The organism is Pseudomonas oryzihabitans NBRC 102199, from assembly GCF_000730625.1.
GTDB lineage: Bacteria > Pseudomonadota > Gammaproteobacteria > Pseudomonadales > Pseudomonadaceae > Chryseomonas > Chryseomonas oryzihabitans.
In genome coordinates this window covers 167,110-278,938 of the sequence record NZ_BBIT01000014.1, presented here as the reverse complement: position 1 = coordinate 278,938, position 111,829 = coordinate 167,110, and the positions used below count along the sequence as shown (strand labels likewise).

102 protein-coding genes, 1 other RNA gene, 2 pseudogenes and 1 riboswitch (2 of these 106 running past the window's edge) are annotated in these 111,829 nt (G+C 66.9%); of the genes and pseudogenes, 41 read left to right on the top strand and 64 right to left on the bottom strand.

The genetic code is table 11. The annotated features are described in order from the left end of the window. The 6 genes from POR01S_RS17010 to rsmI form a co-directional block, all read right to left on the bottom strand. Positions 1-375: the 5' portion of a peptidoglycan D,D-transpeptidase FtsI family protein gene (locus POR01S_RS17010; protein ID WP_371099671.1), read on the bottom strand. It extends 1,320 nt beyond the left edge of the window; only the first 375 of its 1,695 coding nucleotides appear in the window; the start codon lies at positions 373-375; its stop codon lies beyond the left edge, outside the window. Between the two features lie 59 nt (positions 376-434). Next, positions 435-728, bottom strand: coding sequence for a cell division protein FtsL (gene ftsL / locus POR01S_RS17005; RefSeq protein WP_007162061.1), 294 nt, complete (start codon positions 726-728; stop codon positions 435-437). Then, positions 725-1,666: a 16S rRNA (cytosine(1402)-N(4))-methyltransferase RsmH gene (rsmH, locus tag POR01S_RS17000; RefSeq protein ID WP_027600267.1), complete on the bottom strand. Its 942-nt coding sequence runs from the start codon at positions 1,664-1,666 to the stop codon at positions 725-727. The genes ftsL and rsmH overlap by 4 nt, the downstream gene beginning before the upstream one ends. Positions 1,667-1,668: 2 nt before the next feature. Continuing rightward, entirely contained in the window at positions 1,669-2,124 is a 456-nt protein-coding gene (gene mraZ, locus POR01S_RS16995) for a division/cell wall cluster transcriptional repressor MraZ (RefSeq protein ID WP_007162063.1), read from the bottom strand. Between the two features lie 288 nt (positions 2,125-2,412). Next, positions 2,413-2,768, bottom strand: an RNA gene (gene rnpB / locus POR01S_RS23125) — RNase P RNA component class A. A gap of 61 nt (positions 2,769-2,829) precedes the next feature. Next, positions 2,830-3,675 carry a 16S rRNA (cytidine(1402)-2'-O)-methyltransferase gene (rsmI, locus tag POR01S_RS16990; RefSeq protein ID WP_042137201.1) on the bottom strand — a complete coding sequence of 282 codons (846 nt, stop codon included), beginning with the start codon at positions 3,673-3,675 and terminating at the stop codon, positions 2,830-2,832. A 123-nt stretch (positions 3,676-3,798) separates the two neighbouring features. Here rsmI and POR01S_RS16985 point away from each other — a divergent pair, with 123 nt between their 5' ends. The 4 genes from POR01S_RS16985 to POR01S_RS16970 are packed head-to-tail and all read left to right on the top strand — an operon-like array spanning position 3,799 to position 7,152. Continuing rightward, positions 3,799-5,586, top strand: a complete 1,788-nt coding sequence (locus POR01S_RS16985) for a penicillin-binding protein activator (protein ID WP_042137199.1) — start codon at positions 3,799-3,801, stop codon at positions 5,584-5,586. Beyond that, positions 5,583-5,957 carry a YraN family protein gene (locus tag POR01S_RS16980; RefSeq protein ID WP_042137197.1) on the top strand — a complete coding sequence of 125 codons (375 nt, stop codon included), beginning with the start codon at positions 5,583-5,585 and terminating at the stop codon, positions 5,955-5,957. The genes POR01S_RS16985 and POR01S_RS16980 overlap by 4 nt, the downstream gene beginning before the upstream one ends. A 32-nt stretch (positions 5,958-5,989) precedes the next feature. Beyond that, positions 5,990-6,583 (top strand): phosphoheptose isomerase, encoded by a 594-nt coding sequence (locus POR01S_RS16975; RefSeq protein ID WP_007162067.1) that lies wholly within the window; start codon positions 5,990-5,992, stop codon positions 6,581-6,583. Continuing rightward, positions 6,580-7,152, top strand: coding sequence for a BON domain-containing protein (locus POR01S_RS16970; protein ID WP_007162068.1), 573 nt, complete (start codon positions 6,580-6,582; stop codon positions 7,150-7,152). The genes POR01S_RS16975 and POR01S_RS16970 overlap by 4 nt, the downstream gene beginning before the upstream one ends. Positions 7,153-7,217: 65 nt before the next feature. Here the strand turns inward: POR01S_RS16970 and POR01S_RS16965 are convergent, their stop codons facing one another. Then, complete coding sequence (locus tag POR01S_RS16965) at positions 7,218-7,454, bottom strand: DUF2171 domain-containing protein (RefSeq protein WP_027600263.1); 237 nt, start codon at positions 7,452-7,454, stop codon at positions 7,218-7,220. Positions 7,455-7,602: 148 nt separating this feature from the next. Between POR01S_RS16965 and POR01S_RS16960 the strand changes: the two genes are divergently transcribed. Beyond that, on the top strand, positions 7,603-8,256 hold the full coding sequence (locus POR01S_RS16960) for a sulfite oxidase-like oxidoreductase (protein WP_042137194.1): 654 nt from the start codon (positions 7,603-7,605) through the stop codon (positions 8,254-8,256). A gap of 7 nt (positions 8,257-8,263) precedes the next feature. On the opposite strand, the gene POR01S_RS16955 is transcribed toward POR01S_RS16960, so the two are convergent. Beyond that, positions 8,264-8,668, bottom strand: coding sequence for a hypothetical protein (locus tag POR01S_RS16955; RefSeq protein WP_007162071.1), 405 nt, complete (start codon positions 8,666-8,668; stop codon positions 8,264-8,266). Beyond that, positions 8,665-9,885, bottom strand: a complete 1,221-nt coding sequence (locus POR01S_RS16950; protein ID WP_007162072.1) for an N-acetylmuramoyl-L-alanine amidase — start codon at positions 9,883-9,885, stop codon at positions 8,665-8,667. The genes POR01S_RS16955 and POR01S_RS16950 overlap by 4 nt, the downstream gene beginning before the upstream one ends. 280 nt (positions 9,886-10,165) lie before the next feature. On the opposite strand from POR01S_RS16950, the gene osmE reads away from it, so the two are divergent. The 11 genes and pseudogenes from osmE (at position 10,166) to POR01S_RS16900 (ending at position 21,847) form a co-directional block, all read left to right on the top strand. Continuing rightward, entirely contained in the window at positions 10,166-10,504 is a 339-nt protein-coding gene (gene osmE, locus POR01S_RS16945; RefSeq protein ID WP_007162073.1) for an osmotically-inducible lipoprotein OsmE, read from the top strand. 192 nt (positions 10,505-10,696) lie between these two features. Next, the gene (locus POR01S_RS16940) at positions 10,697-11,218 is read left to right on the top strand and encodes a hypothetical protein (protein WP_007162074.1); all 522 of its coding nucleotides are present in this window, start codon (positions 10,697-10,699) and stop codon (positions 11,216-11,218) included. Positions 11,219-11,449: 231 nt separating this feature from the next. Continuing rightward, positions 11,450-13,285, top strand: coding sequence for a dihydroxy-acid dehydratase (gene ilvD, locus POR01S_RS16935; RefSeq protein WP_042137192.1), 1,836 nt, complete (start codon positions 11,450-11,452; stop codon positions 13,283-13,285). 439 nt (positions 13,286-13,724) lie between these two features. Then, positions 13,725-14,951 carry a maltoporin gene (locus POR01S_RS16930; RefSeq protein WP_042137190.1) on the top strand — a complete coding sequence of 409 codons (1,227 nt, stop codon included), beginning with the start codon at positions 13,725-13,727 and terminating at the stop codon, positions 14,949-14,951. A gap of 63 nt (positions 14,952-15,014) precedes the next feature. Then, positions 15,015-16,043, top strand: a complete 1,029-nt coding sequence (locus POR01S_RS16925; protein WP_007162077.1) for a sugar ABC transporter substrate-binding protein — start codon at positions 15,015-15,017, stop codon at positions 16,041-16,043. Between the two features lie 106 nt (positions 16,044-16,149). Then, positions 16,150-17,232, top strand: coding sequence for an ABC transporter permease (locus tag POR01S_RS16920; protein WP_007162078.1), 1,083 nt, complete (start codon positions 16,150-16,152; stop codon positions 17,230-17,232). Continuing rightward, complete coding sequence (locus tag POR01S_RS16915) at positions 17,232-17,999, top strand: ATP-binding cassette domain-containing protein (RefSeq protein ID WP_042137188.1); 768 nt, start codon at positions 17,232-17,234, stop codon at positions 17,997-17,999. The genes POR01S_RS16920 and POR01S_RS16915 overlap by 1 nt, the downstream gene beginning before the upstream one ends. Before the next feature lie 910 nt (positions 18,000-18,909). Further along, a pseudogene (locus POR01S_RS24470) lies at positions 18,910-19,191 on the top strand (HAMP domain-containing protein); the annotation flags it as partial. Between the two features lie 153 nt (positions 19,192-19,344). Next, positions 19,345-20,049 (top strand): methyl-accepting chemotaxis protein, encoded by a 705-nt coding sequence (locus POR01S_RS24350; protein WP_420893623.1) that lies wholly within the window; start codon positions 19,345-19,347, stop codon positions 20,047-20,049. A gap of 116 nt (positions 20,050-20,165) precedes the next feature. Continuing rightward, positions 20,166-21,524 (top strand): nucleobase:cation symporter-2 family protein, encoded by a 1,359-nt coding sequence (locus POR01S_RS16905; RefSeq protein WP_042137185.1) that lies wholly within the window; start codon positions 20,166-20,168, stop codon positions 21,522-21,524. A gap of 122 nt (positions 21,525-21,646) precedes the next feature. After that, positions 21,647-21,847, top strand: coding sequence for a hypothetical protein (locus POR01S_RS16900; protein WP_007162082.1), 201 nt, complete (start codon positions 21,647-21,649; stop codon positions 21,845-21,847). Here POR01S_RS16900 and POR01S_RS16895 read toward each other — a convergent pair. Together POR01S_RS16895 and POR01S_RS16890 are read right to left on the bottom strand one after the other, a co-directional pair. Then, positions 21,844-22,338, bottom strand: coding sequence for a 2-thiouracil desulfurase family protein (locus POR01S_RS16895; RefSeq protein WP_042137183.1), 495 nt, complete (start codon positions 22,336-22,338; stop codon positions 21,844-21,846). The genes POR01S_RS16900 and POR01S_RS16895 overlap by 4 nt on opposite strands. Positions 22,339-22,369: 31 nt before the next feature. After that, the gene (locus POR01S_RS16890) at positions 22,370-23,002 is read right to left on the bottom strand and encodes a 2OG-Fe(II) oxygenase (protein WP_027600255.1); all 633 of its coding nucleotides are present in this window, start codon (positions 23,000-23,002) and stop codon (positions 22,370-22,372) included. A gap of 179 nt (positions 23,003-23,181) precedes the next feature. On the opposite strand from POR01S_RS16890, the gene POR01S_RS16885 reads away from it, so the two are divergent. Continuing rightward, positions 23,182-23,919 (top strand): DUF2059 domain-containing protein, encoded by a 738-nt coding sequence (locus tag POR01S_RS16885; protein ID WP_007162085.1) that lies wholly within the window; start codon positions 23,182-23,184, stop codon positions 23,917-23,919. Positions 23,920-23,925: 6 nt separating this feature from the next. Here the strand turns inward: POR01S_RS16885 and bipL are convergent, their stop codons facing one another. Next, positions 23,926-24,864: a phospholipase BipL gene (gene bipL, locus POR01S_RS16880; RefSeq protein ID WP_042137181.1), complete on the bottom strand. Its 939-nt coding sequence runs from the start codon at positions 24,862-24,864 to the stop codon at positions 23,926-23,928. A gap of 182 nt (positions 24,865-25,046) precedes the next feature. Between bipL and POR01S_RS16875 the strand changes: the two genes are divergently transcribed. From POR01S_RS16875 to POR01S_RS16860, 4 genes are read left to right on the top strand one after another with little or no spacing between them, the layout of a single operon-like run. Continuing rightward, positions 25,047-25,517, top strand: a complete 471-nt coding sequence (locus POR01S_RS16875) for a MarR family transcriptional regulator (protein ID WP_042137179.1) — start codon at positions 25,047-25,049, stop codon at positions 25,515-25,517. 3 nt (positions 25,518-25,520) lie between these two features. Next, the gene (locus POR01S_RS16870) at positions 25,521-26,975 is read left to right on the top strand and encodes an efflux transporter outer membrane subunit (protein WP_007162088.1); all 1,455 of its coding nucleotides are present in this window, start codon (positions 25,521-25,523) and stop codon (positions 26,973-26,975) included. 16 nt (positions 26,976-26,991) lie between these two features. Beyond that, positions 26,992-28,203: an HlyD family secretion protein gene (locus POR01S_RS16865; protein WP_007162089.1), complete on the top strand. Its 1,212-nt coding sequence runs from the start codon at positions 26,992-26,994 to the stop codon at positions 28,201-28,203. Positions 28,204-28,257: 54 nt separating this feature from the next. Next, entirely contained in the window at positions 28,258-29,784 is a 1,527-nt protein-coding gene (locus tag POR01S_RS16860) for a DHA2 family efflux MFS transporter permease subunit (RefSeq protein ID WP_042137177.1), read from the top strand. A 169-nt stretch (positions 29,785-29,953) separates the two neighbouring features. Here the strand turns inward: POR01S_RS16860 and POR01S_RS16855 are convergent, their stop codons facing one another. The 3 genes from POR01S_RS16855 to POR01S_RS16845 all read right to left on the bottom strand — a co-directional run bounded on the left by POR01S_RS16855 (position 29,954) and on the right by POR01S_RS16845 (position 32,212). Then, entirely contained in the window at positions 29,954-30,328 is a 375-nt protein-coding gene (locus POR01S_RS16855; RefSeq protein ID WP_042137175.1) for a c-type cytochrome, read from the bottom strand. Further along, positions 30,325-31,137 carry a bifunctional DNA-formamidopyrimidine glycosylase/DNA-(apurinic or apyrimidinic site) lyase gene (mutM, locus tag POR01S_RS16850; RefSeq protein WP_042137173.1) on the bottom strand — a complete coding sequence of 271 codons (813 nt, stop codon included), beginning with the start codon at positions 31,135-31,137 and terminating at the stop codon, positions 30,325-30,327. The genes POR01S_RS16855 and mutM overlap by 4 nt, the downstream gene beginning before the upstream one ends. A 250-nt stretch (positions 31,138-31,387) precedes the next feature. Further along, the gene (locus POR01S_RS16845; protein WP_161796604.1) at positions 31,388-32,212 is read right to left on the bottom strand and encodes an HDOD domain-containing protein; all 825 of its coding nucleotides are present in this window, start codon (positions 32,210-32,212) and stop codon (positions 31,388-31,390) included. Positions 32,213-32,432: 220 nt separating this feature from the next. On the opposite strand from POR01S_RS16845, the gene POR01S_RS16840 reads away from it, so the two are divergent. After that, positions 32,433-32,972, top strand: a complete 540-nt coding sequence (locus POR01S_RS16840; protein ID WP_027600250.1) for a type 1 glutamine amidotransferase domain-containing protein — start codon at positions 32,433-32,435, stop codon at positions 32,970-32,972. A gap of 331 nt (positions 32,973-33,303) precedes the next feature. Here the strand turns inward: POR01S_RS16840 and POR01S_RS16835 are convergent, their stop codons facing one another. The 8 genes from POR01S_RS16835 to POR01S_RS16800 all read right to left on the bottom strand — a co-directional run bounded on the left by POR01S_RS16835 (position 33,304) and on the right by POR01S_RS16800 (position 41,773). After that, positions 33,304-33,894: an LON peptidase substrate-binding domain-containing protein gene (locus tag POR01S_RS16835; protein ID WP_007162095.1), complete on the bottom strand. Its 591-nt coding sequence runs from the start codon at positions 33,892-33,894 to the stop codon at positions 33,304-33,306. Positions 33,895-33,982: 88 nt separating this feature from the next. Next, complete coding sequence (locus POR01S_RS16830; RefSeq protein ID WP_042137171.1) at positions 33,983-34,690, bottom strand: PqiC family protein; 708 nt, start codon at positions 34,688-34,690, stop codon at positions 33,983-33,985. 85 nt (positions 34,691-34,775) lie between these two features. After that, entirely contained in the window at positions 34,776-37,028 is a 2,253-nt protein-coding gene (parC, locus tag POR01S_RS16825) for a DNA topoisomerase IV subunit A (protein ID WP_027600248.1), read from the bottom strand. A gap of 124 nt (positions 37,029-37,152) precedes the next feature. Then, positions 37,153-39,051: a DNA topoisomerase IV subunit B gene (gene parE, locus POR01S_RS16820; RefSeq protein ID WP_042137169.1), complete on the bottom strand. Its 1,899-nt coding sequence runs from the start codon at positions 39,049-39,051 to the stop codon at positions 37,153-37,155. Between the two features lie 7 nt (positions 39,052-39,058). Beyond that, positions 39,059-39,667: a YqiA/YcfP family alpha/beta fold hydrolase gene (locus POR01S_RS16815; protein WP_042137167.1), complete on the bottom strand. Its 609-nt coding sequence runs from the start codon at positions 39,665-39,667 to the stop codon at positions 39,059-39,061. A gap of 93 nt (positions 39,668-39,760) precedes the next feature. Continuing rightward, positions 39,761-40,567, bottom strand: coding sequence for a 3',5'-cyclic-AMP phosphodiesterase (gene cpdA / locus POR01S_RS16810; protein WP_042137165.1), 807 nt, complete (start codon positions 40,565-40,567; stop codon positions 39,761-39,763). Between the two features lie 139 nt (positions 40,568-40,706). Continuing rightward, positions 40,707-41,162 carry a DUF1249 domain-containing protein gene (locus POR01S_RS16805; protein ID WP_042137163.1) on the bottom strand — a complete coding sequence of 152 codons (456 nt, stop codon included), beginning with the start codon at positions 41,160-41,162 and terminating at the stop codon, positions 40,707-40,709. Beyond that, positions 41,153-41,773: an NUDIX domain-containing protein gene (locus tag POR01S_RS16800; RefSeq protein ID WP_007162102.1), complete on the bottom strand. Its 621-nt coding sequence runs from the start codon at positions 41,771-41,773 to the stop codon at positions 41,153-41,155. Before POR01S_RS16800 ends, POR01S_RS16805 begins: the two co-directional genes overlap by 10 nt. Positions 41,774-41,959: 186 nt before the next feature. Between POR01S_RS16800 and POR01S_RS16795 the strand changes: the two genes are divergently transcribed. Beyond that, complete coding sequence (locus POR01S_RS16795; protein WP_007162103.1) at positions 41,960-42,709, top strand: RsiV family protein; 750 nt, start codon at positions 41,960-41,962, stop codon at positions 42,707-42,709. Positions 42,710-43,175: 466 nt separating this feature from the next. Here POR01S_RS16795 and cytX read toward each other — a convergent pair whose 3' ends face one another. Next, positions 43,176-44,438, bottom strand: coding sequence for a putative hydroxymethylpyrimidine transporter CytX (gene cytX, locus POR01S_RS16790; protein ID WP_042137161.1), 1,263 nt, complete (start codon positions 44,436-44,438; stop codon positions 43,176-43,178). A 96-nt stretch (positions 44,439-44,534) separates the two neighbouring features. Further along, positions 44,535-46,412 (bottom strand): phosphomethylpyrimidine synthase ThiC, encoded by a 1,878-nt coding sequence (gene thiC / locus POR01S_RS16785; protein WP_042137159.1) that lies wholly within the window; start codon positions 46,410-46,412, stop codon positions 44,535-44,537. A gap of 102 nt (positions 46,413-46,514) precedes the next feature. Further along, positions 46,515-46,641: riboswitch (TPP riboswitch) on the bottom strand. 109 nt (positions 46,642-46,750) lie between these two features. Here thiC and POR01S_RS16780 point away from each other — a divergent pair. Next, entirely contained in the window at positions 46,751-48,247 is a 1,497-nt protein-coding gene (locus POR01S_RS16780; protein ID WP_007162106.1) for a TolC family outer membrane protein, read from the top strand. Here the strand turns inward: POR01S_RS16780 and waaA are convergent. Genes waaA through POR01S_RS16765 form a run of 3 tightly spaced genes read right to left on the bottom strand, consistent with a single transcriptional unit; the run spans position 48,193 to position 52,506 of the window. Next, complete coding sequence (gene waaA, locus POR01S_RS16775; RefSeq protein WP_042137157.1) at positions 48,193-49,458, bottom strand: lipid IV(A) 3-deoxy-D-manno-octulosonic acid transferase; 1,266 nt, start codon at positions 49,456-49,458, stop codon at positions 48,193-48,195. The genes POR01S_RS16780 and waaA overlap by 55 nt on opposite strands. Positions 49,459-49,506: 48 nt before the next feature. Beyond that, positions 49,507-51,291, bottom strand: a complete 1,785-nt coding sequence (locus POR01S_RS16770; RefSeq protein WP_027600810.1) for an IlvD/Edd family dehydratase — start codon at positions 51,289-51,291, stop codon at positions 49,507-49,509. 33 nt (positions 51,292-51,324) lie between these two features. Next, positions 51,325-52,506: a fumarylacetoacetate hydrolase family protein gene (locus tag POR01S_RS16765; RefSeq protein WP_042137155.1), complete on the bottom strand. Its 1,182-nt coding sequence runs from the start codon at positions 52,504-52,506 to the stop codon at positions 51,325-51,327. A gap of 108 nt (positions 52,507-52,614) precedes the next feature. On the opposite strand from POR01S_RS16765, the gene POR01S_RS16760 reads away from it, so the two are divergent. Then, the gene (locus tag POR01S_RS16760; protein ID WP_027600237.1) at positions 52,615-53,562 is read left to right on the top strand and encodes a LysR family transcriptional regulator; all 948 of its coding nucleotides are present in this window, start codon (positions 52,615-52,617) and stop codon (positions 53,560-53,562) included. A gap of 166 nt (positions 53,563-53,728) precedes the next feature. Next, positions 53,729-55,093, top strand: coding sequence for an MFS transporter (locus tag POR01S_RS16755; protein WP_027600812.1), 1,365 nt, complete (start codon positions 53,729-53,731; stop codon positions 55,091-55,093). Here POR01S_RS16755 and POR01S_RS16750 read toward each other — a convergent pair. Further along, the gene (locus POR01S_RS16750; RefSeq protein WP_042137153.1) at positions 55,090-56,376 is read right to left on the bottom strand and encodes an MFS transporter; all 1,287 of its coding nucleotides are present in this window, start codon (positions 56,374-56,376) and stop codon (positions 55,090-55,092) included. The two genes, POR01S_RS16755 and POR01S_RS16750, sit on opposite strands and share 4 nt — an antisense overlap. A 145-nt stretch (positions 56,377-56,521) precedes the next feature. Further along, on the bottom strand, positions 56,522-57,406 hold the full coding sequence (locus POR01S_RS16745; RefSeq protein WP_027600234.1) for a LysR family transcriptional regulator: 885 nt from the start codon (positions 57,404-57,406) through the stop codon (positions 56,522-56,524). 83 nt (positions 57,407-57,489) lie between these two features. Between POR01S_RS16745 and POR01S_RS16740 the strand changes: the two genes are divergently transcribed. From POR01S_RS16740 to POR01S_RS16725, 4 genes are all read left to right on the top strand, one after another. Further along, positions 57,490-57,822: a DMT family transporter gene (locus tag POR01S_RS16740; protein WP_027600233.1), complete on the top strand. Its 333-nt coding sequence runs from the start codon at positions 57,490-57,492 to the stop codon at positions 57,820-57,822. Positions 57,823-57,884: 62 nt separating this feature from the next. Further along, the gene (locus POR01S_RS16735) at positions 57,885-59,060 is read left to right on the top strand and encodes an NAD(P)/FAD-dependent oxidoreductase (RefSeq protein WP_042137152.1); all 1,176 of its coding nucleotides are present in this window, start codon (positions 57,885-57,887) and stop codon (positions 59,058-59,060) included. Continuing rightward, on the top strand, positions 59,057-59,872 hold the full coding sequence (locus tag POR01S_RS16730; RefSeq protein ID WP_027600231.1) for an aldo/keto reductase: 816 nt from the start codon (positions 59,057-59,059) through the stop codon (positions 59,870-59,872). Before POR01S_RS16735 ends, POR01S_RS16730 begins: the two co-directional genes overlap by 4 nt. Before the next feature lie 100 nt (positions 59,873-59,972). Beyond that, entirely contained in the window at positions 59,973-60,869 is an 897-nt protein-coding gene (locus POR01S_RS16725; RefSeq protein WP_007162117.1) for a hypothetical protein, read from the top strand. A 13-nt stretch (positions 60,870-60,882) separates the two neighbouring features. On the opposite strand, the gene POR01S_RS16720 is transcribed toward POR01S_RS16725, so the two are convergent. From POR01S_RS16720 to POR01S_RS16685, 8 genes are all read right to left on the bottom strand, one after another. Continuing rightward, the gene (locus tag POR01S_RS16720) at positions 60,883-61,626 is read right to left on the bottom strand and encodes a TIGR00266 family protein (RefSeq protein WP_042137150.1); all 744 of its coding nucleotides are present in this window, start codon (positions 61,624-61,626) and stop codon (positions 60,883-60,885) included. A 319-nt stretch (positions 61,627-61,945) separates the two neighbouring features. Then, positions 61,946-62,266 carry a chaperone modulator CbpM gene (locus POR01S_RS16715; RefSeq protein WP_042137148.1) on the bottom strand — a complete coding sequence of 107 codons (321 nt, stop codon included), beginning with the start codon at positions 62,264-62,266 and terminating at the stop codon, positions 61,946-61,948. Then, complete coding sequence (gene cbpA / locus POR01S_RS16710) at positions 62,266-63,210, bottom strand: curved DNA-binding protein (RefSeq protein ID WP_042137146.1); 945 nt, start codon at positions 63,208-63,210, stop codon at positions 62,266-62,268. The genes POR01S_RS16715 and cbpA overlap by 1 nt, the downstream gene beginning before the upstream one ends. Positions 63,211-63,274: 64 nt before the next feature. After that, entirely contained in the window at positions 63,275-64,282 is a 1,008-nt protein-coding gene (locus POR01S_RS16705; protein ID WP_007160974.1) for a transporter, read from the bottom strand. Positions 64,283-64,398: 116 nt separating this feature from the next. Next, positions 64,399-65,901 carry a lysine--tRNA ligase gene (gene lysS, locus POR01S_RS16700; protein WP_007160973.1) on the bottom strand — a complete coding sequence of 501 codons (1,503 nt, stop codon included), beginning with the start codon at positions 65,899-65,901 and terminating at the stop codon, positions 64,399-64,401. A gap of 119 nt (positions 65,902-66,020) precedes the next feature. Continuing rightward, a protein-coding gene (prfB, locus tag POR01S_RS23725; RefSeq protein ID WP_100168977.1) for a peptide chain release factor 2 occupies positions 66,021-67,116 on the bottom strand; the annotation gives its coding sequence in 2 pieces (ribosomal slippage) (positions 66,021-67,043 and positions 67,045-67,116; 1,095 coding nt in all). 100 nt (positions 67,117-67,216) lie between these two features. After that, positions 67,217-68,839 carry an MFS transporter gene (locus POR01S_RS16690; protein ID WP_042137144.1) on the bottom strand — a complete coding sequence of 541 codons (1,623 nt, stop codon included), beginning with the start codon at positions 68,837-68,839 and terminating at the stop codon, positions 67,217-67,219. Positions 68,840-68,948: 109 nt separating this feature from the next. After that, positions 68,949-70,622: a GMC family oxidoreductase gene (locus POR01S_RS16685; protein WP_042137142.1), complete on the bottom strand. Its 1,674-nt coding sequence runs from the start codon at positions 70,620-70,622 to the stop codon at positions 68,949-68,951. 147 nt (positions 70,623-70,769) lie between these two features. Between POR01S_RS16685 and POR01S_RS16680 the strand changes: the two genes are divergently transcribed. Continuing rightward, positions 70,770-71,672: a LysR family transcriptional regulator gene (locus tag POR01S_RS16680; protein WP_007160968.1), complete on the top strand. Its 903-nt coding sequence runs from the start codon at positions 70,770-70,772 to the stop codon at positions 71,670-71,672. A 3-nt stretch (positions 71,673-71,675) separates the two neighbouring features. Here POR01S_RS16680 and POR01S_RS16675 read toward each other — a convergent pair whose 3' ends face one another. Further along, on the bottom strand, positions 71,676-72,371 hold the full coding sequence (locus POR01S_RS16675; RefSeq protein WP_042137140.1) for a tellurite resistance TerB family protein: 696 nt from the start codon (positions 72,369-72,371) through the stop codon (positions 71,676-71,678). A 191-nt stretch (positions 72,372-72,562) separates the two neighbouring features. Between POR01S_RS16675 and POR01S_RS16670 the strand changes: the two genes are divergently transcribed. After that, positions 72,563-73,033 (top strand): nuclear transport factor 2 family protein, encoded by a 471-nt coding sequence (locus tag POR01S_RS16670; RefSeq protein WP_007160966.1) that lies wholly within the window; start codon positions 72,563-72,565, stop codon positions 73,031-73,033. Positions 73,034-73,070: 37 nt separating this feature from the next. Here POR01S_RS16670 and POR01S_RS16665 read toward each other — a convergent pair whose 3' ends face one another. From POR01S_RS16665 to POR01S_RS23765, 14 genes are all read right to left on the bottom strand, one after another. Further along, complete coding sequence (locus tag POR01S_RS16665; RefSeq protein WP_027600223.1) at positions 73,071-74,174, bottom strand: NADH:flavin oxidoreductase/NADH oxidase; 1,104 nt, start codon at positions 74,172-74,174, stop codon at positions 73,071-73,073. Positions 74,175-74,242: 68 nt separating this feature from the next. After that, positions 74,243-75,964: a single-stranded-DNA-specific exonuclease RecJ gene (gene recJ / locus POR01S_RS16660; RefSeq protein WP_042137138.1), complete on the bottom strand. Its 1,722-nt coding sequence runs from the start codon at positions 75,962-75,964 to the stop codon at positions 74,243-74,245. Further along, positions 75,964-76,503: a YaeQ family protein gene (locus tag POR01S_RS16655; RefSeq protein WP_007160963.1), complete on the bottom strand. Its 540-nt coding sequence runs from the start codon at positions 76,501-76,503 to the stop codon at positions 75,964-75,966. Before POR01S_RS16655 ends, recJ begins: the two co-directional genes overlap by 1 nt. Before the next feature lie 205 nt (positions 76,504-76,708). Beyond that, entirely contained in the window at positions 76,709-78,118 is a 1,410-nt protein-coding gene (thrC, locus tag POR01S_RS16650) for a threonine synthase (RefSeq protein WP_027600221.1), read from the bottom strand. A 46-nt stretch (positions 78,119-78,164) separates the two neighbouring features. After that, positions 78,165-79,469 carry a homoserine dehydrogenase gene (locus POR01S_RS16645; protein WP_007160961.1) on the bottom strand — a complete coding sequence of 435 codons (1,305 nt, stop codon included), beginning with the start codon at positions 79,467-79,469 and terminating at the stop codon, positions 78,165-78,167. Positions 79,470-79,532: 63 nt separating this feature from the next. Further along, the gene (locus tag POR01S_RS16640; RefSeq protein WP_007160960.1) at positions 79,533-80,258 is read right to left on the bottom strand and encodes a thioredoxin fold domain-containing protein; all 726 of its coding nucleotides are present in this window, start codon (positions 80,256-80,258) and stop codon (positions 79,533-79,535) included. 226 nt (positions 80,259-80,484) lie between these two features. Next, positions 80,485-81,375, bottom strand: coding sequence for a site-specific tyrosine recombinase XerD (gene xerD / locus POR01S_RS16635; protein ID WP_042137135.1), 891 nt, complete (start codon positions 81,373-81,375; stop codon positions 80,485-80,487). Further along, complete coding sequence (locus POR01S_RS16630; RefSeq protein WP_007160958.1) at positions 81,372-81,785, bottom strand: acyl-CoA thioesterase; 414 nt, start codon at positions 81,783-81,785, stop codon at positions 81,372-81,374. Before POR01S_RS16630 ends, xerD begins: the two co-directional genes overlap by 4 nt. A 65-nt stretch (positions 81,786-81,850) precedes the next feature. Further along, positions 81,851-82,201 carry a 50S ribosomal protein L19 gene (gene rplS / locus POR01S_RS16625; RefSeq protein WP_007160957.1) on the bottom strand — a complete coding sequence of 117 codons (351 nt, stop codon included), beginning with the start codon at positions 82,199-82,201 and terminating at the stop codon, positions 81,851-81,853. A gap of 42 nt (positions 82,202-82,243) precedes the next feature. Then, entirely contained in the window at positions 82,244-82,981 is a 738-nt protein-coding gene (trmD, locus tag POR01S_RS16620) for a tRNA (guanosine(37)-N1)-methyltransferase TrmD (RefSeq protein ID WP_007160956.1), read from the bottom strand. 3 nt (positions 82,982-82,984) lie between these two features. Continuing rightward, a complete protein-coding gene (gene rimM / locus POR01S_RS16615; RefSeq protein ID WP_007160955.1) occupies positions 82,985-83,521 on the bottom strand; it encodes a ribosome maturation factor RimM in 537 nt (178 codons plus the stop codon). Positions 83,522-83,526: 5 nt separating this feature from the next. Then, positions 83,527-83,775: a 30S ribosomal protein S16 gene (rpsP, locus tag POR01S_RS16610; RefSeq protein ID WP_007160954.1), complete on the bottom strand. Its 249-nt coding sequence runs from the start codon at positions 83,773-83,775 to the stop codon at positions 83,527-83,529. Between the two features lie 250 nt (positions 83,776-84,025). Beyond that, positions 84,026-85,405: a signal recognition particle protein gene (gene ffh / locus POR01S_RS16605; RefSeq protein ID WP_007160953.1), complete on the bottom strand. Its 1,380-nt coding sequence runs from the start codon at positions 85,403-85,405 to the stop codon at positions 84,026-84,028. A 176-nt stretch (positions 85,406-85,581) separates the two neighbouring features. Continuing rightward, positions 85,582-85,827 carry a small membrane protein YohP gene (locus POR01S_RS23765; RefSeq protein WP_162180675.1) on the bottom strand — a complete coding sequence of 82 codons (246 nt, stop codon included), beginning with the start codon at positions 85,825-85,827 and terminating at the stop codon, positions 85,582-85,584. Here POR01S_RS23765 and POR01S_RS16600 point away from each other — a divergent pair. Continuing rightward, on the top strand, positions 85,826-86,626 hold the full coding sequence (locus tag POR01S_RS16600; protein WP_007160952.1) for a cytochrome C assembly family protein: 801 nt from the start codon (positions 85,826-85,828) through the stop codon (positions 86,624-86,626). The genes POR01S_RS23765 and POR01S_RS16600 overlap by 2 nt on opposite strands. Positions 86,627-86,814: 188 nt before the next feature. Then, positions 86,815-88,119, top strand: coding sequence for an MFS transporter (locus POR01S_RS16595; RefSeq protein ID WP_042137131.1), 1,305 nt, complete (start codon positions 86,815-86,817; stop codon positions 88,117-88,119). 59 nt (positions 88,120-88,178) lie between these two features. On the opposite strand, the gene purT is transcribed toward POR01S_RS16595, so the two are convergent. The 3 genes from purT to POR01S_RS16580 form a co-directional block, all read right to left on the bottom strand. Further along, complete coding sequence (gene purT, locus POR01S_RS16590) at positions 88,179-89,360, bottom strand: formate-dependent phosphoribosylglycinamide formyltransferase (protein ID WP_027600216.1); 1,182 nt, start codon at positions 89,358-89,360, stop codon at positions 88,179-88,181. Positions 89,361-89,381: 21 nt separating this feature from the next. Then, positions 89,382-89,579, bottom strand: coding sequence for a DUF1289 domain-containing protein (locus tag POR01S_RS16585; protein WP_007160948.1), 198 nt, complete (start codon positions 89,577-89,579; stop codon positions 89,382-89,384). A gap of 77 nt (positions 89,580-89,656) precedes the next feature. Further along, a complete protein-coding gene (locus POR01S_RS16580) occupies positions 89,657-90,244 on the bottom strand; it encodes a CoA pyrophosphatase (RefSeq protein WP_007160947.1) in 588 nt (195 codons plus the stop codon). A 127-nt stretch (positions 90,245-90,371) separates the two neighbouring features. Between POR01S_RS16580 and POR01S_RS16575 the strand changes: the two genes are divergently transcribed. Further along, complete coding sequence (locus tag POR01S_RS16575; RefSeq protein ID WP_027600215.1) at positions 90,372-90,926, top strand: NUDIX hydrolase; 555 nt, start codon at positions 90,372-90,374, stop codon at positions 90,924-90,926. A gap of 137 nt (positions 90,927-91,063) precedes the next feature. Continuing rightward, positions 91,064-91,486 (top strand): annotated as a pseudogene (locus POR01S_RS16570) (L,D-transpeptidase family protein); the annotation flags it as partial. A 50-nt stretch (positions 91,487-91,536) separates the two neighbouring features. Here POR01S_RS16570 and POR01S_RS16565 read toward each other — a convergent pair. From POR01S_RS16565 to POR01S_RS16550, 4 genes are read right to left on the bottom strand one after another with little or no spacing between them, the layout of a single operon-like run. After that, entirely contained in the window at positions 91,537-92,691 is a 1,155-nt protein-coding gene (locus POR01S_RS16565; RefSeq protein WP_027600828.1) for an ABC transporter ATP-binding protein, read from the bottom strand. 10 nt (positions 92,692-92,701) lie between these two features. Beyond that, complete coding sequence (locus tag POR01S_RS16560; RefSeq protein ID WP_007160943.1) at positions 92,702-93,361, bottom strand: ABC transporter permease; 660 nt, start codon at positions 93,359-93,361, stop codon at positions 92,702-92,704. A gap of 3 nt (positions 93,362-93,364) precedes the next feature. Next, a complete protein-coding gene (locus POR01S_RS16555) occupies positions 93,365-94,267 on the bottom strand; it encodes a glycine betaine ABC transporter substrate-binding protein (RefSeq protein WP_042137128.1) in 903 nt (300 codons plus the stop codon). 9 nt (positions 94,268-94,276) lie between these two features. Further along, positions 94,277-94,987, bottom strand: coding sequence for an ABC transporter permease (locus tag POR01S_RS16550; protein ID WP_042137126.1), 711 nt, complete (start codon positions 94,985-94,987; stop codon positions 94,277-94,279). A 720-nt stretch (positions 94,988-95,707) separates the two neighbouring features. Between POR01S_RS16550 and POR01S_RS23715 the strand changes: the two genes are divergently transcribed. The 4 genes from POR01S_RS23715 (at position 95,708) to POR01S_RS16535 (ending at position 100,420) form a co-directional block, all read left to right on the top strand. Next, a complete protein-coding gene (locus tag POR01S_RS23715) occupies positions 95,708-95,899 on the top strand; it encodes a hypothetical protein (protein ID WP_132832793.1) in 192 nt (63 codons plus the stop codon). A 318-nt stretch (positions 95,900-96,217) separates the two neighbouring features. Further along, on the top strand, positions 96,218-97,267 hold the full coding sequence (locus POR01S_RS16545; RefSeq protein WP_042137124.1) for a glycoside hydrolase family 5 protein: 1,050 nt from the start codon (positions 96,218-96,220) through the stop codon (positions 97,265-97,267). Between the two features lie 298 nt (positions 97,268-97,565). Continuing rightward, positions 97,566-98,741, top strand: a complete 1,176-nt coding sequence (locus POR01S_RS16540; RefSeq protein ID WP_042137122.1) for an acyltransferase family protein — start codon at positions 97,566-97,568, stop codon at positions 98,739-98,741. 95 nt (positions 98,742-98,836) lie between these two features. Next, positions 98,837-100,420 carry a peptide chain release factor 3 gene (locus POR01S_RS16535; RefSeq protein WP_007160937.1) on the top strand — a complete coding sequence of 528 codons (1,584 nt, stop codon included), beginning with the start codon at positions 98,837-98,839 and terminating at the stop codon, positions 100,418-100,420. 105 nt (positions 100,421-100,525) lie between these two features. Here the strand turns inward: POR01S_RS16535 and POR01S_RS16530 are convergent, their stop codons facing one another. From POR01S_RS16530 to recC, 4 genes are all read right to left on the bottom strand, one after another. Next, entirely contained in the window at positions 100,526-102,109 is a 1,584-nt protein-coding gene (locus POR01S_RS16530) for a DNA recombination protein RmuC (protein ID WP_042137120.1), read from the bottom strand. A 73-nt stretch (positions 102,110-102,182) separates the two neighbouring features. Next, positions 102,183-104,264: an exodeoxyribonuclease V subunit alpha gene (recD, locus tag POR01S_RS16525; protein WP_042137118.1), complete on the bottom strand. Its 2,082-nt coding sequence runs from the start codon at positions 104,262-104,264 to the stop codon at positions 102,183-102,185. After that, positions 104,257-107,919 carry an exodeoxyribonuclease V subunit beta gene (gene recB / locus POR01S_RS16520; RefSeq protein ID WP_042137116.1) on the bottom strand — a complete coding sequence of 1,221 codons (3,663 nt, stop codon included), beginning with the start codon at positions 107,917-107,919 and terminating at the stop codon, positions 104,257-104,259. Before recB ends, recD begins: the two co-directional genes overlap by 8 nt. Then, entirely contained in the window at positions 107,916-111,347 is a 3,432-nt protein-coding gene (gene recC, locus POR01S_RS16515; protein ID WP_042137115.1) for an exodeoxyribonuclease V subunit gamma, read from the bottom strand. The genes recB and recC overlap by 4 nt, the downstream gene beginning before the upstream one ends. A 181-nt stretch (positions 111,348-111,528) precedes the next feature. On the opposite strand from recC, the gene POR01S_RS16510 reads away from it, so the two are divergent. Beyond that, positions 111,529-111,829, top strand: partial view of a hypothetical protein gene (locus tag POR01S_RS16510; protein WP_042137113.1) — the 5' portion only. It continues 197 nt past the right edge of the window; 301 of the gene's 498 nt are visible here — the first part of the coding sequence; the start codon lies at positions 111,529-111,531; its stop codon lies off the right edge, out of view.

Below are 111,829 nucleotides of genomic sequence, written 5' to 3'. Positions count from 1 at the left end.
GACACCGGGAATCTTGTGCGCCTTGACCTGGGTCATCACCGCATCGCCCTGCTCGGGCGTCAGGCCGCGGGCCAGGTAAAGAAATTCCTTGCTGGCATTCTGCTCGATGCGCTTGGCCAGTTCCGCCCGTGGCTGGCCGACGGCATCGGCCAGGGTCGCCCAGCGATCCTCGGCACCCAGCAGTTCCTTGGGATTGATCCACAGGGTGGTGACCGGCGTACTCACGGCCAGGGGTTCGCCGTTGCGGTCGGTGATCAGGCCGCGGTGCGCGGGAATGGGGATGGTGCGCACGCTGCGCGCATCGCCCTGCCCCTTCAGAAAGGCCCGGTCGATCACGTGCAGATCGACGATGCGCCAGATGATGGTGCCGACCATGACCAGCAACAGCCCGATGATGAGGCTGAAGCGCCATGGCAGGCGCGCGATCAGGCCTTTCACGGATTGACCATCCGAATTTCGGCCGGATCGGGGATGCGCATCTGCAGCTGGCCGCTGGCCAGGGCCTCGACGCGGCTGTGGGCGGTCCAGGTGCTCTGCTCCAGCAGCAGCCGGCCGTATTCGGCCTGGGCCTTGTCGCGGATGGCCATTTCGCCATAGAGCGTGTTGAGCAGCTGGCGATTCCAGTGGGCGCTATAGGCCACGGCCACCGCCGACAGCAGCACACCGGCGAACAGCACCAGCATGACGCTGCTGCCCAGGGGCAGTTTCTTGACGAAGAGCCGGCTCATTTCAGCTTCTCGGCAACGCGCATCACGGCGCTGCGCGCGCGGGGATTGGCGGCCAGTTCGGCTTCGCCGGCATAGACCGGCTTGCCCAGCAGGCGCAGCGAGGGCTCGAAGACCGTGGCGCGGATCGGCAGGTCGCGCGGCAACTGATCGGCCTCGCCCTTGGCCAGCCGGCGCATGAACTGTTTGACGATGCGATCTTCCAGCGAGTGGAAGCTGATCACCACCAGCCGGCCACCCACGGCCAGCTGCTCGTAAGCGGCCTGCAGGCCCTGCTCCAGATCGCTCAGCTCGCGGTTGATGTAGATGCGCAGACCCTGGAAGGCGCGCGTCGCGGGATGCTTGCCCTTTTCCCAGGCCGGATTGGCCTCGGTGAGCACCTTGGCCAGGTCGCCGGTGCGCTCGAAGGGCTGGACCTCGCGGCGCTGCACCACGGCACGCGCCATGCGCTTGGCGAAACGCTCTTCGCCGAATTCCTTGAATACCTGGGCGATGTCGGCCTCGGGCGCGGTGGCGATCCAGGCGGCGGCGCTCTGCCCCCGACTCGGATCCATGCGCATGTCCAGGGGGCCGTCCTGCATGAAGCTGAAACCGCGCTCGGGATCGTCGAGCTGGGGCGAGGACACGCCCAGATCCAGCAGCACGCCATCGACCTGACCGGACCAGCCCCGGCCGACGAGTTCATCGCCCAGCTCGGCGAAGCTGCGCTGGACGATCTCGAATCGCGGGTCTTCCGTGGCCAGGGCCTGGCCGGCGGCGATCGCCTGGGGATCCTTGTCGAAACCCAGCAGCCGCCCTTCTCCACCCAGCAGGCGCAGCACGGCCCGGCTGTGTCCGCCGCGGCCGAAGGTGCCGTCCAGATAACGGCCGGCAGGCTGGATCGCCAATGCCTGTACGGCCTCGTCCAGGAGAACGGAGACGTGGTGGAAGACTGGGTTCATGGTCACAGGATCAAATCGCGCATTTCATCCGGCATACCGCCGGGTTCCTTAATCGCCAGGAGATCCGCGTCGCACACGGCACTCCAGGCATCCTCATCCCATAACTGGAACTTGTTGAGCTGCCCGACCAGCATCACGCGCCGGTCCAGCTTGGCGTATTCACGCAGGCGCGGCGGAACCAGGAAGCGGCCACTGCCGTCGAGCTCCAGATCCACCGCATTGCCGATCAGCAAGCGCTGCAAGCGGCGAGTCTCCTCGCGTAGCGAGGGCAACTGCCGCAGCTTGCTTTCGATGATTTCCCATTCCGGGAGTGGATAGACGCAAAGGCAGGGGTCGACGGCATCGATCGTCACGATGAGCTGGCCGGCACAACGCTCCAGCAGCTCGTCACGATACCGGCTCGGCATCGCGGCGCGCCCCTTGGCGTCGAGACTGATGGCGTTCGCTCCCCGGAACAATTTCGCGTCCTCTAATAGGCTGTCCTTGCCATTAAATCCCACTTCGCCCCACTTCGTACCACCGGCCGCCACTATATTGAGGAGGGCCGCTTTCAGTCAAGGTAAGCGAGGGGGTTCCCAGGCCGCGTGGGACGGGGATTTCGAGCAAATTGCACGAGTTCACGACCAGGACGAACGACATCGATTTCCGACAAACGGAAATGAAGTCAATTGATTGGCTCAATTGATTAAAGTGATGTCTCAAGAAGAGGTCACAAGCCCGGGCGCAGGGGCCCAGGAGGGAGGGGGTGCGAGAGCCGACCTGTAAGCCGGGTTCTGTCGAGGACAGTCATTCCTCTGGGACAACCATCGCTGATTGCCTCTAGCGACCTACCCGAATCCAGCGCGGGCCACGCCTATGGATTCCTATTTGGTCTTGCTCCAGGTGGGGTTTACCTAGCCACGAACTGTTGCCAGCCGTGCGGTGCGCTCTTACCGCACCTTTTCACCCTTACCGGCGCTTGCGCGCTTAGGCGGTTATTTTCTGTGGCACTTTCCGTAGGCTCACGCCTCCCAGGCGTTACCTGGCACCTCGCCCTATGGAGCCCGGACTTTCCTCCCTCGCAACCCTTGCGGATCACGACAGCGACTGCCCGGTCGGCTCTCGCGGCGCAAGGGTATAGAGACTGGGGGCGGATAACAAGGAAAGATGCCCACTAATTCGCCCTACTCGCCCTTGCGCTCCAGCGCCAGCTGATAGAGCAGATTCTTGCGCGCGCCGGTGATCTGGGCGGCCAGGGCGGCGGCGCGCTTGATCGGCAGCTCGGCCAGCAGCAGATCGAGGATGCGCAGGGTCTCGGCATCGACCTCGGCGTCCTCGGGCTCCGCCCAACCGGCCACCAGCAGCACGCACTCGCCGCGCTGCTGATCCAGATCCGCGCGGATCCAGGCCAGCAGCTCGCCGGCGGGCAGGCCGCGCAGGGTCTCGAAGGTCTTGGTCAATTCGCGACCCAGCACGATGTGCCGTTCAGGCCCGAAGGTGCTCACCATGTCGGCCACGCAATCCTCAAGCCGATGAGGCGCCTCGTAGAAGATCAGGGTGCGCGGGTCTTCGCGCAGGGCCGCCAGTCGCCCCTGCCGGCCCACCGCCTTGGCGGGCAGGAAGCCTTCGAAGCTGAAGCGATCCGAGGGCAGCCCGGCTGCCGACAGCGCCGCGATCAGCGCGCAGGCGCCCGGTATCGGCGAGACCTTGATGGCCTGGGCGCGCGCTGCCCGCACCAGATGGAAACCCGGATCGGAAATCAGCGGCGTGCCCGCATCGGAGATCAGGGCGACATCGTCCCCCGCCAGCAGCCGGGTGATGAAGCGGCCACCGGCATCGCGCTCGTTGTGGTCGTGGCAGGCCGCGAGGGGCGTCTCGATGCCGAAATGGCGCAGCAGGCGCGCCGAATGACGGGTGTCTTCGGCGGCGATCAGGGCCACGTCGCGCAGCACCTTGAGCGCGCGGGCGGTGATGTCGTCCAGGTTGCCGATGGGCGTGGCAACCACATAAAGAGTACCCGGCGAAATCATGATGAAACCTGACGGACTGGAAATAGCCCAACAGTGTACGCCGCTCTCGCCCTCGGCGTTCGCAGCGCTTGGGTGCTGTGAGACAATCGCCCCCTTTCCAGACATTTGCTCAGGAACCACAGCATGAAGTTCCGCCTGCGTCCGCTGCTCTGCGCCACCGCCTTCGCCCTGCTCGCCGCCTGCAGCAGCTCGCCCGTCAACAACTCCCTCGGCGACCTGCCCCAGCCCAGCCAGGCCAGCATCGAGCAACTGCTGAACCAGGCCGGCTCCAGTCAGTCCGAGCAGGCCAATCTGCTGCGCCTGACCGCCGCCGACAAGGCCTATGCCCAGCAGAACTCCCGCGAAGCGCGGCAGATCCTGGGCTCCATCAATCTCGAAGGCCTCAAGCCGGCCCAGCAGATGTTCGCCCAGACCCTGCTGGCCCAGCTCGACCTGCTCGACAAGCAGCCGGCGCAGGCCGTCAAGCGCTTCGACCATCCGAGTTTCGCCCAGCTGGGCGAATTGCCGGCCCAGCAGCAGATCCGCAGCGGCCTGACCAAGGCCGATGCCCAGGCCGCCAACGGCCAGCAGCTCGCCGCCGCCCAGGAGCGGATCTTTCTCGGTCCGCTGCTGGACGGCGATGCCGCCCACGACAATCGCGAGCAGATCTGGCAACTGATCACCAGCCTGCCGGATGCGCAACTGCGCCAGAGCGTGAAGGACGCCGATCTCAATGGCTGGCTGGCGCTGGCCGCCATCACCCGCGGCAACCTGGCGCTGGATCAGCAGCTGGCCGCCATCGAGGACTGGCAGAAGCAGCACCCCGGCCATCCCGCCGCGCGCAACCTGCCCGATGATCTGGAGCGCCTGAAGACCCTGGCGCGGGAACCGCTCAATCGCGTCGCCCTGCTGCTGCCCCTGCAGGGTCAGCTCGCCGGCGTCTCCCGCGCGCTGCAGGACGGCTTCATGGCCGCCCGCTACGAAGCCCTGGCCGCCGGCCAGAGTGCGCCGGCCGTGACCGTCTACGACAGCACCCAGATGGGCTCGCTGGACGCCTTCTACCGCCAGGCCCAGGCCGCCGGTATCCAGCTGGTGGTGGGTCCGCTGGAGAAGAACTTCGTCAAGCAGCTCGGCGATCGCCCGCAACTGCCGATTAACACCCTGGCGCTGAACTATGGCGACAGCCAGGGCGCTCAGCCGCCGCAACTCTTCCAGTTCGGCCTGGCCGCCGAGGACGAGGCCCGCGAAGCCGCGCGCCGCGCCTGGGCCGATGGCAAGCGCAGTGCTGGCGCCATGGTGCCCCAGGGTGACTGGGGTGCCCGCGTGCTGGCTGCCTTCCAGAACGAGTGGCAGCACCTGGGCGGTCGCCTGGTCGCCGCCGAGCGCATCGGCCAGCCGGTCGAGATCGCCAATCGCATCAGCAGCCTGCTGCAGATGCGCCAGGGCATGGACTTCATCTTCCTCGCCTCGACGCCGGCCCAGGCCCGTCAGATCAAGCCGATCCTGGTCTACCAGAACGCCCGCGATCTGCCGGTGTACGCCACCTCCAACCTCAACAGCGGGGTCAATGAACCCGGCGTGAACCAGGATCTCAACGGCATCCTGTTCTGCGAAACGCCCTGGCTGCTCGACCCGAGCAATCCGCTGCGCGCCAAGATCACCGCCCAGTGGCCCCAGGCCGGCACCAGCATCGGTCGCCTCTACGCCATGGGCGCCGACGCCTACCTGCTGGCGCTGCACCTGCAGCAGCTCAAGGCCCTGCCCAACTCCGAGCTGCCCGGCCTGTCCGGCAACCTGAGCGTGGCGCCCGATCAGCGCGTGGTGCGTCACCTGCCCTGGGCGGAATTCCGCAACGGCGTGGCCCAGCCGCTGCCGGCCAGCAATGCGCCGCTGCCCACCACCAGCGTGCCGGCCTCGCTCAGCACCCCGTGAAGCAGGCGCCGCACCTCCAGCGCGGCCGGCAGGCCGAGGATCGCGCGCTGCAGTTCCTGCAGACGCACGGTCTGCGCCTGCTGGAGCGCAACTGGCGCTGGCAGGGTGGCGAGCTCGATCTGGTCATGCTCGACGGCGATACAGTAGTATTCGTCGAGGTACGCGCCCGCAGGCACACCGCCTGGGGCGGCGCCGCGGAAAGCATAGATGCCCGCAAGCGGCAGCGACTGGTCAACAGCGCCGCCCTCTTTCTGCAATCCGAAGCGCGCTGGGCCAAGCGGCCCTGTCGTTTCGACGTGATCGCGATCGGCCCCGGGGCCGACGCATCCCCTCAGGCACTCGAATGGATCAAACAGGCCTTCGACGCCTGAGGCCCTCTACAGCACAGGTCAAAGATATCGCGATGGACACCCACGCCCGCATCCAGAAACTCTTCCGGGACAGCATCGAAACCAAGCGTCAGGCCATGGAAGTCCTGATTCCGCATATCGATCTGGCCAGCCAGGTCATGGTTGCGGCCCTGCTCAACGAAGGCAAGATTCTCACCTGTGGCAACGGCGGTTCCGCCGGCGATGCCCAGCACTTCTCCTCGGAGCTGCTGAATCGCTTCGAGCGCGAGCGTCCCAGCCTGCCGGCCCTGGCCCTGACCACCGACACCTCGACGCTGACCTCCATCGCCAACGACTACAGCTACAACGAGGTGTTCTCCAAGCAGATTCGGGCCCTGGGTCAACCGGGCGACATCCTCCTGGCCATCTCCACCAGCGGCAACTCGGCCAACGTGATCCAGGCGATCCAGGCCGCCCACGACCGCGAGATGACCGTGGTCGCCCTCACCGGCCGCGACGGCGGTGGCATGGCCTCCCTGCTGCTGCCCGAAGACGTCGAGATCCGCGTGCCGGCCAAGGTCACCGCCCGCATCCAGGAAGTGCACCTGCTGGTGATCCACTGCCTGTGCGACCAGATCGATCAGCAACTGTTTGGAAGCGAAGAATGAAGAAGGCTCCTCTGCTCGCCATCCTGGCGCTGTCCTTTGCGGTCGCCGGCTGCAGCAACGTGGTCACCGCCAGCCGCGACAAGCCCATCGACGACAACCGCGGTACCCGTACCCTGGGCAGCACCGTGGACGATGCCCTGATCGAGACCAAGGCGTCGGTCAACATCTCCAAGGCCAATGCCGATCTCGCCAGCTCGCACATCGTGGTGGTGAGCTACAACGGCGTGGTGCTGATCGCTGGCCAGACGCCGCGGGCCGATCTCAAGGCGCAGGCCGAACAGGCCGTGCGCAGCGTGCAGCGGGTCAAGACCGTGCACAACGAACTGCAGGTGACCGGCAACTCCTCGCTGCTGGCGCGTAGCAACGATTCCTGGCTGACCACCCGCATCAAGACCCAGATGTTCGCCGACGAGGACATCCCCGGTTCGCGCATCAAGGTGGTCACCGAAAACGGCATCGTCTACCTCCTGGGCCTGGTGACCCAGCAGGAAGCCGCCCACGCCGTGCAGCTGATCCAGAGCGTCTCGGGCGTGCAGCGCATCGTCAAGCTGTTCGAATACATCAACTGATCCCTATTCGCCGGCCAACAAAAAGCCCCGCCAGTGCGGGGCTTTTTGTTGCTGTGCCAGGCGCCTCAGGCGGCCTGCCACTCGCGCTCGGCTTCGTCGCGGGTCTTGACCAGGCGCACCTGGCTGCCTTCCACGGACTGGACCCAGCTCAGCGGGATGTAGTGGTGCTTGCCCTGGGCATCCTGATCGCGCTTGGTCAGCTTGATGCGATCGGCGCCTTCCATATGGTCGACGGTGCCTACGTGCTGGCCGTCCGAACCGACGACTTCCGCATGCTCTTTGATCTGGGTTGCATCTACCATGGTCGTTCTCCGGCAGGTTAAGAAAAAGGAGGCGCCTCTCTGAGTGCCTGCAGGATAGGAGGCGCAAGACGCCGTCTGGGTTCGGCCTGTGCCGACGAAAGGCCATCATGGCGGTCAGAAACCCACGACCCGTGAAGAGGATCCCTCGATGAGCGATGAGCCAAGCAAGCTGACCCGTTCCAAGGAACGCTGGGCCCAGGAGGGCCGTTTCCTCACCGGCCAGAGTGCCCGTCCGGAAAGCGAGCGACTGCCGCCCGGCCAGCATCGCGTCAGCAACTGGCCGGTCCTGGATCTGGGGGTGCGGCCGGAGGTCAGCCGGGAGCGCTGGCAACTGGCGGTAACCGGCGCAGTGCGCAGGACGCTGCGCTGGAACTGGGAGACCTTCGCGGCGCGGGCGACCAGCCAGGCCGTCAGCGACATGCACTGCGTCACCACCTGGTCACGCTATGACAATCGCTGGATCGGCCTGCCGGTAAGCGAATTGCTCGACGAGGTGCAGCCGCGGGACGAGGCGACCCATGTGCTCCTGCACAGCTACGACGGCTACATCACCAACCTGCCGCTGGCGGATTTCGCCGCACCGGGCGCCATGCTGGTCCACAGCTGGGAGGGCCAGCCGCTGACCGCCGAGCACGGCGGGCCGGTGCGGGCAATGATCCCGCACCTCTATCTGTGGAAGAGCGCCAAGTGGCTCAGGCGCATCGACTTCCGGGTCGGCGACACGCCGGGCTTCTGGGAGATGCGCGGCTATCACGACCGCGGCGACCCCTGGCAGGAACAGCGCTACGCCGACGACGCCTGAGGGCGTCTCAACGCGCCGCCGGAGCCAGCTGCAGCTCCACCGGATCGCCGGGGTTGAGGCTGCGGATACGGAATTCGTCGCGCGAGAGACTGAGGATTTCCGTGGGATAGGTGATGCCTTCCTCGATCAGGTTCAGGCCCTTCTCGGTGCGCGTCCAGCGGCCCAGGGAGGGCTGGCTGCTCGGCGAGGCCATCACCAGGGTGCCATCGCTGAGAAAGACGTAGAGCATTCCCGGCTCGATGCTGTTGCTGGTCTTGATCTGCCAGACCTTGTTGACGAAGCCTTCCTGGGCACTGCCCTGCTTGTCGCCACCGCCCTGACCGTAGCCGATCAACCCGGCGACGACACAGAGCGCACCTATCACCAGCACCACCACGCGCCAGTAACGACGCGCCTTGTCTTGCAAACTCATGTCACTCCTTGGGTGTTCTTGAGGCTGGCCAGGTAGGTACCCAGCGGGGGGCGCTCCTGGAAATAGCCATGCAGTCCGGCAAAGATGGAATCGGCCAGCTGCTTCTGGTGGCGACTGTCGAGCAGGCGTCGGCAATCGCGATCATTGGAAATGAAGCCCGTCTCGACCAGGATCGAGGGGATGTCGGGCGATTTGAGCACAGCGAAGCCCGCCTGCTCCACTCGTTTCTGGTGCAGGTTGGTGATGCTCGACAATTGCCCCAGCACCTTGTGGCCCAGGTCCAGGCTCGACGAGATGGTGGCGTTCATCGACATGTCCAGCAGCACGCCGGCGAGCATGGGGTCGCGGCCCTTGAGAATCTCGTTGGCGCCGATCAGGTCGACGTTGTTCTCGCTGTCGGCCAGGAAGCGCGCCGTGGTGGAGGTCGCGCCGCGCTCCGACAGGGCATAGACCGAGGCACCGTAGGCGGTGCGGCGTGGCGCGGCATCGGCATGCACCGAGACGAACATGTCGGCGTTGTAGCTGCGGGCAACCTCGACGCGCTTGCGCAGCGGCACGAAGAAGTCGTCGTTGCGCACCAGCTTGGCCTTGAAGCCCTTCTGCAGATTGATCCGCCGCGCCAGATTCTGCGCCACGATCAGGGCGATGTCCTTTTCCCGATCACCGCGCGCGCTCAGCGCACCCGGGTCCTTGCCGCCGTGACCGGCATCGACCACCACCATGATGTCGCGACCCGTGGCCAGGCCCTTGCCGCGCTTGACCTCCAGCGGCGGCTCGGCGTCGACCGGCTTGCGCGCAGCCACCGCCGGCGCCCCGGCCCGCTTGAGATCCAGCACCAGGCGATTGGCCGCGCCTTCGCCCGGACCGAGGATGAAGCTCTCCACCTCCACCGGATGGGCCAGCTCCAGCACCACCCGGGTGTCCTGGGCGCCGTAGTGGGCGCTGCGCACGGCGCGCACCGGCGACCCCTGCAGGGCGAGATGATTGAGTACCGCCGGCGCCTGGGTATCGGCGAGATCGAGAATGATGCGGTCCGGCGCGACCAGGGTGAAGGTCTTGTAGCGGACCGGCCCGGTGAGATCGAACACCAGGCGGAGCTTGTCGGCATCCTGCCAGGCCCGGGCACCCTTGAGTTGCTGCCGGGCGGCGAACGCCGGCAACCCGACGGGCAAGGTCATGCCAGCCAGGATCAGATTGAGCAGACGACGGCGATTCATGAGGTCCTCGCGAGAAACGAGAAACGGCTGGGGGAGTTACAACATAACGCTAAAGATCGCCTGCCGCCTGGCCCCTGTCAACTGCCGTTCGGACAAAATAATCCTTAAAAAACGGGGGCATAGCGTTCGTTTGCAGAATCAGCTTTAGATACAGTCACTTGCCGTCGCCAGTGGGAGATCCGTCAAAGCGGCAAACGGCGAGAAGTGCGACGGAGAGCGAATTTATCGGCGCCGCCATCGTCGAAGTGTCAGGCACTTCCGCCTTTGAAGGGATCACACCATGAACAAGAAGATTGCAGTCGCGACCGCCCTGCTGGCTGGCACCGTGCTGGCGGGCTGCGCCTCGGTAAAGAACACCGCCGACTACACCGTGGGCCGCGTCGAATTTCGCGAGCAACCCCTGGTGAAGCAGGTGGACAAGGGCATGAGCAAGGCTGACGTGCTGCGCATCGGCGGTACCCCGTCGAGCACCTATACCCGCAAGTACCGCCCCGGCACCTGCAACAACTATGTGCTCAACAAGGACGGCAAGGAGCAGGTCTATTCGATCGGCTTCGATAGCATGAACCGCGTCGACAGCAAGGACTTCGAAACCTGCGAAAGCGCCGACCGCGCCTGAGCCGGGCACTGACCGGCCAGCCAGGCCGGGTGTCCTGAAGGACGCTGGCGGCGTCTGATGGACAGGATGGGCGAGCGGCAGCACCATGGGCCCTCGCCATCCCCGACCGCTGCGCCAACCTCCTGCACTGTGGATCGACGCAGGCGCGGCCAGCGCCGCCAGGCTCTACCCATCGTTCCAAGGAATTCAGGCATGTCCAGACGTCACCTCATACTCACAGCTGCGGTGCTTTCCCTGACTGGCTGCGGTGGCTATGACTACAGTTGCGATGCGGCCAAGACCGCCGAGCTGGTCCGTCAGCAATACGCCCAGACCATCAACGAGATCTATGCGGACGACATCGCCGCCGGCCAGCCCGCGCTGGAAGCCGGCCAGGTCTCGCTGGTCGACATCAAGACCCAGGAAGAACCCTCGGACAGCGGCGAAGCGGGCTTCTATACCTGCAACGCGACCGTCGAGGCCACCTGGCCCAAGGCCGCCCTCGAACGCCTGGCGCCAGCCGCCGCCCAGCTGGCCAGCGTCGGCGCCATCCTCGAGAACGGTCACCTGCGCCATGCGCTGAGCTACGAATCCTCGCTGGAAGGCAGCGACCAGCAGCGCGTCGACATCACCCTGCCCGAAGCCGTGGACCTGAGTCTCAAGACCCTGGCCGGCCAGGAGCCCATGGACGAATACCTGGAAGACGCCCCCGACGGCGAACAGGAAGCGCCCTGATCCGTCCGGCGCCGGCCTGCTGTGCAGTGCTGGCGCCCGGGTGTATGATCCAGACTCCCCTCCGCCAGCATCCTCCGGCGGGTTCGTGAGCCCTGGCACCCCCTGTGGAGATCCCGCATGGCGTTGCCGCCCTCCGGCCCGGCAACCGTCACTCCGCGTTTGCACCGTGCCTCGTCTGCGCTCACGATGACCAGAACCGTGATCTAGAAAGCCGCCTCGGAGAGACGCTTCATGCCTGACTATCGCTCGAAAACCTCCACCCAGGGCCGCAACATGGCTGGCGCCAGGGCGCTCTGGCGCGCCACCGGGATGAAGGACGAAGACTTCAAGAAGCCCATCATCGCCATCGCCAACTCCTTTACCCAGTTCGTGCCGGGGCACGTCCACCTCAAGGATCTCGGCCAGTTGGTCGCCCGCGAGATCGAGAAGGCCGGCGGCGTGGCCAAGGAATTCAACACCATCGCCGTGGACGACGGCATCGCCATGGGCCACGACGGCATGCTCTATTCGCTGCCCAGTCGCGAGATCATCGCCGACGCCGTGGAATACATGGTCAATGCCCACTGCGCCGATGCCCTGGTGTGCATCTCCAACTGCGACAAGATCACCCCCGGCATGCTGATGGCCGCCCTGCGCCTGAACATCCCGGTGGTCTTCGTTTCCGGCGGTCCCATGGAAGCCGGCAAGACCAAGCTGGCCAGTCACGGCCTGGACCTGGTGGACGCCATGGTCATCGCCGCCGACAGTTCGGCCAGCGACGAGAAGGTCGCCGAATACGAACGCAGCGCCTGCCCCACCTGTGGCAGCTGCTCGGGCATGTTCACCGCCAACTCCATGAACTGCCTGGTCGAGGCCCTCGGCCTGGCCCTGCCCGGCAACGGCTCGACCCTGGCCACCCACGCCGACCGCAAGGAGCTGTTCCTGCGGGCCGGCCGCACCATCGTCGAGCTGTGCCGCCGCTACTACCAGGAAAACGACGAGTCGGCGCTGCCGCGCAACATCGCCTCCTATGCGGCGTTCGAGAACGCCATGACCCTGGACATCGCCATGGGCGGCTCGACCAACACCATCCTGCACCTGCTGGCCGCCGCCCAGGAAGCCGAGGTGGACTTCGACCTGCGCAACATCGATGCCCTGTCGCGCAAGGTGCCGCAGCTGTGCAAGGTGGCGCCGAACATCCAGAAATACCACATGGAAGACGTGCACCGCGCCGGGGGCATCTTCAGCATCCTGGGCGAACTGGCCCGTGGCGGACTGCTGCATACCGACCTGCCCACCGTGCACAGCCGGACCCTGGGCGAAGCCATCGAGCACTGGGACATCACCCTGACCCAGGACGAGGCGGTGAAGACCTTCTTCCGCGCCGGTCCGGCCGGCATCCCGACCCAGGAAGCCTTCAGCCAGGCGACCCGCTATGACAGCCTGGACGACGATCGCGCCGAGGGCTGCATCCGCTCGGTCGCCCATGCCTATTCCCAGGAAGGCGGCCTGGCGGTGCTCTACGGCAACATCGCCCTGGACGGCTGCGTGGTGAAGACCGCCGGCGTGGATGAATCCATCCATGTGTTCGAAGGCAATGCCAAGGTGTTCGAGAGCCAGGACGCCGCCGTGCGTGGCATCCTCGCCGACGAGGTCAAGGCCGGCGACATCGTCATCATCCGCTACGAAGGGCCCAAGGGCGGCCCGGGCATGCAGGAGATGCTCTACCCCACCAGCTACCTGAAGTCCAAGGGCCTGGGCAAGCAGTGCGCCCTGCTCACCGACGGCCGCTTCTCCGGCGGCACCTCGGGCCTGTCGATCGGCCATGCCTCGCCGGAAGCGGCAGCGGGTGGCGCTATCGGCCTGGTGCGCGACGGCGACAAGGTGCTCATCGACATCCCCCAGCGCAGCATCAACCTGCTGGTGAGCGACGAAGAGCTGTCCCACCGCCGCATCGAGCAGGACAAGCTGGGCTGGAAGCCGGCACAACCCCGTGCCCGCCGCGTGACCACTGCACTCAAGGCCTATGCCCTGCTGGCCACCAGCGCCGACAAGGGCGGCGTGCGCGACAAGGCCCTGCTGGGCTGATTCGCGCCCTCCGGGCGACGGCATCCGTCGTCGCCCGGACGCTCCGCCCCACCTTCCCTCCTGCTCTCCCGCTCTATTCCGCCCTTCCGCTTGCGCTCCTTTCTCTGCGCTTCGCCTATGGCTTCTTCAGCAGGAGCAGTCCTCGCCATGACCCCATTCCAGAGGGGTTTCACAGTTGCTTGGCTTGCTATTTTTGTAGAAGCACAGCTTGTGATTCAGCTCACACATCGCTGTAATCGAGCCGCTAGGCCGTTGAGTGATCAAAGGCTACCCTCCGTCTGCCGCTGAATTGATTCAGCGATAAGTTTGTAGTCAGGTTGGGTTCCAATGGTCACACCTATGTCGATCTTCCGCTGGAGCACGGCGGGTCAGGTGCAGGCCAGGCACTGAGTTACACAACAACAATAAATAGGGAACATAAATGAATAAGAAAAAGGCTATGCCCTTGGCCAGGGTTTCGGTCGCGTCCTTGATGAGCACTCTTCTGCTGATTCCTGCGGCTAACGCCCTGGAAACCACCGGTTACTTCCGTACCGGCCTCGGTGATTCCTCCGGTTCCGACTCAATGCGCTGCTTCAAGCTGCAGGGTGCCCAGTCCAAGTACCGTCTGGGCAACGAGTGCGAGCAGTACGGCGAGCTGGCGCTGAAGCAGAATGTCTTCAATCTGGACGACGGCTCGGCAATCGGCGTCTATGGCATGGGCAGCTTCTTCAACAGGTACGATCGCACCCCGACCTTCAATGGCGACAACGGCGAGATCCGCGCGGTCCAGGCCTATGCCTACTGGAACAACATCGCCGCGCTGAACGGCGGCAACCTCTGGGCCGGTCGCCGTTACTACAAGCGTAACGATATCCACATCTCCGACTTCTTTTACTGGAACCAGAGCGCCACCGGCGGTGGTATCGAGGACGTCAACATCGGCGGCCTCAAGTACAGCCTGGCCTTCTCGCGCAAGGACAACCAGAACCAGAAGGACTTCCAGAACCGCATCGACTTCAACGTCGCCGGCTTCAACACCAACCCCAATGGCTCGCTGGAAATCGGCGTCAGCTACCTGGACAAGCCCAGCAACCAGCCCAATGCCAACAGTGGTGTCGCGGTGACGCTGCAGCACAAGCAGGCCAACTTCATGGGCTGGGGTGGCGTGAACACCTTTGCCGTGCAGCGCGGCCAGGGTCCGGGCACCGCCCTGGGCAGCACCGGCGATCCCACCCTGAGCAGCGCCGACGTCTCCTATCGCGTCGTCGACTACTTCGACTGGCAGATCAGCCGTTACTGGGGTGGCCAGATCGCCGCGGTCTACCAGAAGGACGAGCGTCCCAATGGCAACGACCTGCGCTGGACCTCGCTGGGTGGCCGTCTGGTCTACGGCATCAGCGACCAGTTCAAGTTCTCCACCGAACTGGGTCATGACCAGGTGCAGGCCCCGGGTGGTACCCGCAAGCTGACCAAGCTGACGCTGGCACCCACCTGGTCGCCCAAGGGTCCGGAATTCAAGTCGCGTCCCGAATTCCGCCTGTTCTACACCTATGCCGCCTGGAACCGGGCAGCCCAGCAGGCGGCCGATGAATTCGACGCCGGCTCCGCGCTGTCGAGCACCGGTACCTTCGGCAACGATCTGCACGGCTCCAACGTCGGCTTCCAGATCGAGCAGTGGTGGTAACAGCTCCACGGCGACCGACGCGCTGTCGGTCGCCTTCCCGTCTCTGAACCCGAGCGCACAACAATGAAAAGAACCGTCTCCCTCGCGTCCTTCGCCGGTTGCCTGTTGGCCGCCGCCCTGGCCAGTGGCACCGCCCAGGCAGCCCCTGTGTCCGCCTGCCTCATCACCAAGACCGATACCAATCCCTTCTTCGTGAAGATGAAGGAAGGTGCCACCGCCAAGGCCAAGGAGCTGGGGGTGACGCTCAAGGCCTACGCCGGCAAGATCGACGGCGACAGCGAAAGCCAGGTGGCCGCCATCGAGACCTGCATCGCCGATGGCGCCAAGGGCATCCTCATCACCGCCTCCGACACCAAGGGCATCGTGCCCAATCTGCAGAAGGCCCGCGAAGCCGGTCTGCTGGTGATCGCCCTGGACACCCCGCTGGATCCGGTGAGCGCCGCCGACATGACCTTCGCCACCGACAATCTGCTGGCCGGCAAGCTGATCGGCCAGTGGGCGCGGGAAACCCTGGGTGACAAGGCCAAGGACGCGCGGGTGGCCTTTCTCGACCTGAACGCCTCCCAGCCCTCGGTGGACGTCCTGCGCGACCAGGGCTTCATGCTCGGCTTCGGCATCGACCCCAAGGATCAGAGCCGCATCGGCGACGAGACCGATCCGCGCATCGTCGGCCACGACGTGACCAACGGCAACGAAGAAGGCGGCCGCGCCGCGATGGAGAATCTGCTGCAGAAGGATCCGACCATCAACGTGGTGCACACCATCAATGAGCCAGCCGCCGCCGGCGCCTACGAGGCGCTCAAGGCCGTGGGTCGCGAGAAGGACGTGCTGATCGTGTCCATCGACGGCGGTTGCCCGGGCGTGCACAACGTCGCCGACGGCGTCATCGGCGCCACCTCCCAGCAGTACCCGCTGCAGATGGCGGCCCTGGGCATCGAGGCGATCAAGACCTTTGCCGACACCGGCAAGAAGCCGACCCCGACCGAGGGCAAGAGCTTCGTCGACACCGGCGTGAAGCTGGTGACGGACAAGCCGGTCCCCGGCATCCAGTCCATCGACAGCAAGACCGCCCTGCAGAAATGCTGGGGCTGATGGCCCCTCGTCTACGCTAGAGGAGACCGATCGCCCCGCCTGAGCCCTTCGGGCCCGGGTGCGGGCGATCGACTCTCGGCCGCTTTCCCGCTTTCAGGAGATTGCCATGAGCGATCCGACCTCACCCTCTCCGTCCGGCCAGCCCTTCGAACAGGTGCTCAAGCACAGCGCCACGGAGGTCGCCTCCTTTGCCCGTGACGAGCGCAGCCCGCTGGTCAAATTCCGTCACTTCCTGCATTCGCGTCCCTCGGCGGTCTCGCTGCTGGTGCTGCTGCTGTCGCTGGGCATCTTTGGCGCCCTGCTGGGCGGCAAGTTCTTTTCCGCCTTCGCCCTCACCCTGATCCTGCAGCAGGTCGCCATCACCGGCATCGTCGGCGCGGCCCAGACCCTGGTGGTGGTCACCGCCGGCATCGATCTCTCGGTGGGCGCCATCATGGTGCTGTCCTCGGTGGTCATGGGCCAGTTCACCTTCCGCTACGGCCTGCCGGTGGAGCTGTCGATCCTCTGCGGCCTGGCGGTGGGCACCCTGTGCGGCATGGCCAACGGCTGGCTGATCGCCCGCATCAAGCTGCCGCCCTTCATCGTTACCCTGGGCATGTGGCAGATCGTGCTCGCGGCCAACTTCCTCTATTCGCGCAACGAGACCATCCGCGCCCAGGAAATCGGCGCGACCGCGCCGCTACTGCAGGTGTTCGGCGACAATTTCCGCCTGGGTGGCGCGGTCTTCACCTATGGCGTGATCGCCCTGGTGGTGTTGGTCGCCCTGCTCTGGTACGTGCTCAACCACACCGCCTGGGGGCGCCACCTCTATGCGGTGGGCGACGATCCCGAGGCCGCGGCGCTGGCCGGGGTCAACGTCCGCCGCATGCTGATCACCGTGTACGGGCTGTCCGGACTCATCTGCGCCTTTGCCGGCTGGGTGCTGATCGGCCGCATCGGCTCGGTCTCGCCCACCGCCGGGCAGTTCGCCAACATCGAGTCCATCACCGCCGTGGTGATCGGCGGCATCTCGCTGTTCGGCGGCCGCGGCTCCATCCTCGGCATGCTGTTCGGCGCCCTGATCGTCGGCGTCTTCGCCCTCGGCCTGCGGCTGCTGGGCACCGACGTGCAGTGGACCTATCTGCTGATCGGCACGCTCATCATCGCGGCCGTGGCTATCGACCAATGGATCAGAAAGGCGGCCAGCTGATGACTACCGAACCCCTGCTCATGGCCCGTGGCCTGGTGAAGCGCTATGGCCGCGTCACCGCCCTCGACCACGCCGACTTCGACCTGCTGCCCGGCGAGATCCTCGCCGTGATCGGCGACAACGGCGCCGGAAAGTCCTCGCTGATCAAGGCCATCTCCGGTGCCCTGCGGCCCGATGAAGGCGAGATCCGCTTCGAAGGCCAGCCGGTGCAGTTCGCCTCGCCCATCGCGGCGCGGCGGGCCGGCATCGAGACGGTCTACCAGAACCTGGCGCTGTCGCCGGCGCTGTCCATCGCCGACAACCTCTTCCTGGGTCGCGAATTGCGCAAGCCGGGGCTGCTGGGCACCCTCTGCCGCACCCTGGACCGCAAGGAAATGGAGCGCATCGCCCGGGAAAAGCTCTCCGAACTGGGATTGATGACCATCCAGAACATCAACCAGGCGGTGGAGACCCTGTCGGGTGGTCAGCGCCAGGGCGTGGCCGTGGCGCGGGCGGCGGCCTTCGGCTCCAAGGTGATCATCCTCGACGAACCCACGGCGGCGCTGGGGGTGAAGGAGTCGCGCAAGGTGCTGGAGCTGATCCTCGACGTGCGTGCCCGCGGCATCGCCATCGTGCTGATCTCCCACAACATGCCCCATGTGTTCGAGATCGCCGATCGCATCCACATCCATCGCCTGGGTCGCCGCCTGACGGTGATCGATCCGCGCCAGCACTCCATGGCCGACGCCGTGGCGCTGATGACCGGCGCTCAGACGGTCGCCGCCTAGGCAGGCCTGACCCCGGGTCTCCCCGGCCACGGCCGACTGGGAGACCCGCGGCCGGCCCGAGCTCCGCTGATCCGGCTCCACAGGAAAAACCTGACTGGCCGCTCAAGTTATCTCCGGCAGGCACCGATAAAGTCGGACAATTAATTGTCGGAGTCATCCCGCGGTGCCTGCCTTGTCGTTGAAACAGAAACTCTCGTTGTCTGCCACCGCGGCCGTCCTGGTCGTGGGGGTGGGTCTCACCGCCATCAACTTCTTCAATACCCGCACGGCGCTGGAAGCCTCTACGGTCGAGCAGCTGAAGACCGTCAGCTTCGTCTTCAACGGCGGGGTTCGCCAGTGGCTGGACGGCAAGGCCGCGGCGCTGGGCGCCCTGGCTGCCGACACCCCGGACGCCCAGCTCCCGGCCAGCCTCAATCAGGTCAAGAACTCCGGCGCCTTCGACAACGTCTTCTATGCCCGCGGCGATGGCAGCCAGGTCAATGCCAATGGTGTCCAGTTGCCGCCGGACAACAACGATCCGCGCCAGTGGCTCTGGTACCAGCAGGCGCAGCAGAATCCCGGCAAGGTGTTCTTTTCCATTCCCACCGTGGCGGCGGCGACCAAGCAGAACGTGCTGTCGCTGGGCTGGGCCCTGCAGTCGGCGGGCAAGACCACCGCGATCCTCGGCGCGGACGTCAGCATCAGCGACATCCTCGACCAGCTCAAGCGCGTGCAACTGCCGGGCGCCGGCAGTGCCGTGCTGGTCAACGGCCAGAACATCGTCCTGGGCCACGAAGACGCCGCCCTGCTGGCCAAGCCGATCACCGAGCTCTTTCCCCAGCTCGACGCGGACACCCTCCAGCGCCTGGCTCAGGCACCGGGCGAGCGCTATGTGGAAACCGCGGCCGGCCAGCGGCTCTATGCCGCGCCCATGAATCACCATGGCGAAACCCTGGTGATGATCGTCGACAGTGGCGTGCTCATGGCGCCGCTGCAACGCCAGCTGTGGATCAGCCTCGCCATCCTGGCCGTGGTGCTGGGCGGCTCGCTGCTGCTCATCAACCTGCTGTGCAGCTATCTGCTCCGGCCGCTGGGCGTGGTCTCGACCGGGCTGCAGGTGATCGCCGACGGCCAGGGCGATCTGACCCGCCGCATCGCCGTGCAGAGTACCGATGAGGTCGGCGGGCTGGCCGGCCATTTCAACCAGTTCGTGGCCAGCCTGCACGGCCTGATCGGCGGCGTGCGCCAGCATGCCCAGAGCGTGGACGCCGAATCGCAGAAGGTCCTGCAGCGCAGCGCCGCGGCCACCCGGGAACTGGGGCGCCTGCAGCAGGAGATCACCCTGGTGGCCACGGCCGTGACGGAAATGTCTTCCGCCACCCAGGAGATCGCCCGCAATGCCGAGCAGACCGCCGAGGCCATCCGCCAGTCTTCCGACAGCACCGCCCAGGGGCTGACCCTGGTGCAGACCAGCAAGGAATCCATCAACAGCCTGGCGCGGGAAGTGGATGACGCCACCCGGGTGATCGGCGAGCTGGACCACCACTCCCAGGCCATCGCCAAGGTGCTGGACAGCATCCAGAGCATCGCCGAGCAGACCAACCTGCTGGCGCTCAACGCGGCCATCGAGGCGGCCCGCGCCGGCGAGCATGGCCGGGGCTTCGCGGTGGTCGCCGACGAGGTGCGGACACTGTCGCAACGGACCCAGGCCTCGACCCGGGAGATCAACGAGACCATCGGCACCCTGCAGCAGATGACCCGCCAGGCGGTGCAGCGCATGGACAGCAGCATGGCCATCGCCGAGCGCAGCGTCGCCGACGTGGAACGCGCCTCCAGCGCCCTGGAAGAGATCGCCCAGAGTGCCGGCGTCATCTCCGAGATGTCCCTGCAGATCGACACCGCGGCCGAGGAGCAGACCTCGGTCACCGAGGAGATCACCCGCAATGTCATCACCATCAAGGGCCTCGGCGACACCCTGGCCAGCGGCGCCGAGGACTCGGAGCGCCAGTCGCGCTCGCTGCAGCATCACGCCGCCGACCTCAATCGCGACGTGGCCCGCTTCATCCTCTAAACCATAAGGGACACAGCCGCCGGCCGCCAGGCCGCCGGCTGTGTCCCGGTCGAAGACCCTGCGCCGCGGGGCGGGCATCCGGTAAGATCGGCGCTTTTTCCGCGACGACTCCGCCCATGTCCCAGCCTTCCCGCTCCGAACTGCTCTATGGTCCCCAGGACCGACCGCGCCCGCTGATCGCCCTGCTGGCCGCCATCCAGCACCTGTTGGCCATCATCGTGCCCATCGTCACCCCCGGTCTGCTGATCTGTCAGGCCCTGGGCGTCTCGCCGCGCGACACCAACCTGATCGTCTCCATGTCGCTGGTGATCTCCGGCATCGCCACCTTCGTCCAGTGTCGTCGCTTCGGGCCCTTCGGCGCCGGGCTGCTGATCGTCCAGGGCACCAGTTTCAACTTCGTCGGCCCGCTGATCGCCGGTGGCGCCCTGATGGTCAAGAACGGCACCCCAGTGGAAGCCGTGATGGCGGCCATCTTCGGCGTGGTGATGGCCGGCTCCTTCGTCGAGATGGGGGTGTCGCGGGTGCTGCCCTTCGTCAAGCGCCTCATCACCCCGCTGGTGACCGGCATCGTGGTGCTGATGATCGGCCTGACGCTGATCAAGGTCGGCCTGATCAGCATGGGCGGCGGCTTCGCGGCCCTGGGCAACGGCACCTTTGCCAATGGCGAGAACCTACTGCTGTCGGGCACAGTGCTGGCCACCATCGTGGTGCTCAATCGCATTCCGCTGCGCGCCCTGCGCAGCAGCGCCATCGTCGTCGCCCTGCTGCTGGGCTATGCCCTGGCGGCCTGGCTCGGCCGGCTGAACTTCACCGGCATGCACGAAGCCGCCTGGGTGCAGATCCCCCTGCCGCTGCACTTCGGCCTGGGCTTTTCCTGGTCGCTGTTCGTGCCCCTGCTGGTGATCTACCTGGTGACCTCGCTGGAGGCCATCGGCGACATCACCGCCACCAGCAAGGTCTCCCGCGAACCCGTGGAAGGCCCGCTGTGGATGCAGCGGATCAAGGGCGGGGTGCTGGTCAACGGCGCCAACTCGCTGCTGGCCGGGCTGTTCAACACCTTTCCCAGCTCGGTGTTCGCCCAGAACAACGGGGTGATCCAGCTGACCGGCATCGCCAGTCGCCATGTCGGCCTGTGGATCGCCGCCATCCTGGTCCTGCTGGGGCTGTTCCCGGCGGTGGCCGGGGTGATCCAGGCGGTGCCCGAGCCGGTACTCGGCGGCGCGGCCATGGTGATGTTCGGCGCGGTCGCCGCCTCGGGGATCAACATCCTCGCCGGCGTCGAGCTGGATCGACGCGCGCTGCTGATCATCGCCGTATCCCTGGCCCTGGGCCTGGGCATCTCCCAGGTGCCGGAATTTCTCGCCCATATGCCGGCCGGCCTGAGGGCGGTGCTGGAATCCGGCGTCGCCACCGGCGGCCTGTGCGCCCTGCTGATGAACTGGTTCCTGCCGGAGACGCCAAAAGCCGCTGGCTAGACCAGGCTTTTTCATCCGCGGGCTGAAGTTCCGCGCTGGGGTGCCGATAAGCCTGGCAAGTCACCTGTGGGCTTGCCGCGATCGTCGTTTCGAGCGTGGGCGACCCACCCAGCAGAGCGCCCATGATCAGCCCGGATGTTCCTGTCGTTAAGGTCCCGCTGCGCGAATATGCCGTCCTGGCGCGTGCCATGGGCGCCACCGTCTTTGCCCAGAATCTCGAAAAGCAGCCGGGCGAGCTGGTCGGCTGGCGCTTTCCCAAGGGCTGCTTCGTGCAGAAGGCGCATTTCCAGAGCCTGCTGGGCCGCCAGCCGGAGACCCTCTAGGCGTTGCCTTCCAGCGCCGCGAGCAGGCGCTGCGCCGCGACCAGTTCGGTCTCGTTGAAGACGGCGACGCCAGCGCGTTTCAGCGCCGCCGCCGTGACCCCCTCGCCCGCCACGCGGGTGCCGCTGAAGCTGCCATCGTAGTTTTCCAGATTGCCGCAGGACGGACTGCGCGCCTTGAGCACCGCCAGGCGGATGCCATGCCGCGCGATCAGTTCGAGAGCGGCCTCGGCACCGGCGACGAAGGCGGCGGTCACGTCTTCGCCGCCCACGGTTACCACCGCTACCCGGCCGTCCAGCACGGCGCCGCCCTGGCCACCGGGAATCTCCGCGGGCGGACGTGGCGTGGGCAGGCCCCCGGCCACCTCCGGACAGAGGGGCACGATGCGCCCTTCCGACTGCCAGACGCCCAGCAGATCGAAGGGGCCATGGGCGCCGCCGTCATAGCGCACCCGATGCCCCAGCAGGCAGCGACTCACCAGTATCTTTTCCATACGCCCTCCGCGTCCGTCGCCAGTCTACCGCCTAGCCCTGCAGCGGATTGTCGCCACGGCGGCGGAACCAGCCGGTCAGCGACAGCCGCTCGCGGGTGGCCGGCAGCACCTCGTGGGGCAATTGGCCGGACAGGAAGCACACCAGGCTGCCGCCCAGCGGCAGGACATCCTGGTGGCGCTGCTCGTCCAGATAGAGCCGCAGCTCGCCGCCCTGCTCCGGCAACCAGGCGTCGTTGAGATAGAGCACCAGGGAGACCATGCGGCGGTCGTCGTCGCGGAAGCGATCCAGGTGGCGGGCATAGAAGGCACCCGGCGGATAGAGGGCGAAGTGGCTTTCGTAGTCTTCCAGCCCCAGGAACAGGGTGCGGTTGAAGGCCTCGCGCAGGGTGTCCATGAGCTGCAGGTAGCGCTGCACGCCGGGATGCTCATCATCCGGCTCCAGCCAGGCGATATGATCGCCGCGGACGCCTTCGCGGATCAGCGGGCTTTCGCCACGGCCGATACCGGCGCGCTCCAGCTCGCCGCGGGCATGGCGCAAGCGGCATTCGGCGGCCAGTTCGGCGGTGAGGTCCAGGGGCAGGAAGATGCTCTGCCGTGACCAGCCGTGCTCGGCGAGATCGTCGACGATACGTTGCAGCAGGGGATGCTCGGGATGCAGAGCCATCGGGAAAACCGTAGCGGACCGGGCCAGGCCGGCGGGATGCCGAGTGTAAGAGAAGTCGGCCACGGCTGCGCGCCTGCCTTGACCAGGCGACGAATGCCCGGGATGAGCGCCTCGACAGCCAGCCTGGGGTTGCCGACAATGGCGGACTTTCCGGCTCCGTGCCGCTGCCCGAGGTGTCCATGCGCGTTCTGTTCGCTTCCCTGCTTTTCGCCATCAGCCTGCCCGTCCTGGCCGACGATACGGTCAGCCTCTATCAGGCCGCAGGTTGGCCCGAGCAGCGCGGACACTTCCGCGACGCCCTGCAGGCCGCCCAGCAGCGCTACCAGAACAGCCTGCCGCCGGCGCTCTATCAGAGCCTGGTCGACAACAGCAACAAGCGCTACACCGCCGCGGCCATCGACCAGCGCGCCCTGGCCGCGCTGCGCCAGAGCTTGCCGGCAGACGGCCCGGCCCTGCAGTTCTTCCAGTCGCCGGTGGGCCGCAAGGTGGTCGCCGCGGAAATCGCCGCCACCCGCAGCGACCAACTGGCCAAGAACGCCAATGGCGTGCCCCAGATGCAGGCCAGCCCGGCCCGCCGCGCCCAGGCCAAGCGCCTGGCCACCGCCCTGCCCGTACGCGAAGCCGGGGCCGAGGTCAGCGTGGCCCTGGCAGGCCTCGCCGCCGACAGCCTGAGTTCGATGCTGCCGGGGCTGATGGGACAGCAGCAGTCCGGCGGCATGATCGAGCAGCAGCGCCAGAGATTCATCCAGCAGATGAATGCCGGCGACCTGGAAAACACCCTGCTCTATGTCTATCGCACCCTGAACGACAGCGAACTCGGCCAGTTCGCCGATTTCGCCAGTTCGGCCAATGGCAGCGCCTACTACCGCGCCGCCGTGGCGGCCCTGCGCGCCGGTCTGGGCGGCGGCGGCCAGTAGGACGGCTCAGGCGAGACGGTCGTCCAGCCAGCGGAAATAGCGCTGGCGCAGGGCTGCGGTCTCGTTGACCAGATGGTGCCGCGCTTCCGGCAGGCGCAGCACCTCGGGCCGCGCGAACTTGGCCTCCAGCACCCCCAGGTTGTGCCGCCAGTCGACGGTGAAATCCTGCTCGCCCTGGATCACCAGCGGGCGGCGGGAGCTGGCCGGTGCCCCCTCCAGTTGCGGAATCCAGCGCGCCAGGGCGCCGACCCATTGCGCGGGTAGCTCGCGTGGCTGCAGGCCGTCCTGCTGCAGGAATTCGAGAAAGGCCGGATCCCCGGAATTCACCGAGAAGCGCCGCGGCAGGGCGCGCACGAAGGGCTTCACCAGCCGATAGGTCCACAACCCCTGGCGCCAGGCATGGGGCCTGACCAGGGGCGCCAGCAGGATCGTCTCGCCCAGTTCGGGAGCGGGCTCACCGCGCAGCAGATAGTCCAGCAGGATGGCGCCGCCGGTGCTCTGGCCGAGCAGGTGCCAGGGCCGCGGCAGGTCCAGGCGCCGCGCCTCGGCGATCAGGGCCGTCAGGGTGGCCTGGTATTCGGCGAAGTCGTTGATGCTGGCGCGGGCCCCGCTCGACAGGCCATGCCCGGGCAGGTCGCAGGCCAGCACCGCCAGCTGCCGCGACAGCGCCCAGTCCACCACGTGGCCATAGAGGCCCATGTGATCGTAGTAGCCGTGCAGCAGCAGCAGGCTGCCCCGCGGCTCGCGCGGCCACCAACCCTGCACGGCGAGCCGGTAGGCACCGGCGGCCAGCGCGCCCAAGGCCACGGTCAGCTCCGGCCGCGCGTGGCTGTCCGCGAGGCGGTAATGGGCGCGATAGCCCTGGTGGTCGAGATCCGGCGGCAGGTCGTGGCGCAGGGGCACCAAGGCCTGGCGCAGTCGGTCTAGATCGAAGAGAGGGTTCATGGTTCGGTTCAGTCTGAAGTAGCCACCATGATCGGCGTCCGGACAGCCGTGGCACAAGCGTCTGCCAGCAGACTTTTCCAATTGTTTCAAAATGCGCAACTCTCCCCTGCGCAAAGGTGTCTGAATATTTCACTGCCTAGGCAGTATTCTGGATACGCTTGATTGCCTGGGCAGATACTGCAATGTCACATTTCGACCGTAGCAATTTTCCGCTGCGCAATTCCGTAGGCCATTTGATCCACCTCGCGAACCAGTACAAGGATCGCGTGCTGGACAGTCACCTCGCGCCCTACGACATCACCGCTGCCCAGTTCAAGGTGCTGTTGCTGCTCGCCCGCGACCAGACCGACACCCCGGCCGAACTCAGCCGCTGCCTGTCCCTCGACAGCGGCGCCATGACCCGCATGCTCGATCGCCTGGAAGCCAAGGGCTTGCTGCGCCGCGTACGCAGCCTCAGCGACCGCCGCCAGGTACGCCTGGAACTGACCGAACAGGGTCAGGCCCTGAGCAGTGAACTCATGCAGATCGGCGTGGACGCGCTCAACGACCTGACCCACTGCCTGGATCGCCAGGAACTGGATGACCTCGAACGCCTGCTGCGCCGCCTGCTCAGCCCCTCCGGCCTGCTGCCGGAGTCCTCTGGAGACCTCTGACCCATGACCTTTCGCCTGCCATTGACCGCCCTCTGCGCCGCCCTGCTGCTGGCCGGCTGCGTGTCGTCCGAAGGGCTGCACACCCAGGGGCGCGCCGTGGATCCGGCGACGCTCAAGGGCGAAGCCACCTTTGCCAGCGATCGCCTCTCCCCCGCCCAGTGGCCGAGCGCCGACTGGTGGACCCGGCTGGGCGATCCGCAACTCGACAACCTGATCCGCGAGGCCCTGCGCGACAGTCCCTCGCTGCAGGAAGCCGATGCGCGCAGTCGCCAGGCCGATGCCGCGGTGCTCGCCGCCGACGCCGATCGCTATCCGCAGATCGACGCCAATGGCGGTGTGACCCGTTCGCGCCTGGCGCGACCGGACGATCCTCTCGGTCAGGGCGACCGCTACAGCACCCTGCGCCAGTTCGATGTGAGCGGCAGCTACAGCTTCGACCTCTGGGGTGGCCAGCGCGCCGCCTGGGAAGCCGCCCTCGGTCGCGCCCGCGCCGGCGAGGTGGATCGCCAGGCCGCACGCCTGACCCTGGCGGCCAACGTCAGCCGTGCCTATAACCAGCTCGGTCTGGCCTACACCAGCCTGGACGTGGCCCAGCAGGACCTGGAGCGTACCCGCGGCATGCTCGACCTGGCCCAGCGCCGGGTCGACGCCGGTCTCGACAGCGACTACCAGCTGCAGCAGACCCAGAGTCTGGAAGCGAGCGCGGCAGCCTCCCATACCGCCGCCGAGCAGCAGGTGCGCAGCGCCCAGATCCGTCTCGCCGTGCTGCTGGGCAAGGGGCCCGACCGGGGCGCCGAGATCCCGCGACCCAAGCTGATCGCCCCCGCCGCGGTGAATCTGCCGGCCCAGCTGCCCGCCGAACTGGCCGGGCGCCGTCCGGACCTGATCGCCGCCCGCTGGCGCGTGGAGGCCGCGAGCAAGGACATCACCGCGAGCAAGACCAACTTCTATCCCAATCTCAACCTGACGGTGGCGGCCGGCAGCAAGGCCATCCTCGGCGATGCCCTGTTCGGCGCACCGGCGCGCTTCTTCAACGTCGGTCCGGCACTGTCGCTGCCGATCTTCGACGGCGGTCGCCGCCGCGCCGATCTGGCCAGCCGGGACGCCGACTACGACCTGGCCGTGGCCCAGTACAACCAGACCCTGGTGCAGGCGCTGGGCGACATCGCCGACGCCATCACCCGCCAGCGCTCGCTGGACCAGCAGATCGTCGAGCAGCAACGGGCCCGCGACATCGCCAAGAGCTCCTTCGACATCGCCATGCAGCGCTATGGCGCCGGCATCGGCAACTACCTCGACGCCCTGACCGTCGAGCAGCAACTGCTGCAGGCCGAGCGCCAGCTGGCCAGCCTCCGGGCCGATCGCATCGACAGCGGCGTGCTGCTGATGCAGGCCCTGGGTGGCGGCTTCCAACCGTCCAACCTGCCGCCGGCACCCGCCGCCGCGGCCACACACTGATACCGAGAGCCCGACCATGGCCGATTCCGCCGCAACCCCCAACGACAATGCCCAGGAGCAGAAGCCGCAGCGCTCCGGCAAACGCAAACTCTTCCTGCTGCTCCTGCTGCTGGTGGTGATCCTGGCCGGCGTGGGCGTCTACTGCTACCACCTGTTCTATGGCCGCTTCCATGCCAGCACCGACGACGCCTACGTCAACGGCAACCTGGTGCAGATCACGCCCCAGGTCACCGGCACCGTGACCCGCATCGCCGTGGACGATGGCGACTTCGTCCGCCAGGGCCAGCCGCTGGTGGAGTTCGATCCCAGCGACACCGCCGTGGCCCAGCAGAGCGCCGAGGCCAACCTGGCCAAGACCGTACGCCAGGTGCGCGGCCTGTTCAGCAACGTCGACAGCTACAAGGCCCAGGTGGCCGCGCGGCGCGTCGAGGTCGAGCGCGCCCGTGCCGACTACGCCCGCCGCCAGCAACTGGCCAAGGGCGGCGCCATCTCCAAGGAAGAACTGGCCCATGCCCGGGATACCCTGGTGGCGGCGCAGAGCTCCCTGACCTCCGCCCAGCAGCAGCTGGATACCAACCAGGCGCTGGTGGACGACACCGAGATCGCCTCGCACCCGGACGTCAAGGCCGCCGCCGCCCAGCTGCGCCAGGCCTACCTGAACCACGCCCGCAGCACCCTGGTGGCGCCGGTCAGCGGCTATGTCGCCAAGCGTTCGGTACAGGTCGGCAGCCGCGTGCAGCCCGGCGCGGCGCTGATGGCCGTGGTGCCCCTGGACCAGATCTGGATCGACGCCAACTTCAAGGAAACCCAGCTGGCCGAGATGCGCATCGGCCAACCGGTGGAAATCCATTCCGACCTCTATGGCGACGACGTGCGCTATCGCGGCGTGGTGGAAAGCCTGGGCGTGGGTACCGGCAGCGCCTTCTCGCTGCTGCCGGCGCAGAACGCCACCGGCAACTGGATCAAGATCGTCCAGCGCCTGCCCGTGCGGATCCGCCTGGAAGGCGACAACCTGGACAAGCACCCGCTGCGCATCGGCCTGTCGACCGTGGTCGACGTCGACCTGCACGACCAGGACGGTGCCCGCCTGCCCACCACCACCCCGCAGCAGCCGCGCTACAGCACCGACGTCTACGACCATCAGCTGGCCGAGGCCGATCAGCTGATCCAGCAGATCGTCCACAACAACGGTCCGGCCGCCCGCGCCGCCGGCGTCGCCAAGCGCTGACAGCCAAGGAGGCTCCCTGGCGAGCCTCCCCGTCCACCCTTCTGGTAATCCGTCATGAGCGATAACGCCTTTCGCCCGGCGAGCCTGGTGCTCGCCACGGTGGGCCTGTCCCTGGCCACCTTCATGCAGGTGCTCGACACCACCATCGCCAACGTCGCCCTGACCACCATTTCCGGCAACCTCGGGGTGAGTTCGGAACAGGGCACCTGGGTCATCACCGCCTTTGCCGTGAGCAACGCCATCGCCCTGCCGCTGACCGGCTGGATGGCGCGGCGCTTCGGCGAGGTCAAGCTGTTCATGGCCGCCGTGGTGCTCTTCGTCATCACCTCCTTTCTCTGCGGCATCGCCACCTCCATGCCGGAGCTGGTGATCTTCCGCGCCATGCAGGGCTTCGTCGCCGGCCCGCTCTATCCCATGGCCCAGACCCTGCTGCTGGCGATCTTTCCAGCGGCCAAGCGCGGCATGGCCCTGGCGCTATTGGCCATGGTGACGGTGGTGGCGCCCATCATCGGCCCCATCGCCGGCGGCTGGATCACCGACAACTACAGCTGGCCGTGGATCTTCTTCATCAACATCCCCATCGGCATCTTCGCCACCCTGGTGGTCTGGAGCCAGCTGGGCAAGAAGCCGGAAAAGCTGGTGCACCAGCCCATCGACTATGTCGGGCTGATCCTTCTGGTGCTGGGCGTGGGCGTGCTGCAGGTGGTGCTGGACAAGGGCAACGACCTGGACTGGTTCGAATCCAACCTGATCTGCCTGGGCGCCGCCTTTTCCGCCGTGGCCCTGACCGCCCTGGTGATCTGGGAACTGACCGACAAGCACCCCATCGTCAATCTGCGGCTGTTCCGCTATCGCAACTTCAGCTGCGGCACCCTGGCGCTGGTACTGGGCTATTCGGGCTTCTTCGGCATCAACCTGCTGCTGCCCCAGTGGTTGCAGACGCAACTCGGCTACACCCCGGTATGGGCGGGCCTCGCCGCGGCGCCCATCGGCATCCTACCGGTGATCCTTTCTCCGCTGGTGGGCAAGTTCGCGCACAAGACCGATCTGCGCCTGCTGGCCGGTGGCTCCTTCCTGGTGATCGGCGCCTCCTGCTTCATGAGAGCCACCTTCAACAACGAAGTGGACTATCGCCACATCGCCGAGGTGCAGACCTTCATGGGCCTGGGCGTGGCGCTGTTCTTCATGCCCACCACCAGCATCCTGCTGTCCAGCCTCAAACCCTCGGAACTGGCGGACGGCGGCGGTCTGGCGACCTTCCTGCGGGTCCTGGGTGGCAGCTTCGCCTCCTCCCTGACCACCTGGCTGTGGCAGCGGCGCGCCATCCACCACCATGCCCAGCTGACCGAGGACGTGACCCCCTACAGCCCGGCCACCCAGCACTACCTGGACACCCTCGGCGGACCGTCGCAGCAGGCCTATGCCCAGCTGGACAAGGTGGTGGAAGGCCAGGCGTACATGCTCTCCACGGTGGACTACTTCACCCTGCTCGGCTGGATCTTCATGGGGCTGTTCCTGATCATCTGGCTGGCCAAGCCGCCCTTTGCGGCCAAGCCGGGCGCCGGAGGCGGCGACCACTAGGAACCTGTTCACGATCTGCTGCGCGTCGGCTAAACGGCGTTGAAAACGGCTTCGGAATGCTCATTTACCACTCGTAAACTCGAGCGCGAGCCCGGTCCGCTTCCTCAGCCGTTTTCGTGGGGCCGCCCAGGCCTTGTTTATCTCTAGCTCGCGAGATCGTGAACAGGTTCTAAGGAATGCTGTGCTGGGTCTGCAGGTAGTCGGCGATGTCGCCCAGATCCTCGACATCGCCGATGCCCCAGAATCTCATCTTGGTCCCCGGCACCTTCTGTTCGGGATCGCGCAGAAAGGCCGCCAGGGCCTCGCGATCCCAGGCGAAGCCGGCATTGCGCATGGCCTCAGAGTAGTTGTAGCCAGCCAGACTCCCGGCCTGACGACCGAAGAGGTCATTGAGCTGGGGGCCAAAGCCGGACTGGGCGCCCGGCCCCACCGAATGGCAGTTGTGGCAGCGGCGCAGGAAGAGGTTGCGGCCGTTGTCGGCATCCGCCCAGGCCGCCTCCCCGCCCAGCAGCGTCAGCAGGACCACCGCGGCCAGGGTCTTCATCGCTGGCACTTGCGGCAATAGACGCTGGCGCGCTGGCCGAGGCGGATCTCCTGCAATCCCGTCCCGCAGACCTTGCAGAATTCGCCCTTGCGACCGTAGACGAACAATTCCTGCTTGAAATAGCCCGGCGCCCCGTCTCCGCCGATGAAATCGCGCAGGGTGGTGCCGCCACTCTCGATGGAGCGCTCCAGCACCTTCTTGATCTCTTCGGCCAGGCGCTCGTAGCGCGCCCGGGAAACGCTCCCGGCGGCGCGGCGGGGATCGATACCGGCGGCGAACAGTGCCTCGGCGGCGTAGATGTTGCCCACCCCCACCACCACGGCGTTGTCCATGATGAAGGGCTTGACCGCCATGCTGCGTCCGCGCGACAGCTCGTACAGCCGACCGCCGTCGAAGGCCTCGGTCAGGGGCTCGGGGCCCAGCTTGCTGAGCAGCACATGGGCATGGGGATCCTGGGTCCAGAGCAGCGCGCCGAAACGCCGGGGATCGGTGTAGCGCAGCGACAACCCGGATTCCAGCTCGATGTCGACGTGCTCGTGCTTGGCCGGCGGCTGGTCGGCCGGCACCAGGCGCAGGCTGCCGGACATGCCCAGGTGGCCGATCAGGGTGCCGCTCTCGGCGCGGATCAGCAGGTACTTGGCCCGCCGCTCGACGGCCTCGATGCGCTGCCCGGAAAGGCGTACATCCAGGTCCTCGGGCACCGGCCAGCGCAGCCGGCCATCGCGGACGATGACCCGGCGCACGCGCTGACCGACGACATGGGGCGCGATGCCCCGGCGGGTGGTTTCGACTTCAGGTAATTCGGGCATGAGGATCCAGGGGCTTATTTCAGAGATTTGGCTTAAAAGGCGCCGAGCGAAGGTCAGGCAAGGCGCAACGACCAACGGGAGTAACAGCCGAAGGCTGGCCCGAAGGGTGAGCGCCAGCGAATCAAAACAGCGAGGAAGCGGACCGGGCTCGCGCACGAGTTTACAAAGCGTAAATGAGCATTCCGACCGGGCTGGCGAACCAGCTGGTTTTCAACGCCGCATGGCCGAGCGCAGGCCCTTTTAACCAAATCTAGTAATTGATCCGACCGCTGCCCATTTCAAGGATGGTCTCCTTGAGCGACTCGAAGTCGTACTCGGACAGGCCGACGTGATCCAGCACCCGCGGGGCGATGGCCTGCCACTCGTGATCCTCGTCCTGGCCACCGAGGGCGCGATAGCAGCCGCAGATGTGTTCGGCCATCTTCAGCAGGGCCAGCAGATTCTTGATCTGGATGTCGGTGGTCGACTCCTCGTCAAAGACCGACTGGGCGTTGTGGTGGTTGGCGATGGCCTGGCCGACGTGCTCCGGCAGGCGCCAGGAGCGGGAGATGAAATAGCCCACCACGGCGTGGTTGGTGCTGAAGATGCGATTCTCCACATCCACCACCCGTACCTGCTCGTTGACGCTGGCATAGGCCTCTTCCAGCACCGCCATGTAGTTGGGGAAGCGCTTGAGCATCAGCGGGATGCCGCAGTTGTGGAACAGACCCAGGGCGTAGGCCTCGTCCGGGGTCGGATAGCCGGTCTTCTTGGCCAGGCTCAGGCAGGTCTCGGCCACGTCCTGGGCGGTGTCCCAGAAGCGGTTGAGGATGACGATGGTCTCGTCGGTGAGCTCGCCCTTGATCGACTGGGCGTTGATCAGGTTGATGACCGACTGGCTGCCCAGCAGATTGACCGCCCGCTGGATCGAGGTGATGCGATTGCTGAGGCCGAAATACGGCGAGTTCACCAGCTTGAGCAGGGCACCCGAGAGCCCCGGGTCCTGGCCGATCAGGCGCGAGATGACCTTGAGATCGGGGCTGGGCATGAGCTGTTCGAGTTGCAGATCCACCATGATCTGCGGCTGCGGGGGAATGCTGATGCCTTGCAGGGCCTGACGGATCTGCTCCTCGGTCAGCTGAGGGGACGCTTGGGACATGGGGACTACTCTGCGATGGATGTCGCAAATTTACTGCGCACCGCCCGGCGATGCCATCGGGCGCGACGAAGGAACTTCGGGGAGGCAAAGCGGGACGGACTAGAGAGCGCTGGCAAAAGGCTAGCCCGACCGAATGTCCATAGAGGTATGCGCAACCATGGCTACATCCCTGAACGGCAAGAAAATCGCCATCCTGGTCACCGACGGCTTCGAGCAGGCCGAACTCACCGGCCCCAAGCAGGCGCTGGAGCAGGCCGGCGCCCAGACCCACATCATCTCCGCCGAGAGCGGCGAAGTGCGCGGCTGGGACGGCACCGAGCCGGCCGACAGCTTTCCGGTGGACCTCACCTTCGCCGCGGCCAATGCCGGTGACTATGACGCCGTGCTGCTGCCCGGCGGCGTGGTCAACGCCGACACCATCCGCATCGACGAACAGGCCCAGCAGCTGACCAAGCAGATCGCCGACGCCGGCAAGCCGGTTGCCGTCATCTGCCACGGTGCCTGGCTGCTGATCTCCGCCGGCCTGGTGCAGGGCAAGACCATGACCAGTTGGCCGTCGCTGACCGACGACCTCAAGAATGCCGGCGCCACCTGGCAGGACCAGGAGGTCATCGTCGATGGCCAACTGGTGAGCAGCCGCAAGCCGGACGACATCCCGGCCTTCAATCGCGAGTTCATCAAGCTGCTGGCAGGCTGAGCCATCGAGACTGGCACTTTGATCTCATAAGACTGAACTTATGGCAAAGTGCCAGGGTCTTATCCAGTGCCCCCAAAGCACTTTTAGCCCGCCCTGCCCGGCGGGCTTTCTTTTGCCCGGCGTTTGGCCCGGAGCCTGTTCAGAATCTTGCGAGCTAGAGCCAAACAAGGCCTAGGCGGCCCCGCAAAAACGCCTGAGGAAGCGGATCGGACCCGCGCCCGGGTTTACATAGGGTAAATGAGCATTGCGACGGGGCCGCCCAGGCGGGGCTGGCGATCCAGGGTGTTTTCAACGCGGTTTGGCCGACGCGCAGCAGATTATGAACAGGCTCTTAGGCCTGGAAATCACCTTGCAAATCCACCAGATGGCGCTCGATGTCGGCCAGGCGCTGACCCTGGTCGCTCAGGCCCAGCCATTCGAGCTTGAGGTGCGCCTCGAACGGCAGCAGATAGGCCAGCTGGCAACCCAGGGCCTGGCGGTCGGCGACTTCGCCCCCCATGTCCAGGCTGGCGACCATGGGGTGCTGGGCCAGGGCCACCAGCAGCGCCATGAGATCGGCGTCGCCATCGCGCAGCGGCTGGGGCTCGGTCTCCGGAAGCCACTCCACCTCCCCCACCACCAGGTGGTCGGGTTGCTCTTCCTGGCTCAGCAGGCGAAAGCGCCGTCCGCCTTCGATGCGGATACCCAGCAGGCCATTGCTCTGCTGCTGCCAGTCGCGGATCAGCGCCTCGCAGCCGTAGGCGCCCAGGCGATTCGGCGCGGCACCGGTCTCGCGGCCTTCGAGGATGGTCACCACGCCAAAGCTGCTGCCCTGCTTGAGGCAGCGGCCGAGCATGTCCAGGTAGCGGGCTTCGAACAGCTGCAGGTCGAGGCGGCAGCCGGGAAACAGGGTGGTGTTGAGCGGAAACAGGGGCAGCGTCATGAAACCTCCAGGGCTTGAGGGTCCTGCTGGATAGAGCGTCGCGCGCCGCCGAAGGCTCCCGCGCGGCGACGCGCGGGAGCCTTGCGGATCAGAAGCGATAGACCTCGGCGCCGGTGCGGATGGGCACCACGGCCGGCAGCGTCGGCCGGGCCTGGGCCTCTTCCACGAGTTTCTTCGGCTCCTTGCGCGCCACTTCGCTGTCACGCCGGCCGCGCTGGGCGACCTTGGTGAGATCGGTGGCCAGCCGCGCCGACAGCTGTTGCAGCAATTCGCTCTGGGCGCGCACCTGGGCCGCGCGATCACCTGCATGACGAGCCTGCAGGTGGACCACCTCGGTGTCCAGCAGACGACCCTGGCCGTCGCGCAGTTGCCAGCTGGCGTTGAGGGCGGCAGGCGCCTGGTCACCGGCATCGAGGCGGGTCACCACCAGTTCCACTCGGTACTGCGGATCGAAGCCGGCGGGTTGTTCACCCACCACCACCCGACCGCTGTTGAGGCGACCGGCGAGCTGGCGCTGCAGCAACTGGCGCACGTTGGCGTCGAGCGGCCCGGCCCAGTGATCGCGGGTGGTCTTGAGACTGCCGTCGGGCTGGCGTTCCAGCAGGACATCGCGCTGCAGGTAGTCGGCCAGCTGCAGGTTTTCGATCCACACGGCAAGACCACGCTCGCTGCTCGCGGGCGTACGCGCATTGCCGCCATCGAGCTGATAGTAGTGGCTGGGGCCGAGGCTGGCACAGCCACCCAGGCCGGCCAGCAGGCCAACGAGCGCCAGCCTGGCGAGACACATCCGTTTCATCGAGGCTCTCTCTCGACGGGCGCCACGGCCCGGCGAGTCCTGGTCGAAAAAATCCGGGCTATGCTAGCGGCTGACCGCGGGCGGCTCAAGCTTCCACCTGCAGCGAGTCCACCCGCTGGAAGCCCCGCGGCAACTTGTTGCCGCGCCGACCGCGCTCGGCCCGGTAGTGCTCCAGATCGCTGCCCTTGAGGGTATAGGGCCGTTTGCCGGCCTGCAGCGTGAGGGAGGCGCCGGCCGGCACCACGGCCAGGTCGACCACGTATTCCTCGCGCTTGGCGACCCGCTCGCCAGGGATGGAAATCAGCTTGTTGCCCTTGCCCTTGGCCAGTTGCGGCAGTTCGCTGATGGCGAACACCAGCAACCGTCCCTCGTTGGTGACCACCGCGAGAGAGGTGTCCTCCAGGGACGCCACCGGCTTGGGCGGCAGCACCTTGGCACCGTTGGGCAGGCTGATCAGCGCCTTGCCGGCCTTGTTCTTGGCCTGCAGGTCCTCACCCTTGACCACGAAGCCGTAGCCGGCGTCCGAGGCCATGACATAGAGACCACTGTCGTCCGGCAGCAGCAGGCATTCGAAGCTGGCGCCCGGCGGCGGCGTCAGGCGGCCGGTCAGGGGCTCGCCCTGGCCACGCGCCGACGGCAGCGAATGGGCGGCCACCGAATAGCTGCGCCCGGTGGAATCGATGAACACGGCGAACTGGTTGGAGCGACCCAGGGCCGCCGCCTTGAAGCCGTCGCCGGCCTTGTAGGACAGCCCGGTCGGATCGACGTCGTGGCCCTTGGCCTGGCGCACCCAGCCCTTCTCGGACAGCACCACGGTCACCGGCTCGGTGGGCATGAGCTCGGTTTCGGACAGGGCCTTGGCTTCGGCACGCTCGACGATGGGCGAGCGACGCGCGTCGCCATAGGTCTCGGCGTCCTTGATCAGTTCGTCGCGGACCAGGTTGCGCAGCTTCTTGTCGCTGCCCAGCAGGGTCTGCAGGCGCTTCTGCTCCTTGAGCAGCTCGGCCTGCTCGCCACGGATCTTCATCTCTTCCAGCCGCGCCAGTTGGCGCAGCCGGGTTTCCAGGATGTAGTCGGCCTGTTCCTCGGAGAGCTCGAAGCGGGCCATCAGCGCCTGCTTGGGATGCTCCTCTGTGCGGATGATGTGGATCACCTCGTCCAGGTTGAGGAAGGCGACCAGCAGGCCATCCAGCAGGTGCAGGCGGCGATTGACCTTGTCCAGGCGGAACTGCAGGCGACGGCGCACGGTGCCGATGCGATAGATCAGCCACTCCTGGAGGATCTGCCGGAGGTCCTTGACCTGGGGCTTGCCGTCCAGACCGATGACGTTGAGGTTGACCCGATAGCTGGACTCCAGATCGGTGGTGGCGAACAGGTGCTGCATCAGCTCGTCGGCATCGATGCGATTGGAGCGCGGCACGATGACGATGCGGGTCGGATTCTCGTGGTCCGACTCGTCGCGCAGGTCGGCCACCATGGGCAGCTTCTTGGCCTGCATCTGGGCGGCGATCTGCTCCAGCACCTTGGAACCGGAGACCTGGTGCGGCAGCGCGGTGATGACCACGTCGCCGTCCTCGCGGCGGTAGACGGCGCGCATGCGCACCGAGCCGCGACCGGTCTCGTAGATCTTGCGCAGGTCGGCCCGCGGCGTGACGATCTCGGCCTCGGTGGGGAAGTCCGGACCGGGCACGTGTTCGAGCAGCTCGGGAATCCCGGCGATGGGGTCGTCCAGCAGGCGCACGCAGGCGGCGGCCACCTCGCGCAGGTTGTGCGGCGGGATGTCGGTGGCCATGCCCACGGCGATGCCGGTGGTGCCGTTGAGCAGCAGATTGGGCAGGCGTGCCGGCAGCACCGCCGGCTCGTTCAGGGTGCCGTCGAAGTTGGGTACCCAGTCCACGGTGCCCTGCCCCAGTTCGCTGAGCAGCACCTCGGAATAGCGCGACAGCCGCGCCTCGGTATAGCGCATGGCGGCAAAGGACTTGGGATCGTCCGGCGCGCCCCAGTTGCCCTGGCCATCCACCAGCGGATAGCGATAGGAAAACGGCTGGGCCATGAGCACCATGGCTTCGTAGCAGGCCGAGTCGCCGTGGGGGTGGTATTTACCGAGGACGTCGCCCACGGTACGGGCGGACTTCTTGTGCTTGGCGTCGGCGTCCAGGCCCAGTTCGCTCATGGCATAGACGATGCGGCGCTGGACCGGCTTGAGGCCGTCGCCGATGTGCGGCAGGGCGCGGTCCATGATGACGTACATGGAGTAGTTCAGGTACGCCTGCTCGGTGAAGTCGGCCAGCGAACGGCGTTCGACGCCATCCAGGCTCAGGTCGAGGGGTGCACTCATGGGAGTCCTTTGGGGTTACGTCTTTGATCGGGGCCTTGCCTTATCGCGGCCATGGGCCGCTCCTACGAGCGCTTGATACATCTGTAGGAGCGGCCCATGGCCGCGATAAGCACAGCCAACATATTTAGATCAGCACTTCAGCGCGGTCGCCCTTGGATTCCAGCCAGCTCTTGCGGTCGCCGGATCGCTTCTTGGCCAGCAGCATGTCCATCATCTCGAGGGTGCCGGGCACGTCTTCGAGGGTCAGCTGTACCAGGCGGCGGGTGTTGGGATCCATGGTGGTCTCGCGCAGCTGCAGCGGATTCATCTCGCCAAGGCCCTTGAAGCGGGTGACCTGGGGCTTGCCGCGCTTCTTCTCCGCGGCCAGGCGATCGAGGATGCCGTCGCGCTCGGCTTCGTCGAGGGCGTAGTGGACCTCCTTGCCGAGGTCGATGCGGTACAGCGGCGGCATGGCCACATAGACGTGGCCGGCATCCACCAGGGGCCGGAAGTGCTGCACGAACAGGGCGCACAGCAGGGTGGCGATGTGCAGGCCGTCGGAGTCGGCATCGGCGAGGATGCAGATCTTGCCGTATCTCAGGCCGCTCAGGTCGGCGCTGCCCGGATCGATGCCGATGGCCACGGCGATGTCGTGCACCTCCTGGCTGCCCAGCACCTCGCTGCCGTCCACTTCCCAGGTGTTCAGGATCTTGCCGCGCAGCGGCATGATGGCCTGGAATTCCTTGCTGCGCGCCTGCTTGGCGCTGCCGCCGGCGGAGTCGCCCTCCACCAGGAACAGCTCGGAGCGCATCGGGTCCTGGCCGGCGCAATCGGCCAGCTTGCCAGGCAGCGCCGGGCCTTGGGTGATCTTCTTGCGCTCGACCTTCTTGCCCGCCTTGAGGCGGCGGCCGGCGTTGTTGATGGCCAGCTCGGCGATCTGCTGACCCAGTTCCGGATGGGCATTGAGCCAGAGGCTGAAGGCGTCCTTGACCACCCCGGCGACAAAGGCCGCGGCCTCGCGGGAGGACAGTCTCTCCTTGGTCTGGCCGGAGAACTGCGGCTCCTGCATCTTCATCGAGAGGACGAAGGCGATGCGCTCCCAGACGTCTTCCGGGGCCAGCTTGAGGCCGCGCGGCAAGAGGTTGCGGAATTCGCAGAATTCACGGATGGCGTCCAGCAGGCCCTGGCGCAGGCCGTTCACATGGGTGCCGCCCTGGGCGGTGGGAATCAGGTTGACGTAGCTTTCCTGCACCGACTCGCCGCCCTCGGGCAGCCAGAACAGCGCCCAGTCCACCGCTTCCCGGGCCGAAGCCAGGCTGCCGTGGAAGGGCGCCTCGGGCAGCCGCAGGGCGTCGCCCACGGTGTCGATCAGATAGGATCTCAGCCCGTCTTCGTAATGCCATTCGCTGCGCTCGCCGCTCGCTTCGTCGAGAAAGCTCACCGCCAGACCCGGGCAGAGCACCGCCTTGGCCTTGAGCACGTGCTTGAGGCGGCTGACGGAGAACTTGGGCGAATCGAAGTACTTGGGGTCCGGCCAGAAGTGCACGCTGGTGCCGGTATTGCGCTTGCCGACGCTGCCGACCACGGCCAGTTCGCTGGCCTTGAAGCCGTCGGCGAAGGCCATGGCGTATTCGTTGCCCTCGCGCTTGACGCGCACCTCGACGCGGGTCGACAGGGCGTTCACCACCGAGATGCCCACGCCGTGCAGGCCGCCGGAGAACTGGTAGTTCTTGTTGGAGAACTTGCCGCCGGCGTGCAGCTTGGTCAGGATCAGCTCGACGCCGGAGACACCCTCTTCCGGATGGATATCCACCGGCATGCCGCGACCGTCGTCGATCACCTCGAGGGAGTTGTCGGCGTGCAGGATCACCTGCACCTGGCGCGCATGACCGGCCAGGGCCTCGTCCACGCTGTTGTCGATGACTTCCTGGGCCAGGTGGTTGGGCCGGGAGGTGTCGGTGTACATGCCAGGGCGCTTGCGCACCGGATCGAGTCCGGAGAGGACTTCGATGGCGTCGGCGTTATAGGCGTTCTGCGTGGCCATGGGGTCTCTATTCGAAGGTGTTGAAATCCAGCTCGCGCCAGAGCGCCGGGTCGAAGCCGGCCAGCTCCAGCAACAGAGGCAGCTGGCGATGGAAGCCCTGGAAGCCGTGGTCGCCGCCCTGCTCGATGCGCAGGGTACAGCCGCCGTAGTAGCGCTCGGCGTCCCGGTAGTCGAGGGTCTCGTCGCCGGTCTGCAGCCAGACGTGGAAGCGTTCGGGATCCGCCGGCGCCGCGACTTCCTGCGCCCGCATGGCGTCGACGTGGGCCTCGGTGAGGATCCAGCTCTCGCCGGTATGGTGATTGCGCTGGGGGCCCAGGTAATGCTCCATGAAGCGCCAGGGCCGGACCGCCGGGTTGATCAGCACGGCCTTGAGCCCGTGGCGCTCGGCCAGGACGGTGGCATAGTAGCCGCCCAGGGAGCTGCCGACCAGCAAGGGGGCGTCCAGCTCGGCCAGTTCGCGCTCCAGGAGGGCGAAGGCGGCGTCGGCATCGTTGGGCAGCGCCGGGGCGCGCAGACGGTCCGCCAGGCCCAGGCGGGTCATGCAGGCGGTCAGCTGCCGTGCCTTCAGGGACGCGGGTGAGCTGTTGAAGCCATGGATATAGAGGATCGACGGCATCGGGCCGCTCCTACTGGATAAATAAACAGGTAAAGAATAACCCGTTTCGACCCTCGCGACCAAGGCTGCCGACCGGCGTCAGCCCCGACAGCCCTAGTAGCCCGCGGCGCTGTGATCCACAGTGAAGGCATGCTGTTGCAGGCGCGAGACACCGGTTTCCAGGTTGCCGTCGGGCAGCAGGCGTAACCAGCGATAGCCCGGGGCCTGATCGCCTGCCTTGAAGTCCTCGCTGCCCGGCTCGAATTGCAGACCGGTGGAAGGCGAGGCCAGCAGGCGCACGCCGTTGCGCAGCTGGTCGAACTCCTGGTGGATATGCCCCCAGAGCACCACCTTGACCTGGGGATGGCGATCCAGCACGGCAAACAGCTCGTCCGCCCGGTGCAGGCCCAGGGGCTCCATCCAGCCACAGCCAACCGGGACCGGATGATGGTGCAGGCAGATCAGCGCCGGACGCTCGGGCGCGGCGCTCAGGGCCTCGTCCAGGGCGACCAGCTGCGCCTGCTCCAGTTCGCCGAACACGCAACCGCGCACGGTGCTGTCAAGCAGGATGAGGCGCCAGGCGCCCAGGTCGGTGACCGTCTCGAGGAAATCGCGATCACCACAGGCCTTGGCCATGGGCGCGTTCTCGTCGTGGTTGCCGGCCAGCCAGCGCATCGGCGCGGCCAGGGGCTCGGTCAGCTCGCAAAAGCGCTGGTAGGAGGCCACGGAGCCGTCCTGGGAGAGGTCACCGCTGGCCAGCAGCAGATCGATGCGTGGCTGCTCCCGCACCACCTGGGCGACCACCTGTTGCAGGCTGGCGGCCGTATCGATACCCAACAACCGACCGTTGGCACGCGCAAACAGATGACTGTCGGTCAATTGGATGACGAGGGGAGCGTTGACACTATCCGGCAAACTCACCAAAGCCTCCTAGGCATAAGGGGACAACGAGCGCAGGCAGGGTGCAGAAAAGTTCCCGGGAACTTGCGTGCATGCTTCACATTTTCGCAGCTTGCACCGCGTGAGGGAAGCCGCGGCTGTCAGCGTTGCGCCCTGGTGCTCATCGCTGCAGGATAGGTTCAGCTTCGTGGCCACAGGCCAGGCAGTGACTCAGCCACTCACCGAGGAACAGATTGAGCTGGCTCTTTTCGTCAGGCTGATGCATCGCCTGATTGGGATAGGGATAGCGCCCGAGCAGGTGCCGAGAGGCCCCGGCCGACACCACTTCCGCCATCCGCGCATCGTGATAGACGCGCACTTCCAGTTCGGGCACCGGCAACCAGGGCATTCCCAGTTCCTGGCGCACCCGCAAGGCCGTCGTATAGGGACAGGCCTCGGTGACTTCCAACGCGAGCACCCCCAGCGGACGCTCGCCTTGCGACAACATGACGCGGCGCGATACCACGGCTTCGCGCATCTTGGGCAGAAGCCGCATCAGCCGCACGTAGTTGGCCTCGCACGTGGCCTGCAGGCCCGGCAGGTCAACCCGATAGCGATCTCGCAGTTTCAGCCCCATAACCCCCGTACCTCGGCGCGATTGAGCGCCAACCATTGCAGGGCGATGATTGCCGCTGCGTTATTGATTCGACCGTCGCGAACCCCTGCCAGTGCCTCGTCCAGCGACCAGACATGGACGCGAATGTCCTCGCCCTCCTCTTCCAGGCCATGAACGCCACCGGCGTCCGCGGTGCTGCAGCGACCCAGGTAGAGATAGACCTGTTCGTCACTGCCGCCAGGCGAGGGGAAGTAGGTGGAGATGGGCCAGAGCGATTGCAAGGTCAGCCCGGCTTCTTCCTCGGCTTCCCGATGAGCGACCGCCTCGACGGCCTCGCCCTGCTTGTCCACCAAGCCCGCCACCGGCTCAAGCAGCCAGGGATGAGCGGTCTTTTCCATGACGCCGACGCGAAACTGCTCGATCAGCACCACCTCGTCGCGCACGGCGTCGTAGGGCAGCACGCAGACGGCATCGGGACGCACGAAGACCTCGCGTTCCAGTTCCGGGCCCAGGGCACCGGAGAACTGGCGATGGCGCAGCCGGAAGCGGGCCATGCGGTAGAAGCCCTGGAAGCAGATCTCGCGGCTCAGGATTTCAACGGCGGGCGCCTGGGATTCGTTGGCTTCGGTCATGGGCGCTCCAGCGCTGATTGCAGGTAATCAGATCATCCTAGCGTGCCGCCTGCGTGCGTGCAGCCCCTGACGCGCCAAGTCGCGAAAAGGACAACAAGCCGGGAAACCTCCGCCCGCCCCTGGCAAACTTATGGGGCCAGACGGGTTCGAAAGCCGTCGTTCTCCGTTTCCATGACAAGGAATCCCATGCGTATCCGCTCGCTCCTCCTGCTCGCCGGCCTGTTGCTCGGTGGTTGCCAAAGCGTCTTCGGCCCCAACCTCGACAAACCCCTCACGCCTCGCCACCAGGCCTGGGAGCACCGCCCGGCCGGTTGCCAGGGCGAAGACTGCCCGCTGATCAACATCGACTACGTGGAATTCGGCGACCCGGCGCTGGACGCCCTGGTGCAGCGGCACCTGCTGGGCCTGGCCCGCGCCGAGCCGGGCGCGCCCATCCCCGCTTCGCTGGAGAGCTACGAGCGGGATTTCCTCGCCAAGGCCCAGCCACGCTGGAGCAGCTATCTGCAGGCCAAGGTGCGTGAACAGCATGACGGCCTGGTGATCATCGAATTCTCCAGCTACCTGGCCAACGGCGGTGCCCATGGCCTGGCCGGCCGCGACTTCGTCACCTGGGATCGCCATCTCGACCGGCAGATCACCCTGGGCGACATGCTGGTGCCGGGGCAGGAAGCCGAATTCTGGCGCCTGGCGCAGCTCTCCCGTGAGGCCTGGATGCTCAGCAACAACGTCGGCGATGCCGAATTCCGCCAGCAGTGGCCCTTCCTAAAAACCAACAACGTGGCCCTGGACTTCGGCGCCCTGACGCTCAAGTACGACATCGGCAGCATCGCCCCCTACGCCATGGGCCATCCGGAATTGAAGATCCCCTATCCCAAGCTCAATGGCATCCTCAAGGGCGAGTACTTTCCGGGCCGGGGCAAGGCGCGGCAGCCGTAGGACCTGGTCAACAGAAATCATCTGCCGTAGTTGGGTTTGATCGCGGCCATGGGCCGCTCCTACAGGGGACTCAATCTTCTGTAGGAGCGGCCCATGGCCGCGATACCCCCACCCCAACCCTCCCCCGCAAGCGGGAGAGGGGGCAGTTAGCCGTAGGTTGGGTTGAGCGCAGCGAAGCCCGATAGATCCAGCTCAGTCGTAGGGTGGATGACGGCGCAGCCTCATCCACGCGTGCCGACTTGCCCCCACCCCAACCCTCCCACGCCAGCGGGAGAGGGGGCAGTTAGGAGTAGGCTGGGTCGAGCGCAGCGAAGCCCGACAGATCCAGCTCAGTCGTAGGGTGGATGACGGCGCAGCCTCATCCACGCGTGCCGGCTTGCCCCCACCCCGACCCTCCCCCGCCAGCGGGAGAGGGGGCAGTTAGGCGTAGGTTGGGTTGAGCGCAGCGAAGCCCAACGGCCGAACCCTAAACTCGTTTCAATCCCAACAGCGCCTGCGCAGTCCCCGCCACCACGATGGCCGGCAGGGTCGCGCCCCAGGCCGGGAGCAGGGTCGGCAACAGATGGTAGACGGCCACGCCCAGGGCCCAGGCGATCAGGGACTCCAGGCGCAGCGCCTGTGTCCGCTGCGGGGCCTTGCGGCGGCGCAGCAGGAAGTGATCCACCAGCACCACGCCGAATAGCGGGGCGAACACCGAACCGATCAGCAGCAGGAAGTGTTCGTACTGGGCCAGAGGCACCAGCAGCGCCAGCAGGGTGCAGAGGATGCCGATGGCCAGGGTCAGCTGCCAGATCTTCACCTGGGCCAGGAAACCCGTGGCCACCGCCGCCGAGTGATAGGCGGCGAAGGCGTTTTCCGACTCGTCCAGCAGGATCAGCAACAGCGGCAGGCCGAGGCCGGCCACGGCCAGGGCGCGCAGCAGGGCGTCGGCTTCACCGCCGCTGGCAAAGGCCAGGGTATAGGCGAAGCCCAAGCCCATCAGCCAGAGGTTGCCGCAGAAATAGCCCAGCATGACGCCGCGCCCGGCGCTGCGGCCGGTGCGGGCGAAGCGGGTGTAGTCGGCGATCACCGGCAACCAGGACAGCGGCATGGCCACCACCAGGTCGAAGCCCAGTGCCTGGCTCAGGGAGTCGTCGCCCGGGCGCTGCCAGAGCGCGGCCAGGTCGGCGCGCAGGAACAGATCCAGGGTCAGCCAGGTGCAGGCGCCGAGCAGCAGCCAGATGCCCCAGCGACTGAGAAAGCGGCGGACGAAGGTCAGCGGACCGGCCACCGCCAGGGCCGTGGCCAGGGCGCCGAAGACCAGGGTCCAGAGCACCGGCGAGGCCCAGCCCTGCAGGCCCCAGCTGCCCAGCAGCACGCTGGCCGCCTCGCGCATCACCACCAGTTCGAAGGCGCCCCAGCCGATCAGCTGGGTGATGTTGAGCACCGCCGGCAACAGCGCGCCGCGCTGGCCGAGACTCTGGCCCAGGGCGGTCATGCCGGCCAGGCCGGTATCGCTGCCCACCAGGCCGGCAGCGGCCAGCAGCAGCACCCCGACCGCGGTGCCGAGCACCAGCACCAGCAGGCCATCGGCCAGGCCCAGTCCGGGCGCCAGCAGCGCGCCGGCCTGGGCGACCATCAGGCCGATGCCGAGGGAGAACCAGAGGGTGAAGAGGTCGCGCCCGCCAAGGATGCGGCGGTCCGCCGGAACGGGGACGGTGGGGGTATAGAGGCCGGGGGCCTGGGCCATGATGGGTCTCGTGGATAAGGGGTTGAGGGCGCCCAACGTCGTTGGTTGGCGTTGGGCATTGTTGGGCTTCGCTGCGCTCAGCCCAACCTACGATTTTCAGACCTGCTTGTAGATCACGCCGCCTTCGTCCTTGAAGCGCGCTGCCTGTTCCTGGAAGCCGGCCTCGATGGCCTTCTGCTCGTCGGTCAGGCCGTTTTCCTTGGCGTAGTCGCGGACCTCCTGGGTGATCTTCATGGAGCAGAACTTGGGCCCGCACATGGAGCAGAAGTGCGCCACCTTGGCCGAGTCCTTGGGCAGGGTCTCGTCGTGGAAGGCGCGCGCCGTGTCCGGGTCCAGGCCCAGGTTGAACTGGTCTTCCCAGCGGAATTCGAAACGCGCCTTGGACAGGGCGTTGTCGCGGATCTGAGCGCCGGGATGCCCCTTGGCCAGGTCGGCGGCATGGGCGGCGATCTTGTAGGTGATGATGCCGGTCTTGACGTCGTCCTTGTTGGGCAGGCCGAGGTGCTCCTTGGGCGTCACGTAGCAGAGCATGGCACAGCCGAACCAGCCGATCATGGCGGCGCCGATGCCGCTGGTGATGTGGTCGTAGCCGGGGGCGATGTCGGTGGTCAGCGGGCCGAGGGTATAGAACGGCGCCTCGTCGCAGCACTCCAGCTGCTTGTCCATGTTTTCCTTGATCAGCTGCATGGGCACGTGGCCGGGGCCTTCGATCATGGTCTGGACGTCGTGCTTCCAGGCGATCTTGGTCAGCTCGCCGAGGGTTTCCAGTTCGCCGAACTGGGCGGCGTCGTTGGCGTCGGCGATGGAGCCCGGGCGCAGGCCGTCACCCAGGGAGAAGCTCACGTCGTAGGCCTGCATGATTTCGCAGATGTCTTCGAAGTGGGTGTAGAGGAAGTTTTCCTTGTGGTGCGCCAGGCACCACTTGGCCATGATGGAGCCGCCGCGGGAGACGATGCCGGTGACGCGCTTGGCGGTCAGGGGCACGTAGTGCAGGCGCACCCCGGCGTGGATGGTGAAGTAGTCCACGCCCTGCTCCGCCTGCTCGATGAGGGTGTCGCGGAACAGTTCCCAGGTCAGTTCCTCGGCGACGCCACCGACCTTTTCCAGGGCCTGGTAGATGGGCACGGTACCGATGGGGACCGGCGAGTTGCGGATGATCCACTCGCGGGTCTCGTGGATGTGCTTGCCGGTGGACAGGTCCATCACGGTGTCGGCGCCCCAGCGGATGCCCCAGGTCAGCTTTTCCACCTCTTCCTCGATGGAAGAGCCCAGGGCGCTGTTGCCGATGTTGCCGTTGATCTTCACCAGGAAGTTGCGGCCGATGATCATCGGCTCCAGCTCCAGGTGGTTGATGTTGGCCGGGATGATGGCGCGACCACGGGCTACCTCGTCGCGGACGAACTCCGGGGTGATCTCCTGGGGAATGCTGGCGCCGAAACTCTGGCCACGGTGCTGGTTGCCGAGCAGACCGGCGGCGCGGGCTTCCTGCAGCTTCATGTTCTCGCGGATGGCGATGTATTCCATCTCCGGGGTGACGATGCCCTGGCGGGCATAGTGCATTTGGGAGACGTTGCGCCCGGCCTTGGCCCGCCGCGGCTGGCGCGCCAGGTCGAATCTCAGGGCGGCGAGACTCGGATCGGCCAGGCGCGCCTGGCCGAATTCGGAAGAGAGCCCGGCCAGCAGTTCGGTGTCGCCGCGCTCTTCGATCCAGCGCGAACGCACGTCCGGCAGGCCCTTGCGCAGGTCGATGCGCGCCGCCGGGTCGGTGTAGGGACCGGAGGTGTCGTAAACGAATACCGGGGCGTTGCGCTCACCGCCAAAGGCGGTGGGGGTGTCGACGAGGGAAATTTCCCGCACCGGCACGCGGATGTCGGGGCGCGAGCCGGTCAGATAGACCTTGCGCGAATTGGGCAGCGGCTGAGTGGACTGGCGGTCGACGCGGGTGAAGTCGGTGACGTTGTTCTGCTTGTTCATCGAGGCTCTCCTGGTGGGCGCGTTGCCGAGGGAAGAACCTGGACGAAGGGTGGGCACGCGAGAAGAGGCAAGCCCGGACGGATGGCGACCACGGAATAAGGCTGCGGACGCCCTCTTGTTCCCTACGCAGGTTGACGCACCGCCATGCGGCGCGCCTAGCCTGATCAGGTTCAACGGGATCCGGGACTACCCGATCTCAGCGCCTCGTAGCGCACCCCGACAAGAACGCGGCCAGTGTAAACCCAGAGCGGCAGAAACTTCGACCGCTATTTCCTCTCCTATGGCGGATTCGGACGAAGCCACTACACTGGCGCGGTCCCTCAAGGAAGGCTCCCAGAATGCGAAGATTCCTGCTGCTCGCGGCGCTCTGCAGCTCGGCCGGCCTGGCCCAGGCCCAGGTCACCGGCAATGGCCTGCTCGACGTCTACCGCGAGGCGCTGGACAACAACGCCGATCTCGCCGCCGAGCGCGCCGGCCTCGGCGCCCAGCGCGAGGCGGTGCCCCAGGCGCGCGCCGGCCTGCTGCCGCAGATCGGCCTTGGCGCCCAATTCAACGACACCCATACCAGTCTGCAACTCAAGGACAATCCGGCGTTGGGCGTCCAGGGTGGCCGCTACAGCAGCGATCGCAGCAGCCAGCTGATCCAGGCCACCCTCAGCCAGCCGCTGTTCCGCGCCGATCGCTGGTTCCAGCTCAAGGCCGCCCAGGCCGCCACCGAGCAGGCCGAGCTGCAATTCTCCGCCGCCCAGCAGCAACTCATCCTGCAGACCGCCGAGGGCTATTTCAGCGCCCTGCGTGCCCAGGACGCCCTGGCCACCGCCCGCGCCGAGGAAAAGGCGCTGTACCGCCAGCTGGACCAGTCCCGCGAGCGCTACAAGGTCGGCCTGACCGACGACACCGACGTGCTCCAGGCCCAGGCCAGCTTCGACAACGCCCAGGCCAACCGCTCCCAGAGCGAGCAGCAGGTGGCCGACGCCTTTCAGGCCCTGACCCGGCTGACCGATCGCGACTACGGCAGCATCGCCGGCATCCGCCACGACCTGCCGATCCTGCCGCCACAGCCCAACGATGCGCGGCTGTGGGTGGACACCGCCATGCGCCAGAATCTGCAGCTGCTGGCCGCCGGCCAGGGCGTCAACGCCGCCCAGGAGACCTTGCGCCAGCGCCGCGCCGGACACCTGCCGACCGTGGATGCTGTGGCGCGCTACAGCCACAGCGACAACGACGCGGTGAATCTGCCCAACGCCGAGCAGCTGTCCCTGTTCGGCAGCCCGGTCAACAGCCGCAGCATTGGCATCCAGGTCGAGGTACCGCTGTACAGCGGTGGGGCCACCAGCTCCCAGGCGCGCCAGGCCTATCAGCAGCTGGACCAGAGCGAACAGCGCCAGGAGAGTCTGCGCCGCCAGGTGGTGCAGAACACCCGTAACGCCCACCGGGCGATCAACACTGACATCGAGCAGGTGCGCGCCCGCCGGCTGTCCATCGCCTCCAGCCAGCGCGCCCTGAGAGCCACCGAGATCGCCTACCAGGTGGGCAGCCGCACCATCGTCGACGTGCTCGACGCCCAGCGGTTGCTGTACAACGCCGTGCGCCAGTACAACGACGCCCGCTACAACTACATCCTGGACACTCTGAGGCTCAAGCAGGCGGCCGGCACCCTGGCGCCCAACGACCTGCTGGCGCTGTCCGGCTATCTCGATCCCCACTACGACCCGGATCGCGACTTCCTGCCGCCGGACCTGGCCAAGACCCGCGCCGACGTCCTGCCGGCGCGCTCGGTTCAGGGGGTGAGCAACCTGTCCAGTCCGGAGAGCAGTCGCTCCAGCGCGCCCTGATTGGCGGCCAGTACCGCCAGGCCCGCCTGCTGGCGTCGCGCGGCTTCCGCCGGCTCGGCCCAGAGCCGGGCCACGGCGGCGGCGATCGCGGGTGCTTCCGCCACGGTTTCCAGGGCGCCGGCGTCGCGCAGCTGGGCGACGATGTCGAGGAAGTTGAACACGTGGGGACCGCTGAGCACCGGCAGGCCGAGGGCGGCCGGCTCCAGCGGATTGTGACCACCGCGCTCGATCAGGCTGCCGCCGACGAAGGCGACATCGGCAAGGGCGTAGAGAAACAGCAATTCGCCCATGGTGTCGCCCAGCAGCACCTGGGTCTGCGGCTGCACCGCCTCCCCCGTCGAGCGCTGCACCACGCCGAAACCTTCGCGACGCACCTCGGCCAATACCTCGGGAAAGCGCTCGGGATGGCGCGGCACCAGGATCAGTAGCGCATCGGGGTGTGCGGCCAGCAGCTGGCGATGGGCCTGGAGCAGGATCCCGTCTTCGCCGGCATGGGTGCTGGCGGCGATCCATACCGGGCGCTGGCCCCAGCCCTGGCGCAGCGCGACGGCCCGGACCGGCAGCGCGGGATCGATGCGCAGGTCGAACTTGATGGAGCCGGTCACCGTGACCCGCTCGGCACGGGCGCCCAGGGCGCGAAAGCGCTCGGCTTCCACCAGCGTCTGCACCGCCAGCCAGGCCAGCTCCGCCAGCATCGGCCCGGTCACCCCACCCAGTTTTCCGTAGCCCCGGGCGGAGCGTTCGGACAGCCGGCCATTGGCCAGGGCGATGGGAATATCGCGGCGCGCCGCCTGGTGGATGAGGTTGGGCCAGAGTTCGGTCTCCATCACCACGCCCAGGCTTGGCCGCAGCCGGTCAAGGAAGCGTCCGGCCAGCCAGGGCAGGTCATAGGGCAGGTAGCAGTGGTGGACGTCGTCACCGAACAGGGCGCGGATGCGCTCAGAGCCGGTGGGCGTCATGCAGGTCACGGTGATCGGCAGGTCGGGATGCCGCTGGCGCAGGGCGCGAATCACCGGCGCGGCGGCGATGCTCTCCCCCACCGACACCGCGTGTACCCAGATACCGCCGGGCGGCACCTCAGGCAAGCCCAGCGCCAGGCGTTCGCCGATGCGCTGCCGATAGGCGGGGGCCTTGCGGCCGCGCCAGAGCAGGCGCAGCAGGATGAAGGGCAAGGCCAGGGTGAAGATCAGGCTATAGAGGGTACGATTCATGGCGGCAGAGCTTAATGAAGCCCGGCCGCCAGTGCGAGCCCGTTCGACCTAGTGCGAATGCCGCGGCACCCCACCCTCGCGGGCGATCACCTTGAGGTGCAGGGTGGCCGGCTCCAGGCAGCCACCGGTGGAGAGCTGGCCCACCAGTTGCCGATAGAGCTCCTGCCAGGGGGTCTGGGCCGGCGGCAGGTTGGGCGTCCATTCGGCGCGGCGGCGCTCCAGTTCGCCATCGTCGAGCAGCACGTCGACGCTGCGGGCATTGAGGTCCACGCGCAGCCGGTCGTTGGTCTTGAGCAGGGCCAGGCCGCCGCCCACCGCCGCTTCCGGCGACATGTTGAGGATCGAAGGGCTGGCCGAGGTGCCGCTCTGGCGACCGTCGCCCAGGCACGGCAGGGAATCGATGCCCTTCTTGATCAGCGCCGCCGGGGGCGCCATGTTGACCACCTCGGCGCTGCCCGGATAACCCACCGGACCGGCGCCGCGGATCACCAGGATGCAGCGCTCGTCGATGTCCAGCGCCGGATCGTCGATGCGCGCGTGGTAGTCCTCCGGGCCTTCGAAGACGATGGCCCGCGCCTCGAAGCTGTTTTCCTTGCCCGGCTCGGCCAGGTAGGTCTGACGGAAGGCCTCGCCCACCACCGACATCTTCATGATGGCGCTATCGAAGAAGTTGCCGCTGAGCACGATGAAGCCGGCGCGGTGCTTGAGCGGCGCTTCATAGGGCTGGATCACCGCAGGATCCGAGCTGGCGGCGCCCTCGGCGATGGTGCCGATGGTCTTGCCGGAGACGGTCAGGCACTCGCCGTGCAGCCGGCCGGCCTTGAGCAGTTCGTGGAGCACCGCTGGCACCCCGCCGGCGCGGTGGAAGCCTTCGCCCAAATACTTGCCGGCCGGCATGCAGTTGGCCAGCAGCGGGATGTCCTCGCCCAGGCGCTGCCAGTCGTCCAGCGACAATTCGATGCCCATGTGCCGGGCGATGGCGATCAGGTGCGGCGGACAATTGCTGGAGGCGCCCAGGGCCGAGGCCACCACGATGGCGTTCTCGAAGGCCTCGCGGGTCATGATCTGCGAGGGGCGGACGTCGTCCAGCACCAGCTGGCAGATGCGCTTGCCGGTGGCATAGGCCATCTGGCCGCGCTCACGGTAAGGCGCGGGGATGCTGGCGCAGCCGGGCAGCGACATGCCCAGGGTCTCGGCCAGGGCATTCATCGACAGGGCCGTGCCCATGGTGTTGCAGTGGCCCACCGAGGGCGAGGCGGCAGTGGTCAGGGCCATGAAGCCCTCGTAGTCGATCTCGCCGGTCGCCAGCAGGTTGCGTGCGTGCCAGAGCACGGTGCCGGAGCCGATCAGCTCGCCCTTGAAATGCCCGTCGAGCATCGGTCCGCCGGACAGCACGATGGCTGGCAGGTCGGTGGTGGCCGCGGCCATCAGGCAGGCCGGGGTGGTCTTGTCGCAGCCGGTGGTGAGCACCACGCCATCCAGCGGGAAGCCATGCAGGATCTCCACCAGGCCGAGGTAGGCCAGGTTGCGATCCAGGGCCGCGGTGGGCCGGCGACTCTGCTCGGCAATGGGGTGCACCGGGAATTCCATGGGGATGCCGCCCGCATCGCGGATGCCGGCCTTGACCCGCTGGGCCAGTTCCAGGTGGTGGCGATTGCAGGGGGTGAGATCGCTGCCGGTCTGGGCGATGCCGATGATGGGGCGACCGGACTGGAGTTCGTCGCGGGTCAGGCCGTAGTTCATGTAGCGCTCGACATAGAGCGCGGTCATGTCGGCGTGGGCAGGATCATCGAACCAGAGCTGGCTGCGCAGCGGGCGTTTGGCGGAAGTCATGATGGTCTCTAGTTGTTATTAGGAAAGAAAGGATCAGCGGCCCAGCAGGCCACGGGCGGCCAGGTTGTGCATCAGGGCGCCGAGGCCGAAGCGCCAGGCCGGGGCCTGGTCGCTGGTGGTCACCCGGTTGTGCAGGGTGCCCAGCAGCGGGCTGGCGATGCTCACCCGGTCACCCACCTTGTGGGTGAAGCCACCGCCCGGGGCGTCACGGTCCTGGGTCGGGGCGAACAGGGTGCCGAGAAACAGCACGAAGCCGTCGGGATACTGGTGGTTGGCATTGAGGGTCTGGGCGGCGAGATCGGTGGGATCGCGACTGATCTGCGCCATGGAGCTGCTGCCCTGGAGCCGGAAGCCGTCTTCGCCCTGGACCTCCAGGGTCACCACGCACTGGCGTACCTGGTCGAGATCGAAGGTCTCGTCGAACAGGCGGATGAAGGGCCCCAGGGCGCAGGAGGCGTTGTTGTCCTTGGCCTTGCTCAGCAACAGGGCGCTGCGGCCCTCGATGTCGCGCAGGTTGACATCATTGCCCAGGGTGGCGCCATGCAGGCGGCCGCGGCTATCGGCCACCAGCACCACTTCGGGTTCGGGATTGTTCCACTGGGACACGGGGTGGATGCCGATCGCACTGCCAGAGCCGACCGCGGCCAGCACCGGCGCCTTGGTGAAGATCTCGGCGTCCGGCCCGATGCCCACCTCCAGGTACTGCGACCACATGCCCTTCTCGATCAGCAGCGCCTTGAGCGCCTGGGCCCGCGGACTGCCCGGCTCCAGCCCCTGCAGGTCCGCGCCGATCACCGCCTGCACCTGCTCGCGGATGGCTACGGCGCGCCCGGCATCGCCACCGGCCTGTTCCTCGATCACCCGCTCCAGCATGCTGGCGGCAAAGGTCACCCCGGCGGCCTTGATCACCTGCAGATCGGCTGGCGGCAGCAGGTGCAGGCGGTCCGCAGCGGCCTGCTCGCCGCTGTTGGCCAGCAGTTCTTCCACACTACCGAGGTAACGTCCGGGAGTGTCGCGCAGGACCTGCAACGGTGCTTCCTCCTCGAACAGGGCGCTGAGGGTGGCGAACCGCTGGGAGACATCGAAGACGCCGTCTTCGCGCAGCACCACGGGCGAGGGACCGGCCAGCGGGCCGGGCACCCAGGCGCGGCCCACCAGGGTGCCGGCCAGGCCGTCGGTGGGAAGGGTGTTGGCAGGCGAGAGACGAAGGGACATGGGCAGGACTCCAGGGCTGATGGGTCCACGCTAGGCAGCCGGACTGATAAACTCAAATGGGCTTATTTCATCATTCGATAACCTGCGTTTATCGCCTGGGAGGCACCCGTGTCCGAGCCGTCGTTCAGCCAGATCTGCCACTGGCTCAAGTTTCGCCACCTGCTGCTGATCGACACCCTGGGGCGTACCCGCAACATGCACCTGGCCGCGCAGCAGATGAATCTCAGCCAGCCGGCCATCAGCAAGATGCTCAAGGAGATCGAGCACCTGCTGGGCTTCGCCCTGTTCGAGCGCCAGCCGCGCAGCATGCCGCCCACCGCCCTGGGTGAGCACGTGCTGCGCTATGCGCGGGTGGCGCTCAACGATGCCCGCGACTTCGCCGAGCAGATCGACAGCCTGAGGCGCGGTGGTCATGGCCAGCTCAAGGTCGGCGGCATCTTCGCCGCCACCGCGGTGGCCCTGCCGCAGGCCATCGTCGCGATCAAGCAGCGCTGGCCGCTGCTGGCCATCGAGGTGATGGAGCAGACCAGCGATCACCTGATGGAGATGCTCGACGACAAGCTGCTGCATCTGGCGGTGGCGCGTTTCACCGACGAAGCCCAGGCCCAGCGCTTCGACTTCCAGCCGCTGGCGCCGGAGCCCTTCCGCTTCGTAGTCAACGCCGATCACCCGCTGGTGGGCAGCGGCCCCGTGGGCCTCGACCAGGTGCTGGCCTGGCCCTGGATCCTCTATCCCAAGGGCACGCCCATCCGCGGGCGCATGGAGCGGGCCTTCGCCGCCGCCGGCCTGCCGGTGCCGAGCAACACCATCGACACCATCTCCATGCAGACCTTTCTCCAGGTGCTACGCGCCGGCCCCATGATCGGCATGCTGCCCGAGGCCATGGTCGAGCCCTATCTCGCCAGCGGCGCGCTCAGTGCCCTGGAGCTGCCCTTGCACCTGCCGGCGCAGGACTACGGCATCCTCACCCGCAAGGGCGAACCCCTGGGCGAGGCGGCCCGGGAATTCGCCGCCATCCTGCTGAGCCATGCCGGTCGCGGAGAGGCCTCGGCCTAGAGGCTTCGATAACGCGCCGTTATCGAATGATCCGCAAATGCCATTGGGAAAGAATCGCTCTCGCTCCTAGAGTGGCCTGGCGATTCAGACGGCCACCCTGCATCCCCGGCCGCCTTCGACCTCTTCAATAACAACAACGGGCCCCAAGGCCCCGAAGGTCATTCCCATGTTCGAGACCACCGCTCCCCAGGGCGCCGCTGGCGACGCCTTCGAAGAACGCACCTATCGCAAGGTGGTGCTGCGCATCCTGCCGATCCTGCTGCTGTGCTACATCGCCGCCTACCTGGATCGGGTCAACGTCGGCTTCGCCAAGCTGGACATGCTCGACGACCTCGGCTTCAGCAACACCGTCTATGCCCTTGGCGCCAGCATGTTCTTCTGGGGCTATTTCCTCTTCGAGGTCCCCAGCAACCTGCTGCTGCATCGCTACGGCGCGCGCTTCTGGATCGCCCGCATCATGCTGACCTGGGCGATCATCTCCATGGCGGTGGCCTTCACCCAGCCGCTGGCGCAGTTCTTCGGCATGCAGTCGAGCACCCTCTTCTATGTGCTGCGCTTCCTGCTGGGCGTCTGCGAGGCGGGCTTCTTTCCCGGGGTGATCCTCTATCTCAACTACTGGTTTCCGACCCGCCGACAGAGTCGAGTGATGTCGGGCTTCCTCATCGCCCTGCCCTTCAGCCTGAGCTTTGGCGGCGTGCTCTCCGGCTGGCTGATGAGCAGTCTGCACAACTGGCACGGCCTGGCCGGCTGGCAGTGGATGCTGCTGGTGGAAGGGGTGCCCTCGATCATCATGGCGGTGGTGGTGTTCTGCTGCCTGAGCGACAACATCGACAAGGCGCCCTGGCTGGACGCCCGGGAAAAGGCCCTGCTCAAGCGCAACCTGGAGCAGCAGAACGCCGGCAAGGCCTCGCGACTCAGCGAGGTGTTCTTCAATCCGCGGGTCTGGCTGCTGGTGTTCATCCTGCTGACCTTCAACACCGGCTTCTATGGCCTGGCCTTCTGGATGCCCTCGATCATCAAGAACGCCGGGGTCAGCGGCAGCCTCCAGATCGGCCTGCTCACCGCCATCCCCTACAGCGTCGCCCTGGTGGTCATGCTGCTCAACGCCCGCCACTCGGCCCGCACCGGCGAGCAGCGGCTGCACGCGGCGGTGCCGGCCTTCGTCGGCGCCCTGGGCCTGGTGCTGAGCGCCTGGTTCATCCACAACATCGTGCTGTCGATCTTCTTCCTCACCGTGGCCGCCTCGGGGCTGCTGGCGCTGATGCCGATCTTCTGGTCGCTGCCCGGCACCCTGCTCTCCGGTGTCGCCGCCGCGGCGGGCATCGGCATGATCAACGCCATCGGCAACCTCTCCGGCTTCACCGGCTCCATGATCACCGCGACCATGGAAACCCTCACCGGCGACATCAACAACGGCACCTATGTGCTCGGCGCCTGCCTGTTCGTCAGCGGCCTGCTGATCCTGGCGATCCCGGCCTCGATGCTGCACCGCGCGCCGACGGCCGTGCCGCTGGACCTGAAGCCCGCCTAGCCCGCCTCGGCCACGGCCGAGCGCCCGGCACCCGCGGCGCTCGGCCGGCCGATCCAGAGGGCCATCAGCGCCGCCAGGATGCCGGTCAGGCCGGCCAGCACCAGGGCCTCCTGGTAGGAGCCGAAGTGCTCGCGCAGGGCGCCGGCGAGAAAGGCCGCGCAGGCGGCGCCGAGCATGTGGCCGCAGAACACCCAGCCGAACACCACCGGCGCGCTCTTTTCGCCAAAGCTCTGGTTGGTCAGCTTGACCGTGGGCGGCACGGTGGCGATCCAGTCCAGCCCGTAGAAGATGCCGAACAGCAGCAGCTGCTCGGGGGCGAACCCGGAGAATGGCAGGTAGATCAGCGAGAGACCGCGCAGGCTGTAGTAGACGAACAGCAGGCGGCGCGGATCGTACCTGTCGGTCAGCCAGCCGGAAGCGGTGGTGCCTACCAGATCGAAGATGCCCATCAGCGCGAGGATCCCGGCGGCCTGCACCTGGGACAGCCCGTGGTCATGGCCCATGGCGATGAAGTGGGTGCCGATCAGCCCATTGGTGGTGAAGCCGCAGACGAAGAAGGTCAGGAACAGCAACCAGAAATCGCGCCGCCGACTGGCCATGGCCAGGGTGCCGAGGGTCACGCGAAACAGGTTGCCCGGTGCGGTAGCAGCCGGCGCCTGGTAGTCCGCCGGGGCGCCATGGGGCCGCAGGCCGATATCCGCCGGCCGCTCCGGCAGCAGCCAGGCCACCAGCGGGATCAGCGCGGCGCTGGCCACGGCCACGGTCAGCACCACGGTCTGCCAGCCTTCGTGACTGGCGAGATGGGCCAGCAGCGGCAGAAAGACCAGATTGCCGGTGGCGGTGCTTGCCGCCAGCAGGCCCATCATCAGCCCCCGCCGGGCGACGAACCAGCGATTGACGATGGCCGCGCCCAGCACCATGGCCACGCAACCGGTGCCCAGGCCGCTGAGCACGCCCCAGGTGGCGACCAGATGCCAGGGTTCGCGCATCAGGGTGCTCAGGGCGGTGGCAAGGCTGATCAGGGTGAGGCCGCCGAGCAGGGTGCGGCGGATGCCGAGGGTCTGCATCAGGGCCGCGGCGAAGGGGCCCACCAGGCCATAGAGAAAGATGCCGATGGCGGCGGCAAGCGAGACCGTCTCGCGACTCCAGCCAAAGGTGTCCTGCAGCGGCAAGAGCAAGACGCCGGGGGTGGACCTGACGCCCGCCGAAACCAGCAGGGCGAGAAAGATCAGCGCCAGGACGACGAAGACAAAGCGCTGGCCGAGGGCGGGAGGTGTGGTCATGGCGATCTTCACCGGCGGGAAAGGGATGAGTCGAGTATTGCAGCCCGGGCGACCTGGCGCTGGTCAAGCTGGCCCACGGATCTGGCCAGAATGGGTGTTCGTTGGAAAGAGTTGTGGGCGAGTGCTGGAAGCCCAACACGTCGATTCAACCGATCGCCCGCAACTCTTCCGCCAGGCGCTGCGCCAGCCAGCGCGCCGCCGGTCCCGGTGCGGCGTTGCGGCGCCAGGCCAGTTCCACCACCAGGGCCGGCGGTACCCAGTCGCAGGCCAGTTCGGCCAGCAATCCCTGGTAGGTGGGATAGCGCGCCACGTGCCGTGGCAGCCAGCCCCAGCCCAGGCCACGCATCAGCAATTCGGCGAGCAGGTAGAAGCTGTCGGCGCGCCAGACCTGGGGGGCGATCTGCTCGCCGCCGGGATAGGGATTCTCCAGCGGCGCGATCAGCAGCTGACGATGACGGGCCAGTTCGCGGCGGCCCACGCCCTGCTGGCGCGCCAGGGGATGCTGGGCGCCGCAAGCGGTGACCTGGGCGACATCGCCCAGGGCCTGGCGCTCCAGGGCCGCGGGCATGTGCTCATGGCGAAACAGCAGGCCGAGGTCGGCCTGGTCGGTCAGCAGCTTGCGCGCCACATCGCCCTGGGCGCCGCTGGTGAGCTGGACCTCCAGGTGCGGAAAGGCCACGGCCAGGGCGTCCAGGGCATCGAGCACCGGCTGGTAGGGCATGGCCTCGTCCAGGGCCAGGCGCAACAGCGGTTCCTGTCCAGCGCAGAGGGCCTGGGCCCGGCTGTCCAGCCGCTGGCACTGGCGCAGCACCTCGCGCGCCTCCTCCAGCAGGGCCAGACCGGCCGCGGTGATGACCGGCGTGCGCCCGTTGCTGCGCGTGAACAGCGCCACGCCCAGATCGGTCTCCAGCAGGGCGATGGCCGAGCTGATCGCCGATTGCGCCCGGCCCAGACGCCGCGCCATCGCCGAGAAACTCGCGCCCTCGGCGATGCCGACGAAGATCTCCAGCTGCTCAAGATTCCACTGCACGACCCATCTCCCCGATAGATAGGTATCAACTTTCACCCATCGCCCGGAAAGGCACAATGGGGCCTTCTACAGGAGGAAGCCCCATGAGCGGATACATCTACCTGGCCATCGCCATCGCCGCCGAAGTCGTCGCCACCACCTCCATGAAGGCCATCAGCGGCTTCAGCAAGCCGCTGCCGCTGATCCTGGTCGTTTGTGGCTACGGGCTGGCCTTCTGGATGCTGACCCTGGTGGTGCGCAGCATCCCGGTGGGCATCGCCTACGCCATCTGGGCCGGCCTTGGCATCGTGCTGGTGAGCATCGCCGCGGCCTTTCTCTACGATCAGAAGCTGGACCTGCCGGCCCTGCTGGGCATGGGGCTGATCGTCGCCGGGGTGGTGGTGATCCAGCTGTTTTCCGGCAGCACCGGGCATTGAGACCAGCGGCGGCGAGGAGCGTGTAAAATCCCCTCTTTGCCGATCACCCGAGCAGGCCGTTCATGTCCCAACCCTGGTCCACCGATATCCTCATCGTCGGCGGCGGCGTCGCCGGCCTCTGGCTCAACGCCCGCCTCCGACGCGCCGGCTACGCCACCGTGCTGGTGGAGACCGGCGCCCTGGGCGGCGGCCAGAGCGGCAAGTCCCAGGGCATCATCCATGGCGGCACCAAGTACGCCCTGACCGGGATGCTCACCGGTGCCTCCGAGGCCATCGCCGACATGCCGCGGCGCTGGCGCGAGAGCCTGGCCGGCAGCGGCGAGCTGGACCTTTCCAGCGTGCGCCTGCTCTCCGAAGCCCATTACCTCTGGTCGCCGGGCAGCCTGGCCGGCAACCTCACCAGCTTTTTTGCCAGCAAGGCGGTGCGCGGCCGGGTGGATGCCGTCAAGGGCGACGAACTGCCACCCGCCCTGCGCGACCACGCCTTCAAGGGCAAGGTCTATCGCCTGGCCGAACTGGTGCTGGACGTGCCCAGCCTGGTCGCGCGCCTGGCCGAGCTGGCCGGCGACAGCCTGCTGGCCGGGCATGAGCTGCAACCGCTGCGCGAAGCCGGCGAACTGACCGGCCTGGTGGTGGACGGCCAGCCCATTCGCGCCCGCCGCATCGTGCTCACCGCCGGCGCCGGCATGGCCGATCTGCTCCAGGCCCTCGGTCTCGAACAACCGGCCATGCAGCGCCGCCCGCTGCACATGGTGGTGGTCAAGGGCCCCATGCTCAAACCCCTCTATGCCCACTGCCTGGGCGGCGGCCCCAAGCCGCGGGTGACCATCACCAGCCACCCCACCGCCGACGGCCAGTGGCTGTGGTACCTGGGTGGCGACCTGGCCGAAGCCGAGGGCGTGGCGCGCGAACCCCAGGCGCAGATCGCCGCGGCGCGCGAGGAGTTGCAGCGCCTGCTGCCCTGGATCGACTTCGCCGGCGCGCGCTGGGCGACCCTGCGCGTGGATCGCGCCGAGCCGGCGCAATCCGGACTGGTGCGTCCGGACAATGCCTTTCTCGCCGAGGAAGGTCGTCTGCTGGTGGGCTGGCCGACCAAGCTGGCCCTGTCGCCCGACCTGGCCGACCGCGTCCTGGCCAATCTCGACCGCGATGGCATCGCGCCGGGACAGCACCCCGCCCTGCCCGCCCATCCGCAACCGCCGGTGGCCGCGCCCTTCTGGGAGGAGCTGTTGCCATGAGTCTGCGCACCCTACACGGTCTGCAGCGTCCGCTGGGCAGCACCGGTCTCGAGATCTCCCCGCTGGGTCTGGGCACGGTCAAGTTCGGGCGGGACCAGGGCGTGAAGTATCCCAATGGCTTCACCATCCCCGACGACCGCAGCGCCGCGGACCTGCTGAGTCTTGCCCGCGAACTGGGGATCAATCTGCTGGACACCGCCCCGGCCTATGGCCGCAGCGAGGAACGCCTGGGTCCGCTCTTGCGTGGCCAGCGCCAGCACTGGGTGATCGCCAGCAAGGTCGGGGAGGAATTCGAAGATGGCCTGTCCAGCTTCGACTTCAGTCCGGCCCACACCCGCCGCTCGGTGGAACGCAGCCTGCAACGCCTGGAAACCGACTGGCTGGACCTGGTGCTGGTGCACTCCGATGGCAACGACCTGGCCATCCTCCAGGACAGCGGCTGCTACGAGACCTTGGCCGAGCTCAAGCGCGAGGGGCTGATCCGCGCCTTCGGCTTTTCCGGCAAGACCGTCGCCGGCGGCCTGAAAGCCCTGGAAGCCGGCGATTGCGCCATGGTCACCTTCAACCTCAACGAAGACGCCGAGATCCCGGTGATCCAGGCCGCCGCCGCCCAGGGCAAGGGCATCCTGATCAAGAAGGCCCTGGCCAGCGGTCACGCCGTGCTCGGCGCCGGCCAGGATCCGGTGCGGGCCAGCTTCGCCCGGGTGTTTGGCGAGCCCGGGGTGAGCAGTGCGATAGTCGGCACTATCGATCCCCTGCACCTGTCACATAATGTCCGTACCCTGGCCGAAGTGATCACCGCTCGGCCCTGATCCAGAGCGTTTCGCTGAACCCTTGCCTTCGTCCGCTGGACGCCCCGCCCGGCTTGCCCGGGACGGCGCGTCCGCGGCATACAACAAACAGGAGTCGGCCATGCCCCAGCTCATCGCCCGCCACAATCCCAAGGCGTTCAAGACCCTGCCCCTTTCGGTCGAGGCCAACCATGACGGCCTCACCTACCAGGCCCTCGGCCAACCCCTGAATTTCAGCGAGATGCTGGAGCGGCGCAAGCCCATCGAGATCGACGATGCCCAGCACTTCAGCGCCAGGCTCGCCAATCTGGGGGTCTCGGTACGCCTGACGCTGAACTGGCAGGGCCAGGATCACTGGCTGCTGGTGCGCCAGCGCCGGCCCGATCGGGGCGACGTGGTGCTCAAGCTGATCTCCGGTTACATCCCGACCCACGAACTGGCGCTGCCGCTGCTCACCGCCGTCCAGGAGGTGGCCGAGGAGTGCCTGATCGAGACGCCGCGCGGCTGGCTGGCGGGACGCTTCGCCGACACCTGGCTGCCGACGCCCTATGCCCCGGCCCTGCCCTATCGCGAGGACGTGGCCTTTCGCCTGACCCCGCGTTCAGGCGCGGCGCGGCCAGTGCGCTGCGGCAGTCTGGCGCTGCTGGAACGCCCACGCGCCTATGTGCACACCCCCACCGCCTCGCTGCAACTGGTCTATGACCTGCTGCTGGAGCTGCCCAAGGAGTGCAAGGCGCCGAGTCTGTTCCACGTCGACGAGAAGATCGAGAACGGCCAGTTGCTGGCGCGCCTGGCCCGGCAACGCCCGGATCTCTATCTGGTCGCCCTGGACGACGGCAAGCCCACCGGCGAGCTCTATACCCTGTCCGCCGGCCAGCGCCTGCCGGTGTCGACCCGCGGCCTCTGGCTGTCGGAAAGCTTCGCCCGCCAGGACGGCTGGCTGGTCCACGACAGCCGGGTGCGCTGGCGCGACTGGCTGGAGCGCATGGCGCCCCAGAGCGCCTTGCAGCGGGCCTAGGGCAGGCGAAAGATCAGTCGCCACCGGCACGGCGTTCACCGACGCCGCCGCCGGCCGCGGCCTGGACCCGGCCAGCTAACCGCGAAAAGGGCAAGGTCTGGATCCACACCGTGCCGTGGCCGCTCAGGGTCGCCAGCACCAGGCCTTCACCGCCGAACAGCATGCTGCGCAGGCCACCCGCCAGCTTGATGTTGTAGTCGATGCCGCTGGTGAAACCCACCAGGCACCCGGTGTCCAGGCGCAGGGTCTCGCCCCTCAGCTCCTTGCGGATCACCGTGCCGCCGGCATGTACGAAAGCCATGCCATCGCCCTCCAGCCGCTGCAGGATGAAGCCCTCGCCGCCGAAGAAACCGGCGCCCAGGCGGCGGGTGAAAGCCACGCCGATGCGGGTGCCCTTGGCCGCGCAGAGAAAGGAATCGCGCTGGCAGAACAGGGCGCCGCCCAGGGCGGCGAGGTCCAGGGGTACCACCTGCCCCGGATAGGGCGCGGCAAAGGCGACGTGGCGCTTCTCGCGGCCGTCGTTGGTGAAATGGGTCATGAACAGCGACTCGCCGCCGAGCATCCGCTTGCCGGCGCCCCACAGCTTGCCGAGCAAGCCAGCGGAGCCATCGCCCATGCGCGCGGTGAAAGCTACGTCGGCCTCCATGTAGGTCATGGCACCGGCCTCGGCGATCACCGTCTCGCCCGGATCGAGGCCGATTTCCACCGCCTGCAGGGATTCGCCGAGGATGCGATGGTCGAGAATATGGCTGGGCATGGCCGTGGGACTCCTGGTGTAGCGTGGAAAACGGCACAGCCTTTTCCACTGTCCTGCGTATGGGCAAGGCGCGTGGAAAACGCTGCGCGGTTTTCCACCCTACAACATCGCGGCCATTACCGGCGCTACCTGGCTTCCCTCACCCCAGCCCTCTCCCGGAGGGAGAGGGGGATATCCGATGCAGATGGACATTCCGTAGGTTGGGTTGAGCGCAGCGAAGCCCAACCTATTGCAGCCCGTAGCGTGGAAAACGGCGCAGCCTTTTCCAGTGCCCTGCGAATAGGCGACGCGCGTGGAAAACGCTGCGCGGTTTTCCACCCTACGAATCGGCTCCCACGTCTCGCATTTCACCGGCGAAGCGCGCCAGGCGCTGGCGCAGGCGCTGGTTTTCCCGTCGCAGTTCTTCCACCTCATCCAGCAGGTGCAGGGCCAGGGCGGTGGCGGCCCAATCCAGTTCCAGCTCGCGCCTCAGGCGCACGGCGCGGCGGGCGCGGTGCAGGGCGCCGGTATCGAAGTGCCACTCGGCCGGACGCTTGCCCCGTTGGGGTGCCAGGATGCCGTGCTCGACGATCTCTACCACCACGGGCTCGCTCACCTCGCAGAGCACGCAGAATTCCTGCAGGACGATCAGACTGCTCATCAGACTTTCCTCCAGTTGCGGCGGGGATCGAAGGCCGCCCGCTCGGCCAGTTGGCGCCACAGCGCCTGGGTTTCTTCATCGCCCCTGGGCGGCATCACCACCTTGAGCAGGGCATGCAGATCGCCCTGCCCCGCCTTGCCGGCCAGGCCCTTGCCGCGCACCCGCAACCGCGCACCGTTCTGGCTGCCGGGCGGGATACTGAGCATGATCTGTCCATCCAGCGTCGGCACCTGCACCTTGGCGCCCAGGGCGGCTTCCCAGGGGGCGAGCGGGACGCTGACCACCAGATCCTGGCCGTCCACGTCGAACAGCGGATGGGGCACCAGGCGGATGACCAGGTAGAGATCCCCCGCCTCCGCGCCGCCGACGCCCGGCTCGCCCTGGCCTTTCAGGCGGATACGTTCGCCGTCGGTGCTGCCGGCGGGAATCTTGACGTTGAGGGTCTTGGTGGTCTCGCCGACGCGGCGGCCCAGCTCGTCGCGCTGCGGCAGCGTAAAGCTCAGCGGCTTGGTGCTGCCCGCCTGGCTCTCTTCGAGAAACAGCGGCAGCTCCAGCTCGATGTCACGACCCCGGCGGGCGAAACCGCCCTGCTGCGAGCGCCCGGCAGCACCGAACAGGGATTCGAAGAAGTCGGAGTAGTCCGCGCCGAAGCCGGCATGGGGATCGCTGTAGTCATCGCCTGAACCCGGCTGCCAGTCCGGCGGCACTTGGAAGCGCTCGCCCTGCTGCTGGTAGAGGCGTACCTGGTCGTACTCGGCGCGCTTGTGCGGATCGCGCAGGACGTCATAGGCCTCGGCCACCTCCTTGAAGCGGGCCTCGGCATCGGCCTCCTTGCTCACATCGGGGTGGTACTTGCGCGCCAGCTTGCGATAGGCGGTCTTGAGGGTCTTGTCGTCGACGTCGGGAGCGACGCCGAGCACCTCGTAGTAGTCCTTGAAGTCCATTGCGGTCTCCAGTAACGGTTCTCCTAGAGACCGCGGAGCGCCCCCAGGGGTTGCACGCAGCCGGTCAGTCGCCTCGCTTGCGAAAGGCCAGGGTGCCGGCCAGCACCGTGAAGGTCGCCACCAGCGCCACCAGGATCCAGAAACCATGGGGCGAATCGGCCAGCGGGATACCGCCGACGTTCATGCCGAAGAAGCCGGCGATGATGTTGATCGGCAGGGCCAGCACCGTGACCAGGGTCAGGGTGAACAGGGTGCGGTTGGTCTGCTCGGCGGAGGCGGCGGCGATCTCTTCCTGCAACAGCTTGAGCCGCTCCACCAGGGCGGCGAGGTCGTCCAGCACCCGGTCGAATTCCTCGGTGGCCTCGCGCAGGGTCTGGATGTCGTCGCGGCGCAGCCAGGCCGGCGGCCGGTTGAGCAGCCGCAGCAGGGAACCCGGCTCCAGGGCCAGCAGCCGTTGCAGCCGGACCAGGGCGCGTCTCAGGCTGCCCAGTTCGGCGCGACTGGCGGACAGCCGCTGGGACAGCAGGCGATCCTCGATGGCATCCACCTTGACCGTGGTGTCGCGGATGATGCCGGTCAGTACGTCGGCCTGGTCGCGCAGGAGGTGCACCAGCAGCTCCAGGGTCGAGCCGAAGCCCTCGCCGCGGCGTACCGCGTGGCGCAGGCGATCCACCGAACGCAGTGGCTGGGCCCGGGCGGTCACCAGCAGCCCCGGGCGGGCGCAGGCCCAGAGGGTGGCGACGTCCACCGAGACCTGGCCGTAGGCGAGGGTCACGTCGTTCACCACCCCGAGCAGGGTGTCGTCGGCCGGTTCCAGGCGGGTCGAGTGGGAACCGGCATGCAAGGATTCGAAGAATTCCTCGGGCAGCCCCAGGTGCTCGCGCATCCAGCGCTCGGCGGCGGCGTGGGCCAGGTTGAAGTGCAGCCAGCGAAATCCGCCCTCTTCCGCCTCCCAGGGATCTTCCGGCGCCATGGTCAGGGCCCGGCCCGGCTGGCCGGAGGTGAAATGATAGGCGTAGAGCAGCCCCAGCCGTTCGGCGGCCGGATGCAGGGGGATCAGCGTATTGGTCATGGCTACCTGCGGAGGGAACGCGACATCAGGGCTCTGTTAGCAGGTCCGGATGAACCTTTGATGACAGAGCCCCGGTCGGCAGGCGCCGGAGCGACGCCCCGGACGGGGCACCGTTCTTATTGCGGACGCATGTGCGGGAAGAGGATGACGTCGCGGATCGACGGCGAGTTGGTCAGCAGCATCACCAGGCGGTCGATGCCGATGCCTTCGCCGGCGGTGGGCGGCATGCCGTATTCCAGGGCGTTGATGAAGTCGGCGTCGTAGTGCATGGCCTCGTCGTCACCGGCGTCCTTTTCCTGGACCTGCAGCATGAAACGCTCGGCCTGGTCTTCGGCGTCATTGAGCTCGGAGTAGGCGTTGGCGATCTCGCGGCCGCCGATGAACAGCTCGAAGCGGTCGGTGACGCTGGGATTCTCGTCGTTGCGGCGCGCCAGCGGCGAGACCTCGAAGGGGTACTCGGTGATGAAGTGCGGCTGCTCCAGCTTGCTCTCCACCAGCTCCTCGAAAATCATCACCTGCAGCTTGCCCAGGCCTTCGTGGCCGAGCACCTTGGCGCCAGCCTTCTTGGCGATGGCGCGGGCCTTCTCGACGTCCTGCAGGTCTTCCGCGGTGATGTCCGGGTTGTACTTGAGGATGGAGTCGTACACCGACAGGCGCACGAAGGGCTCGCCGAAGTGGAAGACCTTGTCGCCATAGGGCACATCGGTGGTGCCGAGCACGGCCATGGCCAGTTCGCGGAACAGTTCCTCGGTGAGGTCCATGTTGTCGCGGTAGTCGGCGTAGGCCTGGTAGAACTCGAGCATGGTGAACTCGGGATTGTGCCGGGTCGAGACGCCTTCGTTACGGAAGTTGCGGTTGATCTCGAAGACCTTCTCGAAGCCACCGACCACCAGGCGCTTGAGGTACAGCTCCGGCGCGATGCGCAGGAACATGGCCATGTCCAGGGCGTTGTGGTGGGTCTCGAAGGGCTTGGCCGCCGCACCGCCGGGAATGGTCTGCAGCATGGGGGTTTCCACTTCGAGGAAGCCCCGCTCCATGAGGAAGCGGCGGATGTGGGCGATGACCTGGGAGCGTACGCGGAAGGTCTGGCGCACCTCTTCGTTGACGATCAGGTCGACATAGCGCTGGCGATAGCGCAGCTCGGTGTCGGTCAGGCCGTGGTGCTTGTCGGGCAGCGGTCGCAGCGACTTGGTCAGCAGGCGCACGTCGCTCATGTTGACGTAGAGATCGCCCTTGCCGGAGCGGGCCAGGGTGCCTTCGGTGGCGATGATGTCGCCCAGGTCCCAGGTCTTGACCGCTTCCAGGGTCTCGGCCGGCAGGGTCTTGCGGTCGACGTAGACCTGGATGCGCCCGCTGGTGTCCTGCAGCACCATGAAGGCGCCGCGGTTGAGCATGATGCGGCCGGCCACCTTGACCTTGATGCCCGCGGCTTCCAGCTCTTCCTTGGTCTTGTCGGCGTACTGCTGCTGCAGATCACCGGCCAGGCTGTCGCGGCGGAAGTCGTTGGGGAAGGGAATGGCCTGCTGGGCACGCAGCGCGGAGAGCTTTTCCTTGCGCTGGGCGATCAGCTTGTTGTCTTCCTGTTCCTGGGCTTGGGGGTCTAGGGGTTGTTCGCTCATGTCTGCTGTTTACCTGGGGAGTGCTTGCCGTAGGAGCGGCCCATGGCCGCGATCCTGGCCGCAGCCTGGGGGAGTCGCGGCCATCGCGGCCATGGGCCGCTCCTACAGAGATAAGTTGGTTAGATGCCCTGCTTGAGGCTGGCTTCGAGGTATTCGTCCAGATCGCCGTCGAGCACCTTGTCGCAGTCGCTGCGTTCCACGCCGGTGCGCAGATCCTTGATCCGCGAGGCGTCGAGCACATAGGAGCGGATCTGGTGGCCCCAGCCGATATCGGACTTGGAGTCCTCCAGCGCCTGGGAGGCGGCGGTGCGCTTCTGCATCTCCAGCTCGTACAACTTGGCCCGCAGCATCTTCATGGCGGTGTCCTTGTTGGCGTGCTGGGAACGCTCGTTCTGGCAGGCCACCACGGTGTTGGTGGGCACGTGGGTGATCCGCACCGCGGAGTCGGTGGTGTTCACGTGCTGACCACCCGCACCCGAGGAGCGGTAGGTGTCGATGCGCAGATCGGACGGGTTGATCTCGATGTCGATGTTGTCGTCGATCTCGGGCGAGACGAACACCGCGGTGAAGGAGGTGTGGCGACGGTTGCCCGAGTCGAAGGGACTCTTGCGCACCAGGCGGTGCACGCCGATTTCGGTGCGCAGCCAGCCGAAGGCGTATTCACCCTTGATGTGCACCGTGGCGCCCTTGATGCCGGCGACCTCGCCTTCCGACAACTCGACGATCTCGGCGCTGAAACCGTGCTGGTCGGCCCAGCGCAGGTACATGCGCAGCAGCATGTTGGCCCAGTCCTGGGCCTCGGTGCCGCCGGAGCCGGCCTGGATGTCCAGGTAGCAGTTGTTGGGGTCCATCTCGCCGCTGAACATGCGGCGGAATTCCAGCTTCTCGAGGATGCCGCGCAGGCGCTCCACCTCGGTCGCCACGTCATCGACCGCGCCCTGGTCTTCCTCTTCGGCGGCCATCTCCAGCAGGTCGCTGGCATCGGCCAGGCCACCGGTCAGCTCGTCCAGGGTCCCGACCACCTGGGCCAGCTGGGCGCGCTCGCGGCCGAGATTCTGGGCGTATTCGGGCTTGTTCCAGACAGCGGGATCCTCGAGCTCGCGCTCGACTTCGACCAGACGATCCTTTTTCAGATCGTAGTCAAAGATACCCCCGAATGGTCTGGGTACGGCTGGTGAGGTCCTTGATGCTGGTGACGATCGGGTTGATTTCCATGGGGGAAACACTCGCGAGAAAAGCTGTGGAAAAGCTCGCGAGTATAACCCAATCGGCTGCGAAACTCAGCGGGCGGCGGGCAGCGCCGCCCGCACGCGCCTCAATCGGCGTCGAGATCGCGATGGCGGGTTTCCGGCAGGCACAGCAGCCCCACCACCAGGCTGACGCCGGTGATCAGCACCGGGTACCAGAGGCCGTAGAAGATGTCGCCGGTATAGACCACCAGGGCGAAGGACACCGTGGGCAGGAAGCCGCCGAACCAGCCGTTGCCGATGTGGTACGGCAGCGACATGGAGGTGTAGCGGATGCGCGTGGGGAACAGCTCCACCATCAGCGCCGCCAGCGGTCCGTAGCAGAGGGTGGCGATCAGGATCAGGGCGAAGATCACCGCCACCACCATCGGCTTGTTGACCTGGGCCGAGTCGGCCTTGGCCGGATAGCCGGCGGCCTGCACCGCGGCGCGCAGGGCCGGTTCGTCGAAGCCGACGATGAGCTTGTCGCCGACGCTGACCTGCACCGCGTCGCCGGGCGCCGCGACCACGCTGCGGTAGGGCAGACCGCTCTTGGCCAGCAGTGTCTTGACCCGGTCGCAGGGACTGTCGAAACGCGCCTTGCCCACCGGATCGAACTGGAAGGTGCAGGTGGCCGGGTCGGCGGTCACCACGATGGGCGCCTGCTGGCTGGCCTGGTAGATCTGCGGATTGGCGTAGTGGGTCAGGGCCTTGAACAGCGGGAAGTAGAGCACCGTGGCCAGCAGCAGGCCGAGCATCAGGATCGGCTTGCGCCCGACCTTGTCCGACAGCCAGCCGGCGATGACGAAGAAGGGCGCGCCGAGGATGACGCTGATGATCAGCAGGTTGTTCGCCAGCACCGGATCCAGCTTGAGGGTCTGGGTGAGAAAGAACATCACATAGAACTGCGACAGGTAGAAGGTCACCGCCTGGCCGCCGTTGATGCTGAACAGCGCGATCAGCACCACCTTGAGATTGCTCCAGTTGGTGAAGGAATCGCGGATCGGCGCCTTGCTCTGCTTGCCTTCGGCCTTCATGCGCACGAAGGCGGGCGACTCGTGCATCGACATGCGGATCCAGGTGGAAATGGCCAGCAGAAAGATCGACAGCAGGAACGGCAGGCGCCAACCCCAGACCTCGAACTGGTCGCCGGTCAGATAGCGGCAGACCAGGATCACCACCAGCGACAGCAACAGCCCCAGGGTCGCGGTGGATTGCAGCCAGCTGGTATGGGCGCCGCGCTTGCCGGGCGGCGCGTGCTCGGCGATGTAGGTGGCGGCGCCGCCGTATTCGCCGCCCAGGGCCAGGCCCTGCAGCAGGCGCAGCACCACCAGGATGATGGGTGCGGCCACGCCGATGCTGGCGTAGGTGGGCAGCAGGCCGACGCCGAAGGTGGCGATGCCCATGAGGATGATGGTGGCGAGAAAGGTGTACTTGCGGCCGACCATGTCGCCCAGGCGGCCGAACACCAGGGCGCCGAAGGGCCGCACCACGAAGCCGGCGGCAAAGGCCAGCAGGGCGAAGATGAAGGCGGTGGTGTCGTTGACGCCGGCGAAGAACTGCTTGCTGATCACCGCCGCCAGGGCGCCATAGAGAAAGAAGTCGTACCACTCGAAGACGGTTCCCAGGGACGAGGCGAAGATCACCTTGCGTTCTTCGCGGCGACTGCTGGCCGCGCTGGGTTGGACCCGGGGTTGGGCATAGTCGGACATCGCACGTTCTCCTGACCCGGGATCGCCGGGCTGATTGTTGTTATGGGCGACAGCTACTACGGTGGAAACGGCAGGAGGCCCCGCCGTCGGTGAAAGCGGAGGGACGCCGCTAGGCCGCCGAGACCGCGCTGGCCCGGGCCACCACGGCGGGCAGCTCGTGACTGCCCTGCTCGCGCGCCTCGGCCAGCATGAAGCTGGCCGCCTGCTCGGCGATCATCAGCGTTGGCGAGCAGCTGTTGCCCGAGACCAGGGTCGGCATGATGGAGGCGTCGGCCACCCGCAGCCCGGGAATGCCATGCACCCGCAGGCGCGCATCGACCACGGCGTCGGCGTCCTGGCCCATGCGACAGGTGCCGGATGGATGGAAGATGGTGGTGCCTATGGCGCCGGCCGCCTGCTGCAATTCCTCCTCGCTCTGGTAGGCCGGTCCCGGCAGGTATTCCTCGGGTCGATAGGCGGCCAGGGCCGGGGCGGCGACGATGCGCCGGGTCAGGCGGATGGCGTCGGCGGCCACCTTGAGATCCTCCGGCGCACTGAGATAGCGCGGCTGGATCAGCGGCGCGGCCAGCGGGTCGGCGCTGCGGATGGCCACCTGGCCACGACTGGCCGGACGCAGGTTGCACACCGAGGCGGTAAAGGCGGGAAAGCCGTGCAGCGGCTCGCCGAAGCGCTCCAGCGACAGCGGCTGCACGTGATACTGCAGATTGGCCGAGGGCTGCCCGGGATCGGAGCGGGCGAAGGCGCCCAGCTGACTCGGCGCCATGGCCAGGGGGCCACTGCGTTTCCAGAGGTATTCCAGGCCCATGCCCAGCTTGCCCCAGAGGCTGCCGGCCAGGGCGTTGAGGGTAGGCACGCCGTGCACCCGGTAGATCAGCCGCAGTTGCAGGTGATCCTGCAGATTGCCGCCCACCCCTTCCAGGCGGTGCCGGACGCCGATGCCCAGGCCTTCGAGCAGACCGCGCGGCCCTATGCCGGAGCGCTGCAACAGGGTCGGCGAGCCGATGGCGCCGGCGCAGAGCACGATCTCCCGCCGTGCCACCAGGCGCTGGGGCTCGGCCTGGCCCGGCAGGCGCGCCAGCACCGCCCGTGCCCTGCCCTCCTCCAGCAGCACCCGCTCGACCTGGACGCCGGTCAGCACCTCGAGATTGGCGCGCTGGCGGATGGGCTTGAGAAAGGCCTTGGCGGCATTCCAGCGCACGCCATTGCGCTGATTGACCTGGAAGTAGCCGCAGCCTTCGTTGTCACCGGTGTTGAAGTCCTCCACCGGCGCGATGCCGGTTTCGCCGGCGGCCGCGCGAAAGGCGTCGAGCAGCGTCCAGTGCAGGCGCTGCCGCTCGACCCGCCATTCGCCCCCGGCGCCATGAAACTCTGAATTGCCGTCGCAGTGATCCTCCATGCGCTTGAACAGCGGCAGCACGTCCTGCCAGCCCCAGCCGGGATTGCCGGCGGCGGCCCAGCCGTCGTAGTCGCGGGCCTGACCACGCATGTAGATCATGCCGTTGATGGACGAGCAGCCACCCAGCACCCGTCCGCGCGGATAGTTGAGCGCCCGGCCCCCCAGGCCCGCTTCCACCTCGGTCTTGAAACACCAGTCGGTGCGCGGATTGCCGATGCAGAACAGATAGCCGACGGGAATGTGGATCCAGGGATGGTTGTCGCGCCCGCCGGCTTCCAGCAGCAGCACGCGATAGGCCGGATCGGCGGACAGTCGATTGGCCAGCAGGCAGCCGGCCGGACCGGCGCCGACGATGATGAAGTCATATTCCGCAGCAGGACCGGGCATGACGTTCCCTCGCTTTTTTGTTGTTGTGGTCCCTATCCTAGTGTCGTCATCCGCGAACAACAGTCGCAGAAAACGGGCACCGGCTGTGCATTTCTGAACAGCGCCCCGCAAGCGACCACGCAGACAGACCTAGACGAGGGAGACAAGATGTTCGACTGGAACGATCTGCGGGTTTTTCTGGAGATCCAGCGCCATGGCCGCCTGCTGACCGCCGCCCGTAGCCTGGGCGTCAGTCATGCCACCGTCGCCCGCCACCTGGAGGCCCTGGAGCGCGCCCTGGGCAGCCAGCTGCTGGTGCAACAGGCCAGCGGTTATCAGCTCACCCCGGCTGGTCAGGCCCTGCTGGCGCACGCCCAGGCGATGGAAGAAGCCGCGTTGCTGGCCCAGGAGGCAGTGACCCAGAGACTCAATCCGCTGGGCCAGGTGCGGGTCGGGGTGACCGAAGGCCTGGGCACTGGCTTTCTCGCCCAGCGCCTGGGAGCGCTGCTGCGCGACTATGCGGGGCTGGAAGTGGAACTGGTCTCGGTGCCGCGCTTCGTCAGCGTCACCAACCGCGAGGCGGACATCGCCATCACCCTGGAAAGGCCCACCGCCGAAGGCCTGATCGGCCGGCGGCTGACGCCCTATCGCCTGAGGTTCTACGCCAGTCGCACCTACCTGGATCGGGCGCCGCCCCTGGGGGCCGAAGCCGACCTCGGCGAGCAGACCTTCATCGGCTACGTCGACGACCTGCTGTACACCCGCGAACTGCAATTCATCCAGGGACTCTGCCCCGAGCCGCGCATCGTCTTTCGCAGCACCAGCGTCATCGCCCAGCGCGAAGCCGCCTGTGCCGGCATCGGCATCGCGGTGTTGCCCTGCTACCTGGTGGGTCAAGGCACGCCCCTGGAAGGCGTGCTCCCGGAGCGCTCCTTTACCCGGGAGTACTGGATCTCCACCCACCGCGAACTGCACCGCTCCGCGCGCCTGCGCGTGGTCTGGGATTTCCTGCTGCACCTCTGCGCAGCGGAGCGGAGCGTCCTGCTGGGCGAGGAACGCGCCCTCGCCTAGCCGTCAGACCGCCGCGGCCTCGCGCTCCAGTTCGGCGCGCAGACCGGGCTCCAGGCGCAACTGGCGCGCCAGCTCGTCCAGATAGGCCTTTTCCATGTATTGCTGATCGTCGATCAGCATCAGGCTGGCCAGGTACATCTCGGCGGCCATCTCGGGGGTTTCCGCCGCGGCGGCGACCTTGGCCGGGTCGAGCGGCTGCTCCAGTTCGCGCTGCAGCCAGCTGCGCAGTTCGGGATCTTTGTCCAGCTTGGCCATCTCGGCTTCGATGGCCTGGCGCTCCTGGTCATCGACATGGCCATCGGCCTTGGCCGCCGCGATCAGGGCGATCAGCACCGCCCGGCCGTGGGCCTCGGCTTCGTGCTCCGGTACCCGATCCACGGTGCGGGGCTCGGCGGCCGCCGCGCCCTGGACCTGGTTGGCCTGCCAGGACTGATAGGCCTTGTAGGCCACCATGCCGAGCGCCGCCAAGCCGCCATAACCGACCGCCTTGCCCCCCATGGCACGCCCACGCTTGCTACCCAGCAGGGCGGTCAGGGCGCCGGCAGCCAAGCCGCTGTTACCCAGGCCCGAAAGCAGACCGCCAAGGGGATCCTTGCCGGAAGACGGGGTACCGGGTCGTGGGGCCGCGTGGCCGGTCTTCTTGGCCAGGGCCTGCTGGCCCGCCTTGAGCAATTGATCGAGCAAACCGCGGGTGTTCATGGATGACCTCCACAGAGTCGGGATTCAGCTTCTTGGGACCGCCGTCCGCACCGTCCGGCTCCCGGCACCTGCTTACCGGATGTTGCCGGGAACACCGTCGCCAACGGCCAGCCGCTACAAAATATTGCTGACCGCGGACCGCCCACGGCGCTACTCTTGCGCCTCCCCCCTGCAGTTGCCGGAGACACCCCATGCGCTCGCGTCTGGCTGTGCTGTTCGCGCTTTCGGTCGCCCTTACCGCCGGCCAGGTCCAGGCCGCCGCCGAGGATGCCCGCCTCATCGCCAATCGCTATCTCGATGCCTGGAACGATCACGACGCCGAGGCCGCCAGCGCCCTGCTCGATCCCAAGGTGCAGTATTTCGACAGTGGCGCCGCCACCACCGAGACCAGCCGCACCCAGGCCCGCGACAGGATCGTCAAGGTCACCCTCAAGGCGGTACCGGATCTGCAGGTGAAGATGGTGCACAAGCCGGTCATCGGCCCGCGCAGCATCGCCTTCGAATGGGAACTGACCGGCAACCGCACCACCGCCACCGGCAAGCAACCGGTGAAGATCCGCGGCGCCAGCATCATGAAGATCCGCGACGGTCGCATCTGGTACCTGGGCGACTACTACGACAGCGACGCCTTGGAGGCGATGCTGCGACCGGTAAAGCCCTGACCCGGGAGCCATCCGGGCGGATGGCTCCGTTGCTCCCCTATTCCACCCCGAACGGCTTGCGCAGCGGCGTATCCCGGTGCGCGGCGCGGACGTACTGCGGCGGCCAGGAGACCTTCTCGCGCAAGGCTTCGGCGGCATTCAGCGGCCAGTAGGGATCGCGCAGCAGCTCACGGGCCAACAGCACCAGATCGGCCTGACCGGTGCGCAGCACGTGCTCGGCCTGGGCCGCATCGGTGATCATGCCCACCGCGCCACTGGGGATCCCGGCTTCCTTGCGCACCCGCTCGGCGAACTGGGTCTGGTAACCGGGGCCGGTGGGAATGTCGGCCTGGGCCGCGGTGCCGCCGGAAGAGACATCGATCAGGTCGACGCCCAGGGTCTTGAGCCGGCGCGCCAGTTCCACCGTCTCGTCGACGTCCCAGCCGTCTTCCACCCAGTCGGTGGCCGAGACCCGCACGAACAGCGGCAACTCCTCCGGCCAGACCGCGCGCACGTCGGCGGTCACCTCCAGCAGCAGGCGGATGCGATTCTCGAAATTGCCGCCGTAGTCGTCTTCGCGGCGGTTGGAAAGCGGCGAGAGGAACTGGTGCAGCAGATAGCCGTGGGCGGCATGGATCTCGGCCACCTTGAAGCCGGCCGCCAGGGCGCGTTCGGCAGTGTCCACGAAGGCCCGGCGAATGCTGGCGATGTCGTCGCGATCCACCGCCGTGGGCCGGGTGTGCTGGGGATCGAAGGCGATGGCCGAGGGCGCCACCGGCACCCAGCCGCCTTCGGCGATGGGCACGCTGCCGTGCTTGCCGAGCCAGGGTTGCCAGGTGCTGGCCTTGCGCCCGGCGTGGGCCAGCTGGATACCGGCGACACTGCCCTGCCCCTCGATGAACTGGGTGATGCGCCGCAGGGGCTCGATCTGCTCGTCCTTCCACAACCCCAGGTCCTGGGGCGTGATGCGCCCGTCGGGGGTGACCGCGGTGGCCTCGAAGATCACCAGGCCGGCACCACCGGTGGCGCGACTGCCCAAGTGGACTAGGTGCCAGTCGTTGGCGAAACCGTCTTCGCTGGAGTACTGGCACATCGGGGAGACCACCACGCGATTGGGCAGGGTCAGCTGACGCAAGGTCAGGGGCTGGAACAGGAGACTCATGGCGGACCTCGTCTTCTCGGGATTCACGGCATTGGAGTGTTCCCGAACAGAATAGGTCGCTATTCCGACTAACGAGGTGCCAGGTGCACCACCAGCAACTGCACACTCTCGTTGCCGCGGAATTCGTTCACGTCCAGCCGATAGGCCAGCTCGGCCCAGCGGATGTTGGGATCGGGCCAGGTGTCGCGATCGATGTTGAAGGCGATGCCGTCCAGCTCCGGTCCGCCCTGCTCGCTGCGCAGGGTCAGCTTGAGATGCCGCTCCTTGAGCAGGCGCTGGGAGAGGATCTCGAAGGTGCCGTGGAACAGCGGTTCGGGAAACTGCTGCCCCCAAGGACCGGCCTGGCGCAGGGCCTGGGCCAGGCCGAGCTGGAACTCGGTGGGAGCCAGGCAACCATCGGTCTGCAGGCGACCACTGAGGTCGTCGGCCTGCAGATGGCGGCGCACCTCGGCGTCGAAGGCCGCGGCAAAGGTCTCGTAGTGCGCCTGGGGCAGGCTGAGGCCGGCGGCCATGGCGTGACCGCCGAACTTGGTGATGAGTCCCGGATGCCGGGTCGCCACGGCGTCCAGGGCATCGCGGATGTGCAGCCCGGGCACCGAGCGCGCCGAGCCCTTGAGCATGCCGTTGCCACTGCCGTCGTCGGCAAAGGCCAGCGCCGGGCGGTGATACTTCTCCTTGAGGCGCGAGGCGAGGATGCCGATCACGCCCTGGTGCCACTCCGGATCGAACAGACAGAGACCGAAGGGCAGATTGTCTTCCGGCAGCTCCTTGAGCTGCTTAAGCGCCTCGCGCTGCATGCCCTGCTCGATGCTCTTGCGATCCTTGTTGAAGTCGTCCAGCTGCTGGGCGTATTCCTGCGCCAGCTGCGGGTCTTCGCAGAGCAGCAGCTCGATGCCGATGGACATGTCGTCCAGCCGGCCGGCGGCATTGAGCCGCGGGCCGAGAATGAATCCGAGGTCGCTGGAGGCCACCTTGCCCGGCTGGCGCCCGGCCACTTCCAGCAGCGCCTTGAGCCCCGGTCGCGCCCGACCGGCGCGGATACGCATCAGCCCCTGGTGCACCAGGATGCGGTTGTTGGCATCCAGCGGCACCACGTCCGCGACGCTGCCGAGGGCGACCAGATCCAGCAACTCGGCCAGATTGGGCTCGGCCAGGCCCTGACGCGCGAACCAGCCGTTCTCGCGCAGGCGACTGCGCAGGGCGAGCATCACATAGAAGATCACCCCGACCCCGGCAATGCACTTGCTGGGAAAGGCGCAGGCCGGCTGGTTGGGATTGACGATGGCATCGGCGGCGGGCAATTCGGCGCCCGGCAGGTGGTGATCGGTGATGACCACCTGCAGCCCGGCGGCTTTGGCCGCGGCCACGCCGTCCAGGCTGGAGATGCCGTTGTCGACGGTGAGCAGCACCTCGGGTTCGCGCTGCAGGGCCACGGCGACGATCTCGGGCGTCAGGCCGTAGCCGTATTCGAAGCGATTGGGCACCAGGTAGTCGACCCAGGCCGCACCCAGACGCCGCAGCGCCAGCACGCCCACGGCACTGGCGGTGGCGCCATCGGCGTCGAAGTCGCCGACGATGAGGATGCGCCGGCGCTCTTCCAGGGCCCGCGCCAGCAGCTCCACCGCGGCCTCGATGCCCTTGAGCTGGTGATAGGGCACCAGCCGCGCCAGACCCTTGTCGAGTTCTTCCGGCAAGGTCACGCCGCGGGCGGCATAGAGCCGGGTGAGCAGCGGCGGTAGATCGCCCAGGTCGGGCAACACCGCCGGCAGCGGACGGGGCTCCAGGCGCATCAACGTTCGCCCAGCAGCCATTCCAGCTGCAATTCGTGCTGACCGCGGTCGTCGGTGACGAACAAGGTGCCTTCGCTGATCATCACCTGCCAGGAAATGCTGCGCGGCAGATCGCGGGCCAGCTCGGCCAGGGGCTCGGCGGGCACCGCGGCGATGTGCAGATTCTTCAGCGTCCTGACCGCGTCCACCACCTTGGTCTGCCAGACGCGCAGGTTGCCATAGGCCAGCAGACTGGTGCGCTCGGTGCGGCGGCTGCACCAGGTCAGGCGCTCGGCATCGGGCTGGCCGACTTCGATCCAGTGCAGCACCCGACCGTCCAGGCTCTTTTCCCACAGCGCCGGCTCGTCGACGTCGGACAGCCCGCGGCCGAAGGCCAGCTGCTCGTTGTACCAGAGCACATAGGCCAGCAACCGCACCGCCATGCGCTCCTCGGTCTCGGAGGGATGCCGCGCCACGGTCAGGCGCAGATTCTCGTAGACCCCGCGATCCAGATCGGTGAGGTTGAGTTCGACTTTATAGGGCGTGGCTTGCAGAGCCATGGCGGGTCACCGGCAGGGAAAGCCGGGCATTGTACCGGAAAAGGCAGGGGGCTCGGGATCAGAGGAGCGTCAGGGGATCGGTGGAGCGGAGGTAGGATGTATCGCGGCCATGCCGGTGCGCCGTAGCGACCGCTCCTACAGGTGCTCAGACTTCCCGTAGGAGCGGCCCATGGCCGCGATAACCGCGATCTAAAGGGCTAAAAATCTACAGCGGCTGCCCACGCTTGCCGTGGCGGCTGACGAAGGCCTGGACGGCGGCCAGGTCGTTGGGCAGCACGGTGCAACGCTCTTCCCTCTGCAGCAGGTCGGCCAGGTGGGTCGGCAGGCTGAGGGTCGCGCCGATGCCGGCCTTTTCCACCGCCTCGGGGAATTTGACCGGGTGGGCGGTGCCCAGCACCACCATGGGCGTGGCCAGGCTGCGTCGGCATTCGCGAGCGGCGCGGACGCCGATGGCGGTGTGCGGATCCAGCACCTCGCCGGTGGCGGCATACACCTCGGCAATGGTGGCGCAGGTCTCTTCATCGCTCACGGCGAGGGAATCGAACAGCTTGCGCGCTTCGGTCCAGCGATCGTCGGCCACCGTCAGGGTGCCGCTGCTGCGGAAATTCGCCATCAGCTCGGCCAGGGCCAGGCCGTCGCGACCGTGCAGGTCGAACAGCAGGCGCTCGAAATTGGACGAGACCATGATGTCCATGGACGGCGACAGCGTGGCTTCCAGCTGCTGCTTGTCGTAGCGGTTGCCCGACATGAAGCGGTGCAGGATGTCGTTGCGGTTGGTGGCCACCACCAGCTGGCTCACCGGCAGACCCATGTTGCGGGCCAGGTAGCCGGCGAAGATGTCGCCGAAGTTGCCGGTGGGTACCGAGAAGGCGATGGAGCGCGCCGGGGCGCCCAGCTGCAGGGCCGCGTGGAAGTAGTAGACGATCTGGGCCATGATCCGCGCCCAGTTGATCGAGTTGACCGCCACCAGCGGGGTGCCCTTGAGGAAACCCTGGTCGGCGAAGCTGGCCTTGACCATCTCCTGGCAGTCGTCGAAGTTGCCTTCGATGGCGATGTTGTGGATGTTGTCGCCCAGCAGCGTGGTCATCTGCCGGCGCTGCACTTCCGACACCCGCTGGTGCGGATGGAGGATGAAGATGTCCACGTTCTCGCAGCGCTTGCAGCCTTCGATGGCCGCCGAGCCGGTGTCGCCGGAGGTGGCGCCCATGATCACCACGCGCTCGCCGCGCTTGGCCAGCACATGGTCGAGCAGCCGCCCCAGCAGTTGCAGGGCGAAGTCCTTGAAGGCCAGGGTCGGGCCGTGGAACAGCTCCAGCACCCATTCGTTGGCGTCCAGCTGGCGCAGCGGCGCGATCGAGCTATGGGCGAAACCGGCGTAGGTCTCTTCCAGGATGGCCTTGAATTCGGCATCGGCGATGGAGCCGGCGACGAAGGGCTTCATCACCCGGAAGGCCAGCTCGTGGTAGGGCAGACCGGCCCAGGAGGCGATCTCCTCCAGGGAAAAGCGTGGCAGGTTCTCCGGCACATAGAGACCGCCATCGCTGGCGAGACCCGCCAGCAGCACTTCTTCGAAATTCAGCGCGGGCGCCTGGCCGCGGGTACTGATGTAACGCATGACTCGACCTCGGGAAAGACGGCGGCGCCGGGCGCCGCCAGGCTGCTCAGTTCAGGTGCTCGACGCGGATGCGGACGACATCGCCGACGACATCGTCCAGGGCTTCCAGCGCGGTGATGGCCTCGACCATGTGGCGCTCGGTCACGCGATGGGTCAGCAGGATCATGGGCACCAGGCCGTCATGTTCCTCGGCTTCCTTCTGCATGATGGACTCGATGTTGATGCCGCGCGCCGAGAGGATGCTCGCCACCTGGGCCAGCACGCCCGGGTGGTCCTTGGCCTGGATGCGCAGATAATAGGCGCTCTCGCAGGCCTCGATCGACAGCACCGGATGGTCGGACAGCGCATCGGGCTGGAAGGCCAGGTGCGGCACGCGATTCTCCGGATCCGAGGTCATGGCGCGCACCACGTCCACCAGGTCGGCCACCACCGCCGAGGCGGTCGGCTCCTGGCCGGCACCTGCGCCATAGAACAGCGTCGAGCCGACGGCGTCGCCATTGACCATCACCGCGTTCATCACGCCGTTGACGTTGGCGATCAGGCGATCGGCCGGGATCAGCGTCGGGTGTACCCGCAGCTCGATGCCCTGGTCGGTGCTGCGCGCCACGCCCAGATGCTTGATGCGATAGCCCAGTGCCTCGGCGTAGCCGACGTCGGCGGTGGTCAGGCGGGTGATGCCCTCGGTGTAGGCCTTGTCGAATTGCAGCGGGATGCCGAAGGCGATGGAGGCCAGGATGGTCAGCTTGTGGGCGGCATCGATGCCTTCCACGTCAAAGGTCGGATCGGCCTCGGCATAGCCCAGCGCCTGGGCTTCGGCCAGGACATCGGGAAAGGTGCGACCCTTCTCGCGCATCTCGGAGAGGATGAAGTTGCCGGTACCGTTTATGATGCCGGCCACCCAGTTGATGCGGTTGGCGGCCAGGCCTTCGCGCAGCGCCTTGATCACCGGGATGCCCCCGGCCACCGAGGCTTCGAAGGCGACGATCACGCCCTGCTCGCGCGCCTTGGCGAAGATCTCGTTGCCGTGCACGGCGATCAGCGCCTTGTTGGCGGTGACCACGTGCTTGCCGTTGGCGATGGCTCGCAGCACCAGTTCGCGGGCCAGGGTGTAGCCACCGATCAGCTCCACCACCACGTCGATCTCGGGATTGTCGGCCACCGCCAGGACCTCGGCGGTGATCGGCGTGCTACCGGTGTCGCATTGGGGATTGGGCCGGCGCTGGGCGATCTGCGCCACCTCGATACCCCGACCGGCGCGCCGGGCGATTTCCTCGGCGTTGCGCTTGAGTACGTTGAAGGTCCCGCTGCCCACGGTACCCAGACCACAGATGCCTACTTTGACCGGCTTCACACCCTTATCCCCATGTCGTGTGGGACCGCTCCGCGGCCCCGTTCATAACTCTGATTGAGGCGCCTAGCGGGCGCCGATTGCCGCTTCCGCCAGCTGGTCGGCCGGCTGGTAGCCCGGGATCATCTGGCCATCGGCGAGAATGATCGCCGGCGTGCCCTGGATACCCATGTTCTGCCCCAGCGCGAATTGCTGGGCGACCGGATTCTGGCAGCTCTCGGACTTGACCTCACGACCGGTGAACATCTGGTTCAGCGCCGCCGGCTTGTCCTTGGCGCACCACACCGCCTCCAGTTGCTTGGAGCCCGGCGAGCCCATGCCCTGGCGCGGGAAGGCCAGGTAGCGCACCTCGATGCCGCGCTTGTTCAGCTCGGGCACCTCGGCGTGCAGCTTCTGGCAATAGGGGCAGGTGGTGTCGGTGAAGACGGTGATGTGCGCCTTGGTCTCGCCCTGGGCGGGATAGACGATCATCTGGTTGCGATCGAGGCCGTTGATCTGCCGCGCCACGGCGACGTTCTCGGCCTTCTCGGTCAGGTTGGAGGCCTTGCCGTCCTTGACCTGATACAGATAGCCCTGCATGACGAACTGGCCATCGCCGCTGGCATAGAGCACGCGCCCGCCCTTGAGCTGGACCTGGTAGAGCCCTTCCAGCGGACTCTTGGCGATGGACTCGATGGCGAGATTGGGTTGTAGCGCGGTCAGGCTCTGGCGAATGGCCTGCTCAGGTTCGGCCTGAGCCAGTTGCACGCCGAGCCCCAGGCAAGCGGCGAGCAACAGTTGGGAAATACGCATGTTTGACTCCTGTTGAGACGCCGGCAAGCCTACCACAGACCTGCCGGCTACGGCGGTCCCGCCCCCAGGGCGGGGCTTCAGAAGTGTCTACGCAATTTTGGCGGCGCTTTTGGTCCCTGAGCGGTGTTGCCGCTCCTTGCCATAGCCCTGCTATGACTCGTCCCGGCGCCTGGCTCAGAAACCAAAATCACTCGCCAATTCTTGCGCGAACTTCTGAAACACCGCTCTAGCCGCGCGGATGGTGCTGGGCGTGCAGTTGCTGCAGCCGCACGCGGGCGACGTGGGTGTAGATCTGGGTGGTGGACAGGCTGGTATGGCCGAGCAGCATCTGCACCGTGCGCAGGTCGGCGCCGTGATTGAGCAGATGGGTGGCGAAGGCGTGCCTCAGGGTATGCGGCGACAGCGAGGTGCGGATGCCGGCCACCTGGGCATGCAGCTTGATGCGGTGCCAGAAGGTCTGCCGGGTCATGGGCGTGCCGCGCTGGCTGGGAAAGAGGATGTCGCCGGGCTGGCCGCCCAGCAGCAGCGGACGCGCGGTCTTCAGATAGCTTTCCAGCCAGGCGATGGCCTCTTCGCCCAGGGGGATCAGCCGCTCCTTGCTGCCCTTGCCGAAGACCCGCAGCGAACCCTCGCGCAGGTTGATCTCGTCCAGGGTCAGGCTGATCAGCTCGGTCACCCGCAGGCCGGTGGCATAGAGCACCTCGAGCATGGTGCGATCGCGCAGGCCCAGGGTGTCCTCGGTATCCGGCGCGGCCAACAGGGCTTCCACATCCGCCTCGGACAGGCTCTTGGGCAGCGGCGCACCCAGCTGCGGCATGCTCACCAGCAGCGTCGGGTCCTCGGCCAGCCGCCCCTCGCGCACCGCATACTTGTAGAAGCTGCGCAGCCCGGAGAGGAAACGCGCCGTAGAGCGCGCCTGGTAACCCTGGCTCAGGCGCCAGCCGAGGTGATCGAGCACGGCGTCGCGGCCGACGGACTCCAGGGTCAGGCCCCTGCCCTCCAGCCAGCGGGCGAAGGCCAGCAGGTCGGTGCGGTAGGCGCTGCGGGTATGGGGCGACAGCCCCTTCTCCAACCACAGGGCGTCGAGGAATTCCTCGATCAGCCGCTCGGCGTTCACGCGGCGAATCCGGGCAGCACCGGCGTCGGCTTGCCCTCGTCATCGACGGCGACAAAGCTGAAGGCGCCATTGATGGCGCGCTCGCGGCCTTCCGCCAGCATGCCTTCGACGAAGACCTCCACCTGCACCTTGATGCTGGTGTTGCCGACCTTCACCACCCGGCCGATCAGTTCGACGATGGAGCCCGCGGGAATGGGATGGTTGAAATCGATGCGGTCGGTGGAGACCGTGACCAGCGGCTTGCGACAGAAGCGCGTCGCGGTGATGAAGGACACCTCGTCCATCCAGGCCAGGGCGGTGCCGCCGAACAGGGTGTCGTGATGATTGGTGGTGGGCGGGAAGACCGCCTTGGCCACCCGGGTTTCCGACAGCGCGGTGCGCCGCTGGATTTCCGCTTCGCGGGTCGTCATGTCTTACCTCGAACCTCAGAAACGAAAAAAGCAGCCGAAGCTGCTTTTTTCTGGTCACGCCGCGATCAGGAAAGCTTTTCCTTGATGCGGGCAGCCTTGCCGGACAGTTCGCGCAGGTAGTACAGCTTGGCCTTGCGCACGTCACCGCGACGCTTGACGCTCAGGCTGTCGACCAGCGGGCTGTAGGTCTGGAAGGTACGCTCGACGCCAACGCCGTTGGAGATCTTGCGTACGGTGAAGGCGCTGTTCAGGCCGCGGTTACGCTTGCCGATCACCACGCCCTCGAAGGCCTGCAGACGCTGACGGTCGCCTTCCTTCACCTTAACCTGGACAATCACGGTGTCGCCGGGGGCGAACGCCGGGATTTCTTTGTTCATCTGCTCAGCTTCGATCTGGGCAATGATTTTGTTGGTCATGTCACTCTGCTCCTAAGACAGGCCGCGGCCCGCCATCGATACCTAACTATCGTTCCGCTGACGGAGGTATTCCGCCAACAGGTTCTGCTCTTCTCCAGAAAGCGAGCGGCCATCCAGAAGATCGGCGCGTCGCTCCGCAGTGCGTCCCAGGGACTGCTGCAGGCGCCAGCGCCGGATATGCTCGTGGTTACCACTGAGCAACACGTCGGGTACGCGACGGCCCTCGTACACCTCGGGTCGGGTGTAGTGCGGGCAATCGAGCAGGCCATCGGTAAACGAGTCCTGCTCGGCGGAATCCGCATGCCCCAAGGCTCCAGGCAGCAGTCGCGTGACCCCATCGATCAGCACCATGGCCGGCAATTCACCGCCGGACAGCACATAGTCGCCAATCGACCATTCTTCATCCACGTGCGTCTCGATGAAACGCTCGTCGATGCCTTCGTAACGCCCGGCGATGAGGATCAGATGCTCCTCCTGCGCCAGTTCCCGTACCGCCGCCTGGTCGAGTTTGCGACCCTGGGGAGACAGGTAGATCACCTTTGCCGCCGAATCACCCTTGGCATCGGCCAGGGCGCGCTCCAGCGGCTGGATCTTCATGACCATGCCGGGACCGCCGCCAAAGGGCCGGTCGTCCACGGTCTGGTGACGATCCTCGGTATAGCTGCGCGGGTTGTAGCAGGTCAGCTCCAGGAGCCCCTGCTTCATCGCGCGACCGCTTACGCCATAGGCGCTGACGGCCTCGAACATCTCGGGAAAGAGGCTGATGACATCGATACGCATGGATCAGAAATCCGCGTCCCAGTCGACCTGCATCTCGCCCTTAGCCAGATCCACCGCCAGCACGTACTGGTCGGGCAGATAAGGCAACAGACGCTCACGATCATCGAGGCTGCCAGCACAGGGCTTGACCACCATGACGTCGTTGGCCCCGGTCTCCAGCAGATGATCCACCACGCCCAGCCACTGGCCTTCGCGATTGATCACCTTGAGACCTTCCAGCTGATGCCAGTAGTAGTCACCGGCGCCCAGCTGGGGCAATTCGCTGCGCGGCACGCAGATCTCGAAACCGGCCATCAGGCGGGCTTCTTCGCGATCGTCCAGGCCCTGCAGACGTACCGTCAGGACCTTGCCGTGCATCCGACCGCCGAGCACCTTGACCTGCCGGGTCTCGCCTTCGCGCCGCAGCGTCCAGGTTCGATAGTCCAGCAGATTGTCGAGCGGATCGGTAAAGGAGTAGATCTTGAGCTCACCGCGTACGCCAAAGACCGAAACTATCTTGCCCAGGACCACCAGGTCGGGGGCGGAGGTCGGCGTACTCATGGTCTTCAGGCGGTAGCCTGAGCGCTCTTCAGCAGCTGAGCGACGCGCTCGGACGGCTGGGCGCCCTGCGACAGCCAGTAGTTGGCGCGCTCTTGGTCCACCGACAGACGGATTTCGGCGCCGCTAGCCACCGGGTTGAAGAAACCGATGCGCTCGACGAAACGACCATCGCGCGCATTGCGGCTGTTGGTCACGGTCAGGTGGTAGAAGGGGCGCTTCTTGGAGCCGCCACGGGCTAGACGGATGGTTACCATTGAACTTCGTTCCTGTAGTCGGTGCTTGTAGCTGTGGGCACACTGGGCCACATGGCCCGAAAGGCCGCATATTCTAAGGGCTGTTACCCGGTTTGCCAATGGCTTTCAACGGCACCCTCGGCATAGCGGCAGCCTGGAGACTCCAGCGGTGGAGCCCCGTCGCTCGCGAAGGTGCATCAGCACTGGTGCCGACGCCCCTCGCAGAGCCCTTTCCGATGCCGGCCATCTGGCGACGGGCGGCACCCGGAAATCACATCTTCGGCATGCCGCCGCCGGGGAACATGCTGCCCATGCCGCGCATCATCTTGGCCATGCCGCCCTTGGCGGTGACCTTCTTCATCATCTTCTGCATCTGCTTGTGCTGCTTGATGAGGCGGCCGACGTCCTGCACCTGGGTGCCGGAACCCAGGGCGATGCGCTTCTTGCGCGAGCCGCTGATCAGCTCCGGATCGCGGCGCTCGGCCGGGGTCATGGAGTCGATGATGGCTTCCATCTGCTTGAAATGCTTTTCTGCGGCGCCCTGGGCGTTGCCCATCTGCTGGATGTTCATGCCACCCATCATGGTCGGCAGCTTGTCCATCAGCGAACCCAGGCCGCCCATGTTCTTCATCTGGCGCAACTGGTCGCGGAAGTCTTCGAGATCGAAGCCCTTGCCCTTCTTGAGCTTCTTGGCCAGCTTGTCGGCCTTTTCGCGATCCAGGGTCTGTTCGGCCTGCTCGATCAGCGAGAGGACGTCGCCCATGCCGAGGATGCGCGAGGCGACGCGATCCGGGTGGAAGGGATCGAGGGCTTCGCTCTTCTCGCCCATGCCGATGAACTTGATCGGCTTGCCGGTGATGTGGCGGACCGACAGGGCGGCACCGCCCCGGGCATCGCCGTCGACCTTGGTCAGGATCACGCCGGTGAGCGGCAAGGCGTCGTTGAAGGCCTTGGCGGTGTTGGCGGCGTCCTGACCAGTCATGGCGTCGACCACGAACAGGGTCTCGGCCGGCTTGGTGGCGGCATGGACCTGCTGGATCTCCGCCATCATCTCGCTATCGATGTGCAGGCGACCGGCGGTGTCGACGATGACCACGTCGATGAACTTGAGCTTGGCTTCGCGGATGGCGGCCTGGGCGATCTCCACCGGCTTCTGGCTGATGTCGGAGGGGAAGAAGGTTACGCCCACCTCCCCGGCCAGGGTTTCCAGCTGCTTGATGGCGGCCGGACGATAGACGTCGGCGGAGACGACCATGACGGTCTTCTTCTTGCGCTCCTTGAGGAAGCGCGCCAGCTTGCCCGCGGTGGTGGTCTTGCCCGCGCCCTGCAGGCCGGCCATGAGGATGACCGCCGGCGGCGCGACGTTGAGCGCCAGGTCTTCGTTGGCCGCGCCCATGATGGCTTCGAGCTCGGCGCGCACGATCTTCACGAAGGCCTGGCCCGGGGTCAGACTCTTGGACACCTCGGTGCCGACCGCCCGCTCCTTGACCCGATTGACGAACTCCTTGACCACCGGCAGGGCGACGTCCGCCTCGAGCAGCGCCATGCGCACCTCGCGCAGGGTGTCCTTGATGTTGTCTTCGGTGAGCTTGGCCTTGCCGGTAATGTGGCGCAGGCTTTGGGACAGGCGGTCTGTGAGATTCTCGAACATGCGGACATCCAGGGCAGAAACGGCGGCTGACCGGCAAGTATAACGAAAGAGCGCCTGAGCAGGGATAGCCGCCAGGGCCGCTACCGCGTGAAACCGTCAGCAGGGCCTGGATCGGCGAGCCGCCAAGGCAGGAGAGCGAGGCACCGACGCCAGGGCCGGTGCCTGCGGGGAGGGGATCAGAAGATCAGCGAGAAGATGCCGATGACCACCACCAGGCCGATCAGAAAGATGATGCCCATGGTACCGCCGAGAAATTTAAGCATGGTCGCGACCTCTTCAAGAAATGTACCTCTTGGGACCACCCGCTGGCGGCCAGGGTTCGCCCAGCCTGGCCAGCCGGCGCCAAGGCGCGGCTCAGACTTTCTGTACCGCCCTGTCTGTGCCACACTCGCCTGCTTTCCGCTCTGCTGAAACCGGACCATGCACGCCCTGCTGCCCACCCTCCTGGCCGCCGCCCTCTATCTGCTCGCGACCCTCTACCAGGGCAGTTGCCTGCTGCGCAAACAGCCGTCGAGCAAGCCCCTGGTCCTGGGCGCCGGCATCCTGGCCCTGCTGCCCCACGCCCTGGCCGTCTATCTGCAGCTGATCCTCGAACCGACCCTGAGCCTGGACTTCTTCGACGCCTCCAGCCTGATCTCGGCGACCGCCATCGCGCTGATGCTGATCGGCTGCCTGCGCATGCCGCTGCAACCGCTGCTGGTGCTGGTCTATCCCCTCGGTGCCATCACCGCGCTGCTGGCCGAATTCGTGCCACCGGGCACCGTGACGCCGCTGGACGTGTCGCCCAAGATCGTCGTGCATGTGCTGCTGTCGATCATCGCCTACGGGCTCTTCACCCTGGCGGTGCTGCAGTCGCTGCTGCTGCTGATCCAGGATCGCCAGCTCAAGAACAAGCACCCGTCCGGGCTGATCCGCAGCTTTCCCCCGCTGCAGACCATGGAAAGCCTGCTATTCGGCTTTCTCTGGGCCGGCTGGGTGGTGCTGTCGCTGTCGCTGATCTCCGGCTGGTTCTTTGTCGAGGACATGTTCGCCCAGCACCTGGTGCACAAGACGGTGCTCTCCTGCATCGCCTGGGTGGTGTTCGGCATCCTGCTGTGGGGGCGCAATCGCCTGGGCTGGCGCGGCCACCGGGCGATCCGTTGGACGCTGCTGGGCTTCATCCTGCTGATGCTGGCCTATTTCGGCAGCAAGCTGGTGCGGGAATTCATCCTGCATCGTTGACAGTCGTCGTTCCACTACCTGCATAATCAGGCGACCGAACCACGTTCGGCGCGATCCGGCCAACAGCCGCTTCGCGCCCGGCACGTCATAACAGGTCGTCCCGCCCGTCCCCATCCTCGGACAGCCGCTGCCCCACCGGGCCGCTCCGGCAGACGCCTCCTACAAGAACGACTGCCCGGTACCCCTGCATGTCCACGACCGCTGCCGCCTTCGACGCGCCCACCTCCGTGCCGCGCAACTCCCCCACTCGCGTGGCCACCGCCAGCTTCATCGGCACCGCCATCGAGTTCTACGACTTCTACGTCTATGCCACGGCCGCGGCCCTGGTGATCGGCCCGGTGTTCTTTCCCCAGGGCGCGGGCATGGCCCAGACCCTCAGCGCCTTCATCACCTTTGGCATCGCCTTCCTGGCGCGGCCGCTGGGTTCGCTGCTGTTCGGCCACTTCGGCGATCGCATCGGGCGCAAGTCCACCCTGGTGGCCTCGCTGCTGCTGATGGGCATCTCCACCACCCTGATCGGCCTCCTGCCCGGCTACGCCAGCATCGGCGTCTGGGCACCGATCCTGCTCTGCCTGCTGAGGTTCGGCCAGGGCCTGGGCTTGGGTGGCGAATGGGGCGGCGCGGCGCTGCTGGCCACCGAGAACGCCCCGCCCGGCAAGCGCGCCTGGTTCGGCATGTTTCCCCAGCTCGGTCCTTCCATCGGCTTTCTCATGGCCAACGGTCTGTTCCTGGCCCTGGCGCTGCTGCTGGACGACGAGCAATTCCGCGCCTGGGGCTGGCGCATCCCCTTCCTGCTCAGCGCCCTGCTGGTGGTGGTCGGCCTCTATGTGCGGCTGTCGCTGCACGAGACGCCGGTGTTCGCCGAGGCCATGGCGCGGCGTGAGAAGCTGCGCCTGCCCATGGTCGAGACCTTCGGCAAGCACGGCAAGGCGGTGCTGCTGGGCGCCCTGAGCATGGTGGTGTGCTACGCCCTCTTCTATATCTCCACGGTGTTCTCGCTGAGCTACGGGGTGAAGAATCTCGGCTACAGCCGCCAGGAACTCCTCGGCCTGCTCTGTGTGGCCGTGCTGTTCATGGCCCTGGCCACGCCGCTGTCGGCCTGGCTGGCCGATCGCTTCGGCCGCAAGCCGGTACTGGCGGCCAGCGCCATCGCCGCCCTGCTGTCGGGCTTCGCCATGGAGCCGCTGCTGACCCACGGCTCCAGTCAGGCGGTCGGCCTGTTCCTGGCCCTGGAGCTGTTTCTCATGGGCATGACCTTCGGTCCCATGGGCGCCCTGCTGCCGGAAATCTTCCCCACCCGGGTGCGCTACACCGGTGCCTCGGCGGCCTACAACCTGGGCGGCATCCTCGGCGCCTCCCTGGCGCCCTACGCCGCGCAGCAACTGGTGGAGGCCGGTGGCCTGAGCTGGGTGGGCGGCTATGTCTCGGCAGCAGCGGCCATCAGCCTGGTGGCGGTGCTCTGTATGCGCGAGACGCGCGACCAGTCGCTGTAGATCTCTCCAGCCAATGAAAAAGGGCCCCGCGGGCCCTTTTTCGTGGTGCGCAGCCGGCCTTACAGCTCGACCTTCACCGCCTGGGACGCACGCACGGCCTTGGCCCGTGCGGCTTCGATGCTTTCGTCGCGGGCCAGGGCGACGCCCATGCGCCGCTGCCCCTTCACCTCGGGCTTGCCGAACAGGCGCAGCGCGGTGTCGGGTTCGGCCAGGGCCGCGCCGAGGTTGGCGAAGGCGGTCTGCCGCGAATCGCCGTCCACCAGGATCACCGCCGAGGCCGAGGGACCGAACTGGCGGATGGTGGGGATCGGCAGGCCGAGGATGGCCCGGGCATGCAGGGCGAATTCGGAGAGATCCTGGGAGATCAGGGTAACCAGGCCGGTGTCGTGGGGCCGCGGGGAGACCTCGCTGAACCAGACCTGGTCGCCCTTGACGAACAGTTCCACGCCGAACAGGCCGCGACCGCCCAGGGCCTCGGTGACCGCGCGGGCGACCCGCTCGGACTCGGCCAGGGCCTTCTCGCTCATGGCCTGGGGCTGCCAGGACTCGTGGTAGTCGCCCTTGACCTGGCGATGCCCGACCGGCGCGCAGAAGGAGGTGCCGCCGACGTGGCGCACGGTCAGCAGGGTGATCTCGTAGTCGAAGTCGACGAAGCCCTCGACGATCACCCGGCCCTTGCCGGCGCGACCGCCTTCCTGGGCGTATTGCCAGGCGGCCTGCAGCTCGTCGGCGCTGCGCAGCAGGCTCTGGCCCTTGCCCGAGGAACTCATGATCGGCTTGACCACGCAGGGATAGCCCAGCGCCTCGGCGGCGGCGGCATAGTCTTCGTAGGTGTCGGCGAAGTGATAGGGCGAGGTGGGCAGGCCCAGTTCCTCGGCGGCGAGGCGACGGATGCCTTCGCGATTCATGGTCAGCTGGGCGGCGCGGGCGGTGGGCACCACGGTGTAGCCCTCGCCTTCCAGCTCCACCAGGGTGGCGGTGGCGATGGCTTCGATTTCCGGCACGATGAAGTGCGGCTGCTCGCGCTCGATCACCGCGCGCAGGGCGGCCCCGTCGAGCATGTCGATGACGTGGCTGCGATGAGCGACCTGCATGGCCGGGGCATCGGCGTAGCGATCCACGGCGATGACCTCGACGCCCAGGCGCTGCAGTTCGATGACGACTTCCTTGCCCAGTTCGCCGGAGCCGCAGAGCAGCACGCGGGTGGCGCTGGGGGACAGGGGGGTACCGATACGGGGCATGACAGATCTCTCCGGCTGATGTCAGGTCAGGAAGGCCGCACCGCCCGCCCGCGCCCGCTCGCTGCAGCGCAGCAGCACCTCGCGGCGCTCGCTGTCGCTCATGGACATCCAGCGGGTGATCTCGGCGGCGCTGCGCTGGCAACCGATGCAGATGTCCTGTTCGTCCAGGGCACAGACATGGACGCAGGGCGAACGCACGGGTGAATCGGCGGTGGTCATGCGGCTTCCCTCGAATGGCCGCGCATTGTGCCCGTTAATGCCCGACTTGGCATGTGCCTTTACCTTGCCGATACCGCTCAATCCCGCCTGGGCGGTGCCTTGAGCACGATACCGGCGTCGTACAGCAGATTGACCAGTTCGACGATGATCACCGCCGTCAGCCCCCAGATGCGGTGCTCGCCATACTGATAGCTGGGCACCTGCCAGCGCAGGCCGTCGTGGTCGACCCTGAGGGTGTAATCCGGCGGCACCTCGCAGAAGAACTGCAGGGGCACGCTGAAGATCGCGGCGATCTCGGCTTCGCTGGGAACGTATTCGAGCTGATCGGGGATCAGCGCGACGATGGGGGTCACCGCCAGGCCGTAGCGCGACACCAGCGGACTCAGGGGGGCGATCACCTCCACCAGGCCCGGTGGCAGTCCGACCTCTTCCTCGGCCTCGCGCAGGGCAGTGGCGACCAGATCGGCGTCCTCGGGATCGCGCCGGCCGCCCGGCAGGGCCACCTCGCCGCCGTGGGTGGACAGGTTGCTGGCCCTCAGGGTGAGCAGCAACTCGGGATGCTCGCCACGGATGATGGGCACCAGCACCGCCGCTTCCTGGTAGCTCTCGGTGCCGCTCAGGGTGCGCGGCTGATAGTGACGCAGGCGCTGGAGCAACTCATCCACGCCGGAATTCTCCCTTGCTCATCGTATCCCCTGGATCATGGCACGCCCGTCGGGCAATCCCAAGCCCAGCCATCGCTTGCGAGGCCCGGGATCGCCCCGGCACACTGCAGCAAAACGAGGGTGAACCATGAAGCATTGCAATCACTGTGGCGGACTGCTGGAAGAACGCCTTCCCGCGGGTGACAACCGGATGCGCCTGGTCTGCAGCCAGTGCGGCGCAGTGCATTATCAGAATCCGCGGGTGGTGGCCGGCTGCCTGGCGACCTGGGAGGGCAAGGTGCTGCTCTGCCAGCGCGCCATCGAACCGCGCAAGGGTTACTGGACGCTGCCGGCGGGCTTCATGGAAAACGGCGAGACCACCACCGAGGCCGCCGCCCGCGAGACCTTCGAGGAAGCCGGCGCGACCGTGCAGGGCCTGGAGCTCTATACTCTCTTCGACCTGCCGCATATCGACCAGATCTACATGCTGTTCCGCGGCGAACTGGTCGACGGCCGCTTTGGCGTCGGCGAGGAAAGCCTCGACGTGCGCCTTCTGGACGAAGCCGACATCCCCTGGTCGTCTCTGGCTTTTCCGACCATCAAGCGGACACTAGAATGCTTTTTCGCCGACCGCCGTCGCGGCGAGTTTTCCCTGCGCCATGAAGGCATGGCGCCCATGGTGGTCGCACCCAAGCCTGCCTGAGCTCTTCCGAGGATCTACCCGACATGCGTCCGTTGCACCTGTTGTTGGCGCTCTGCTATGTGCTGTGCGGTTCGTTGCTTCCCCAGCTGGCCCAGGCCAGTACCAGCGTCACGGTGATCCGCCAGCCGGCCGCGCCGCTGATCGACAAGGTGCTGGTCATCAAGTCGCGCAATCAGCTGCAACTGCTCAGCGGCGATACCGTGATGAAGTCCTATCGCATCTCGCTGGGCAAGAATCCCCGCGGCCCCAAGTTGCGCGAGGGCGACAAGCGCACCCCGGAAGGCTTCTACTGGATCGACTGGCGCAAGACCAGCGACAAGTTCAACCTGGCCATGCACATCTCCTATCCCAATCGCGAGGACCTGGCCCGCGCCAGCCAGGCCGGCGTGCGTCCCGGCAGCATGATCATGCTGCACGGCACCCCCATCGACGAGGAGTACCCGGAGTGGTATTTCAACTCGCTGAACTGGACCGAGGGCTGCATCGCCATGACCAACCACGACATGCGCGAGGTCTGGGGCTTGGTCAAGGATGGCACCCTGATCGAGATCCGCCCCTGAGCCTCAGGCCGTCAGGCGGCAGCCCTGCGACCGCCGCCTGAGTCCCTGCCCTACCCCGCCACCTGCTCCGCCGGCGAGACGATGGTGGTCTTGCCGCGCGACCGACCACTGCTGAGGTAGTCGGCGATGGATTCCTGGGTGACCTCGCCGAGGAAGTCGTTGTCGGCGCTGAGCACCGGCAGCCAAGAGCTGTTGAACTGGTACATGCGCGACAGCAGGATGCGCAGGTGCTCGTCGAAGGCCGCGGTGGCCTTGAACGGGGTGACGAAGGGCGCCACCGGGCCGCTCTGCCCGCGCAGGTCACGCCGGCGCACGTAGCCCAGGCCCTTGTTGGCGGCATCCGTCACCACCAGGTAGCGGCGATCGTGCTCCTCCATCAACTCCACGGCATCGCCGATCAGGGTCTCGGCCTGGATCGAGGGCGCGTTGTCGGCCGCATCCTCGGCGCGGATCAGCAGGAGACGCTTCAAGGTGCTGTCCTGGCCGACGAAGTTGCTGACGAAGTCGTCCTTGGGATGGGCCAGCAGGGTGTCCGGGTGGTCGAACTGCACCAGGCGGCCGCCGCGGAACACGGCGATCTTGTCACCCAGGCGGATGGCTTCGTCGATGTCGTGGCTGACCATGATCACTGTCTTGTTCAGTGCCCGCTGCATCTGGAAGAACTCGTTCTGGATGGCATCGCGGTTGATCGGATCCACCGCGCCGAAGGGTTCGTCCATCAGCAGCAGCGGCGCCTCGGCCGCCAGGGCGCGGATCACGCCGATGCGCTGCTGCTGGCCACCGGACAGTTCGCGCGGATAGCGTGACAGGTACTGCTTGGGATCGAGCTGCACCATGCTCATCAGCTCGGTGGCGCGCTCGCGGCACTTCTTCTTGTCCCAGCCCAAGAGCTTGGGCACCACGGTGATGTTTTCCTCGATGGTCATGTTGGGGAATAGACCGATCTGCTGGATCACGTAGCCGATATGGCGTCTGAGGGTCACCTCGTCGATGCCGGTGGTGTCCTCGCCATTGATCAACACCCGGCCCGAGGTGGGCTCGATCAGGCGGTTGATCATCTTCAGGGTGGTGGTCTTGCCGCAGCCGGAGGGGCCGAGGAAGACGCAGATCTGGCCCTCCTCCACGGTGAGGCTCACGGCGTCCACCGCGGTCACGTCCTTGCCGTGCTGCTTGAAGGTCTTGGTCAGGCGGTCGAGTTCGATCATCTGGGACTCCTTAAGGGGCGCTGCGCAGGCCGCGCGGGGTGAGGCGGCGTTGCAGCCACTGCAGGACGAGGTCGGCGACGATGGCCAGCAGGCTGACCAGCACCGCGCCGACGATGAGGGTGGCCATGTCGCTGCGACTGATGGAGGTGAGGATGAGCACGCCCAGGCCGCCGGCGCCGATGGTGGCGGCGATGGTCATGACGCCGATGTTCATGACCACGGCGGTGCGCACCCCGGCCAGGATCACCGGCAGGGCGATGGGCAGTTCGACCATGCGCAGGCGCTGCCAGAAGGTCATGCCGATACCGGCACCCGCCTCGCGGATGCCCGGCTCGACGCTGGTCAGCGCCAGGTAGGTGTTTCTCAGGATCGGCAGCAGCGAATAGAGGAACACCGCGGTGATGGCCGGCAGCGGACCGAGGCCCTGGCCGAACTTGGAATAGAACGGCAGCAGCAGCCCGAACAGGGCGATGGAGGGCAGCGTCATGACCACCGTGGCCACCGCCTGCAGCGGTCCGGCCAGCCAGGGATAGCGGGTCATGAGGATGCCCAGGGGCACGCCCACCAGGATCGCCAGGGTTACGGCGATCCCCACCAGGGTGATGTGCTGGCGAGTCAGTTCGAGGACCTGCAGCCAGTCGATGTGATTGAAGGAGGTGACGAAATCCATGGGTCATTGCCCTCCGTCTAGGGGGTGCTGGGCGAGGAAGTCGCGGGCCACCTGGGCCGGCGTCTGCCGCTCGATGTCCACCTTGGCGTTGAGCTGACGCATGGTGGCCTGGTCCAGGCTTTCCGCCAGGGGCCTCAGCAGCTCGGCGAGATCCGGGTGCTTTTCCAGATACTTGGCGTTGACCACAGGGGCAGCGGTGTAGTCGGGGAAATAGCCCTTGTCGTCTTCCAGCACCTTGAGCCTGAAGGCGTCCAGGCGGCCGTCGGTGGTGTAGACCAGGCCGGTGAAGACCTGGCCGTTACGCAGGGCGGTGTAGACCAGGCCCGGGTCCATCTGGCGGATGTCGTCCCGGGTGTAGCTCAGGCCATAGGCCTTGACCAGGCCGGCGAGGCCATCGGAGCGGTTGGCGAATTCGATGTCCAGCGCGGTGAGGTGCTGCTTGCCGGCCTCGGCCTTGAGCAGTCCGGCCAGGTCGCTGATGCTGTTCAGCTCGGGATGCTGTCGAGCGATCTTCTCCGGCAACGCCAGGGCATAGGTATTGTTGAAGCGGGTGGGCGCCAGCCAGGCCAGACCGACCTTGGCGTCCAGCTGCTTGACCCGCTGGTAGGAGGCCTCCTTGTCCAGTCGTTCGGTGACATGGTTGTAGGCCACCAGGGAGGTGCCGGTGTATTCCCAGGTGAGGTCGAGCTGGGCGTTCTTCACGCCATTCCAGGCGATGGTGCTGCCCAGGCCGCCGACGATCTCCGGCTGATAGCCGTGGCGGGACAGATACTGCCCGGTGAGTTCGGCGAGGATGGCCTGCTCGGTAAAGACCTTGGCGCCGATGCGGATCGGATCGGCCTGGGCAGCGCTGGCCAGCGTCAGTCCGAACCAGGCGGCGCCCAGGGCGATAAGCAACTTCTTCATCTCGTCTCCTTAGCGGGCCAGGCCGCGTTCCAGCCAGAGGCGACTGGCGAGCAGCACCAGGCCGTCCAGCAGCAGCGCCAGCAGCGCCGTAGCGGCGGCGCCCAGCAACAGCTGCGACTGGTTTTCCAGGGCGATGGCGGGAAAGATCAGGCTGCCCAGGCTGTTGGCGCCGATGAGAAACACCAGCGGCGTGGTGCCGACGTTGATCGCCAGGGCGACCCGCACCCCGCCGATGATGATGGGCACGGCATTGGGCAGCTCCACCTTGGTCAGCACCTGGGTGGGGGTCATGCCGATGCCGGTGGCGGCCTCCTTGAGCGAGGCCGGCACGTTCTTCAGCCCCTCGTAGGTGTTGCGCACGATGGGCAGCAGCGAGGCTAGGAACAGCGCCAGGATCGCCGGCCCATCGCCAATGCCGACGATGCCCAGGGCGATGGCCAGCACCGCCAGCGGCGGCACGGTATTGCCGATGTTGAACACCTGCATGAAGCGCTCGGCGCTGCGGGCGAAGGCTGGCCGACTCAGCAGCACCCCGGCGGGGATGCCTACCAGCAGGGCCAGGACCATGGAGACGGCTACCAGATAGAGATGAGCCTGGAGATAGAACCAGAGGTCTGCGCGATAGGTACGCAGCGTATCCATACCGATCCAGTGCACCAGCAGTGCCAGGATCACCCCTCCCACGGCCGTGCCGAGCAGGAGGGTCTTGAACTTCGCCATGTCAGGCTCCTTCAACGGGCGGACAGGCCGCATGCCTTCCGAGTGCGGACCTCGCACGGGGGCGAGGCGCAGGACGGCTGTCCGGGTTCAGGGTCGAGACACAGCAGGGCATGGCGGGTATGCCGGCTGGACCAACGGGGCACTGCGGATCTCGGATCTGCCTAGCCCTTGGGTGTCGCTCCGGGGGAACGACATGGCGCCTTGTCTCGACCGAAGAGATTGACGTCCATCGCAGTCGATAGTTCGCCAGCTCCTTTTCAGGCTAACCCAATAGACTCGCTCAATGCCAACCCGATCATGCAAAGCGGGACGTCTTGACAGGGTGAAAGGCCCGGCCGAGAGGCCCGGACAGCCGGCAAAAAGCGAGAGTCGCGCGCTAGAGCCCTCGGCGAATATGTGACGATAAATTTAATACGCTTACTGTTATCTGCTTTGCAGTACCAGCGCGACGCCTGTCACGGATGCCGGGGCAAGCCACGGCGGTTTCGTGGAGCGGCACACAGCTCAGCTGACGTACGGTCATAACTGAAACATCTTTCTGTGAGCCAGTGCGGTGACGGGGTTTTGGCACCCCTTTATCATGCCGACGAATGGCTGACGCTTTGAGGGATCATTCAGCCATACCAAGGTCAATAGGTGGCCCAGTGATAGCACCAAGCGCCATTTCTGGAACCGCTATAAAAACAGACTATTCACCGAGCTAACTTCAAAGGGAACGTTATGAATGACATGACGGCTTGTGCATCGTTGGACTCCGCTGTTCTCTCCTCTGCCCCCGTAATGCTGCTGCAACCCAAGGTGGAAAATTGGGTGGTGGTGTATGCGCACGGCGGCCTGATCGCCGAATTCAGCGACGAGGCCTCGGCCCGCCGCGAAGCCGAGCAGTGGGCTGGGATCTGCCTGCGTCGCTAAAGACCGCTTTCGAATGACCTGCCTGCGCCATATAAAGATGGAAAGCAGTCACAGGCAGTTCATTACCCGCGCTACCCTTCTTCCTGCCCTGCCTAGGGGCCGCGCTGCCCGGATCCAGCCGCCGCGGCGTCCCGCTCCAAGCTGCCCGCCAGTCTACCCAGCTCGCATTTCCGCGGTTTTCGCCCGACATTAACGTTGTCTGGCGCACCTTCTGAGCCTTGCACTGCAACTTCCCGGCGTCTCTTCAGGCCTCATGGCGGATCGGGCCACGACCGCCCGACGTTCCTACGTCTTCCGTCACTGTCCGGGACCTTGCCGATGACGCTACGCCTGAAATCCAAGCTCACCCTATTGTTCACCCTGCTTTGCAGTCTGGCTGCCATGCCGGTCGCCCAGGCCGCCACACGGGACTTCCCCACCGATCTGGTCGGCCTGAATTTTTCCGGCGCCGGGTTCGCGCCCCACGTACTGCCGGGCAAACCGGGAACCAACTACTTCTTTCCCGACGCCGGCCATTACCGACGCTGGGCGGCCAAGGGCATTCGGGTGATCCGCTTCCCGGTCATCTGGGAGCGCCTCCAGCCCACGCTGGGACAACCCCTGGATCCCGCCTACGCCAAGCTGATCGACCAGACCCTGGACAACGCCAAGCGCTATCGCATGAGCGTGATCCTGGATCTGCACAACTACATGAGATACCGCGGCCAGGTCATCGGCAGCGCGGCGGTGCCCTATCCGGCCTATGCCGATGTCCTGCGCCGGATCGCCCAGCGCTGGCACGAGCACCCCGCCCTGGCCGCCTACGACATCATGAACGAGCCCCACGATGCCGTGGAGCAATGGCCGGTGGCCGCCCAGCACGGTATCGACGCGGTGCGCGAGGTGGATCGGGCGCGTCCGCTCCTGATCGAAGGCAATGGCTGGTCCAGCAGCTATCTCTGGCCGCGCTACAACGCCAAGCTGCTCGGTCTCAAGGATCCGGTCGACAACCTGATCTATTCGGCGCACGTCTATTTCGACAATGACGGTGGCGGCAAGTACCTCAAGAAGGGCATGACCGACTTCGATCCCGATGTCGGCATCCGCCGGGTCGAGCCCTTCATCACCTGGCTCAAGCAGCACGGCAAGCGCGGTCACATCGGCGAATTCGGCGTGCCGGACAACGACCCCCGCTGGCTGGCCGCCATGGACCGCCTGCTGGCGCGGCTGCGCCAGGAATGCATCCCGGCCATGTACTGGGCAGCCGGCCCCAACTGGGGCGACTATCCGCTGGCGATCGAACCGGTCAAGGGCAAGCCCCGCCCACAATGGAAGGTGCTGCAAAAGTACGTGAAGCCGGCCGACTGCCAGACCCTGGGTCCCCGCTGAGCGAAGCGCCGCCAGGCAGCACGAGCGGCGCCTTCTTGCAGTCAGGTGACAACTTGTCTGGAAATCGGTGACTGCAATCACAAAACGCCGGGCCAGGGACGGCCTAGCAAGAACTTGCTGGATTTTGGCGATCAAAATGTAACAGCAAGTAATAGTTCGACTATTAAGAAGCTTGCGACGCACAAGAGCCAGGATGCCATGTCAGCTTTCACGTTCCCGCACTACCCCTCCGCTCTTTCCCCCTAACGGCAGCGCTGCATCCGTTCGCCTCTTCTTGCCGCACCCTCAGGGATATCCCATGGAAAGATTTGTCGCTTTGGATAGCTTTCGCGGTCTGTTGGCCGTCGCCGTCGTGCTGTTTCACACCTATGTCGCTCAGGCCGCCTCGGAAAATCCGCTGATCGCCAACGCCTACCTGTTCGTCGAGTTCTTCTTCGTGCTCAGCGGCTTCGTGCTCATGCACACCTATGAGAGCCGGCTGCGCACCCTGGACGATTATCGCGACTTCGCCATCAGTCGCGCGACGCGGATCCTGCCTCTGCATCTGGCCATGCTGGGTCTCTATGTGCTGCTGGAGTGCGGTCGCCTGCTGGCGGAAAAACTGGGAGTCGGCTTCAACGATCCGGCGTTCAGCGGCGCCACCGCGCCCGAGCAATTCCTGCCCAATCTGTTGCTGCTGCAATCCTGGCTGGGCCAGGCCATCACCGGCTCCTTCAACTACCCATCCTGGAGCATCAGCATCGAGTTCTACCTCTATCTGATCTTCGGCCTGCTGGTGCTCAAGGGCCAGGGTCATCAGCGCCAGTGGTTCCTGGCGATCGCCCTGCTGGCCTTCGTGCAGCTGCTGTTTCCCTTCCTGCCGCTGAAGACCGAAATCTTTCGCGGGCTGTCGTGCTTTTTCGCCGGCGCCTGCACCTATCGCCTCTATGTCTGGATCAAGCAGCACAACGGCGGACAATTCGGTGGCACCCTGCTGGAACTGGCCTGCCTGATCGCCGGTGCCGCGGTGATGACCTCCGATCTACCGGTACCCAAGAAGGGCGTGCTGGCGACCCTGGTGTTCTGCGTCACCATCCTCACCTTCGCCTTCGAGCGCGGCCTGGTCTCCAGCGTGCTGCATCACGGCCTCTTCGTGCGCCTGGGGGTACTGTCCTATTCGATCTACCTGTGCCACGCCGCAGTGATCTTCGTGGTCAAGAGCGCTTTCATCGTGCTGGGCAAGTTGCTGCACCAGGACCTCACGGTGGTGGCGCCCTCCCATGACGCCCCGCTGCCCTTCATGATCCGCTACATCGCCACCGGCAGCGTCTTGCTGGACAACCTGGTGGTGGTGGTGGAACTGGCGGTGGTCTTCGCCTTCGCCTGCCTGACCCACAGATACATCGAGGTCCCGGGCATGGCGCTGGGCAAGCGTCTGGTGCGCCGCAAACGCACCCCACCCTGCTGCGACGGCAACATCCAGCCGCAGCGCTGAGCGGCGCCTGGTGCAGCCCTACCGACCTCAAGCCGGTGGGGCCGCCCTCTGCTATACTCCGCCCCCTCTTTTTTCGCTCTCGCCCAGGTTCATCCATGACCACCCAGGCCGCCGAAGTCGCCAAGCGCCGTACCTTCGCCATCATTTCCCACCCCGACGCGGGCAAGACCACCATCACCGAAAAGCTGCTGCTGATGGGCCAGGCCATCGCCGTCGCGGGTACGGTGAAGTCGCGCAAATCCGACCGGCACGCGACCTCCGACTGGATGGAGATGGAAAAGCAGCGCGGCATCTCCATCACCACCTCGGTGATGCAGTTCCCCTATCGCGAGCACATGATCAACCTGCTCGATACCCCCGGCCACGAGGACTTCTCCGAAGACACCTACCGCACCCTGACCGCGGTGGACTCGGCGCTGATGGTGCTCGACGGTGGCAAGGGCGTCGAACCCCGCACCATCGCCCTGATGGACGTCTGCCGCCTGCGCGACACGCCCATCGTCAGCTTCATAAACAAGCTCGACCGCGACATCCGCGATCCCATCGAACTGCTCGACGAGATCGAGGCGGTGCTCAAGATCAAGGCCGCGCCCATCACCTGGCCGATCGGCAGCTATCGCGACTTCAAGGGCGTCTATCACCTCTCGGACGACCGCATCTACGTCTATACCCCCGGCCATGGCCACGAGCGCATCGCCACCAAGACCATCGACAAGCTGGACTCCGACGAGGCCCGCGCGCACCTGGGCGATCTCTACGAGCGCTTCGTCGAGGAGCTGGAGCTGGTCCAGGGCGCCTGCCACGAATTCGATGGCGAGGCCTTCCTGCGCGGCGAGATGACCCCGGTATTTTTTGGTACCGCGCTGGGCAACTTCGGCGTCGACCAGGTGCTCGACGCCGTGGTCGACTGGGCTCCGCGCCCGCTGTCGCGCGCCGCTCACGAGCGGGTAGTGGAGCCGGTGGAAGAGAAGTTCTCCGGCTTCGTGTTCAAGATCCAGGCGAACATGGATCCCAAGCACCGCGACCGCATCGCCTTCATGCGCATCTGCTCGGGCAAGTACGAGAAGGGCATGAAACTGCGCCATGTGCGCATCAAGAAGGATCTGAAGATCGCCGACGCCCTGACCTTCTTCTCCAGCGAGCGCGAGCACCTGGACGAGGCCTTCGCCGGCGACATCATCGGCCTGCACAACCATGGCACCATCCAGATCGGCGACACCTTCACCGAAGGCGAAGCCCTGGGCTTCACCGGTATCCCGCACTTCGCCCCGGAACTGTTCCGCCGCGTGCGCCTCAAGGATCCGCTGAAATCCAAGCAGCTGCGCCAGGGTCTGCAGGAACTGGCCGAGGAAGGCGCCACCCAGGTGTTCTTCCCCGAGCGCAACAACGACATCGTGCTCGGCGCGGTGGGTGTGCTGCAGTTCGACGTGGTCGCCAGCCGCCTGAAGGAAGAATACAAGGTAGAGTGCGCCTACGAGGCCATCAACGTCTGGTCGGCGCGCTGGATCGAATGCGACGACAAGAAGAAGCTCGAAGACTTCAAGAACAAGGCGTTCGAGAACCTGGCGGTGGATGGCGGCGGTCACCTCACCTACCTGGCACCGACCCGGGTCAACCTGGCGCTGATGGAAGAGCGCTGGCCGGAGATCAAATTCCGCGCCACCCGCGAGCACCACTAAGCCCTACTGTCCTGACCGGTGCGCCTGGCGCACCGGTCAGGCGTACCGCCCTCCGCCCGGAATCGTCCAGGCGGAGCTCCGGCTCTCCTGCCAGGTCTGCGCGAATCAGTCCCGGTCGGAAGACTCGGCCGCAGCTTCCAGCTCGACCATCGTCAGCTCCAGTTCCGCGCGCTCGGTCCACTGGCCGTCCAGCTCGGTGCGTACCGCCACGCCCAGCTCCTTGAAGTCGGCCACCTGCTTGACCAGGTTGCCCGGCCCGCCCACCAGTTGGCCGCAGGCCTTGCGATAGGCTTCGCCGGCCTTGTCCAGACTCTTGCCGATGCCGTCCATGCTGCCGAGAAAGGTGCGCAGCTTGTCGTAGACCTTGCCCGCGCGCTCGGCCAGTTCGGCGGTGTGGCGATTCTGGTCTTCGAAGCGCCAGAGCTGGCGGACGATGTTGAGGCTGGTCAGGAGGGTGGTCGGCGTCGCCACCAGGACATTCTGCTCGATGGCGCGCTGGAACAGGCTCTCGTCGGCCTTGAGCGCCTCGACGAAGGCCGATTCGATGGGGATGAACAGAAAGACCATCTCCGGCGAATTCAGCCCCGGCAGGCTGAAGTATTCGCGGTCGGCCAGTTCGCGGATGCGCTCGCCCACGGCGCGCACGTGCTCGCCCAGGGCCAGGCGCCGCTCGCCCTCGTCTTCGCTGTTGACGTAGCGGGTATAGGCGTTGAGCGACACCTTGGCGTCCACCACCAGGTGCTTCTTCTGTGGCAGATGGACCAGCACGTCCGGTCGCCGGCGGCCGGTCTCGGTGGTGAAGCTGCGTTCGCGGACGAAGTCGCGCCCCTCGCGCAGGCCGGAGCGTTCCAGCACGTTTTCCAGGATGAGTTCGCCCCAGTTGCCCTGGGCCTTCTTCTGGCCGCGCAGGGCGGTGGCCAGGTCGTGGGCCTCCTGGGTGATCTGGCGGTTGAGCTCCTTGAGGTCGAGCAGTTGCTGGCCGAGGGCCGCCTGCTGCTGCACATCCTTGTGGTGGATGTCCTCGACCTTGGCGCGAAAACCCTCGATCTGCTCGCGGAAGGGCCGCAGCAGCGCATCCAGGGATTGCTGGCTGTGCTGGGCGAAGGCCTGGCCCTTGGCGTCGAAGATGCGTCCGGCCAGTTGCTCGAATTCCAGCTTGAGTTGCTCGCGACTCTCGCGCAGCAGCTGTTGCTGCGCCTGGAAGTGCTCTTCCTTCTGCTCCAGGGTGGTTCTCAGCGTCGCGTGTTCTTCGGTCAGGCGCGCATGGCGTTCCTGCACCTCGGCATGCAGCTGCTGCTCGCGGTGCTGGCGCTCGCGCACCTCGGCGAGCTGCTCCTGGATGCCCTGCAGCTGGGCGCGGGTGGCCTCGGCCAGGGCGTGCTGTTCGGCGGCCTGCAACTGCGCTTGGCGGGTCTGCTGGCGCAACTCGGCTTCCAGCTCGCGATTGGCCTCCAGCTGGCGTTGCAGGGCGGCGGTGCGCTCGCGCTCGGCGCCCAGCTCCACCACCTGGCGACCGTTGGCCAGCTCGGCGCGTTGCAGGTCGTCGCGCAGCATGTCGTAGCGCTCGGCGGCGCTGTCGAGTTGCTGTTGCAGATAGCGCTGGCGCCCGGTCAGCCAGATGGCCGAACCCGCCCAGCCGGCCAGCAGCAACAGGGGAAGCACAAGGGAAACGAAAGGCAGGGAAGTCATGGCGCTCTCATCGCGGACGGCTCCCCTCACCTTAGGCAGGCGCGAGGGGAGCGTCCAGCAGTTATCTGTACATTTACACAGTGTTTCGCAAATCCAGGTCCAGGCCGCTGACGCGGCGGACCCGACGGGCCACCGCCTCGGCGAAGATGCCGCTCCGGGCCTCGATCAGGGTGAAATCATCGCGCGCCCGGGTGATGCCGGTATAGACCAGCTCCTTGGTCAGCACCGGACTGAGCTGCTCGGGCAGCAGCAGCGCGGTGTGGGCGAATTCCGAGCCCTGGGACTTGTGCACGGTCATGGCGAACACCGTCTCCACCGCCGCCAACCGGCTGGGCAGGACGAATCTCAGACCGCCGCTGCCATCGCCGCGGGGAAAGGCGACCCGCAGGACCTTGCGCCCCGGCTGGTTGGCATCCGGCAGGCAGAGGGTGATGCCGATGTCGCCATTCATCAGCCCCAGGCTGTAGTCGTTGCGCGTCACCAGCACCGGACGGCCTTCGTACCAGCCGTGCTCGCCCGCGAGCAGGCCGGCCGCCAGCAGGGCGCTGGCGATGCGCAGGTTGAGGCCTTCCACACCCCAGGGGCCCTTGCGCACGGCGCAGAGCAGCTGGAAGTCGTCGAAGGCGGCCAATACCTGGCCGGCCCAGAGCGTCCAGGCGGGATCCTCCAGGACGGTATCCAGTTGGGGCCGCGTCCCCTGCAGGACCTCGAGATAATGACGATAGCCCCGGGCGCGCCCGCGTCCCTCCAGCACCAGGCGTTCCAGGGCGCGATCCTCCGGCCCCTTGAGCAGCACCCGATGGAGATCGGCATAGCCGCCGTCGACCAGCACCTGCTGAGCACCCTGGCCGTCCTGGGCATTGACCCGGCGGGCCAGCTGGCCGATCCCGCTGCCGGCGCCGAAACGCCGTGAGCGCCTGAGCATCACCACCTGCTGCGCCAGGGCGTCAGCCTGGTCGTCGCCGACCGCCAGGGCCGTCTGGGCCAGCGACTGGCCACTCACGGCTTCCAGCCAGGCGCGGGTTGCCGGACTGTAGCGTCCGGCTTCGGCATCACGGCAGAGATCACCCAGCACCGCGCCCGCCTCCACCGAAGCCAGCTGATCCTTGTCACCCAGCAGCACCAGGCGCGCCCGCGGCGGCAGGGCCGCCAGCAGGCTGGCCATCATTTCCAGGTCGATCATCGAGGCTTCGTCCACCACCAGCACGTCCAGCGGCAGGGGATGCCCGCGGTGATGGCGGAAATGGCGGGTATTGGGCCGACTGCCCAGCAGCCGGTGCACCGTGGTCACCCCGGTGGGGATGTGCCGGCGCAGCTCCTCATCCACCGGCAGGCGACTGACCTGGCCGCCGATGGACTCGGTGAGGCGCGCGGCCGCCTTGCCGGTCGGTGCGGCCAGGCGGATGCGCAAGGGACGACCGGCCGCCACCGCGGGCGCCTGGAGCAGCGCCAGCAGGCGGACCACGGTGGTGGTCTTGCCGGTGCCGGGGCCACCGGTGACGATGCTGAAGGCGCCGCGCACCGCCAGGGCGCAGGCCAGTTTCTGCCAGTCGGGTTCGCCGTCCGCGGCGGGATCCGGCGGAAACAGCCGGTCGAGGCGTTCGGCGAGATCCGCCGGCAGCGGCTCGGGGGTGGCCAGGCGCTGGCGCAGGCTGGCCGCCACCGCGCGTTCGTAATTCCAGTAGCGACGCAGGTAGAGGCGCTCGCCACCCAGCACCAGCGGTCGTTCTGGACAGCTGCCGTCGCCATCGACCAGGTCGCTGGCCAGCAGCGCCCGCTGCCAGGCCTCGAGGGTCTGGCCATGCAGCAGTTGCGACGGCAAGAGCGAAGCGCGCGCCTCGTCGCCCTCGGGCGGCAGCGACAGGGCGGCATCGGGATTGCGCAGCGTGGCGGCGAGATCCAGGCAGACATGGCCATGGCCGAGCTGATGGCTGGCCAGGGCCGCGGCCAAGAGCACCGCCGAGTCGCCCTGGGGTTCGAGTTCGCCGAGAAAGCCGGTGAAGGCCCGGTCTACCTGGCGCAACCAGCCGCGTTGCACCCAGAGTTCCAGCAGGCGAAAGAGGTCGTCCCGCCGTTCGAGCGGAGCAAGCGGGCGCTCCTGGGCCAGGGACGCCAGGCGCAGCAGCCGTTCGGTGGCGGGGCTGAAATCAGACATGGGCATTCTCCGCACCGCTGAACAACAGATCTAGGGTCTCGATCAGCGCCTGGGCGGGCCGCTCGACGAAGACGCCGTGGCCGGCCGGATCGCAGCCGCGCAGGAAGAGGTAGACGGCGCCGCCGAAGTGGCGCTCGTAGCTATAGTCGGGCAGCCGCGCCTTGAGCAGCCGGTGCACGGCCAGGCTGTAGAGCACGTACTGCAGGTCATAGCGCTTGGCCAGGACGGCCTCCTCCATGGCCGCGCGGGTATAGGCGCCGGCTTCGGCGCCCAGCCAGTTGGACTTGTAGTCCACCACGAAATAGCGCCCCTCGTGTTCGAAGACCAGATCGATGAAGCCCTTGAACAGGCCGTTGAGCTGCCCCGGCTCCAGCATCGGCCGCGCCTGGCCGCCGTGGGTGCCACGCCGCACCAGGTCATCCAGCCGCTCCAGATCGACGCCATGGGTGGCGAACCAGAATTCCATTTCCACCTGGTAGCGCGCCAGTTCGCCCAGGCGCTGGCTGCCCCCCGGCAGGGGCAGCGGCAGCGCCAGCAACTGGCGCAGCCAGCCCTGCAGGATGGGAATCCAGTGATTCCAGCCGCGCCGCTGGCAACGCCGGGCGATCAGGTCGTCCAGCCGCTCGGGCGCCGCCTGGATGGCGGTGAAGCCTTCCTCGCCGACCCACTCCAGCAGGCTGTGCAGGAAGGTGCCCGGGCCGGGGCCGCGGGGAAAGCGATGCAGGTCTTCACCGGCTGCGGGCTGGCGGGCCTCGTCGGGAGCGAGGCGGTCGTCGTCGAACAGCTTCTGGGCCGCCGGGGTATCCAGGTCCAGCTCCAGATTGAACGGGCCCTCTTCCCGCGCCTCGCCCAGGCGCGTACCGATGCGCAGGGCGCTGTAGGAGGCGATCCACCAGTCCTCGCGGGCCGCCCGACGCGCCGTCAGCGCCTTGAGGGTCACCGGCGCTTCGCGGGCTTCGGGCAGGCGTGCCGGACTGGCTTCGGGGAGCGGCAGGATAAGGGTATCGGGCTGGGCGCCGATCAGGGTGGTCAGGGCGGTGCCCAGGGCCGCCGAACTCGCCAGGGGCTCGCCGCCGGTGGCCAGGTAGCCGAGGGCACTGCGGGCGAAGCCGGATTCCTTGCTGCGCCCGCGCTTGAGATCGGCCACCCCGACCCAGCAGGCATGGCGGGCCCGGGTCAGGGCGACATAGAGCAGGCGCAGGTCTTCGGCCAGGCGCTCGTCGTCGGCGCGGGCCAGTTCCTCGGCGGAGGGCTTGAAGGTGCGGCGCAGCTGGCCTTGGTCATCGTGATAGCGCAGCGGCAGGGTCGTGCCTTCTTCGGCGCGATAGGCGCAGGCGAAGGGCAGGAACACCAGGGGATATTCCAGGCCCTTGGACTTGTGCACCGTCACCACCTTGACCAGCTCGGCGTCGCTTTCCAGGCGCAGGATCTGCTCGTCGGCGGCGCCCTGGGCGGCCAGTTGCTCGGCCAGGTGGCGGATCAGCGCCTGCTCGCCATCCAGCTCGCCGGCGGCACGCTGCAGGAGTTCGGCGAGGTGCAGCAGATTGGTCAGCACCCGCTCGCCGTCGGCGCGGGCCATCAGCCGCTGCGGCAGGCGGAAGTCCTGCAGCAGGCGGCGCAGCATGGGCAGCACGCCCTGGCCGCGCCAGAGCTGGCGATAGCCGCGGAATTGCAGCACCCGCGCCTCCCAGGCCTGCTCGTCGTGGTTGAGGGCATCCAGTTCGGCCAAGGGCAGGTCGAGGGTCAGGCTGCCCAGGGCCGCGCGCAGCCGGCGATCCACATCGGGCTCGGCGCAGGCCTTGAGCCAGTCCAGCAGGCAGCGGGCCTCCTGGGCGGTGAACACCGAATCCTTGTCCGACAGATAGACGCTGCGCACCCCGCGCCGTACCAGCGCCTGGCGTACCGCCTGGGCCTCGCTGCCGGCGCGTACCAGGATGGCGATGTCGGCCGGCCGCAACGGCGTGAGCTCGCCGTCCTCGCGCCGAAAGCCGGCCTTGGCCTCGGCGGCCAGGCTCAGCAACCGGACGATCTCGCTGGCGGTGCTCTCGGCCAGGGTGGCGCGATAGGCGGTGCCGGCCAGGGGCTCGTCTCCGGCCAACTGCCAGAAGTTCAGGGCCGCACCCGGCGTGCCTTCGATCTCCAGCACTTCACGCCGCCCCTGGGCGCGGACCGGCTCGAAGGGCACCGGATTGTCCTCGCCCTGGCGGAACAGGAAGGCCGCCCGCGGGGCCGTGGCCTCGCCATGGGCGAACACCTGGTTGACCGCCTCGACCATGGCGGCGGTGGAACGGAAGTTGGTGTCCAGCGAGTGCAGGTGGCCGGCATTGGCGCGCCGCGCCTGCAGATAGGTATGGATGTCGGCGCCGCGGAAGGCATAGATGGCCTGCTTGGGATCGCCGATCAGGAACAGCCCGGTGCCCTCGCCCGCGCCATAGACGCTGCTGAAGATGCGGTACTGCACCGGGTCGGTGTCCTGGAATTCGTCGATCAGCGCCACCGGGAATTGCTCGCGGATCAGCGCCGCCAGCCGCGCGCCGGCGCCATCGGCCTGCAGCGCCCGATCCAGGCGGGTGAGGATGTCGTCGAAACCCAGCTCGGCGCGACGCAGCTTCTCGCGCTCGAATTTCTGCTGCACCCAGGCCGCCGCGTGCTCCAGCAGCGGCACCTCCGGGCTGGGCAGCTCGGCCAGTTGCCCGGGCAGGCGCGCCATGGCCGCCAGGGCCGGATGACCCGGCGGACTGGCCTTGGTCCAGGCCTCGGCGAAGCCCTCCTCGGTCAGCCGGGTAAAGCCGGTGCCGATATCCAGGTCCTCGCTGGTGGGGTTGTCCGCCCAGGCGACCAGCTTGTCGCACCAGGGCCCGAAGAATCGCTTCTGCAACTTGCGGCCGTCGACCACCTTGGCGTCGCAGCCGGCCTGGCAGAGGTCACGCACCTCTTCCGCCCACTGGGCCCAGGGCGCCTTGAGCCGTGCCAACCGCTCGCGACGCTCCGTCAGGGCGATGGCCAGCAAGGCGGCGGGCTCGCCCTGGGGCGCGCCCAGTGCTTCGCTCAGCAAGGGTCGCAGGCGCGCGGCCAGGGCGCGGGGTTCGCCCCAGTGCTCGATGACCCAGTCCAGCGCCTCGCCTTCCAGGGGGTAGCAAAAGCGTCGCCAGTAGTCGCGCACCACCTGGGCGAGCAGCTCGCTCTGGTCCTGCTCCAGGTTCTGCACGAAGAGACTGCCGCTGTCGAAGGCGTGCTCGCGCAGCATGCGCTGGCACCAGCTGTGGATGGTGGAGACGGCCGCCTCGTCCATCCACTGGGCGGCGATGTCCAGGCGCCGGGCGCAATCGGCCCAGCCCTCGACCGGAAAGTCCTCGCGCAACTCGGCGAGCAGCGGATCGGGCGCGGCGATCTCGTCGCGAAAGAAGCGCGCCGCCTCGGCCAGGCGATGGCGAATACGATCGCGCAATTCCTGGGTGGCGGCCTCGGTAAAGGTCACCACCAGGATCTGGGGCGGCAGCAGTTCGCGGCCGAAGGCCGTCTCGGGCGTACCGTGGCCCAGCACCAGACGTACATAGAGTGCGGAGATGGTGAAGGTCTTGCCCGTTCCGGCACTGGCCTCGATCAGCTGATTGCCCTGCAACGGAAAGCGCAGGGCGAGCGGACGCTGACTCATGCCTGCCCCTCCCCGCCCACCACCTGCCAGCCGGCGGTGTGCACCGGTGCATAGAGGGTCTGGCACCAGCCGTCGAATTCCTCGTCGGCCAGCAAGGCGGCGAAGTCCGGATACTGCCGGCGCAGCGCCGGATGGGTCGCCGCCTCGCCCTGATAGGCCTGCTCGGCCGCCGACATGGCCTTGTCCGGGTCATTGGCCAGCCAGGCGAAGGCGGTGCGCGGCGCGACGGGAAGCGGCCGCCGCTGCCCCAGGGCCCAGGCGTCCAGCAATTCATTCAGCTGACGGCGGGCCAGCTCGGCGTCCAGTGGCGCCAGCAACAGGGTCAGATCGGTCGCCACCACCGCGGTGGTCAGCTGCAGCCCGCCGGCCGCGGCGACCAGATGCTGTACCCAGGGGCGCAGCAGCCGGTGCCATTTGCGGGTGCGCGTATTGCCCAGGCCATTGGCCTGAGCGGTCAGGGCCAGCAGGCCCTCGGGACCGCGGCGCAGCCGTTCGAGGTTGGCCACCAGTTGCAGCTCGCGATGTTCGATATCCAGGGTCAGGGCCTCTTCCAGGGGTTCGGGCCAGCGCAGCGTCAGGGCCTCGACCTGGGCCACCACGGCGGGCAGCGGCTCGCGCAAGGCCCGCCCGGCTCGCTCGCCAAAACCCGCCAGCGGCAGCCGACCACTGCCGCGCAGGCGCTCGGCGGCGGCCAAGAGCGCCTGATCCGCCTCGGCCGGCGCGGCCAGAGCCGCCGCCAGCAGGTCTTCGCCCAACTGGTAGCGGGTCAGGGCGTCCAGGCCGAAAGGCTCTTCGTCTTCCGCCGGCGCATCGGGCGGCGCGAAATGCACCTTGAGGCGATTGGCGAAGAACAGGTCCACCGGTCCGCGCAGAAAACGGGCGAGATCATCGAGGCCCAAGGGCTCTTCGGGCACCAGTGGCGGCAACAGCTCATCCTCGTCACGCGTGGTGCGGTCATGCACACCCAGCCACTCGGCCGCGAAGCTGAAATAGCCGCGCTCGCCGCGGAAGTAGCGGGCACTGAAGGGTTGCAGGGGATGCTCCTGGGTCAGGGCCGTGAGCAGGCGCTCCGGCTCCTCTTCATGGCCGGCCAGCCGCCAACCGGCCTGGAGATGGTCGCGCAACTGGGCGACCAGCACCGACGGCGGGCGCTCGCTGTTGTCGCGGATGCTGCGCCCCACCCAGCTGACATAGAACTGATCGCGCGCCGAGAGCAGCGCTTCCAGCAGCAGATAGCGGTCGTCCTCCCGTCGCGAGCGATCACCGGGACGGTAGTCCTGAGCCATGAGATCGAAATCCAGTGGCGACTGGATGCGCGGATAGGCGCCATCGTGCATGCCCAGCAGGCAGACCACGCGGAAGGGAATGGCGCGCATGGGCATCAGGGTGCAGAAATTGACCGCGCCAGCGAGAAAACGCTGGGCCAGGCCACCGCTGTCCAGCCCCGCCAGCCAGGCCTCGCGCACCACGGTGAGCGGCAGCTCCTCGTCCAGCGCCACGTCTTCGCACAATTCCAGCCAGCGCTCGCGCAGATTTTCCAGTTGCTCCAGCAGGTATTCGTCGTGCTCGTCCTGGGCGCTGAAGAACAGCGCCAGCAGCGCCTGCAGGCGGGCGCCCCACTCCGCCGGTCGCGCCGGCTGGGCCAGCGCCGCCTGGGCCGCGTCCAGGGCATCGAGCAGATCCACCAGCGGCCCGACCAGGGCCGCATCCAGGCCGCCCACCTCGTCGAAGGGCTCGATATCCCCCAGGGCCGCGCCGCTGCCGACGGCGTAGCCCAGCAGCATGCGCCTCAGGCCGAACCGCCAGGTGTTCTGCGTCAGCCCTTCCGGCAGATCAAGGCGACTGCGCTGTTCAGCATCCAGTCCCCAGCGCACACCGGCGCCTTCCAGCCACAGATGCAAGGTCGGCAGATCGCCCTCGCGCAGACCGAAGCGGGCGCGCAGCGCCGGTACGTCCAGCAGATCGAGGATCTCGCTCAGGGCGAAACGGCTGTCGGGCAGCTGCAGCAGGTGCTCCAGGGCGATCAGCAAGGGTTGGAAACCGCGCTGGTGCTGGTCGGCCAGGCTGAAGGGGATGAAGCGCGGATCGCCACGCTCGAGCTGGCCGAACACCGCGCGGATGTGCGGCGCATAGGCGTCGATGTCCGGCACCATGACGATAACGTCGCGCGGCCGGAGGCTGCTATCGCTGCTGAAGCGCGCCAGCAGCTGGTCGTGAAGAATCTCCACCTCGCGCTGGGGACTGTGGGCCACATGGAAGCGCATGGACCTGTCCCGCGCCGGATCGACCGCCGGCCAGCGCTCGCGGGTCTCGCTCAGCGGACGCAATTCGAGGATGTCGTCCTGCAACTGGCCGAGCAGGTGCTGGGGTTCGGCCTCGGCGAAGAGGTCGATGCGCCCGCCATTGAGGTCCTCGAACAGGCGGCGATAGCCATCGGGTTCGTCGAATTCGTCCAGCAGATGGATGTAGTCGCGGCCCTGCTTGCCCCAGCTCGCTAGCAGCGGCTGGCCGTGCTGGTGCAGCGCCTCGGCATCCAAGGTCTGTGGCATGCCCGGCTTGCGCTGCTGGCGGCGATAGTTCTGCCGCAGTAGATCCTGGTCGGCGACGATGTCGGACCAGTGATGGCGACAGGGATTGTGCACGCAGAGCAGCACCTGGCTGAAGCGCGCCAGCGCGGCCAGGGCTTCGAGGGTCTGCGCCGGAATCGCCGACAAGCCAAAGATCACCACCCGCCGCGGCAGACCGGCTGGCGGCTCGGTCGCCGCCTGCATGACCTCAAGGAAGCGCCGGTGCACCCCGGCGCGACTGCGGGCCAGACCACCGTCGCCCACATCGTCCAGCAGCGCCCGCCACAGCTGCGCCTGCCAGCGGCAACTTTCCGGCAAGGGACGCCGACCGTCGCGCAGGCTGGCCAGCAGATCGCGCCCCGCCGCCCAGTCGTTGAGCCAGTCGGCGCGATAGACCTGGTAGCCGTCATAGAGATCGGCTAGGCGCTCGGCCAGCTGATAGCGCTTGCGCAGATCGCCGTCATCGTCGAGAAAGCGCCGCAGGGCGGCGAAGTCCGGTTGCAGGAGCAGGGTCGGCAGGAGCCGCATCAGGCGCCAGGTCAGGGGCGCGCGGTCTAGCGGCGAGGATGGCGGGACCTGGTCACGCCCCAATACCTGGCGATAGGTCCGCCAGAGGAAGGCCGCCGGCAACTGCACCTCGAGGGCCGCAGCGACCCCGCAGCCACCCTCATCATCACCGCGCGGATCCTCGGCCAGCGCTAGCTTGAGCCACTGGGCGATGCCATTGCTCTGCACCAGCACCTGTTCGTTTTCCAGCGGCGCCAGGGGATACCGCCGCATCCAGCCGACCGCCAGGCCACGCAGCTCCTCGAGCCGATTGCCGTGTACCACCATGAATCCGGGAGTGAGCGCCTCGGACATCCTACGCCTCGCTGTTCGCTATCTGCGGCCAGGGTAAGGATCACCCGCGCCAGACACCAGCCCGCAATGTGTTGACCGACGCATGACGCAGTGCACAGCCGCTCCGTCCACCCGCCTATCGCGGGACTCGAGCCGGTAGACTCAGCCGCTATCGGCCGCCGGCCTTCGACAGGATGTTTTCATGCGTTTCCTCGTTGCCCTTCCCCTGCTCCTGGGCGCCGCCCTCGCCCATGCCGACAACGGCGAGCCCGTCGACTGCGCCAGCCTGCAGGCTCAGTTGCCCTTGCCCCTGCTCCAGCAGACCTCCGGCCTGCCCCTGGCCTATGCCCGGCAGATCTCCGGCGGCTGCGCCTTCACCGATCGCGACACCGGCCAGCCGGCCAACTACCTGCTGGGGCTGTCGGCGGGCTACGAGAATGGCGGTCGCGCGCTGCCCAAGCTGCGTCGGCAGGTGCAGTCCTTGAGCGAGCAACTGGAGTGCA

Excerpts from the sequence above, each read along its gene's own strand:
- ftsL (WP_007162061.1), bottom strand. The coding sequence starts at position 728 with ATGAGCCGGCTCTTCGTCAAGAAACTGCCCCTGGGCAGCAGCGTCATG.
- rsmH (WP_027600267.1), bottom strand. The coding sequence starts at position 1,666 with ATGAACCCAGTCTTCCACCACGTCTCCGTTCTCCTGGACGAGGCCGTA.
- rsmI (WP_042137201.1), bottom strand. The coding sequence starts at position 3,675 with ATGATTTCGCCGGGTACTCTTTATGTGGTTGCCACGCCCATCGGCAAC.
- POR01S_RS16985 (WP_042137199.1), top strand. The coding sequence starts at position 3,799 with ATGAAGTTCCGCCTGCGTCCGCTGCTCTGCGCCACCGCCTTCGCCCTG.
- POR01S_RS16975 (WP_007162067.1), top strand. The coding sequence starts at position 5,990 with ATGGACACCCACGCCCGCATCCAGAAACTCTTCCGGGACAGCATCGAA.
- POR01S_RS16970 (WP_007162068.1), top strand. The coding sequence starts at position 6,580 with ATGAAGAAGGCTCCTCTGCTCGCCATCCTGGCGCTGTCCTTTGCGGTC.
- POR01S_RS16965 (WP_027600263.1), bottom strand. The coding sequence starts at position 7,454 with ATGGTAGATGCAACCCAGATCAAAGAGCATGCGGAAGTCGTCGGTTCG.
- POR01S_RS16960 (WP_042137194.1), top strand. The coding sequence starts at position 7,603 with ATGAGCGATGAGCCAAGCAAGCTGACCCGTTCCAAGGAACGCTGGGCC.
- POR01S_RS16955 (WP_007162071.1), bottom strand. The coding sequence starts at position 8,668 with ATGAGTTTGCAAGACAAGGCGCGTCGTTACTGGCGCGTGGTGGTGCTG.
- POR01S_RS16950 (WP_007162072.1), bottom strand. The coding sequence starts at position 9,885 with ATGAATCGCCGTCGTCTGCTCAATCTGATCCTGGCTGGCATGACCTTG.
- osmE (WP_007162073.1), top strand. The coding sequence starts at position 10,166 with ATGAACAAGAAGATTGCAGTCGCGACCGCCCTGCTGGCTGGCACCGTG.
- POR01S_RS16940 (WP_007162074.1), top strand. The coding sequence starts at position 10,697 with ATGTCCAGACGTCACCTCATACTCACAGCTGCGGTGCTTTCCCTGACT.
- ilvD (WP_042137192.1), top strand. The coding sequence starts at position 11,450 with ATGCCTGACTATCGCTCGAAAACCTCCACCCAGGGCCGCAACATGGCT.
- POR01S_RS16930 (WP_042137190.1), top strand. The coding sequence starts at position 13,725 with ATGCCCTTGGCCAGGGTTTCGGTCGCGTCCTTGATGAGCACTCTTCTG.
- POR01S_RS16925 (WP_007162077.1), top strand. The coding sequence starts at position 15,015 with ATGAAAAGAACCGTCTCCCTCGCGTCCTTCGCCGGTTGCCTGTTGGCC.
- POR01S_RS16920 (WP_007162078.1), top strand. The coding sequence starts at position 16,150 with ATGAGCGATCCGACCTCACCCTCTCCGTCCGGCCAGCCCTTCGAACAG.
- POR01S_RS16915 (WP_042137188.1), top strand. The coding sequence starts at position 17,232 with ATGACTACCGAACCCCTGCTCATGGCCCGTGGCCTGGTGAAGCGCTAT.
- POR01S_RS24350 (WP_420893623.1), top strand. The coding sequence starts at position 19,345 with ATGTCTTCCGCCACCCAGGAGATCGCCCGCAATGCCGAGCAGACCGCC.
- POR01S_RS16905 (WP_042137185.1), top strand. The coding sequence starts at position 20,166 with ATGTCCCAGCCTTCCCGCTCCGAACTGCTCTATGGTCCCCAGGACCGA.
- POR01S_RS16900 (WP_007162082.1), top strand. The coding sequence starts at position 21,647 with ATGATCAGCCCGGATGTTCCTGTCGTTAAGGTCCCGCTGCGCGAATAT.
- POR01S_RS16895 (WP_042137183.1), bottom strand. The coding sequence starts at position 22,338 with ATGGAAAAGATACTGGTGAGTCGCTGCCTGCTGGGGCATCGGGTGCGC.
- POR01S_RS16890 (WP_027600255.1), bottom strand. The coding sequence starts at position 23,002 with ATGGCTCTGCATCCCGAGCATCCCCTGCTGCAACGTATCGTCGACGAT.
- POR01S_RS16885 (WP_007162085.1), top strand. The coding sequence starts at position 23,182 with ATGCGCGTTCTGTTCGCTTCCCTGCTTTTCGCCATCAGCCTGCCCGTC.
- bipL (WP_042137181.1), bottom strand. The coding sequence starts at position 24,864 with ATGAACCCTCTCTTCGATCTAGACCGACTGCGCCAGGCCTTGGTGCCC.
- POR01S_RS16875 (WP_042137179.1), top strand. The coding sequence starts at position 25,047 with ATGTCACATTTCGACCGTAGCAATTTTCCGCTGCGCAATTCCGTAGGC.
- POR01S_RS16870 (WP_007162088.1), top strand. The coding sequence starts at position 25,521 with ATGACCTTTCGCCTGCCATTGACCGCCCTCTGCGCCGCCCTGCTGCTG.
- POR01S_RS16865 (WP_007162089.1), top strand. The coding sequence starts at position 26,992 with ATGGCCGATTCCGCCGCAACCCCCAACGACAATGCCCAGGAGCAGAAG.
- POR01S_RS16860 (WP_042137177.1), top strand. The coding sequence starts at position 28,258 with ATGAGCGATAACGCCTTTCGCCCGGCGAGCCTGGTGCTCGCCACGGTG.
- POR01S_RS16855 (WP_042137175.1), bottom strand. The coding sequence starts at position 30,328 with ATGAAGACCCTGGCCGCGGTGGTCCTGCTGACGCTGCTGGGCGGGGAG.
- mutM (WP_042137173.1), bottom strand. The coding sequence starts at position 31,137 with ATGCCCGAATTACCTGAAGTCGAAACCACCCGCCGGGGCATCGCGCCC.
- POR01S_RS16840 (WP_027600250.1), top strand. The coding sequence starts at position 32,433 with ATGGCTACATCCCTGAACGGCAAGAAAATCGCCATCCTGGTCACCGAC.
- POR01S_RS16835 (WP_007162095.1), bottom strand. The coding sequence starts at position 33,894 with ATGACGCTGCCCCTGTTTCCGCTCAACACCACCCTGTTTCCCGGCTGC.
- POR01S_RS16830 (WP_042137171.1), bottom strand. The coding sequence starts at position 34,690 with ATGAAACGGATGTGTCTCGCCAGGCTGGCGCTCGTTGGCCTGCTGGCC.
- parC (WP_027600248.1), bottom strand. The coding sequence starts at position 37,028 with ATGAGTGCACCCCTCGACCTGAGCCTGGATGGCGTCGAACGCCGTTCG.
- parE (WP_042137169.1), bottom strand. The coding sequence starts at position 39,051 with ATGGCCACGCAGAACGCCTATAACGCCGACGCCATCGAAGTCCTCTCC.
- POR01S_RS16815 (WP_042137167.1), bottom strand. The coding sequence starts at position 39,667 with ATGCCGTCGATCCTCTATATCCATGGCTTCAACAGCTCACCCGCGTCC.
- POR01S_RS16805 (WP_042137163.1), bottom strand. The coding sequence starts at position 41,162 with ATGGGGCTGAAACTGCGAGATCGCTATCGGGTTGACCTGCCGGGCCTG.
- POR01S_RS16800 (WP_007162102.1), bottom strand. The coding sequence starts at position 41,773 with ATGACCGAAGCCAACGAATCCCAGGCGCCCGCCGTTGAAATCCTGAGC.
- POR01S_RS16795 (WP_007162103.1), top strand. The coding sequence starts at position 41,960 with ATGCGTATCCGCTCGCTCCTCCTGCTCGCCGGCCTGTTGCTCGGTGGT.
- cytX (WP_042137161.1), bottom strand. The coding sequence starts at position 44,438 with ATGGCCCAGGCCCCCGGCCTCTATACCCCCACCGTCCCCGTTCCGGCG.
- thiC (WP_042137159.1), bottom strand. The coding sequence starts at position 46,412 with ATGAACAAGCAGAACAACGTCACCGACTTCACCCGCGTCGACCGCCAG.
- POR01S_RS16780 (WP_007162106.1), top strand. The coding sequence starts at position 46,751 with ATGCGAAGATTCCTGCTGCTCGCGGCGCTCTGCAGCTCGGCCGGCCTG.
- waaA (WP_042137157.1), bottom strand. The coding sequence starts at position 49,458 with ATGAATCGTACCCTCTATAGCCTGATCTTCACCCTGGCCTTGCCCTTC.
- POR01S_RS16770 (WP_027600810.1), bottom strand. The coding sequence starts at position 51,291 with ATGACTTCCGCCAAACGCCCGCTGCGCAGCCAGCTCTGGTTCGATGAT.
- POR01S_RS16765 (WP_042137155.1), bottom strand. The coding sequence starts at position 52,506 with ATGTCCCTTCGTCTCTCGCCTGCCAACACCCTTCCCACCGACGGCCTG.
- POR01S_RS16755 (WP_027600812.1), top strand. The coding sequence starts at position 53,729 with ATGTTCGAGACCACCGCTCCCCAGGGCGCCGCTGGCGACGCCTTCGAA.
- POR01S_RS16750 (WP_042137153.1), bottom strand. The coding sequence starts at position 56,376 with ATGACCACACCTCCCGCCCTCGGCCAGCGCTTTGTCTTCGTCGTCCTG.
- POR01S_RS16740 (WP_027600233.1), top strand. The coding sequence starts at position 57,490 with ATGAGCGGATACATCTACCTGGCCATCGCCATCGCCGCCGAAGTCGTC.
- POR01S_RS16735 (WP_042137152.1), top strand. The coding sequence starts at position 57,885 with ATGTCCCAACCCTGGTCCACCGATATCCTCATCGTCGGCGGCGGCGTC.
- POR01S_RS16730 (WP_027600231.1), top strand. The coding sequence starts at position 59,057 with ATGAGTCTGCGCACCCTACACGGTCTGCAGCGTCCGCTGGGCAGCACC.
- POR01S_RS16725 (WP_007162117.1), top strand. The coding sequence starts at position 59,973 with ATGCCCCAGCTCATCGCCCGCCACAATCCCAAGGCGTTCAAGACCCTG.
- POR01S_RS16720 (WP_042137150.1), bottom strand. The coding sequence starts at position 61,626 with ATGCCCAGCCATATTCTCGACCATCGCATCCTCGGCGAATCCCTGCAG.
- POR01S_RS16715 (WP_042137148.1), bottom strand. The coding sequence starts at position 62,266 with ATGAGCAGTCTGATCGTCCTGCAGGAATTCTGCGTGCTCTGCGAGGTG.
- cbpA (WP_042137146.1), bottom strand. The coding sequence starts at position 63,210 with ATGGACTTCAAGGACTACTACGAGGTGCTCGGCGTCGCTCCCGACGTC.
- POR01S_RS16705 (WP_007160974.1), bottom strand. The coding sequence starts at position 64,282 with ATGACCAATACGCTGATCCCCCTGCATCCGGCCGCCGAACGGCTGGGG.
- lysS (WP_007160973.1), bottom strand. The coding sequence starts at position 65,901 with ATGAGCGAACAACCCCTAGACCCCCAAGCCCAGGAACAGGAAGACAAC.
- POR01S_RS16690 (WP_042137144.1), bottom strand. The coding sequence starts at position 68,839 with ATGTCCGACTATGCCCAACCCCGGGTCCAACCCAGCGCGGCCAGCAGT.
- POR01S_RS16685 (WP_042137142.1), bottom strand. The coding sequence starts at position 70,622 with ATGCCCGGTCCTGCTGCGGAATATGACTTCATCATCGTCGGCGCCGGT.
- POR01S_RS16680 (WP_007160968.1), top strand. The coding sequence starts at position 70,770 with ATGTTCGACTGGAACGATCTGCGGGTTTTTCTGGAGATCCAGCGCCAT.
- POR01S_RS16675 (WP_042137140.1), bottom strand. The coding sequence starts at position 72,371 with ATGAACACCCGCGGTTTGCTCGATCAATTGCTCAAGGCGGGCCAGCAG.
- POR01S_RS16670 (WP_007160966.1), top strand. The coding sequence starts at position 72,563 with ATGCGCTCGCGTCTGGCTGTGCTGTTCGCGCTTTCGGTCGCCCTTACC.
- POR01S_RS16665 (WP_027600223.1), bottom strand. The coding sequence starts at position 74,174 with ATGAGTCTCCTGTTCCAGCCCCTGACCTTGCGTCAGCTGACCCTGCCC.
- recJ (WP_042137138.1), bottom strand. The coding sequence starts at position 75,964 with ATGCGCCTGGAGCCCCGTCCGCTGCCGGCGGTGTTGCCCGACCTGGGC.
- POR01S_RS16655 (WP_007160963.1), bottom strand. The coding sequence starts at position 76,503 with ATGGCTCTGCAAGCCACGCCCTATAAAGTCGAACTCAACCTCACCGAT.
- thrC (WP_027600221.1), bottom strand. The coding sequence starts at position 78,118 with ATGCGTTACATCAGTACCCGCGGCCAGGCGCCCGCGCTGAATTTCGAA.
- POR01S_RS16640 (WP_007160960.1), bottom strand. The coding sequence starts at position 80,258 with ATGCGTATTTCCCAACTGTTGCTCGCCGCTTGCCTGGGGCTCGGCGTG.
- POR01S_RS16630 (WP_007160958.1), bottom strand. The coding sequence starts at position 81,785 with ATGACGACCCGCGAAGCGGAAATCCAGCGGCGCACCGCGCTGTCGGAA.
- rplS (WP_007160957.1), bottom strand. The coding sequence starts at position 82,201 with ATGACCAACAAAATCATTGCCCAGATCGAAGCTGAGCAGATGAACAAA.
- trmD (WP_007160956.1), bottom strand. The coding sequence starts at position 82,981 with ATGCGTATCGATGTCATCAGCCTCTTTCCCGAGATGTTCGAGGCCGTC.
- rimM (WP_007160955.1), bottom strand. The coding sequence starts at position 83,521 with ATGAGTACGCCGACCTCCGCCCCCGACCTGGTGGTCCTGGGCAAGATA.
- rpsP (WP_007160954.1), bottom strand. The coding sequence starts at position 83,775 with ATGGTAACCATCCGTCTAGCCCGTGGCGGCTCCAAGAAGCGCCCCTTC.
- ffh (WP_007160953.1), bottom strand. The coding sequence starts at position 85,405 with ATGTTCGAGAATCTCACAGACCGCCTGTCCCAAAGCCTGCGCCACATT.
- POR01S_RS16600 (WP_007160952.1), top strand. The coding sequence starts at position 85,826 with ATGCACGCCCTGCTGCCCACCCTCCTGGCCGCCGCCCTCTATCTGCTC.
- POR01S_RS23765 (WP_162180675.1), bottom strand. The coding sequence starts at position 85,827 with ATGGTCCGGTTTCAGCAGAGCGGAAAGCAGGCGAGTGTGGCACAGACA.
- POR01S_RS16595 (WP_042137131.1), top strand. The coding sequence starts at position 86,815 with ATGTCCACGACCGCTGCCGCCTTCGACGCGCCCACCTCCGTGCCGCGC.
- purT (WP_027600216.1), bottom strand. The coding sequence starts at position 89,360 with ATGCCCCGTATCGGTACCCCCCTGTCCCCCAGCGCCACCCGCGTGCTG.
- POR01S_RS16585 (WP_007160948.1), bottom strand. The coding sequence starts at position 89,579 with ATGACCACCGCCGATTCACCCGTGCGTTCGCCCTGCGTCCATGTCTGT.
- POR01S_RS16575 (WP_027600215.1), top strand. The coding sequence starts at position 90,372 with ATGAAGCATTGCAATCACTGTGGCGGACTGCTGGAAGAACGCCTTCCC.
- POR01S_RS16565 (WP_027600828.1), bottom strand. The coding sequence starts at position 92,691 with ATGATCGAACTCGACCGCCTGACCAAGACCTTCAAGCAGCACGGCAAG.
- POR01S_RS16560 (WP_007160943.1), bottom strand. The coding sequence starts at position 93,361 with ATGGATTTCGTCACCTCCTTCAATCACATCGACTGGCTGCAGGTCCTC.
- POR01S_RS16555 (WP_042137128.1), bottom strand. The coding sequence starts at position 94,267 with ATGAAGAAGTTGCTTATCGCCCTGGGCGCCGCCTGGTTCGGACTGACG.
- POR01S_RS16550 (WP_042137126.1), bottom strand. The coding sequence starts at position 94,987 with ATGGCGAAGTTCAAGACCCTCCTGCTCGGCACGGCCGTGGGAGGGGTG.
- POR01S_RS23715 (WP_132832793.1), top strand. The coding sequence starts at position 95,708 with ATGAATGACATGACGGCTTGTGCATCGTTGGACTCCGCTGTTCTCTCC.
- POR01S_RS16545 (WP_042137124.1), top strand. The coding sequence starts at position 96,218 with ATGACGCTACGCCTGAAATCCAAGCTCACCCTATTGTTCACCCTGCTT.
- POR01S_RS16540 (WP_042137122.1), top strand. The coding sequence starts at position 97,566 with ATGGAAAGATTTGTCGCTTTGGATAGCTTTCGCGGTCTGTTGGCCGTC.
- POR01S_RS16535 (WP_007160937.1), top strand. The coding sequence starts at position 98,837 with ATGACCACCCAGGCCGCCGAAGTCGCCAAGCGCCGTACCTTCGCCATC.
- POR01S_RS16530 (WP_042137120.1), bottom strand. The coding sequence starts at position 102,109 with ATGACTTCCCTGCCTTTCGTTTCCCTTGTGCTTCCCCTGTTGCTGCTG.
- recD (WP_042137118.1), bottom strand. The coding sequence starts at position 104,264 with ATGTCTGATTTCAGCCCCGCCACCGAACGGCTGCTGCGCCTGGCGTCC.
- recB (WP_042137116.1), bottom strand. The coding sequence starts at position 107,919 with ATGAGTCAGCGTCCGCTCGCCCTGCGCTTTCCGTTGCAGGGCAATCAG.
- recC (WP_042137115.1), bottom strand. The coding sequence starts at position 111,347 with ATGTCCGAGGCGCTCACTCCCGGATTCATGGTGGTACACGGCAATCGG.